A 115,343-nucleotide genomic window follows, 5' to 3' on the forward strand; every position below is an offset into this window, starting at 1 on the left:
TGCCAATCGCTATATAGCTAGAACACTGGGACAGAAGTGTTGCCTATCTTTAACAAGTGACTTCAGAAATTTGTCTGGTTAATTGAGATGGTAGGTAGATTGACGCTGTGCTCTACTAGTATCGGTTTTTAATGGCTAGCTTTTTAATAAAAGGAACAAACTATGGCTCATCAAGAACTTATTTCAAATAATCTAGTAAATGAATTTAAAACTTGTACTCAGTTGCAATACAATGGCAAATTAAATATTAAGAGTTCAAAGGGCAGCCAATGGACTTTTTACTATCGACTGGGACGGATAGTTTGGGCAACAGGAGGAACTCATCCCTTCCGACGTTGGCGTAGACATATAGCCCAGAATTGTCCCCAGATTGATGTTGATAAGTTGCAGTTACGTGGGCAAGACCTATCAATTGATTACTGGGACTATAAACTGATAGAAGTATTTTATAAAAAACAGAAAATTCAGAGAGAACAGATTCAATCTATTGCGGAAAATACGATAGCAGAACTATTATTTGATCTAGCTTTGCAAGGAAACTTTGCTTCTCTAAGTTGCAATCGCAACCAAGAAGTTATCTTAGAAACCCCAATGAGCTTCACGAGTGCAGAAATGTCTGTAAAGCACATGCAAGACTCATGGAAAATTTGGTCAGAAGCAGGTTTAGCAAATTTTTCTCCTGACTTAGCACCAATTCTACGGCGACCAGAACAACTTGAGCAGATGGTTAGTCCATCTGTCTACAAAAACTTTGTAAATTTAATCAATGGTAAATTTACTCTGCGAGATTTAGCCATGAAAATGAAGCAGAGTGTACTACCACTTACCCGTTCCTTGCTTCCTTATATCCTTAAAGGAATCATTGAATTGGTAGAAGTACCTGACTTGCCTTTAGGAATTACTGAAGTCAACAATAACTCTACCACCACACAAGCCAAGAAGCGGATTGCTCCACTAGTGGCTTGCGTCGATGATAGCCCTCAAGTATGTAAAATGGTAGAGGATATTGTCACTTCCAATGGATTGAGGTTTGTCAAAATTCAAGATGCTGTACAAGCTCTACCAACTCTGATTCAGGATAAACCAGACCTGATTTTTTTGGATTTGATTATGCCAGTTGCTAGTGGTTACGAAATTTGTACTCAGTTACGAAGAATATCTACATTTTCCAACACACCAATAATTATATTAACAGGCAGTGATGGTCTTTTAGATCGAGTTCGTGCCAAAGTAGTTGGTTCTACAGATTTTCTCACTAAACCTGTAGTGGCTGATAAGGTAATGAGTATAATACGTAAATATTTACCTACACAAAGCGTATCCAGTGAAAAGAGTAAATCTAATTTAGAGGTTTGTAATTAGGGAAAGTTAGAGGCAATTTTTGGTTCTGAATTATTCCTCAAAACTTATAAACTTTTCCACCTCAGTAAAAATTAAATTATTGAGGTTAAACAATTTTACATTAAGTCTCTTCTTCAAATCATTTATTTACGATTTTAGATATGTTATTACCTTGAAATTATTTTGCTGCCAGTCATTTTTACATCTTGAATCTTCAATCCAAAATATAGAATCTACAATTAGGTTATCAAACTATTTTATATTCAAAAATCTTATATTAAGTTATGTTTATTACGTACTTTTTCTGAGGTTGATAAATAAAGATTGAATCAAAATTAGACAAATACAAATTTTTGTATTTATAGCAGTCCTATTTGATTTGTGAATATTGTTTAGGGCAAAGGGGTTAGGGCTAGTCTCTAGTCCCTTCCATTTCTTTTTGAGGAATCATTTAGGATTTGTCTATTTTGTTTACATTTTGAGAAAAAGTTAACGATTAATTGCCATGAATACTGTTTTAGTTGTTGAAGATGGCTTAACAGATATGGAAATAATCAGCCGTTACTTGCAACAGGCAGGTTATTCTGTGATTAGCGCCACTAGTAGTGAAGAGGCTCAAGACAAAATAGATCAAAATAAACCAGACTTAATATTTCTCGATGTAATTTTACCGGGTAAAAGTGGCTTTGAAATTTGCCGAGAACTGAAAAATAATCCTGACACTAGCAATATACCTGTGGTTTTTTGCTCTACAAAAAATAGTGATGTAGATAAAATTTGGGGTAATATGTTAGGCGCTGATGGTTATCTATCAAAACCGATTGATCGCGAGGAACTAGTAGTAATTTTAAAGCGATTACTCAATTAGTGAAAATATCATAAATCAAAAAATCCTAGAAGTCACTATTTTTTAGATGAATCTCTCCAAGAATAAACAATAACTGTAAATAGTGGCTCAAGATAAATAATCAAGGACAAAGGATCGATAGCTTTGGAAACCCAGGAAAAGTTTTTAAGTTTTAATTTGGGAGTAACTGATACAGCTGTAATTTCTTTACAACACATCGCAGAAGTTTTGCAAGTATCATTACCAGAAATATGTGGCGTTCCTCAGATGCCAAGTAGTGTCTTTGGTATTTATAATTGGCGGGGTGAGATGCTTTGGTTAGTCGATTTAGAGGCAATGTTAGGTTATCCTCCAATTTCACAAGAGTCAAATTTAGTTTCAAAAATGATGGCAATTGTTCTAGAAAATAAAGGTAAGTATTTGGGACTATTGGTGCGACAACTTATAGATATTGAATGGCTGGATACTAAAGAAATGAAACCCGCAAGTGCTGAATTATTTTATCCGAAAATATCACCTTTTTTACAGGGATACTTTATTAATGATTCGGAGGAGATAATTTTTAATTTGGATGCTACAACTATTATTCAATCTCCAGGATGGGGGATTCATAATTGAATACTTAGTAAGGTGTGATTAGGTATATTGTTTTGAAAACTCCTAATCATTAATGAGTAAATACCAGATAAATATCGCTTGCCACATATCCAGTTATTACCAATCACAATTTTGAGGTTAATCAAATGACATTTTTGTATAACAATAGCCATGAGAACGAGCATCTAATCTCGGAATTAGAAAATCAGAATGGTAACGCTCATATAGCAAATATTGCTAGTAGTGAAATATCTTTATTAAATGCGATCGCTCTAGAATTTAAAACTTGGCGGCGACAGTTGAAAGACATCGCAACTTACATGCGCCAAGCCCCAGACCTTGATACATTACTGAAAATTACTGTAGCACAAATTAGAGAAAAGATTGGCTGCGATCGCGCCTTAATTTATCAGTTTACTTCGCGAGAATCAGGTAATGTTTTAGCCGAATCGAGAACACTAGGTTGGACACCAACTTTAGGTGAAAATATTCCTGGAATTATTTTTGGTCTATATACCAATCAAGACTATATAGAAGCTGTAGTTATTGACGATATCAATCAAATTCAACTTACCCCTTATCAAAAGCAACTGTTAGATAAATTTCAAATTAAAGCTAGTTTGAGTTTACCGATTGTAGTAGAAGGTAAAGTGTGGGGTTTACTAGTAGTTAATAATTGCTACTCAACGCGGCAGTGGCAAGAAGTAGAAATTAGCCTACTATCTCAACTGACAACAGAACTAATTTACAAATTACAGAGCTTTGAATTCCAAAAAGAACAGCAACAGCGGCTACTAGCAAAAAAATCGGTAGCTAAAGTCATCGACAAAATTTTGCGGATATCAAATGTCGATAAGCTTTTTCAAACAACCACTCAAGAAGTACGTCAATTACTAAAATGCGATCGCGTCGGTGTCTATCGCTTCAAATCTGACTGGAGTGGTGAGTTTGTCGCTGAGTCTGTGGGTAATGGTTGGGTAAAAATGGTAGGCCCTGATTTTTACATGGTCTGGGAAGATACCCACTTACAAGACACTCAAGGAGGACGTTATGCCAAGGGTGAAAGCTTTGTAGTCAATGACATTTATCAAATGGGCCATTCTCAATGTCACATTGACATTTTAGAACAGTATGAAATGAAGGCTTACATCATTGCGCCCATATTTGCTGGAGAGAAATTATGGGGTTTGTTGGCAGCTTATCAAAATTCTGGGCCTCGTGATTGGCAACCTTGGGAAGAAAGCTTTGTAACTCAAATTGGGCTGCAATTTGGTGTAGCTATCTCGCAAGGGGAATATCTTGAGCAAGTGCAGACAAAATCTGAGCAACTAGCTCAAATAGTTGAACAAGAGAAAGTTTTCACTAAGATAGTCAACCGCATCAGACAATCTTCAGATGTAGAAAGCGTCTTCAAAACAACCACTCAAGAAGTGCGTCAATCACTACAATGCGATCGCGTCGCTGTCTATCGTTTTAACCCTGACTGGGGTGGTGAATTTGTAGCTGAGTCTGTGAGTAGTGGTTGGACAAAACTGGTAGGCCCTGATATTAAAACCGTTTTGGATGATACCTACTTGCAAGAAACTAAGGGAGGTCGGTATGTCAGAGGTGAAAACTTTATCGTTAATAATATCTATGAAGTAGGTTTAGCTCCCTGTCATATTGAGATTTTAGAGCAGTTTGAAGCTAAAGCTTACATGATTGTTCCGATATTCTTCGGGGATAAATTGTGGGGATTGCTAGCAGCTTATCAAAACTCTAGCTCCCGTGAATGGCAAAGCTGGGAAGTGAATTTTTTAGTTCAAACTAGCTTGCAATTTAGCCTAGCTAAATCACAGATAGATTATTTGGAATTAGTGCGAGTCAAATCTGAAAAACTAGCTCAAATAGCAGAACAAGAGAAAGCTGTCACCAAGATAAGTAACCGCATCCGCCAATCTTTAGATGTAGAAGAAATCTTCAAAACAACGACTCAAGAAGTCAGGCAATTATTGCGATGCGATCGCGTTGCTGTGTATCGCTTCAATCCTAACTGGAGTGGGGAATTTGTTGCAGAGTCAGCAGGTCATCTTTGGGTAAAACTTGTAGGCCCCGATATCAAAACCGTCTGGGAAGATACCCACTTACAAGAAACTCAAGGAGGTCGATATGCCCAAGGAGAAAACTTTGTTGTAAATGATATCTATCAGGTAGGTCATTCTCCTTGTCACATTGAAGTTTTAGAGCAATTTGAAGCCAAAGCTTATGTAATTGTGCCTGTATTTGCTGGAGAACAATTGTGGGGATTGCTGGCAGCTTATCAGAATTCGGGAACTCGTGATTGGGAAGAATTAGAAGTTACTTTGTTAGCACGTATTGGCAGCCAATTAGGATTGGCATTACAACATACCGAATATTTGCAACAAGTACAAGCGCAGTCAGCAAAATTAGCAGAAGCCGCAACACGGGAAAAGGCAGCTAAGGAGTTACTACAACAACGATCCATTCAACTCTTAAAAGCCCTTAGACCCGCCCTTAACGGCGACTTAACAGTACGCGCACCGATTACAGAAGACGAGCTAGGCACGATCGCAGATGCTTACAATAATACTCTGCAAGCACTGCGGCAAATTGTTGTTCAAGTACAAGGGGCTGCTCAACAAGTTGCACAAACTTCCAGCAATAGCGAAGCTTCATTAACGGGATTGACTAATCTGGCACAACAACAATCTGAGGAGATTACCGCAGCTTTAGATGACATTCAACAGATGGTGGACTCTACTCAAGCTGTAGTAGCGAATGCTGAGTTAGTACAACTAGCAGTGCAAAAAGCCAATCAAACTGTAGAGTCTGGCGATACTGCCATGAACCTGACTGTAAAAGCAATCCAAGGAATTCGCGAAACCGTTGCTCAAACCAGCAAAAAGATTAAACGCCTCAGCGAATCCTCGCAAAAAATCTCCAAAGTGGTGAATTTGATTGGAAATTTTGCCACACAGACAAACGTACTCGCTTTGAATGCAGCCATTGAAGCTACTCGTGCCGGTGAATATGGCAAAGGCTTTGCAGTTGTAGCTGATGAAGTCCGTTCTTTATCTCGCCAATCAGCAGCAGCAACCATCGAAATTGAAAAATTAGTTCAGGAAATTCAAGCAGAAACTGGGGAAGTTGCAGTAGCAATGGAAACTGGTATTCAGCAGGTAGTAGAAGGTACAAATCTTGTTAGCGACACTCGCCAAAACTTAAATGCGATCGTTTCTGCGACTGCCGAAATTAGTCAGCTAATCGAGCGAATTACCGCAGCGACTCAAAAACAAATGGCGCAATCTGTAACAGTCACTAAATCAATGCAAGATGTTGCAGAAATTGCTGATAAAACTTTTGCTGAATCTCAAGAAATTGCAACTGTGTTCCAAGATTTATCAGGAATGGCGCAAGAGTTATTAACAACTGCTAGTAAGTTTAAAGTGAAATGAAAAATGGTTAGGAGTTAGGAGATAAGAGCTATTAGGTCAAAGCATTAATTATATAAAGCACTATTTTATTGGCAAATGTAAAATGCTTTGACCTTAATTACTTATAACTTTTTAGTTAAGAAAAGGAGATGTCTAATTGGCAGAGAGTGTTATTCAACAGAAGAGTTTCAAATTTACTTTAGAAATTATTCACCTATATATTAAACTGCAAAATCAACGTGAATATGTGCTTTCTAAGCAATTACTACGAAGTGGGACAAGTATTGGCGCAAATGTTGAAGAGGCTAGCGGTGGTCAGAGTAGAAAAGATTTCTTGGCAAAAATGTATATTGCATACAAAGAAGCTAGGGAAACCAAATACTGGCTACGTCTACTACAACAGTCCAAACTAGTAAATATTGATTTAACTAATGAACTCATCTATGCAGACGAAATCATTCGGATTTTGAGTTCAATAGTCAAGACAACTGAAAAATCAATTGGTCGCTCAACTCTTAACTCCTAACTCCCAACTCCTAACTCCTAACTCCCAACCCCAACTCCCCACTCCCCACTCCCCACTCCCTAATTATGATCACAGATAACGAAATCCGCGAACAAGGGTACATCTATTTTCTGGCTGAAGCCCCAGAATTAGTCCAAATTATTGAACAAGAACTATTTAGCTTATCGGCAGATTATAGCATTACTAAAATTCACAATTTAATGCGGGCTACTCATACACTTAAAGGTGGTGCAGCTAACGTTGGACTAGAATTAATTAAGACGATCGCCCATTTTTTAGAAGATGTATTTAAGGCTTTATACAATCCAAAAGTAATCGTGGATGCAGAATTACAAACACTTTTATTACAAGCTTATGAGTGTTTGAGTATAGCATTAAATACTGAGCTAATAGGCAGTACTGTTAATGACGAAGAACTGCTTCAGCGAGCAACTTCAGTGTTTGCACAGTTGCAAGAAAATCTGGGTGATGCGTTTGGTGCTGAATCTCATATTCCCACTTCTGAAGAATTGGGATTTGATATTGTACAATCTGTTTTTGAAGTAGGAGTAGAACAACGTCTAAACAGTCTTGCTGAAGTTATTAACAATCCACCAAATAATGAAGAATTTATCGAGTTTTTACACTCTCAAGCTGAAGTATTTCTTGGCTTGGCAGAATCTCTAAATTTACCTGGATTGGGAGAAATTTCCGAAACAATTCTCTCCGCATTGCAAGCAAATCCCAACCAGGTACAGCAAATTGCAGAAATTGCCCTTGCAGATTTACAACAAGCAAAAAAATTAGTATTAGCAGGCGATCGCATATCTGGTGGAGAAACGTCTTTAGGTTTACAAAAACTCACAATAGTGGCAAACAATGAGTTATCTGAAGAATTACCAAATAATTCATTTTCTGACACATTTATCATCAATGTAGAACAATTTTATCAATTTCTCACTACATCTGATAACAATAAAAATGAATCGGTAAAGCCAACAACTGCCAAATTCTATTTAAAAGTAATTCGCTACATTTTTGGCTGGTTTAATCACCAGATGCAAATACCAGAGACGGAACTAAATTTAAATTTACTAGTTCCCAGATTAGAAAGAATAAGTCTGCTGAACTATATCGAAAACTGGCTGAAAGACTTTCTTGATTTTGTTCAAGATGAAGAAGATAGTCAAAGTCTTTGTATTTATCGACATGGGATTATCTTAATCATTTTATTTGCAGTTGCAAAATTTCAATATTCTCTGAAAACATCTGATAGCTACCTTTCAGGAATTAAAATATTACAAAACCAAATTCATAAATTAGCAAAAGAATATAAAAGTTATCCTCCTGTTACTAGTGAAGAGAAAAATTGGCTTGATAGTCCCAAGTTACAAAAATTGTTAGTTATTAAAGAGATTGTATCTTCTCAATCACCTGATAACTTACTAGAAGCAATATGGGGAGAAGAAGCTAGGCAGAACCTTGCTGTTGAAGTGGTGACAACCCAGGCTGATAATTCTTCAGAAAAGCTTGATTCATTAACTGTCAACGAGCAGGTAGTTATAGACGTTCCGAAAACAGCTATTGAAGTCATCCCTGATATAGCTACACAAATCAACAAAGAAATAGACGATAAATCAGAGTATGTTCAAACTAAAAACTTTCGTCAACCTTCATTTATTCGGGTAGATACAGAGAGATTGCAACACCTCAATTATTTAGCAGGAGAATTGCTGATTTACCAAAAACGGGGTAGTTTACAAGATGAACAGGTCAAAGAAATAATTGAGCAACTAGAACAGCAACTCACTAGACATCAAACAACTTTAAATAATTTACGCGATCTACCTTTACAAATACAAAATATTACCTCACAACAAACGCAAAGTTTTGCAGTAGATTTTGACTCTCTAGAAATGGATGTATATACAGAATTTCACATGACATTGCATGAAGCAATAGAAGAAACACTGCAACTACAAGAAACCACAGAATCTCTCGATTTGCTTCTGACACAAGCTACTCAAATTAGCGATCAAAAAGAGAATTTAACTCTTAATATTATAGATAGCTTAGTCGAAGCACGAATGGCACCTTTGGGCAATATTCTGAATCGTTTCCCTCACATGGTAAATAAATTGGGGAATGTTCATGCCAAACTTGTAGAATTGAAACTTACTGGTAGTGAAGTCCTAGTAGATAAAGCGATCGCAGAAAAACTCTACGATCCCTTGTTACACTTAGTGCGTAATGCTTTTGACCACGGTATTGAAGCTCCGCAAGTTCGCCGAGAGCTTGGTAAACCAGAAGAAGGTTTAATCGAAATCTGCGCTTATCATCAGGGTAGCCAAACTGTTATCGAAGTTCGTGATGATGGTCAAGGATTGAATTTAGACAGAATTCGCAGAAAAGCTGCTGAACTTTATCCCATACAAACTGAAGAAAAAACTAGAAAATATGCTTCTAGTCTGGCTGAACCTGAACTTTTAGATTTGATATTTTCGCCTGGATTTACTACTGCAAATAAAGTAAGTGAAATTTCTGGGCGCGGTATGGGTTTAGATATTGTGCGTACTCAGATGCACGCACTCAACGGCTCGATTTCAGTTCAATCCTTACCCAACCAAGGAACAATATTCATCCTCAAAATTCCTTTTTCTATGACTACAGAAAAGTTAATGCTTGTTCAAGCCAAAGGTGTTGTTTATGGTCTGATATTGGACAGTATCGAAAAAATATTAATTCCCTCTGAACAACAGATTAAAGAAATTGAAGGAAAAAAAGTCTTATATTGGAATATAGACAATGATGAGACTATGGTTAGCCTTCGTCAACTTTCAAAGTTGATTAATTATAATGGTTCATTCATTAATAATGAGACTCAATACGACACTTCAAATACTCACGACCCAAGTGTAGCGAAAAATCCGGTGCTTTTGCTACAGCGAAATCAGGGAAAGGTTGCTTTAGAAGTTGACCAAATAATCGGCGAACAAGAACTGGTAATCAGACCTTTAGGAAATGCGATCGCACCGCCAAAATACATTTATGGTTGTAGTAGTTTAGCCAATGGTAATCTCATCTTAGTAATTGATGCTTTGTTACTGGTAAAATCTAGCGAAATCCAACAAACAACACTTGATATCAGGGCACTACCAGTTGCTTCTTCGTCAAATAAAAAAGCCTTGTCGATATCAGGGCATACTTTTTCATCTACACCATTACTTGCGGCATCGACTTCCACAACAACCATAGAAACCCAATCCAGTTATTCTCAAGAGCCAGATTATAAGTCACCAAAAGTTGTTTTAATAGTAGATGATGCAATTAGTCTCCGGCAAACTCTCTCTCTGACTCTCCAAAAATCTGGCTATCAAGTAATACAAGCCCAAAATGGTGTAGAAGCTCTAGAAAAATTGCAGTTACATCCTGAAATTAAAGTTGTCGTCTCCGATTTAGAGATGCCACGAATGAATGGTTTTGAGTTGTTGAGCAATTTCCGCCAATACACCAATTTAGCAAAAATACCCGTAGTAATTCTCACTTCTCGCAGCGCTGAAAAACATCGCCAGCTTGCCCAAGAATTGGGTGCAAAAGCTTACTTAACCAAACCTTTTTTAGAGCATGAGTTTATCTCTAAAATTAAGGAGTTAATAAACAATAATACAGATAATTTAGATCATTTACTCATAGTGAAAAATAATTTATAATTTATAATTTGTAATTACGAATTACGAATTATCAGGTAGATTATTTGGATCTACACCTAGAGAACGTAAATACTCAGCTAATTGTTCAGCCCTTTGCCGTTCTTGTTGTGCCTGTTCTGCATCTGTAAAATAGCGGTTTCCTTGCTCGTCATACCAACATAAAAACTCCTGTTGTATCCCGCCAATTACAGCTTGGTGTCGTCCTATACCTAAACCCACCTCTGGCATTAAATAAGGTTCACCTATTTGTAGTTGGTAGTTTCCATTGAGCAACTTATACACTTCAAAGGGTTGATGTTGGTCGCGTCGCCAAAACTCAGGGTTATAAATTACGTAGTATAATACACCGAGTTTTCTATATATATCTAGCTTTTCGTCGTATTCACCTCCTGGAGTATGGGATACCATTTCTAATGTGAATATTGGAACTATCCCATTTTCTTCCCAAACCGCGTAACTTTTGCGTGATTTACCACCCTTTTTCCGTTCTACTCCCAGACTTAAAAAAGCATCTGGGACTACGGGTACTCTGGGATTTACTCCTGTAGTGTGATACACTCCCATATCTACTCCGAAGTACCAATCCATGCGATTTGCCCAAATGGAGTTAAGTAAGAAAAGTAGAATGTTGGGCAAAAAGTTTTGATCTTCGTTATCCACTGGGGTATCGTCTGAACAGGGAAGTTCGTCGGTAGTTGGTAACGCATTTTTGAGATCGGGTGAGAGCATAACCGTTGTCTCGCTGGCGTTTGATGCCTTTATTATAAGTGAGTGGCAAAAGTTTAGCGTTTGGGTGCAGCTTCCCCAAACTTAATTAAAAGTGCGATCGCAATACTAACAAACAAAATTAACGTCATACTCAAGGCTGAACCGAATCCCCAATTTTGGGTTGCTCCAAGAAACTGGTTATAAACTAACCGCGCCGCCGTCATACTAGAAGCACCACCGAGTAATTCTGGATCGACAAAATCCCCCAAGCCTGTGATGAATACAAGCATGGAAGCAGCCGCAATTCCCGAAAAAATTTGCGGTACAGTTACTTGGAAAAAAGTTTCCACCGGATTTGCACCTAAATCAGCCGCAGCTTCTAGCAAGCGCTTATCTAGCTTTTCGAGAGAAGCATATAAAATCAAAACCATATAGGGTAATAAACTGTAACTCATGCCAATTAATACAGCTTGACTATTGTTGAGTAATTCCCAAGTAGGCAAGCCTAAATTGCTGAATAAAGTGTTCAATAAACCAGTGGGACGAAGAATTGTAATCCAAGCATAAGAACGGAGTAAGGAAGAAGTCCACAAAGGTAAGACAAAGCCTAATAGCAATAAATTTCGCCAACGCTGCGGCGCTATCTGAGCAATCCAATAGGCGACGGGGAAGCCCAAAATTAAACAAATTACCGTAGTACCAAAGGCAAAAAATAGCGATCGCCCAATTACTTGCAGATAAAGTGAGTCAAATATTCTGGTGTAGTTTTTGAATCCGTTAGGATTGACCAAATCTCCTGGTCGGATGTCTGCAACTAAACTTAACTCGAAAATTATTAAAGATGGCAGCACCAACAAAAGTAATAACCAAATTCCAGAGGGTGCAAGCAATACCAAGGGTTGCAGCCAATTTCTGACGGGGTGCTGCAATTCTTCTATTTTAGAAATCTCATTTTTTTCCAAATTAATCACTCCTAACTCCTAACTCCTAACTCAATTAACTGCTAGTTAATTGAGTCCAATAACGATCGTAAACCTCTTCAAATTCTCCTACAGGTGTAACACGTTCACAATTTTTTAGCAGAGACTCTGGGGGAAACAAATTAGTGTTGTTTTGGATTGTTTTTGGCAATTGCTCAAATCCGGCGCTATTCGGCGTAGAAATATTTAGGCGTTGAGTGATTTGGGCTGCGATTTCTGGTTGCAAAATCATGTTAATCCAAGCGTAAGCTCCAGCTTGGTTGGGGGCTGTTTTGGGAATTACAATAGTGTCTGTCCATAATGAAGAACCACTACGAGGAATCACATATTTGAGTTTAGGATTTTCTTGAGAGATTTTCACTGCATCTGCTGAATAACACATTGCCAGTAGTAAATCTCCGGCTAGAATTTGATTTTGCCAAGCGTCAGTGTCAAAACGGGCGATCGCAGGTTTTAGCTGCTTCAATTTTTCATAAGCTTGTTTAATTTCTTGTTCATTTTTTGAGTTATAAGAATAACCGAGCATTCGTAAGGTTGCACCCATCACTTCTCGAACATCATTGAGCAAGGTCATCCGCTGATTCAGTTGCTCTTGATTTTGCCAAAGATAATCCCAGTCTTGTGGTGCATCTTTAATTTTTTCAGAATTGTAAAGTAAACCTGTTGTCCCCCAGTTAAAAGGGATACTGTAGCGGTTATTGGGGTCATAACTAGGATTTTGAAAACGGGGAAATAAATTCTCTAGACCGATTAAGCGATCGTGATTTATTTCTGTTAACAAGCCTTTGTCTACCATCTTCTGCACCATATAATCAGATGGGTTGATGATGCTGTAAGTGCCACCGCCTCCAGCTTGCAATTTAGCCAGCATGACATCATTGGAATCATACACATCTGCTAGGACTTTTATGCCAGTCTGGCTGCTAAAAGTTTTCAGTAATTGATTGTCAGTATATTGTGTCCAGGTAAAGATATAAAGTTGGTCACGCTGACTACTGGTATTAGAATTAGCACGTACTTCAGCCAGCCTCCAGCCACAACCACCTAAAGATAAGCTAGAAAGTGCTGCCACCCCTTTTAAAAATTGGCGTCTGTTAGTCATTAAGTTAATAGTTAATCATCTTTTGTATTGTTACCGATTGGTTCTAAATATGCCTTTAATTGGAGTGCCCATAGGTAGTTTAAAGATTAACTTAAGTGTATCTATCTGTGCAACTGTTAATAAGTTACTGCTGTCAGCTAGTGTTAGGCATGGTTTTTAATCAAGCTTGAGTTATAAAAATTAACAAAGCGAGGGATCGTCTAGGACTAGCAATCAGTCTGCAAATCGTTGAAGAAACCCACGGCGGAAAATTGAGTTTTAACTCGGTTTTCAGTGAGGGTACGGAATTTATTATTGAAATTTCGGTGTAATTGTGGCTATTTTTGGTAAATAATTTTAGACATCTGGGAATACTAAATCTGGAAGTTTTAAAGATTTAGCAGTATGGTTAGCACTCTTGTCAATATTCCCGGATACAAGGTTAGCGAAGAACTCTACAATGGTTCTAGAACCATTGTGTATCGAGGGTATCGAGAGACTGACTCATTACCCGTAGTGATTAAGTTGCTGAAAAATCCTTATCCGAGTTTCAGCGAACTTTTGTCGTTTCGGAATCAATACACCATAGCTAAAAATCTCAACTCACCGCTAATAGTCCAAACTTATAGCCTAGAACCCTATCAAAATGCCTATGCGCTGGTGATGGAAGACTTTGGGGGGATTTCTCTCAAAAATTATTTTACCTCTGTAGAAACGCAATATATCTCGTCTTTAAAAGAGTTTTTAGAAATTGCGATCGCACTCTGCAATACCTTAGATATACTCTACCACGAACGGATTATTCACAAAGACATTAAACCTAGCAATATTCTCATTAATCCCGAAACCAAACAAGTTAAATTAATCGACTTTAGTATCGCATCCTTACTCCCACGAGAAACACAAACTTTGATAAATTCCAATGGATTAGAAGGGACACTCGCTTATATTTCCCCGGAACAAACAGGAAGAATGAATCGGGGAATTGACTACCGCACTGATTTTTATTCTTTGGGTGTGACATTCTACGAATTACTTACTGGAGTTTTGCCATTTCAATCAAACGATCCAATGGAGTTGGTGCATTGTCATATTGCAAAACAACCTCCTTCAGTTATTAGAGAAGAGATACCGCAGGTGATTTCAGATATCGTCATGAAATTGATGGCGAAGAATGCCGAAGAGAGATATCAGAGTGCATTAGGACTAAAATTGGATTTAGAAAAATGTTTAGATCAGCTACAAGTTTCTGGTGAAATTCAAAGTTTTAAAATTGCACAACGGGATGTATGCGATCGCTTCATCATCCCCGACAAACTCTACGGACGAGAAACCGAAGCAGAAACTTTACTGCAAGCATTTGAGCGAGTCAGTCTTGGTGCAACAGAAATGATGCTGGTAGCAGGTTTTTCGGGTATTGGGAAAACCGCCGTTGTCAACGAAGTTCATAAACCAATTGTTCGGCAACGCGGTTATTTTATCAAAGGGAAATATGACCAATTTCAACGCAATATTCCTTTCTCTGCTTTTGTACAAGCATTTCGGGATTTAATGGGGCAATTGTTAACCGAAAGTGATGTCCAACTAGAGCAATGGAAAAATCAAATATTAGAAACTGTTGGAGAGAACGGTCAGGTAATTATTGAAGTCATTCCCGAATTAGAAAAAATCATTGGTGAACAACCACCAGCAGTAGAATTATCAGGAACGGCAGCCCAAAATCGCTTTAATTTATTGTTTCAAAAATTCACCCAAGTCTTTACTAGCGCCGAACATCCATTAGTGATGTTTTTAGATGATTTACAATGGGCTGATTCAGCATCATTAAAGTTGATGCAGCTATTAATGGCTGATACAGGTCATCTTTTGATCATTGGTGCTTATCGTGATAACGAAGTCAATCCAGCCCATCCATTAATGTTGACTTTGAGCGAAATCCAAAAAAACCAAGCAACTATTAATACTATTACTTTAACACCCCTGAGTCAATCCCAAATCAATCAATTAGTCGCTGATACCCTAAAAAGTACAGAAAATTTGGCATTACCACTTTCACAATTAGTCTATCAAAAAACTAAAGGCAACCCATTTTTTGCCACCCAATTTCTCAAAGCCCTACACGAAGAAAATTTCATTCAGTTTAACTTGGAGTTAGGCTGTTGGCAATGCGATCTGTCCAAAATTAATCAACAAGCCTTGACCGATGATGTCGTAGAATTTATGGCGTTGCAGTTAGAGAAGTTACCGTTAGCAACCCAGAATATTCTGAAGTTAGCCGCTTGTATTGGCAATCAGTTCGAGCTAGCAACATTAGCAATTGTTTCAGAACACTCAGAGGTAGAAACCGCAGCCAATTTATGGAAAGCATTGCAAGAAGGTTTGATTTTACCGATTGGTGATGTTTATAAATTTTATGTAGGGGCAGAAAGTCAAGCCATTACGCCAGAAAAGTCTCAAAATGTTACCTACAAATTTTTACACGATCGCGTTCAACAAGCAGCCTATTCCCTAATTCCCGATGACCAAAAACAAACGACTCATTACCAAATCGGACAACTGCTTCTACAACAGATTTCCACACAAGCTAGAGTTGACCGGATTTTTGAAATCGTCAATCAATTAAATCACGGAACTGTTTTAATTACCCAACCAACTCAACGAGAAGAATTAGCTGGCCTCAATTTAATTGCCTGTCGCAAAGCTAAAACTTCAACCGCCTATCAAGCAGCGCGTGAATATGCGACAGTAGGATTGTCTTTGTTATCAGAAAATACTTGGCAGCAGCAGTATGAAATGACCCTCGCCTTATATGAATTAGCTGCGGAAGTAGCAATGCTAAACGGTAATTTTGAGGCGATGGAACAGCTTATTGATATTGTCATTCAACAGGCACGCTCCTTACCTGAAAAAGTCAATGTTTACTGCATTAGAATTCAATCTCATATTTCCCAAAGTAAACTGACATTAGCGATCGCGATCGCCCAACCAATCTTACAACAGCTTGGCATAACCTTTCCTGAAACACCGACACCATCAGATATTCAACAGGAAATCCAACAGATTAAGGAACTCATTGGAGATAGGGAAATCGCTGATTTGGTTCACTTGCCTGAAATGACCGATGCAGAAAAACTTGGTACTCTTAAAATTGTCAATATCATCAGCCCAGCAGCTTACCTCACTGGCTCTGCGCTGTATCCATTGCTGAATACTTTGTCCGTTAAACTATCAATTCAGTACGGTAACACATCGACTTCTGCTTTCGGCTATGTGAACTATGGCAATATTCTCTGCAATTTCTTCCAAGTCGTGGATACAGGAACACAGTTTGCTTCCCTGGCACTCCAGATTATTTCAAAACTCGATGCCAAAGCAAGTAAAACAGATGTTTTGATGATCTTGGGGTTATTTGTTGTACACCGCAAATCTCACATTAAAGAAACACTACCCCTGTTGCAAGAGGGTTACACCAGTGCCATAGAATTTGGGAACTTGGTACTTACTGGGTACAATGGCCACAGTTTTTGTCTCAATTCTTTTTGGAGCAGTCAACCCCTGGCTACCTTAGAGCAGGATATTTGCGCTTACTGCCATAGTTTGACCCAATTAAATCAATTAACAACTGCAAACTATTGCCGGATTTATTGGCAACCTGTTTTAAATCTGCTGGGTTTTGCAGAACACACCACTTTTTTGTCTGGGAAAGCCCTTGAAGAAACAGAATTTCGACCGCAGCTAGAGTTTGCCAAAGATGGATATGGATTGTATATTTTCCATTTGTATAAACTAATGCTTTGTTTCTTGTTTGGAGAAATTGAGCCAGCGAAAAATCATGCTATTGAAGTCAGGCGCTATTTTATGGCTGGTGCGGGATTAGTCACCGAACCAGTATTTTATCTTTATGATTCTCTGCTGACTCTGGCACAATTAAATCCACAGTTAGATGAAACATCAGAAGCATTGCAGGGTGTCATAGAAAATCAAACCAAGTTACAGCAATGGGCGTATCATGCACCCATGAATTATCAACATAAGGTTGATTTGGTAGAGGCGGAAAAATGTCGAGTGTTAGGACAAAAAGCCGAAGCAATTGAGTTTTACGACAAAGCGATAACTCTAGCCAAAGCTAACGAATATACGCAAGAAGAAGCACTTGCTAACGAACTAGCAGCAAAATTCTACCTAGATTGGGGCAGACAGCGCATTGCTGGGGACTACATGATTGAAGCCTACTATGCTTATGCTCGTTGGGGTGCAAAAGCCAAAGTCGCTGACCTAGAAGCTCGCTATCCACAACTACTTAGACCTATATTAGAGCAAACCCGTTCTCCTCTCTCCACTCACGAAACTTTGTTCACATTGGGTAGTGTCACTTCCACCAGTTCGGCCATATCCAGTAGTAATGTTTCTGTGGCTTTAGATTTAGCTACTATTCTCAAAGCTTCTCATACTATTTCCGGTGAAATCGAACTGGAAAATCTACTTTCATCGTTGCTGACCATTGTCATCGAAAATGCGGGGGCTGATAAATGCGTGTTCATGCTCTTGCGAGACTCGCGCCTGTTAATCAAAGGGTCAATTACCACAGGTTCAAAGCCAGTTGTCTTGCAGCGTATTCCCATTGAAGATAGCCAGGACATTCCCCACAGACTGATTTACAAAGTCTTGCATGACAAGCAAACTGCTGTGCTGGTGAATGCAAGTGCCGATCGCACCTTAGCTAATGACCCCTATATCATCCGTCAGCAGCCCAAAAGTATCTTGTGTAGCCCGATTTTGCATCAAGGGAAGTTGCTGGGCATTTTATATCTAGAAAATAATCTAGCAACGGGGGCGTTCACAAAAGATCGCGTCGAACTTCTCAACTTACTCTGCGCCCAAGCCGCAATTTCTTTGGAAAATGCCCGACTTTATGAGCGATCGCTAGAGTATTCCCAACAGCTAGAGCGATCGCTTGAGGAGTTAAGCACCGCACAGTGTGTGTTGCAATCATCCCAGCAACGACTCCACCTATTGGTTCAGCAAACTCCACTAGCAGTCATCGAATGGGATACTAATTTCCAGGTTACTGACTGGAACCCAGCCGCAGAAAGAATCTTTGGCTACAGCAAACAAGAGGCTTTGGGTTGTGGATTCAAATTCATCATTCCTGAAATAATTCAAGCAGAAATTGAGCGAGTCAGCGTCGAAATTATATCGCAGGAGGGCGGTAATTACAGTATCAATGAAAATGTGACAAAGGATGGTCAAATTATCATTTGTGCTTGGTATAACAATCCACTTGTAAATGCAGATGGCGAGTTAATCGGAGTTGCTTCCCTAGCAGATGATATTACAGAACAGCAAGCTGTGCTACGCGAACGCAAAGTTGCCGAAATCCAACTTCAACAAAAAGCACAAGAGCTAGAAACTGCTTTACAAAACCTGCAACAAGCACAATTACAAATGGTGCAAACTGAGAAAATGTCTGCACTAGGCAACTTAGTTGCTGGTGTAGCTCACGAAATGAATAATCCCCTTGGTTTTATTGCTGCTAGTCTCAAACAAGCGAAACCTACTATCGCTGATATTGTTGAACATCTCAGACTATATCAAGAAAGTTTCCCCAATAAAAGCGATGAAATCGAAGACCACGCCGAAGAAATCGACTTGGATTATAGCTTAGAAGACTTACCAAAGATGATTGATTCTATGTCTATGGCGTGTGACAGGCTAAAGAACATCAGCACCAGTTTGAGAACTTTCTCTCGTGCCGATCAAGACTACAAAGTACCTTTCAATATCCACCAAGGCATTGATAGTACTATTCTCATTCTCAAACATCGTCTCAAGGCCAATGAACAACGTCCGGCGATTCAAGTTGTTGCCAACTACGGTAATTTACCTCAAGTAGAATGTTTCCCCGGTCAATTAAATCAGGTATTTATGAATATTTTCGCTAATGCTATTGATGCATTAGATGAATCTAACTATGGACTCAGCTTTGAAGAAATTAAAGACAATCCTAACTGTATTACAATTACAACCTCAGTCGAAAATAATCTCGTTAAAGTTTCCATTACTGATAATGCCAAGGGGATGAGCGAAGAAGTTAAACAAAAAATATTTGACCATTTATTTACTACGAAAGCTGTGGGTAAAGGTACAGGATTAGGGTTAGCGATCGCTCGGCAAATCGTTGAAGAAACCCACGGTGGAAAATTAAGTTTTAACTCGGTTCTGAATCAGGGTACAGAATTTACGATTGAAATTCCGGTATGAATCTCGGATACTCCTTGTTCGCGCCGCGTCTCGTAGAGAAGGAATGGGATTAGCGCCGATTTTCTTTGACTCTAAATCCTGAAAATTTCAAGTCGTGGAGCGACGGGTTCGCTTTATATCTGGGAACACTATATCTGGAGTCTTAAAGATTTAGCAGTATGGTTAGTACGAGAGTCAATATTCCCGGATATAAGGTTAGCGAAGAACTCTACAATGGTTCTAGAACCATCGTTTATCGAGGTTATCGAGAGACTGACTCATTACCCGTAGTGATTAAGTTGCTGAAAAATCCTTATCCGAGTTTCAGCGAACTTTTGTCGTTTCGTAATCAGTACACCATAGCGAAAAATCTCAACTCACCTCTGATCGTCCAAACCTATAACCTAGAACCGTATCAAAATACTTATGCCTTGGTAATGGAAGATTTTGGGGGGATTTCTCTCAAGGATTGGGGATTAAGGAGTGGGCTTGCCGTGAGCGTAGCCGAATGGGAGTGGAAAATTGGGCGAAACCTAGAATCTTTGATGGAGTTTTTAGAAATAGCGATCGCACTGTGCAACACCTTAGATATATTGTATCGCGATCGGATTATTCATAAAGATATCAAACCCGCCAATATTTTAATTAATCCAGAAACCAAACAAGTTAAATTAATTGACTTTAGTATTGCATCCCTACTACCACGGGAAACTCAAACACTGATGAATCCCAATGTTTTGGAAGGGACACTTGGTTATATTTCTCCCGAACAAACAGGAAGAATGAATCGGGGGATTGACTACCGGACTGATTTCTATTCTTTAGGTGTCACTTTTTATGAACTACTTACGGGTGAGTTACCCTTCCATTCAAACGACCCAATGGAGTTGGTACATTGTCATCTAGCAAAACTTCCACCAATTTTAGGCGATAGAAAAGAGATTCCCCAAGTTCTCTGTGACATCGTAATAAAATTGATGGCAAAAAATGCTGAAGACCGCTATCAAAGTGCATTGGGACTGAAATTTGATTTAGAAGCTTGTTTATCTCAACTCCTAGAAACTGGTGAAATTAAGCATTTCCCAATTGCTCAACGGGATCTGTGCGATCGCTTTATTATCCCTGATAAACTTTATGGACGAGAAACAGAAGTAGAAACTCTCCTGCAAGCATTTGAGCGCGTTAGTACAGGTGCGACAGAAATGATGCTGGTGGCTGGTTTTTCGGGTATTGGTAAAACCGTTGTAGTTAACGAAGTTCATAAACCAATCGTCAAAAAGCGCGGTTATTTTATCAAAGGGAAATATGACCAATTTCAACGAAATATTCCCTTTAGTGCTTTTGTACAAGCCTTCCGCGATTTAATGGGGCAATTATTAACCGAAAGCGATGCTCAAATCCAGCAATTTAAAACCAATATTTTAGCGGCTGTAGGTGATAATGGACAGGTAATTATTGATGTCATTCCCGAATTAGAAAGAATTATTGGTCAACAACCACCTGCTAGAGAATTATCGGGAACTGCCGCTCAAAATCGGTTTAAGTTATTATTTCAGAAATTTACCCAAGTCTTTACCAGTGAGAAACATCCATTAGTGATGTTTTTAGATGATTTGCAATGGGCAGATTCAGCATCTTTGATGTTAATACAGTTATTAATGGCTGATACGAAACATCTTTTTTTAATCGGTGCTTATCGTGATAACGAAGTCAATTCAGCACATCCATTAATGTTGACTTTGAATGATATCCAACAAACAGCAGCCACAATTAATACGATTACTTTAGCGTCTTTGAGTCAATCGCAAGTGAATCAGTTAGTTGCTGATACACTTAAATGTACAAAAGATTCGGCATTACCTGTTTCTCAATTGGTATTTCAGAAAACTCAAGGTAATCCGTTTTTTGGCATCCAGTTTCTCAAAGCATTACACCAAGATGGATTAATTGAATTTAACTTTGAATTAGGGTATTGGCAATGTGATATCACCAAAATAAATCAGCAAGCGGTGACAGATGATGTTGTTAAATTCATGGTATTTCAATTACAGAAACTATCTCCATCAACTCAAAATGTATTGCAGTTAGCCGCTTGCATTGGCAATCAATTTGATTTAGCAACCTTGGCGATTGTTTGGGAGTCATCAGAAATTGAAACAGCTGCGAGTTTATGGAAAGCTTTACAAGAAGGGTTGATTTTACCAATTAGTGATGTTTATAAATTTTATCAGGGAGAAAATCACGATCGATTGGCGCTGTCAACAGGAAATACCAATAAACAATTAGCCAAATATAGATTTTTACATGACAGAGTACAACAAGCGGCCTATTCTCTAATTCCTGATAACCAGAAACAAGCAACTCATCTCAAAATTGGTCAATTACTTCTAGAAAATTCCTCTCAAATAGAACAAGAAGAAAAACTGTTTGATATTGTTGGGCATTTGAATTTAGGGCAAGAGTTGATCGCCCAACCGCACCAGCGAGAAGCCTTAGCTCGACTTAACTTAGCAGCAGCAGGTAAAGCTAAAAATTCTACTGCTTATGCTGCTGCCAGAGCCTATTTACAAACTGGGATTGAGTTGCTCACAGTGAATTGCTGGCAAGATCAATATGAATTGACTTTGAGTCTCTATGTTGCCGCCGCCGAAGCCGCCTACTTAAATGCTGACTTTGATGGCATGGAACAAACAGCAGTACAGGTGTTGCAATCAGCCCAGACGATTTTAGACAAAGTTAAAATTTACGAAATTCAAATTGCTGCCCAGACAGCCCAGAGCAGACTATTAGAAGCGATCGCAGTTGGCAGAGATGCTTTAAAGCAATTGGGAGTTGAGCTACCCATCGAGCCAAACAATGCTGAGATTGGTAAAGCTTTACAAGTCCTTGCTAGTCAACTTGCAGGCAAACGAATTGAGGAACTAGCTGACTTACCAGTGATGACCGATCCTCAAGCACAGGCAGCCATGCAACTGTTAGGAATGTTGTTTGCACCCGTTTTTCAGGGAATGCCGGGTTTATTGCCTCTAATTAGCTCCACAATGGTGACTCTATCGCTTCAGTTTGGGAATACGCCCGCCTCAACTGTGGGGTATGGGCTGCACGGAATGGTGCTGTGTGCCTTTTTGGGAGAGGTTGAAGGGGGCTACGGTTTTGGGCAATTGGCATTGAATTTGCTAGATCGGTTTAATGTGCGGGAATTCAAATCCACGATTTCCATGTTGTTTGGTGGCTTTATTCAGCATCACCAAGAAACTCTCTCAGCAACGATACCGTTGTTGAAAGCTGGTTTTACCTCTGGTATGGAAACTGGCGATTTTTTACACGCTGGCTATAACGTATGTTGTTACAGCTATGCGGTCTTTTGGAGTGGCTCTGAACTTAGCAATTTGGAATTAGATATCGCAAGTTACAACGCCGCCTTAACTCAGGCGAAGCAACATTCTGCCCAGACTTATGTAAGTATTATGCGGCAGGCGGCAGAAAACTTTAGGGAAACCCAAATTCAGCCCGATTGTTTGAGCGGCAGTATCTACGATGAAACGGTGATGATTCCTAAACATCATCAGGCTAATGAACTCACGGTGATGGCTGAGTTGTATATCTACAAACTGTTGCTTGCCTATTCTTTTGGTGATTACAAAGCTGCGATCGCTTACATTGAGGAAGGGAAAAAGTATTTACTTGCCGTATCAGGATTGATTTTTGTTCCGATTTCCCATTTTTATGCAGCCCTGACGCACCTAGCTCTATTTTCCACCCATCCAGAAATTGAACTTTCCCTAATTCTCGCCCAGGTAGAAATCCATCAAACCACTCTCCACCATTGTGCGCAAAATGCTCCCACAAATCATCTGCATAAATGGCATTTAGTTGAGGCTGAGAAACAACGAGTGTTGGGCAATAAAGTAGAAGCACTGGAAAATTACGATCGCGCCATAACTCTAGCTAAAGCCAACGGCTACATCCAAGAAGAAGCACTTAGCAATGAATTAGTAGCCAAATTTTATTTCGATTGGGGTAAAGAAAGAGTTGCCCAAGAATATATGCAAGAAGCATACTACTGTTACGCTCGTTGGGGCGCAAAAGCCAAAATAGAAGACTTAGAAAAACGCTATCCCCAACTACTGCAATCCATTCTGCAACAGCAACGAATCAACTTCAATACCCTAGAAACTATTAGCTTTCGTAGCACTTCCTCATCTACTTGCACTTCTACCACTGGCAGCACTAGTATTTCCCAGACATTAGATTTTACCTCTGTCCTCAAAGCTGCTCAAACTATCTCCAGTTCTCTGGAATTAGATCAACTCATTGCCAGCTTGACCCACATTATCCTAGAAAACTCTGGCGCCAAGAAAGCTGTACTCATTCTTCCCCAAGATGATACTTGGCAAGTTAGGGCAATTACCTCGATCAATCATGACCAAATACAAACCATTCTTGAACCACAATCACTAAATACTTGTCAAGAGATTCCTGCAAAAATTATCAATTACGTCAAAAATACTCAACAAACAGTTGTTATAGACAATTGCAAAACAGATACCATTGGGTTGATTGGGGAATATATGCACCGAATACAACCCCAGAGTGTATTATGTACCCCGATTCTTAATCAAGGGCGTTTAGTAGGGATTCTTTACCTAGAAAATCAACTGACTCAAGGGGTATTTACTAGCGATCGCCTTTCTCTTGTAAATTTCCTCTGCACTCAAGCCGCAATTTCTTTAGAAAATGCCCAGTTATATAATCATCTCCAGGAGCGAGAAAAGTTCCTCAATAGTATTTACGAAGGTGTTGGCTGTCTGATATTTGTGACTGATATCCGTGATGATGGTAGGTTTGAGTACACAGGATGGAGTAAATCTTGCGAATTAGCGGTTGGTATACCTGCTTCTCAAGTGCTGGGTAAAACTCCGCAAGAAGTAATGGCTGCTGACGAAGGTGCAGCAGTCGAGCAAAAATATTTGCATTGTTTTCAGACCGGAATACCCATCACCTATGAAGAATGTCTAACATTTAATGACCAGAAAACTTGGTGGTTAACCACACTCAGTCCATTAAAAGATGAGACAGGCAAAGTTTATCGCATAGTTGGAACAACTATTAATATTAGCGATCGCAAACAAGCTGAATCAGCAGTTACAGAAAAATCTCAAGCACTCGGAACAGCCTTAGAAGATTTACAGCAAGCCCAATTACAAATTGTTCAAAGTGAGAAAATGTCTGCACTGGGTAATTTAGTTGCTGGCGTAGCCCATGAAATGAATAATCCTTTGGGATTTATTTCTGCAAGTCTCAAACAAACTAAACCCACTATCGCTGAGCTTGTGCAACACTTGAAACTTTATCAAGAAAGTTTCCCTAATCCGGGTACTGAAATTATTGATCATGCAGAAGAAATTGACTTAGATTATAGCTTAGAAGATTTACCCAAGGCAATTGATTCAATGGTGATGGCGTGCGATCGCCTGAAAAATATCAGCACTAGTTTAAGAACTTTCTCCCGCGCTGATAAAGATTACAAAGTGCCATTTAAAATTCATGAAGGGATTGAAAGTACAATTTTAATTCTCAAACATCGCCTCAAAGCCAATGAACAACGTCCAGCAATTGAAGTAATAACCGATTATGGCAATTTGCCTGAAGTTGAATGTTTTCCTGGACAACTAAACCAGGTGTTTATGAATATCCTAGCTAATGCCATTGATGCCTTAGATGAGTCGAATACTGGGCGGAATTTTGCAGAGATCCAAGAAAATCCTAACAAGATTACAATTCAAACCTCATTGAAAGATAATCAAGTGAAAATAACGATTGCTGATAATGCTAATGGCATGAATGAAGCAGTCAAACACAAGATATTTGACCATTTGTTTACGACGAAATCTGTGGGAAAAGGAACGGGTTTAGGATTAGCGATCGCCCGACAAATCGTCGAATCAACCCACGGCGGCAAATTGAGTTGCAATTCTGTTATCGGTGAAGGTACAGAATTTATCATTGAAATTGCAATGTAAATCTTTGGTGTTGTTTATCAACCACTTAATATATCTGGGAACACTATATCTATAAATCGTCACTCCTTGAGCAGTTATGGTCAGCACTTTTGTTAGAATTCCTGGATATCGGATAACTGAAGAACTCTACAATGGTTCTAGAACCTTAGTTTATCGAGGGTATCGAGAGACTGATTCCTTAGCAGTAGTCATTAAACTGCTGAAAAATCCCTATCCGAATTTCAGCGAACTCTTGTCGTTTCGCAATCAGTACACCATTGCCAAAAATCTGAATTCACCTCTGATAGTTCAAACTTATAGCCTAGAACCTTACCAAAATGGCTATGCATTGGTGATGGAAGACTTTGGGGGAGTTTCTCTCAAGGAATGGAAATTCAGGGGGAATCTACAATCTCTACAGGAGTTTCTAGAAATAGCGATCGCTCTGTGCGACACCTTAAATTTACTTTATAAAGAGCGCATTATACATAAAGATATTAAACCCAGCAATATCTTAATTAATCCCCAAACCAAACAAGTTAAATTAATTGATTTTAGTATTGCATCACTTTTACCAAGGGAAACTCAAACACTAGTAAATCCCAATGTATTAGAAGGGACAATCGCTTATATTTCCCCAGAACAAACTGGCAGAATGAATCGGGGGATTGACTATCGCACAGATTTTTATTCACTCGGCGTAACTTTCTACGAATTACTAACAGGAGAATTACCTTTTGCCTCCAACGAGCCAATGGAGTTGGTACATTCTCATCTTGCCAAAATCGCACCATTAGTACACGAAATTAATTCTGAAATTTCATCTGTACTATCAAAAATTGTCAGTAAATTGATGGCGAAGAATGCCGAAGATAGATATCAGAATGCCTTGGGACTAAAATTTGATTTAGAAAATTGTCTGCATCAGTTACGAATTTCAGGTAAGATTGAAAGTTTTGAAATAGTGAGTCGGGATGTGTGCGATCGCTTCATCATCCCCGACAAACTCTATGGTCGAGAAACCGAGGTTCAAGCATTACTTAAAGCCTTCGATCGCGTTTCCCAAGGCAGTTCAGAACTCATGCTAGTGGCAGGATTCTCTGGGATTGGTAAAACCGCCGTAGTCAATGAAGTCCACAAACCCATTACCCAGCAAAAAGGCTACTTCATCAAAGGCAAATTCGACCAATTCAGCCGCAACATTCCCCTGTTAGCCTTTGTTCAAGCACTGCGCGACTTGATGAATCAACTACTCTCAGAATCCGATCGGCAGTTACAAACCTGGAAAGAAAAGCTGCTCAAAGCACTAGGAGATAGCGGTCAAGTCCTCATCGATTTAATTCCTGAACTCGAACGGATTATTGGGTCGCAACCTCCCACTCCAGAACTCTCCGGTGAGGCAGCCCAAAATCGCTTTAACCGTCTGTTCCAAAACTTTATTCAGGTTTTTGCGAAGGTAGAACATCCCCTAGTCATCTTTATCGATGACCTGCAATGGGCTGACTCCGCCTCCTTGGGCCTCATGCAAAGTTTGTTGACGGAAGCTCAATCTCACTCTCAATGTCTCTTAGTCTTAGGAGCCTATCGAGATAATGAAGTGTTTCCCGGTCATCCCTTTTTGATGACAGTTAAGACCCTAGAAAATGCCGATGTTACCCTTGAAACTCTTACCCTCAGTCCCTTGAGTACTGATAGCCTCAATCACCTAATTGCTGATGCTTTTCAAGCCTCACAAAGCGCCGTGCAGCCCTTAACCAACCTGGTCATGCAAAAGACGCAGGGCAATCCGTTTTTTGCGACCCAATTTCTCAAGGCATTACATCAAGATAGTCTGATTACTTTTGACCGGGAGGTTTGTCACTGGCAATGCGACCTAGTGCAGGTACAGGATGCAGCTTTAACCGATGATGTGGTGGAATTCATGGCTTTGCAGTTACGAAAACTGCCCGTTACCACCCAAGAACAGCTTAAATTTGCCGCTTGTATTGGGGCAAAATTTGACCTCAAGACTTTGACGATTGTTTCAGAACAAGACGAAATTCAAGTAGCCTTGACTTTGTGGTCTGCGCTCCAAGAGGGGCTGATTGTGCCAGAGGGTAAAATCTATAAGTTTTATTTGGATGATAACCAACCCCAGGAGCATCGCTCCCTGAGTGAAGAGATTTCTGAGCAAATTCACTATCGCTTTTTCCACGATCGCGTGCAACAGGCCGCCTACTCACTAATTCCTGAAGACCAAAAACAGGCCACTCACCTGAAAATGGGTCAGTTACTCCAAACTCGTTTGTCAGCAGCAGAGCGAGAGGAGAAGTTATTTGATATTGTCAGTCATCTAAATCTAAGTCGTGGGTTGCTAAGTCATCAAGCCGAACGTGAGTCTTTGATTCGACTAAATCTAGCTGCGATCGAAAAAGCGAAAAAGGCAACCGCTTATGGCGTGGCGAGAGACTTGGTGACGGTGGGACTGGAATTACTTTCGGAAGATAGTTGGCAAAGTCAGTATGAGTTGAGCTTAAAACTCCATGAGATCGCCGCAGATGTCGACTGTTTAAAGGCTGATTTTGAGGAAGCAATTACCCAAGTTCAAGAGGTTTTGGATAAGGCTCAGACGGTCTTGGATAAAGTGCCTGTTTACATGGTGCAAATCAGGGTGTTGACGGCTCAGAATCAATTGGCGGATGCGATCGCCATTGCTGCCTACGCCATCACTCAATTGGGGATAGAATTTCCCTCAGACATCACACCGAGCCTCAGCGAACAAACCTTTCAAAATGTGGAAGTCGCGCTAGAGAGGAAAGTCATTGAGGATTTGGTCAACTTGCCTGTAATGACTGACCCGACCATGATGGCTGTCATGGAAATGCTGGGAATAATCATGCCAATGGTATTTATAGCTCAACCCGCATTTCTGCCCTTTGTTTGTGCGAACATTGTGAGCTTGTCGCTCCAGTTTGGCAATGCTCCTGTTTCGAGTGTTGGCTATGCTGTCTATGGCTTGCTCTTAGCAACGGGCTTGGGTCAACTCGATCGGGGCTATCGCTTGGGAAAAATGGCTTTAGCTTTAATCGATCGGCTCAATACAAAAGCGTATAAGTGTCTGACAATCCTTTTTTTCGCTGCCTGTGTCCAGCATCAAAAAGAATCTATGATTTCTATGGCTGCTTTGCTCAAGCAGGGGTATTTAGCTGGAATAGAAGTCGGTGACTTTTTGTATTTAGGCTATTGTCTAAGCCACTATTTTTACGCTTATTTCTATGCCGGCAAAGAATTATCTGCCCTTCAATCAGAAGTCGCTCAGTTTTGTTCTGCCATTGCTCCACTAAAGCAGGATAATGCCCTCGCCTACTTAACAATGAACCAAGCATTCTTTGGGCGCTTGCTTGAAAAAAACCATCAACCAACTCTCTTGATTGGAGATGCTTATGACGAGACGAAAATATTCCCACAGTACCTTCAAAATAAGCAACTAACAGGCTTTGGCATTGCTTACATCTACAAGTTAATCTTGGCTTATTTGTATGGTGATTATAACCGCGCCCTTGAATATCTCAATGAAGCTAACCAATATTTAGGTGGTATTGCTGGAATGCTGCATATTCCCGCCTTGCATTTCTATGGGGGGTTAACCTATTTAGCGGTGGTAGCAGGTAAGTCTGAGGATGAGCAGTTACAATTACTTGCTTTAGCGGAACAGCATCACGCTAACCTATCGACCTGGGCAGAGAATGCCCCTATGAATCACCAGCACAAGGTGCCTCTCTTGGCAGCAGAAAGATGTCGAGTTTTGGGCAATATCTCGGAGGCAATTGATGGCTATGAGCGGGCCATTGCGGGCGCTAAAGCCAACGGTTTCATTCAAGAAGAAGCCTTAGCAAATGAACTTGCAGCAAAGTTTTACCTGGAGTGGGGCAAACAACGCATCGCTAGGGAATACCTGACTGAAGCTTACTATGGCTATGCCCGTTGGGGTGCAAAAGCCAAAGTTGCTGATTTAGAAAACCGCTATCCGCAATTACTTGCCCCCATATTACAGCAAAGCCGTTCTCCCTTATCCACCTACGAAACCGTCTTCGCCCTGGGGAGTGTCACCTCCACCAGTTCTTCGAGTTCCAGCAGTAGCATCTCAGACAGCCTGGATTTAAAGTCCATTCTCAAAGCTTCCCAGACTCTTTCCGGCGAAATCGAACTGGAGAAACTGCTTGCATCGTTGCTTGAGATTGTCATTGAAAATGCCGGAGCTGATAAGTGTGTGTTCATGTTGATGCGAGATTCGCGCCTGCTGATTAAAGGCTTAATGACCACAGGTTCCAAGCCAGTTTTGTTGCAGGAAATTCCTGTCGAGAACAGTCAGGATATTCCCCACAAGCTGATTTACAAAGTCTTCCACAACAAACAGACTGTTGTGCTGCTGGATGCAACCGCAGATCCCGCCTTGTCTAGCGACCCGTATATCATGCGTCAGCAGCCCAAGAGTATTTTGTGCAGCCCGATTTTGCATCAAGGCAAGTTGCTGGGTATTTTGTACCTAGAAAATAATTTAGCAACGGGGGCATTTAGTGGCGATCGCATCGAACTTCTCAACTTACTCTGCGCTCAAGCGGCAATTTCTTTGGAAAATGCCCGACTGTATGAGCGATCGCTAGAGTATTCCCAACAGCTAGAAATTGCTTTACATAACCTCCAACAAGCACAATTACAAATGATCCAAAGTGAGAAAATGTCTGCGTTGGGTAACTTAGTTGCTGGTGTTGCCCACGAAATGAATAATCCTTTAGGTTTTATTGCTGCCAGTCTAAAACAAGCTAAACCAACGTTTACTGATATTGTTGACCACTTAAAACTCTATCAAGAAACTTTACCCGATAAGAGTGAAGAAATCGAAGACCATGAATCAGAAATTGACTTGGAATATAGCCTGGAAGACTTGCCCAAAATGCTTGATTCCATGACGATGGCGTGCGACAGACTGAAAAATATTAGCACCAGTCTCCGCACTTTCTCTCGTGCCGATCGCGATTACAAAGTGCCGTTTAATATCCACGAAGGTATTGATAGCACTATTCTCATTCTCAAACATCGTCTCAAGGCAAATGAACAACGTCCTGCAATCGAAGTTGTCACCAACTACGGCAATCTCCCTCAAATTGAATGTTTTCCCGGTCAATTAAATCAGGTATTTATGAATATTTTAGCCAATGCTATTGATGCATTAGATGAATCGAATATCGGGCGTCATCTTCAGGACATCAAAGCCAATCCCAACCGAATTACAGTTACCACTTCTATTGAAAATAACTATGTAAAAATTGCCATTGCTGATAATGGCAAAGGGATGAGTGAAGCAGTCAAACAAAAGATATTCGACCATTTATTTACTACGAAATCTGTGGGAAAAGGAACGGGTTTAGGATTAGCGATCGCCCGTCAAATTGTGGAATCAACCCACGGCGGCAAATTGAGTTGTAACTTTGTTGTTGGTCAGGGTAGTGAATTTATCATCGAAATTAAGGTGTAAATATTTACTTTTATATAAATCACTTGATATATCTGGGAACACTATATCTGTAAATCATCACTTCTTCAGCAATATGGTAGCCACTTTTGTGAGAATTCCCGGATATAACATTACCGAAGAAATCTACAACGGTTCGAGAACCGTGGTTTATCTAGCAGTTCGAGAAACTGACTCCTTAAGAGTAGCAATCAAACTGCTGAAAAATCCTTATCCCAATTTCAGCGAACTCTTGTCGTTTCGCAATCAGTATGTCATTGCGAAAAATCTCAACTCACCTCTAATTGTCCAAACTTATAGCCTAGAACCTTACCAAAATGGCTATGCTTTGGTCATGGAAGATTTTGGCGGAATTTCTCTCAGTGAGTGGAAAATAAGAGGAAATCTCCAATCTCTACAAGAATTTTTAGCGATCGCGATCACTCTGTGCGACACCTTAGATTTGCTTTACCAAGAGCGCATTATCCATAAAGATATCAAACCTAGCAATATATTAATTAATCCCGAAACAAAACAAGTTAAATTAATTGACTTTAGTATTGCATCACTTTTACCAAGAGAAACCCAAACCCTCGTAAATCCTAATGTGTTAGAAGGGACACTTGCTTATGTTTCCCCTGAACAAACAGGCAGAATGAATCGGGGGATTGACTATCGCACAGACTTCTACTCACTCGGTGTAACTTTCTACGAACTACTCACGGGAGAGTTACCTTTTGCGTCCAACAATCCAATGGAGTTGGTACATTCTCATATTGCAAAAATCGCACCATTAGTACACGAAATTAATTCAGAAATTTCATCTGTACTATCAAAAATTGTCAGTAAATTGATGGCGAAGAATGCTGAAGATAGATATCAGAGTGCCTTGGGGCTGAAATTTGATTTAGAAAATTGTCTGCATCAGTTACAAGTTTCGGGTAAGATTGAAAGTTTTGAAATTGCACAGCATGATATGTGCGATCGCTTCATTATCCCCGATAAACTCTACGGACGGAAAAAAGAAGTTCGGTCTTTACTCAAAGCCTTCGAGCGGGTTGCTAGCGGCAGTTCTGAACTAATGCTGGTGGCTGGTTTCTCTGGTATTGGCAAAACTACGGTGGTGAATGAAGTCCACAAACCCATCACCCAACAGTGCGGCTATTTCATCAAAGGAAAGTACGACCAGTTCAATCGCAACATTCCGTTTTCAGCCTTTGTCCAAGCTTTTCGCAGCTTGATGGGACAAATCCTCAGCGCATCCGATACAGAATTAGCTCACTGGAAGGAGCAAATGCTTGCTGCTGTTGGTGAAAACGGACAAGTTCTGATTGAAGTCATTCCCGAACTAGAATGCATTATTGGTTCCCAACCCCCGATAATCGAGTTGGTTGGTAGTGCATCTCAGAATCGGTTTAATCTGCTCTTTGGCAAATTTATTCGGGTATTTACGAAAAAAGAACATCCCTTAGTGATTTTCCTCGATGATTTGCAGTGGGCCGATTCTGCTTCTTTGAACCTTTTGAAATTGTTGATGAGCGAGTCAGAAGCAGGCTATCTACTCGTACTCGGAGCTTATCGAGATAATGAAGTTTTTTCAGCCCACCCGCTGATGCTAACCCTGAATGAGATTAGAAAACAAGGTGTCAATCTCAATACTCTGATGTTGGCTGCTTTGAATGAATTAGATATTACCAGTTTGGTTGCCGATACATTGCAGTGTTCAAATAATATTGCAGCGCCGCTTTCGCACTTGGTCTACCAAAAAACTCAGGGAAATCCATTTTTCACCATTCAGTTTTTGTACGGACTGCACGAGGAAGAATGTATTTTTTTCAATCGTACCTCCGGCTATTGGCAGTGTAACTTAACCCAAGTGACACAGTTAGCTCTGACGGATGATGTTGTAGAATTTACGATCCGACGATTGCAGAGGCTACCAGAAGCAACACAGCAAGTATTAAAGCTAGCGGCGTGCATTGGTAATCGATTTGATTTAGAAACATTAGCAGTAGTTTGTGAAGCTACTCAAGATAGTGTAGCAGCAGATTTGTGGCGATCGCTTCAAGAGGGGTTAGTGATTCCAGAAAACTCAACCTACAAGTTTTTCCAAGGAAAGGAAGACGATGTAGAAGCGGTTGATAACGTTACTGTTAGTTATTTGTTTCTCCACGACCGAGTGCAGCAAGCCGCTTACTCTCTCATTCCTGAAACTTTGAGACAAGCAACCCATTTCCAAATTGGCAAACTTCTGCTTGCTAATGTTTCGCCAGAAGAACAAGGCAGCAAAATTTTTGCGATCGTCAATCACTTAAATGAGGGCTTTGTACTTCATCAAAGCCAGGAAGAACGTTCAGAACTTTTACAGCTAAACTCTATTGCCGGGAGAAAGGCTAAAGAGTCTACTGCCTATGGGGTTGCTGTTAACTACTTTACGGTAGCTGAGAGCTTATTACCTCCAGATAGTTGGCAGCAATGTTATGAAAAGTCTTTAGATGTTTATTTCAATCTCGCAGAAGTTAAGTATTTGTCTGGGGATTTTCAATTTTCTCTAGCCATTGTTGAAACGATTTCTAGCTTTGCAAGACAACAAATTGAAAGAGCTGAAGCCTTTAACCTAGCAATTTTGATGTTCACATTGCAAGGTCAGTACCTCCAAGCACTTCAGTATGGACAAAAGGCATTGTCTTGCTTGAATTTTGATTTATCAGAAATAGACTTACCAGAAAAACTTGAATATTACCAACGTGAGATTCAATTGAAAATAGGCGATCGCACAATAGAGCAGCTCGTTGATGAACCAGAGACCACCGATCCAGAAAAACGCCTGATTATCAAAATCTTGAATAATTTAATCGTCCCTGTTTATGTTCTCCAAAAAGGAGAGCTATACTTTGTCGTCGCGTTATCGATGGTTTCAGTATCTCTCAATTTTGGCGTAATAGCTGAATCAGGAAATGGATTTTCCGCCTATGGAATGTATCTCGGATATTATCAGAGCAACTATCAATCTGGCTATGAATTTGGAGTACTTGCAGAAAGTTTAGCCAAACGATTTAAGCAAGCAGAAAATCTATGTAAAGCTTGCTATATGCTGGGGAATAATTTGCTTTCCTGGGTGCGTCCCTTGCGTTGCTCTGGGCCGATTTTCGATCGCGGATTAGTGGCTGGGCTACAGTCTGGGGAGATGGTTTTCTCAGGTAATCTTTTGATGTACAAGCTGCTCAATCCATTTTATGCAGGAGAAAGTTTATTAGAAATTCAGCAAAATCTTCCTGAATATTTAGAATTTTGTGCCAAGAAACTTAACTATCAGCTGACTGTGGATGTACTCTCTGGATTAAACATTGCGCTTGCTGAACTTACAGCCAGTCATGCTCTTGATATCCCGACTGAACAGCAGCATCTTGAAACATGTAGGATAAACAACAGTGATTATGCAATTTGTCACTATTTGCTCCTAAAAACTAAAATTCTCTGTTTTTACGGGCGCTATGAGGAGGCATTGGAATCGGCTCAGGGGGCTGAAGACCTCGTTGGTACAATTACTGGAAAATATCAGGTTGCAGCGCTCAATTTTTATCAATCTATTGCGATCACTGAATACTGCCGGACTCATTCTCTAGGTTTAGACAATAGTTACATCCAAAAAGTTAAATCAAACCAAGCGCAACTGAGTCTATGGGCAGCTAGTTGTCCTGAAAACTTTGCTCATAAATACGATCTCGTGAATGCAGTTTTAAGCGTTTTATCAGGACAAAAAACAGAAGCAATTGAACTGTTCGATCGCGCTATTTCTGGAGCTGAAGTCAATGGCTACCTCCAAGAAAAAGCCTTAGCAAACGAACTTGCAGCCAAATTCTGCCTCGAATGGGGCAAAGAAAAATTTGCCGCAGGCTATATACAAGAAGCTTACTATTGTTACGCAAAATGGGGTGCAAAAGCCAAAATTGCCGATCTGGAAAGACACTATCTGCAACTGCTAGCCCCTATCCTCCAGCAAATCCATACTCCCTTCTCCACTAGAGACACAATGTTCTCATTGGCAAATGTTACATCCATCAGTTCCAGCATTTCCGACAGTAGTAATGCATCTGTTGCTTTAGATTTAGCTGCCATTCTCAAAGCTTCTCATACTATCTCAGGTGAAATCGAATTTGAAAAACTGCTTTCATCATTGCTTGAGATCGTCATTGAAAATGCTGGGGCTGATAAATGCGTGTTTATGCTGTTGCGAGACGATCGCCTGTTAATCAAAGGGTCGATTACCATAGGTTCAAAGCCAGTTGTCTTGCAGCGTCTTCCGATTGAAGATAGCCAGGACATTCCCCACAGACTGATTTACAAAGTCTTGCATGATAGGCAAACTGCTGTGCTGGTGAATGCAAGTGCCAATCCGGCTTTAGCCAACGATCCATATATCATGCGTCAGCAGCCGAAAAGTATCTTGTGCAGCCCGATTTTGCATCAAGGGAAGTTGATGGGCATTTTATATCTCGAAAATAATTTAGCAACGGGAGCATTTACAAGCGATCGCATCGAACTTCTCAACCTGCTTTGCGCTCAAGCTGCAATTTCCCTAGAAAATGCCCGACTGTATGAACGTTCCTTAGAATATGCCCAACAATTAGAACAGTCGTTTGCCCAATTGAGTGCGAGTAACTCTCGTTTTGAAAAACTTGTAGACAACGTGCCTGGGGTGGTTTTTCAATACCAGATGAGTGCTGATGGCATCCTCTCGCTAAACTACATCAGTGGTGACTGTTACAATTTGTACGAAATTACGCCAGAGCAAGCTGCTGCCGAACCAAAGTTTTTCGAGAAAATGGTACATCCAGATGATGTGGCTTCTTACCAGCAATCAAGGACTGACACAGTTCAAACTCAATCTCCTTGGTGCTGGGAGGGTCGAATCATTACCCCTTCAGGAATCGTTAAGTCGGTTCACGGCGAATCTAGAATTGAACGGCGCGCGGATGGCTCATTGGTTTGGGATGGGTTGTTTTTGGATATTAGCGATCGCAAGCAAGCAGAACTGGCATTGCAACAAGCGCAATTACAAATTGTTCAAAGTGAGAAAATGTCTGCTTTGGGTAACTTAGTTGCTGGTGTCGCCCATGAAATGAATAATCCTTTAGGTTTTATTGCTGCCAGTCTCGAACAAGCTAAACCAACGTTTACTGATCTTGTTGACCACTTAAAACTCTATCAAGAAACTTTACCCGATAAGAGCGAACAAATCCTCGACCATGCCGAAGAAATTGACTTGGAATATAGCTTATCAGACTTGCCCAAAATGCTTGATTCGATGACAATGGCGTGCGACAGACTCAAAAATATTAGCACTAGTCTTCGCACTTTCTCTCGTGCCGATAAAGATTATAAAGTGCAATTCAAAATTCACGAAGGTATCGATAGTACGATTTTAATTCTCAAACATCGTCTGAAAGCTAACGAACAACGTCCCGCGATTGAAGTTGTCACTAACTACGGAAATTTATCTTTGATTGAATGTTTTCCTGGGCAACTAAATCAAGTGTTTATGAATATTTTGGCAAATGCCATTGACGCCTTAGATGAATCGAATTTCGGACGAAGTTTTGAAGATATTCAAGCCAATCCTAACCGCATTCATATTACCACTTCCATAACAGATAATCTCGTAAAAATTGCCATTGCAGATAATGGCAAAGGAATGAGTGAAGCAGTCAAATCAAAGATATTTGACCATTTATTTACTACGAAATCTGTGGGTAAAGGTACAGGATTAGGGTTGGCGATCGCCCGTCAAATTGTTGTGGAAAAACACGGGGGTTCAATAGACTGCAACTCCTCCCCAGGAAAAGGTACAGAGTTTGTAATTGCAATTCCAGTGCGGCAATAAACAGTACTGAGTAGACCAACTTTAGCTAAGAAGATTCTGTCACTACACTTGCTCATGGACACGTAGCGTTCATACAGAAAAGGCATCTTGGCGGTTGGATAAATTAAGCTTTGGAGCAATGTAAGTCCTGAGTCAGGCAGGACTGGCTCAACCCTAGCTATCTGCAAACAGCACTAAGTAAAGTAAATCGGAGTTGAACATGTGTACTGAAAAAATCAATGAAGAGATATTGCTTTTACGTCAGCAAAATACCCAATTGCTACAACAGCTAGAAGCATTGCAAAACCTATATTCAACTATGCTGTTAGCCGAACAACATCAAATTTGGGAATTAGTTACTGATGAAGTCCCACAGGATTTACAACTGATAGAATTACAGTCGAAATTGGTAGATAATTCTGCCTTGGTGGAATCAACAAATAAAATTCGCGGACGGCATCATCAAGCGGCGGCAAGTGCTTTGGCTGAGAGTGAAGCTAAGTATCGCCAACTCGTGGAAAATATCAGCGACCTGATTTTCTCTATGTCAGTGGAAGGTCTTTTTACTTATGTCTCACCACAGTATAAAAATGTTTTAGGATGGGAACCTTCAGACCTACTTGGTCAACCCTTTGCCCCCCTGCTTCATCCTGATGATTTCCCTCTAGCCCAGAGAAAAATTCAAGAAATGGTGGAAACCAAAGGACAGCGAATCGCAATAGAATTTCGCCACCAAAAAAAGGATGGAAATTGGTGCTGGATGAGGTCAGTGGCTTCGCCAATTTTCGATTCAGATGGTGAAATTATTGGTCTTCATGGCGCTATTAGCGATATCAGCAGTCGCAAACAAGCTGAAGAATTAATCAAAGCCTCGCAAGCCGAATTACTCGCTTTGTTCAACGCTATGCAGGATGTGATTCTTGTCTTGGATGCCGAAGGAAGATACTTAAAAATCGCTCCTAGTGGTGCGCCCTTACTCTACCAACCTCCTGCGGAACTGCTGGGCAGAAAAATATATGAGGTTTTACCCTCTGCTTGTGCCGACTATTTTCTCAACTCTATTCAACAAGCACTCTTAACTAAAAAAACTGTGAAGGTAGAATATAGCTTGCCTATAGGTGGGCAAGAGGTTTGGTTTGAGGCGAATATTGCCAGCATGAGCGAAAACACGGTTGTTTGTGTCGCTAGGGATATCAGTGAACGCAAACAGATGGAAGACCAATTGCGACAACAAACAGAAAATTTAGCACAAACTCTTCAAGAACTCAGACAAACTCAAGCACAAATGATTCAAGCAGAAAAAATGTCTAGTCTGGGTCAACTTGTGGCTGGAGTTGCTCACGAAATCAACAACCCCGTTAATTTTATTCACGGTAATCTCACCTATATAGAGGAATATACTCAAGACCTGTTGCGAATAATTCACTATCAGCAGCAATCTGGTAATAAGTCGGAATTTCAGGCTTTGTGTGAGGAAATTGACCTAGAGTACATCCAAAAAGATGTACCAAGAATATTGAGTTCGATGAAAGTTGGTACTCAGCGCATCCGTCAGATTGTGCTGTCGTTAAGAACCTTCTCACGCATAGATGAAGCCGAGTTTAAAGCAGTAGATATTCACGAAAGTATCGACAGTACTTTAATGGTATTACAACATCGCTTGCAAGAAACAACAAAGCTTCCAGCCATTCAAGTCATCAAAGACTACGGCACATTACCTTTAGTGGAATGCTATGGTGGAGAACTCAATCAGGTGTTTATGAATATATTGGCGAATGCCATTGATGCTTTAGAAGAATGGACAATTGAGAATGCACAATTAAGAATAGACAATTTAACATCTGGGTTGTTAACTCCCACGATCGCCATTCGGACATCAGTCATAGATTCAGGTTGGGTAAAAATTGCGATCGCTGATAATGGAATAGGTATGTCAGAACAGATTCAACAACAAGTTTTTAATCCGTTTTTCACTAACAAGCCTGTAGGGAAGGGGACAGGTATGGGAATGTTTATCAGTTATCAAATCATTACAGAAACACATGGTGGCAAACTGGAATGTCATTCAACACCAGCAGCAGGAACAGAGTTTGTAATTACAATTCCAATTCAGCATTGACCAAATAATTCGTAGTTCGTAATGACGCTCCTGCGTCGCTAACGCTACGCTAACGTAATTCGTAATTACGGACAAAATTAATAATTAATTCATTCGGCTTTCAAGCCCCTTTACGAATTATTGTGACTATTGACTAATAGCTAAACAATCAGTTTCTGACCACCAAGCGTAAATAGGTGTGTCGCGGTCTGGTAAAGTGCCAAAAGTATTAGGTTGCAACACATTAATGCTAATGCCATTTGTTAATTGCATAACATAATTAACGTGTGTGCCCAAATACATAACGTTGACAAGCCGTCCTTCAAAACAGTTAACTGGCAAATTAGGTGGATACAGCGAAAGCTGTATTTTTTCTGGACGCACACTCACTACTACAGCTTGTGATAATTCAGTTGGTGTATCTTCAGCGCGGTTAATAACAATTGATAGTCCCATTTTTGTGGAAATTTTAATATTAGAGGAGTCTACCGCGACGATTTCACCACTGAATAAATTAGTATCACCAATAAAATCAGCAACAAAAGATGTACAGGGACGTTCGTAAATTTGGCTGGGAGTGCCAACTTGTTCAATTTTGCCTTGATTCATTACGGCAATGCGATCGCTCAAAGACAATGCTTCTTCTTGGTCGTGTGTCACCATCACAAAGGTTAACCCCAAGTCTTTGTGTAAATTTGATAACTCAACCTGCATTTCTTTACGTAGTTTTAAATCTAACGCCCCTAAAGGTTCATCCAGTAGTACCACGGTGGGACGGTTGACTAAAGCCCTTGCTAAAGCTACTCGCTGCTGTTGACCACCAGAAAGTTGATTGGGAAAGCGCGATCGCAAACTTTCCATTTTCACCAGTTTTAAAACTTCTTGGACTCTAGCTTCAATTTTCGATTTGGGTATTTTTTTTAACCGCAGTCCAAAAGCGATGTTATTCCAGACATTCAGGTGGTTAAATAGAGCGTAACTTTGAAATACAGTATTGACGGGTCGGCGGTAAGGGGGCACATTAGTCATGGACTGACCCTGAATAAACACCTTACCAGCGTCAGCAATTTCAAACCCAGCAATTAAGCGCAGTGTTGTTGTTTTACCACAACCGGAGGGGCCTAAAATACTAAAAAATTCTCCTTGTCTGACATCCAAATCAATTCCATTTACTGCTGCTTCTTGGTTAAAAAACTTGAAGACGTTACGCAGTTCAACATCAAGTGGCTGAAAACTTGTTATCCCCCTCTGATTTTGCATGACAATTTGAGCCATAATCCTCAGTAGAATGCCGTGATATTACGTTATTTTGTCAATTGCTCTAGTCTTTTGGGCAGACTATATTTGACACTTTGGTTTATTGTATCCGCCAAAAACAATTGTTCAAGAATATACTCGCCCGATTCTTTTATACTCAGTAAGGATAATAAGATTATGGTAGTTTTATATACTATTTTGCTGATAAATATTCTGTAATGAAGTTAACATACCTTAAAATTGCATATTAGCAATTGCTAAAAGGCTGGCCGGAATTGCGTTTATTCATTTTGAATTTTGATTAATCTTGAAATCCTCTTTGGCTTATGAGTTTATTGAATCCATCTCCACTTGGCGGACAAAAAAATACACGTACAGTTGGAAAGAGTTTCCAGCCGATATTTTTAATTATATTTACTCTACTGATGATCACTGGTATCAGTGTTCGTTTGGCATATTTGCAAATTACTGAAGGAGCAAGCCACCGAAAACGAGCCGAGTCAAATCGAATTCGGATGATCCCCAAACAACCAGAACGGGGCAATATCTTTGATCGCAATGGCAAACTTTTAGCCAGTACTCGTTATCCTCGCTCTGTATATTTGTGGCCGATGGCACATACCAAGCCAGCATGGTCAGTTGTAGGGGCACGTCTATCTCAAATTCTCGAAGTTACCCAAGAAGAGATGGAAAAGAAATTAGAAGAGGCAGGTGCTAACTCTTCTTCACTGATTCGGGTCGCTCGTGACTTGAACGAGGCGCAAATCACAGCATTGAAGGAGTATCAAGCCGAACTTCAAGACGTGGAAATCTCTACAGAGGCCGTTCGATATTATCCCCACGGCAAGGAATTAGCTCATGTATTAGGTTATACGCGAGAACTGACCGCCGAGCAGTTAAAAGAAAAGAAGCAGGAAGGTTACAGATTGGGTGATGTGATTGGTCAAATGGGAGCGGAAAAAGCTTATGAGAAAAGTCTCCGGGGTGAATGGGGTGGTCAGCAAGTAGAAGTTGATGGTGCAGGTCGCCCGCTCCGGGTTTTGGGTGAGAAACAGGCGAAAGCTGGTAACGATTTGCACTTGACCATAGATTTAGATATGCAAAAGACCGCAGAAAAAGCTTTAGGCGATCGCGACGGTGCGATCGTGGCTCTTGATCCAAAGAACGGTGCGGTTTTAGCAATGGTATCTCATCCCACCTTTGACCCAAATATTTTCTCAAAACAGAAGCTCACCCAAAAAGATTGGGAATTTGTCCAAGGTGCCGATCATCCCTTGGTAAATCGCGCCCTCAGCGCCTTTCCACCCGCTAGTACCTTCAAAATTGTTACCACCACAGCCGGTCTAGAATCAGGTAAATTTTCTCCTAGCACAGTCCTGCAAACCTACGGTTCTTTGAGTTTTGGTGGCACCCGATTTGGTGAATGGAATCACGCCGGGTTCGGGCCATTGGGTTTTGTCGGAGCATTGCAGTGGAGTAGTGATACTTTCTTCTATCAAATTGGTCGCGGAGTCGGCGGCCCAACTTTAATTGAATGGACTCGTAAGTATGGATTTGGTAAAAGAACTGGCTTTGAGTTTGGCAACGAAGAGGCAAAAGGTTTAGTGCCAGATGAGACATGGAAGCAGAAAACTTGGAAGATACCTTGGACTGTAGGCGACAGCATTAATATGTCAATTGGTCAAGGTGCTTTACAAACGACACCTTTACAAGTCGCCATCATGTTTGCTGTGCCCGCTAATGGTGGCTATCGAGTCCAGCCGCATTTGCTTAAAGACAATGAAGAAGCAAAAAGCTGGCGAGAATCTTTAAATATGAAGCCGACAACCATAAGTGTTCTCCGTCAGGGACTACGGAAAGTAGTAGCAGAAGGTACGGGTAAAGCTTTAAAGCAGCCAACAGTTCCCCCTGTGGCTGGCAAGAGTGGCACTGCTGAAGCGTGGAAGGGGCGTGTTAAGCAAAATCACGCTTGGTTTGGAGCCTATGCACCGGCTGAACAACCAGAAGTTCTGATTGTGGCATTTGCTGAACATTCCGGTGGCGGTGGTGGTAGCATTGCTGCGCCGATGATCTTAGAAATTATGGAGGAATATTTTCAGCGCAAGTATCCAGGTAAGTATCAGAAACCAGCGCCTAAGAGTCCTTAAACAATTCGCAATTACGTTTTGTGATAGCGATGATGCGATCGCTAAAGACATCGCGGGTATTGTCCAGCCCTTAAGGAAGTGGTGTTTCAGCCTCCATTAGGGGAAGCATAATTCGTAATTCGTAATTAATAATTCATTCAGGGTACAAACCTAATCAATTTATTGATAAAAAAATAAATTTGATTTTTTATTCAGACCTAGTGTATTTATAAGCCACTGCGGTCTTGGAGTTTCCCCAAGTAGAGCAAGTGGCGTGCATGGGATAATAATTACGAATTACGAATTATTTTGACTCCTGTCTTTTATGGCGATATCTGAGCGGGTTTTAAGTTTCTGGCTTTGTAGAACATTTCTAAACTATTGCGATCGCCTACAAAACGCCAGTGCCACGGCTCATAACTCACACCTTGAGCATTATCTTTGGGAAATGACATTTCAAAGCCAAAACGTGCTGCATTTGTTTGTAGCCACCGATAAGCTTTGGTATTTTCAAAGTTTGTTTGGAGATTAGTTGCTGGTACTGCTCCGTCTCCAACATCCACTGCATAACCTGTGTGATGTTCGCTATGACCAGGAGGAGCGCTGAGGGCAGCTCGTTGTGCTGGCGTTTGATTTCGCTGGGCACCGACAGCAAAAAACAACTGCTCCTGGTCTTTGACTGAGCGAAAGGCAGAAATTGGTAGTAAAATTACACCTGAACTCCGGGCTGCTGCTACCATCTCCTCAAACTTTTGGGCAGCAGGTTTTCGCATTCTAATGCCCCTATTTGCGGAGATGGTTACTAGTTCTGATTCAGGGGCTTCTGGGTATGGAAAATGCCCTAATACAGTATCGCTGGAATTATTAGATGCTGGCGGAGTTGGAGTTGTAGTAGCAGAAGTAGCTGGTAAAGGTTGAGAATCTGCGGTTTTTTTAGGTGCAGTGAGGAAAAACAAAAAACCGCTTATTAAAGCGAGCAAGACAAATCCCGCAAATCCTCCAATCAGCATAATTCGGGGTTGCAACCAAATTTTAGGTGCTGCAACAGGGGTATCGCGTACAGCCACTGGAATATCATCACCAAGGTCATTCGATGAGTTTTGCGGTTTTCCAGAAAACCCTGCCTTATTCAAAGGTAAACTCCTGTTTTTGTGGAATAGCCATAACAGATTTTGCACTGGACAAAAGTAAACGTAACAGGTAGCATTTTACATCTGTGGTTCTTGGGCGCAATCTTGACAAACCTTTTAGAACTATACGTCAAGCTGGGAGAATTAGTCCTGGTAAGTTTTATTCTGGGACGCAAACTACCTGTGACAGTTCCTACACGTTTGGGACTGTTTCTTTTTTGAGTGGGAGTACCCATAAGCATAGTATCGTTTTTGCGTCAATCTAGTTTATCAGGGCAAATTTGGATTGCACCTGCGATCGCTTGAAACTCCAAGAAAAACGCATCTTATCGTTCTAATTTAAGCACTTTTAGAACAGCCCAATATTTATGATCACCCTTATGATTTAGATTTTTAGTCCACTTTAATTCTGTCAAATCCATACATTTAATCTCTGTTGGAACAACAAACTTTATGTATCAATATCAGCGAGGGATTTTGTATAACGCCAGAATAGCTGCCACTCTGAACTTTTATGGTTTTAACATCACAAGTAGAAAAAGTGCTACTTGCTATGCTTGTAGAAATTTCCTTAAAGTCTCGTTCTGCGGGAAGCCGCTTCTCTACGTTCGCGTAGCGTGTCGCAGATAGACGCGTTCACGCAGCGTCTATGTAAAAAAATTGACTTTGACAAATAGTTTTAGCCTTAACTTAAGCGTATTGCTCTATAGGTAAGTTATTTCTGCGCGATTTCTTAGCATTATTAGAACGTGGCGAAGGAATTGACGCATATCAGTTAAAGTTCTACAGGATGTTGCCCATAATATGGCAAAGCCTCTGACCAATTAGGAAATTTGCCCTCTTGCCAATCGAGATTAGCTAGTTCCAAAATACTTGTCACCGTCGCTGCTAGCCCAGATTGAGCTTGAATCAGCTGATAATTAGTGTTCCAATTCGCTAAAGTTTTCTGCCATGCTTCTGGTGTGAATACTCTATCTGGTAAACACACTTTTAGTTTAGATATATCTGGCTCAAACTGATAAATAGCAGCAAAAATTTGACCTCGTTGTGCTGGCATTTCCACAGCAAAAGTTTTTATATTTTGACTCTTGCCTACTTCTGACCAAGCTACCGCCGCCAAAGTTGAAATCGCAAATACAGGAATATTTAACTGTTGCCCTAAAGTCCGAGCAGTAACAACACCAATTCGAGTTCCCGTAAAGCCGCCAGGGCCTTTTGCAACTGCGATAAAGGATAAATCTGCCCAAGTTTGTGGTTTAATAAATTCAATTAAATATTGATGCACTAAGCTAGATAAATCACGTCCCAAATTCCAAACTTGAGAGCGAGTCTCGCCTGCAAAATTACTAATTGCTAGTCCTAATTCAGGAGTAGTGGTGTGTAGTGCTAAAGCGTATTTATTTATTGCAAGGTCTTCTAGTTCCGTTGTCAAAGTTACTTAAAATATCTATTTTTATAGAGTTAACGTAATTTATTTAAGCATATAACATAGCGGTTCTTAATTGAAAAACTACTGAGTAATAATCAGTCAAATAGTCTTGTTACAAGGTTTGTGAGAACCAATGCTGTTAAGCGATCGCGGCTAGGATGGGGGATTTGGATTACCGCCTTGCTGTCTCAATAGATAGTCCAAAACTCGGTCAATTCGCTCTAAGGCAGCACCTGTAGTCAGTTGAAACTCCTGAAACTGAGATTTTTGTTCCTCAAAATTGCGGTCAAGCTTTAGCATGAGTGCTTCTAATCGCTCAGTTCGTGCCTTTGTTTCCTCTATTTCACTGCCTGCCTTTGTAAATAGGCGTTGCGTGTGAGTGATAAAACTATCAACCTGATCAGAAACTTGGTCAACCTTTTCCCCTATCTGGTCAACACGTGCCCCTAATTTATCGAGGTGAGATTGGGTGCGGTCTTGTTTTATGGTCAACTCATCAAGGTGAGATTGGGTGCAGTCTTGTTTTATAGTCAACTCATCAAGGTGAGATTGGGTGCGGTCTTGTTTTATAGTCAACTCATCAAGCCGTCTGTTCGCTGATTCTGCGTAGCTAGCAGTAGAAACTAGCAATCGCTTAACAGTTTCGAGTTCATCTTCAACATGGTCTAATCGCTGTGCGTTGGTCATGCTGTTTTTGCTTGGCTGGCTTCTTTATCTTCTGCGATCGCTGATGGACAAAATCTCATTACAGCAGAAATCATGTATTTTGACCATATCGGTTGTAGGGGCGCAAAGACTTGCGCCCCTACCGCGTGGTCTATTTACCTGAAAAAGCTGTAACATACACCAATCATTTTCTATCAAGTCGGCACTAATTCACCAGGACGCAATTTCGACCACTTACCTGTTTCCCGCTTAAAGCTCAGACAACCAACAACATCCCATTCCATTTCAATTACATCATCTTTAGTCCGAATGTTGACATTGATAGAAGGTTCATTGGGATCAAAATCTGGTGTTTCAGTCAAGTGAGGCTGTTGGTGCTGCCCTTCTACGGCATGATAGGTAACACAGCTGTCTACATAGTGGCAATTCACGCAAATACACATAATAGAACCAACTCCAGGGGCCTTTATTGTTAATCTAACGTAAGCCCAACTGTTATTCATGAGTTGCTGGGTTGATTTTTATTACAATGCTTGAATCAATTCCTCCTACCCTCGCTCCCGAAAATTGGCCTTTTAGTTTGGAATTCTTGCCACAACCCGCTTACATGGTAGGTGGCGCTGTCCGAGATGCGATTCTGGGCAGAACTCGCGAATATCTGGATCTAGATTTTGTTATACCATCGAAGGCGGTAAAGGTAGCGAGAGCGATCGCTCATCATTACAAAGCTGGTTTTGTGTTACTCGATGCAAAACGCCAAATTGCGCGTGTGGTTTTTCCCCACGCCACGGCTGATTTTGCCCAACAGGAAGGAGATAGTTTAGAAGTTGATTTGCACAGACGAGACTTTACAGTAAATGCGATCGCTTATAATCCCCATACGCAAGAAATTATCGATCCTCTGCAAGGTTATGTAGACTTACAACAGGGCATTTTGCGAATGGTATCACCCGCGAACTTTGAAGATGATCCTTTGCGGTTAATGCGAGGTTATCGCCAAGCCGCTCAACTAGGTTTTACTATTGAGCCAGCTACCCAAGCCGCAATTCGTTCTTTGGCATCGCATATCAGCAAAGTTGCAGCCGAAAGAGTTAGGGTAGAAGTTGGCTATCTACTGGCAAATTCTCAGGGTACTCCTTGGATTGCAAGTGCTTGGGAAGATGGTTTACTTGCCCCTTTGTTCAAGAATGCTACCCGTGAAAGCTTGCTCAAACTAGCAGCAGTTGACACAGCTGCCGCCTTACTCACAGAAAAGTGGCAACAACTAGGCGTACAACTGCAAGAATATGTCCGCGATAGTATTAAAACTACTTGGCTAGCTATTGCCAAACTTGCTTGTCTTGTCAACCCAGATCCAGTATTAGCAGAAATAGAGCTACAGGAACTAACTTATAGTCGTGCTGAAATCCGAGGTGTAACTACTGCTCTGAAACTGTTACCGCAATTTCAAGTAGTTGATATGTCATTGCGAGAACAATACTTTTTGTTTCATAACGCAGATATTGTGTTCCCCGCTACGGCAGTGCTAGCTGTAGCAATTAATAATTTGGTAGAGGCAATATCTGGTGACAAGCCACTACACACAACAGTGGAAACTAAATCTTTGAGCTACCAAGTTTTAGCACCTTTGATCGACCGCTACCTCAACCCTAACGATGCGATCGCTCATCCTACTCCATTAGTAAGCGGGAAGGAGTTGATCGTAGCATTAGATATTCCAGCTTCGCCAATTATCGGTCAACTGCTGACTGAAATTGGGGTAGCACAAGCTGAGGGTAAACTTTCAACACCACCAGAGGCGATCGCTTATGCACGTCAGTTACTTGATTGGTTAAATATACTTAATTAATTTATGGTAATGTACCAAAGGCGATGCCTACGCAATTTTGGCACTCCTGGCTAAGGCTAATAAATCTGCAACTTCAAGTACCTTAAACATCCCTTACTTACCATAAAATACCGATCTTTATAGTCAATCCTTGCAATAACATACATCAATCATGCTACTATTTGCTTGACATTAGAACTGCTTTGCTATGTTATTTCCTAAAATTTAGCGCCGATGGACAACCGAATGAATTGTACACTAACCTATTCATTTTTATGCTTTAGTTGGTTGCCTGAAGATACTCTCATACATTAAATTAAACACTTATTAGAAACAAAGACTTTCAGGTTTTTCTGATGTGTGGAGTTTTTATGAATAGGTTTTCTTGGACAGGACTAACTGCTTATGAATGCACAGCCTTTAATTTTGGTTGTTGAACAGAGTTTACATGATTTAGAGCTACTTAATTCTCATCTAGGAATATTAAATTTTTCATGTATTTGTACCAAACAAGGAGTGAGGGCTGTAGTGTTGGCACAAACTCATCAACCAGATTTAATCCTGCTAGATATGAAGCTATCTAACTTGAGTGCAAACCAAGTCATTGACGATCTCAAGCATGACTCAAAAACTGCTACCATTCCAATTATTGCAGTCACACCTCTAAGAACGGTACAAGACGATCGCTCCACGATGCTCACAGCATTTGATGATTGCATTACTAAACCCTATGATTTTAATCAATTAGAAGTGGTAATCAGTCGTCACATCATTCAGCTAAATTTCTAACATTTATCTTAGGAATCGATTCGGGATTACGAAGTTCGGGTAATTCCTTGAGAATTACAACAATCCCAGTACGACCTGTTGCTAAATTGGTGTTTGTCATCAGGTAGAGGACAGGTTGACCAATAATTTCCTCAATCAATTTTTTTAAATCTGGTTTAATTATTTTTTCTAAATATAATCGTACTTGTTCAGCTAAAGTATCATAACCACCTTTGAGTAAAGTTTGTTCAGCTTGGGTAACAGAGTTTTCTAGAGAAATTACGATTTCAGTATCAAAAAAATGACAAATGATTTGGCTAGGAGACTTACCTAGTCTATCATTATATAAACTTATAATCCGCTGTGATATTTCTGTTTCTAATTGTCCAATAGTCGGTTGTACCATTAGTACCTACTATGTAATATTTATTGCTATAAGCGAAAAATTTAAGTATCCAACATTATAGTAGATGATTATGGATTCTGATAAAATAAATCACTATTTTATATGAAGTTAGTGTACCAATGTGATGTATCTAGTATGCATTGATTTAATAATATTTCCAATTTTGACGAAGTAAAATTTGTTAACTAACGATTTATGAAGTGTTCGGCTAATAACTGGATTTGATCGTCATTTGCTCATAGGTAATTAGCTTATTTTGTGCCAAATAAGCTCCCGCGTAGCCCGCCGTGTCTAAATCTCCCAACCCAGGAATAATATAGCCATGTTCATTCAAATGGTCATCAATGGCAGATGGATAAGCTAATCAGCATTCAAGTTGCATAATCAGGGCGGGCAAGATGCCATTAGTGTCAACTTAAGGTTAAAATCCATTTGTCAACGATAGGTTTTGTTAGAAACGAAGTATAAAGGTGAACTTTTTCTGACTTCTATACACAAGCTGGGAGTGATGCTAATAAACAAAGCATTAATAGTCCCTGAAAAAGTTCGTTTTTTGTCCCTTGAAAACCGAATTTTTAAGCCTAAATACTTATTGACATAGGAAGTTTGAGCTTAACTTGACACCAATGGCAAGATGCCCACCCCACAAGATATTGAGAAAATTTTCATCTGCAAATTAGATGTGTTTTAGCTTACAGCGTTACATCATAATGTAATGTACATTACAAAACTCTCTATACCTGCCAGTACAGCGAATAAGCGGATAAACTTAGGTTCTAATAAAGAGTGTGTTAGCCACTGAGATAATTTGTGAAAAACCAATACAACATAATATCTAGTGTGGTATTAGTCGTATTGTTGAACACAATAAGTCACACAGAAATTTCATAATTAGCGATTAATGACGCCTAATTTAAAGATGACTTTAAAAATGATTTAATCGAGAAATTTTGTGAGAAAGTTAATACAAAGGTATATTCACTGATCTCAAATTCATGGATTCTTTATTTATCAATTCCTTACTTGAAGAGTTGAAAAACCCGGATGCCACAGTGCGCGACAAGGCAACCAGAAAAATCTGGCGGATCTGGTTTCAGCAAAAGGGAATCTATGGGCTGGAAATAATTGACCGCAGTCAAAAGTTACTGGATGCAGGTGAAATTGCTGAAGCTGAAACATCGCTGACCGCATTAATTAAAGACCAGCCAGATTTTGCCGAAGCTTGGAATCGTCGAGCTTTCCTCTATTACAGTATTGGTGATTATCAAAAATCTCTGGCAGATTGTCAGATGGTTATACAGATAAATCCAATACATTTTGGGGCGCTTCATGGTATGGGCTTATGTTATGCAGCACTAGGAGAGTATGGTCAAGCTATCCGGGCTTTTCAACGTGCTTTAGAAATTCAACCCTATTCTCTAGTGAATCAAAAGTTGATTCTAGAATGTACATTTAGGTTCAGCTACAACGGCAGATAGGAGAGGGCATCATACTGTTTTATGAATCCGTTATCATCCTCATCAACAACAATTCATCGCCTTAGTCGCCATCATTTTATTCAATACACTTCTATCTGAATTAATAGCAGCGTCATTGCTGCTTGTACTAACAGCAATCAACCGTCAAATAACAATTTTCGGTTGAATAAAGTTAACTTTAGTACAAACTAGATAGCACAAGCAAAATATGGTGGATTTTACTAAACGATGTCTACTAAGGGCTGCGCCTATGTTACTGGTCAAAGACTACAGTTTAAGATGTAACTATCAAAATGAGTGGTTTTTAGGCGCTCAGTGGTAGTTAATTGGTGATGGGGGTACGGTAGATTTATTTATGAGTTATGGTATGGATGCCGTAAATGCCATAGCCACAGTTACAGCAATTTTAAAGAAAGACCCCTGGTGTCTTATTGCACATCCCAACACAGCAATTCAAATTCTTACCGATCTTATCTTTTACTCTGTTAAACTAAAATTTTTTCTAACTATAGCAATCCTAAATGAGTTGTCAAAATCGAGAGACTAAGAGGATATAGGGGTTTTGTATTATGTTGTTTACAATCCCCAACGCCGGAGAAAAACACCTTTAGAAGGTTACAGCAGTTTTCTTTTGTATGAGGTACAAAGTCACTGGTTTTGAGGCAGGAGGCAGATCGCTTTTAGCGTCTCCCCTTGGGAGAAGGCAGGAGGCAGGAGGGAGAAGAATAATTTGATTTGTGAATCCTTAGTTCTGTACCTCATTTAGCTGCAAACTGCTGTATCGCTTTGTAAATGGTGAATATCTATTGCAACCCAACTATTTTAACTTTTCCCTGACATAAGTACGAAATGATTTGAGCAAAGCAATTTCACCGATACTTTTACTCTGCTCAATAAATCTGCTTATCTCACTCACTGAAACTATAGAAAAAGCAATACTAAACTTACACTCTACATATTGCCCTTCTATCAACTGATAAAACTTTAAATTTTGCCCATCATATCTCCAAAGTTCAGTTACACCCAACGCTGAATAAATCCCCAATTTGTTAACTGAACTGCTAGTAATGTCAATCTCAATTGCTAAGTCAGGCGGCGGTTCTGTTTCTAAATTTAGCGTTGCCCTACCTCTGACTTTCAATTCATTTTGTATATAATAGCAGTTATCTGGTTCTATACCTCGAAGTGCTAATCGTCGCTTCAGTGTTGTAGAACCAGCACTTTTAATTTCTACTCCCAGTTCTTCAGCTAAAGCGAATATAAATCGGTCAAACTGAATTTTAGGATTTTCGTGTTCAAAAAGTGGGGTTATAATTTCTAAAATACCGCAGTCGTAAGCAAACCGAGAACCTCTATGCTCACCTGTATCTCTCAGCAAGGCTTCAAAGGTTTCCCAGCTAACGTTGTGTAAGACTGTTCTTTGTTCCCCAAGGGTTGACTTTACAAGCATATTACAATACTTTTTCTGTCAGAATGTTAGATAAAATTCAGATAATTTTACCTATGTCATTAATATAATACTCGCCCAAATCAATTTCAATCACTTGCTCAATAAGTTTCAAAAACTTCCAGTTAGTTCCAGTGGTGATGGTTCCATAAAAATAATCATTTCTGCACGGGATTTTTCTGTATTACTTGCAAGAGCTAAAGGTGCATTTTCCCGCAATATTTATTTCTGCAAGAAATGGTGGAGAATCTACTTTATGTACAAATGCAAATATATCAGTTTTATCAGAAATGGTTAAGCTAAAGGTTTTCCTAACTCTATCTAAAGTAAAGTCACTGTATGACACTTTAGTTGATGCTGGAAATAATTGAAACAGCAAAGTTGTGCCAACTATTGTTAGTTAATAACTGGCACAATCAGCATCTAAAATATTGTCTACTTTTAACTAGAGAAGCCAGCAAAAAAATCAATAGTTTCTTTCAATGCTTTGATGAAAATATCAATTTCTTCGCGGGTGTTGTAGAAAGATAGACTTGCTCGTGCGGTTGCAGCAAGACCTAAGTAACGGTGTAATGGTTGAGTGCAGTGGTGTCCAGAACGGATTGCAACGCCTTCTTGATCTAATAATGTAGATAAGTCATTGGCGTGGACTTCTCCGGCGGTGAACGACGCAAGAGCGGCTCTCCCTTCTCCTGTCGGAGACGCTACGCGAACACCTTTTGCATTTGGTTTGGGGCCGTAAATTCTAATTTGGGGAATTTGCTCTAATTGTTGGAACAAATAAGCTGTTAATTCTGCTTCGTAGGCGTGAATTTTATCCATGCCGATACTGCTAAGATAATCTATTGCAGCACCAAGTGCGATCGCTTCTCCAATTGCAGGTGTACCAGCTTCAAATTTATGCGGTAATTCTGCGTATGTGGAATGGTCTAAATACACCTCTGCTATCATCTCACCACCACCAAAAAATGGTGGCATTGATTCTAACAATTGCAACTTGCCATACAGAAATCCTATCCCAGTAGGGGCGCACATTTTATGACCAGAAGCTACCAACCAATCACAATCTATTTTCTGTACATCAATGGGGTAGTGAGGAACACTTTGGCAAGCATCAACTAAAAATTTAGCACCATATTTGTGAGCGATCGCACCAATTTCTTCCACTGGGTTAATGCAACCCAAAGTATTAGAAATATGCACCACTGAAACTAACTTTGTTTTGTCGGAAATCAGCTTTTTATACTGTGACAAATCAAAAGTCTCTTCAGGTGTCAGTTCCACGAATTTCAGTACTGCACCCGTTTTTTGTGCTACCAATTGCCAAGGCACAATATTACTGTGGTGTTCCATCACCGACAGAATAATCTCATCTCCCGGCTGCAAATTATTCATTCCCCAGCTGTAGGCTACTAGGTTAATCGCCTCAGTTGCGTTGCGGGTGTAGACGATTTCCTGACGCGATGCAGCATTAATGAATTTGGCAACTTTATCTCTAGCGCCTTCATAAGCATCAGTAGCTTTAGCACTCAGGGAATGGGCACCTCGATGCACGTTAGCATTATAGTGTTCGTAATAATCCCGCAGGGTATTTAACACCAACAAAGGCTTTTGCGATGTCGCAGCATTATCGAGATAAACCAAGGGTTTCTCATTGACTTCCTGATGCAATATCGGGAAGTCAGCGCGAACTTTATCAGCAAGGGTTTTGGTAGAGGTAAAAGTCATTGGTAGATTAGTTATTACTCATTAGTCAGGGACTTGAGATTATTCACTGTGTTTAAAAGGATTTCTCGCAGAGAAGGAACTGGTATTTTGTTGATAACTTCAGCAGCGAAGGCGTTAATTAACAACTTCCGAGCATCGTTTTCATCAATTCCCCGACTTTGCAGATAGAATATTTCGTCATCTTCTAATTGGCTAACAGTAGCACCGTGAGCGCATTTGACATTATCCGCAGTAATTTCCAATTGGGGTTTCGTATCAACTCTGGCTTTAGACGATAGCAGCAAATTGCGATTCAACTGGGATGCATTTGTCAACTGCGCTGGTTTGGGTACAAAAACTTTACCATTGAAGACTGCATGAGCGCGATCGCCTACAATACATTTATGCAATTGGTCACTTGTACCGTGAGGATAATTGAGTGCGATCGCACTGTGAGTATCAGACAACTGCTTACCAGAAATTATCGTTAAACCATTGAGAGTAGTTTGTGTCTGCTCACCAGTTTGCAAAATTTCTAAATTGTGCCGTGACAACTTTGCACCTAAAGTTATGGCGTGACTTGTATATCGACTATCACGAGCTTGTGCGATCGCAGTTTTCCCAATATGAAAAGCCTCTGCACCTTCTTGCTCAACCCTAGTGTGACTAACTTCCGCATTGTCACCCACCCAAACTTCCGTAACCGCATTAGTAAAATATACTCCCTCTTCCTCCGCGCTCTCTGCGCCTCTGCGGTTCGTATACTCCTCAACCAACGTCAGCTGCGAACCACTTTCCGCCACCACCAAACAACGCGGCTGCGAAATCGTCGCCGTCTCACCTGAAATAAACACCAAATGAATAGGTGTTTCAACCACCACATTCTTCTTCACCCACACCACAGCCGCATCAGTTATCCCAGCCGTATTGAGAGCGGTAAAAACTTCTTGCGCTCCCTCCGCTTGGGCTAAATACTGCTGTACACCCTCATACTCAACCGCAGATAAACCAGCCAAATTACTCACCACAATTCCAGACGGCAAATCCGAAACTGCGGATAACTCCGGCGCAAAAACGCCATTCACAAAAACCAAACGACTGTTAGCCGCTTCTGGCAAAATATCAAATTGTAGAGACGCAAAATTTCGCGTCTCTACATTATTAAATTGCAGCTTTCGCAGAGACGACAAATCAGTAAATCGCCATTCTTCCTCGTGGGTGGTGGGAATAGTCGAGTGGCGTACCCAACTAGCAGCACCTTCACGTAATTCCTGTAACCATCCCTCTGTTTTGGGTGCAGTTACCTGATTTAACAATTCAGTTAGATAGGTATCTTTATCTAGCAGAGTGGATGTCAAACTGACTAAATTCGAGTTGGGAATTGGACTGGGAGATACTTGAATACTCATTAGATACTCGTAAACTGGTTTACAATGTTAAGTAGTGCTGGAATTAAAAATCCCTATCAGGGATTGAAACATTACACACCCACCTCAGCAGCAAATTCTTCCAGCACCCAGTCATAACCACGAGACTCTAATTCCAGCGCCAGTTCCTTACCACCACTGGTAATAATTCGCCCCTGTGCCATCACATGCACAAAATCAGGCACAATATAATCGAGTAATCGCTGATAGTGAGTAATCAAAATTGTCGAATTTTCTGGACTTGCCAGTTGATTCACCCCATTTGCCACAATTCTGAGCGCGTCAATATCCAAACCCGAATCAGTTTCATCCAAAATTCCTAACTTTGGTTCTAGTAGCGCCATTTGCAGAATTTCATTCCGCTTCTTCTCACCACCAGAAAACCCTTCATTCAAACTCCGACTGAGAAAACTGGCATTCATCTTCACCACATCCAGCTTTTCCTCAATCAAATCGTCAAAATCAAAAGCGTCTATTTCCTCTAAACCTTGCGCCTTGCGACGAGAATTGTATGCCACCCGCAAGAAATCCAAATTGCTCACACCCGGAATTTCTAACGGATACTGAAACGCCAAAAATACACCACTTCTAGCGCGTTCTTCCGGCTCCAACTCCAACAAATTTTGTCCCTGAAAAATTACCTCACCGCCAGTCACCTCATACGCCGGATGTCCAGCCAACACCTTAGAAAAAGTACTCTTACCAGAACCATTCGGCCCCATGATCGCATGAATTTCACCCGATCGCACATCCAGATTCACACCCTTCAGAATCGGTGTTCCATCAACATTAGCCGTCAGATTCCTAACTGACAGCACAACTTCACTATTTTCAATAATCATCTTCTCTCCCTTCTCTGCGCTCTCTGCGCCTCTGCGGTTCGTCATTCTTCCAAAAGATAAACACAGAACGCCGATGTATCTGTGTTTATCTTATTTATCCAACACTGCCTTCCAACTTCAAACTCAACAACTTATCAGCTTCCACAGCAAACTCCATCGGTAGCTGATTAAAAACATCCTTACAGAAGCCGCTAACCATCATCGAAATGGCATCTTCTGCTGAAATACCCCGTTGAGCAAAGTAGAAAAGTTGATCTTCCCCAATCTTAGAAGTAGAAGCTTCATGCTCCACCTTCCCAGTATTATTTTGCACCTGGATATAAGGGAAAGTATTAGCATGGGCATTATCCCCAATCAGCATCGAGTCGCACTGGGAATAATTTCTCGCGCCTTTAGCCGTCGGATTAACTTTCACTAAACCCCGATAGCTATTACTAGAATTACCTGCGGAGATTCCTTTAGAAATAATTGTACTGCGGGTATTTTTACCTACGTGAATCATCTTTGTACCCGTATCGGCTTGCTGCATATTATTTGTCAGCGCCACCGAGTAAAACTCACCTACAGAGTTATCACCCACCAAAACACAGCTAGGATATTTCCAAGTAATTGCCGAACCTGTTTCTACTTGAGTCCAGGAAATCTTGGAATTTACGCCCTGACACAAACCGCGCTTGGTGACAAAGTTGTAAATACCGCCTTTACCGTTAGCATCTCCCGCGTACCAGTTTTGGACGGTGGAGTATTTAATTTCGGCGTTGTCGAGGGCGACGAGTTCCACAACGGCGGCGTGCAGCTGGTTGCTGTCATACATCGGTGCGGTGCAACCTTCGAGGTAAGAAACATAACTACCTTCTTCGGCGACAATCAAAGTCCGCTCAAATTGCCCCGTATCACCAGAGTTGATGCGGAAGTAGGTAGACAGTTCCATTGGGCATTTCACGCCTTTAGGAATGTAGACAAAAGAACCATCGCTAAATACGGCGGCGTTCAAGGCGGCAAAATAATTGTCAGCGATGGGAACAACGCTACCCAAATATTTTTTGATTAATTCTGGGTGTTCTTGCAACGCTTCCGAAAACGAGCAGAAAATAACGCCATCTTCCGCTAGCTTTTCTTTAAATGTAGTGGCGACAGAAACGCTATCGAAAATTGCATCAACGGCAACATTTGCCAGTCGCTTCTGTTCAGATAGGGAAATGCCTAGTTTCTCAAAGGTTTCTAAAAGGGTTGGATCAACTTCATCCAGACTGTTGAGTTTTTCTTTCTTGCGTTTCGGCGCTGAGTAGTAAATGATATCCTGATAATTTATGGGCGGATACTTGACATTCGGCCAAGTTGGTTCCGTCATTTTTTGCCACTGGCGATAAGCTCTGAGGCGAAAGTCCAGCATGAACTGCGGCTCGTTCTTCTTAGAAGAGATCAAGCGGATAACGTCCTCGTCTAGTCCACGCGGAATAGTGTCGGCTTCAATATCTGTAATAAAGCCGTACTTGTAAGGTTGGTTGACTAAGGTTTTGACAGTGGCACTCATCAGTAATAATCTCTCGTGTTCGGAACTCTTTTAGGATGGGAGACGGGCTGCGGCTAACCGATTCCCATCTCCCGTTACGGAATGGTTACACGCCTGCTAGAATAGTGGTGGAGAGTAAAACAACAGCTATGTTGTTTAATCTATCTTAATTTTACGCTAAATTAACAACAACAATGTTGTCAAAGTCAAATTTTCAAATAAATTTTTGGGACGTTCGCTGAACGTTTCGCACCAAATGAAGATGGCGACTACCCACCAGTCCTCAACCAAGCAAGATATTCTTGAGTATCTGCACAAACACGAAAAAGCAACGGCTTTGGAGCTAGCTGAAGTTTTAGACGTTACCCCCCAAGCAATTCGTCGCCATCTTAAAGATTTGGAGACGGAAGGGCTAGTTTTGTATTCTACATCAGTGCAGGCGGCGGGGATGGGGCGGCCGCAGCACCTTTATGAATTGAGTCGTCAAGGACGCGATCGCTTGCACCGAACAATGAGCGATCGCTTTGGTGATGCAAGCGGAAATTTTGCGGTTTCGCTGCTAGACACCTTAGCCGAAACGGTAGGACACGACCAATTTAAATCGATTTTAGAGAAACAGTGGCAGCGCAAAGCTAAAGAATACCGCGATCGCGTGGGTAACGGTTCACTGCGAGAACGTGTAGCCAACTTAGTAGAGTTAAGAAAAGCGGAAGGCTTCATGGCGGAGTATCACGCTGTTGATGTGAATGACTCCTTTGAGTGCGATCGCTTTATCTTAATGGAGCATAACTGTGCAATTTCTAACGTTGCCGAATCTTTTCCGAGTATCTGTGGCCACGAACTAGAAATGTTTGCTGCTGTATTACCAGATTGTACCGTAGAACGCACCCACTGGATTATTGATGGCGAACACCGTTGTGGCTATTTAGTACAAATTCGTCAGTAAAATTATCATAGATAAACTTGGTTTACATCTAGCCCTGGTAATGGATAATAGCTGAATAGCAACTACCTATTATCAATAATCAACTAAGTTTGAGATAGCATTTATGGATGTACCACCACAGCAACCATCAGCACAATTTTTAACCCTGGAAGACTCAGCAAAAGTAGATGCAGCATTGTTATCTTCCCCAGAAAAGTTTTTAACAAGATTGACAATTTCATCACTGAAGCTTTTGAAGCATATTGCCCAAGAGTACGGTGTTGCTATTGAAGATTTGACAACACAGCAAGTAATTGCCTGGTTTGAAAAAGATGGCAAAATTAGACGCGAACAGGGAATTGAAGGTTCATATCTCAAATGGTGAACCGTGGAAGGCGGTTTTTTTAGGTCATAGCAATTATTTATAGTTAGTTGTAATTTTGTTGGTAATAATACTCTAATTTTAAATAATAAACAAAAAACACCTTGAAAAAGGTGCTTTTATTTAAAAATAAATAACATTTGATTTGTCAAACAATTATTTAAGCATTGTAATTGTTAGTCCGAGGACTACGAGCGCCAGTTACGGCTCCAATCATTGAGGCTATTAAACCCAACAAAGAACCAAACACAAACCACCACAATCCCGAACGTATATTAGCTGCCGTTTCACGAGCTTGTTGGGCACTTATATTTGCTTGTGGTACATTAACACCACCTTGCTGTTGTACTTGGTTTATAACTTCCCCTGCGTTAGAAGCAGCAACACCGAAAGCACCAGATACTCCACTTGCTAAAAGCCATGAGCTAACTGCCAAAGTCGTTGCCCAAAGAATTGCGCCGTTCAGAAGAGCTGTATTGCGGTTCATCGGCCCACAAGCACGGGCTGTAACCCAACCACCAGTAAATAGGGAAATTAGTAAAGCGATAGTTGACCAAAGCCCCGCATTACCCGCAGCGTTAGGAGCAATTGTTCTAGGTGCCCCTGAACCTGCAACTGTGCCTGCCGCAACCGCAGCAATGATAGAACTCAAAATTAATTGTGTAGCCAAAGAAACCAACAAACCAGCAATAATTGGCCCCCAGCGAACACGGTCGTGATATTCGGCTACTCGACCTGCTACCACAGTATCAGTAGATATAACGTCATTGCCTGTCCGATTTACGTATGACATCGCTTATGTTCTCCAGTGCTGTTTCAGCAAAATTCCTACTCAGGTATATTCATCTTTATGCTTCAAATTAAATAACTAAATGTTCTGTTTTAATCTCTATCGATAGAAAGATTTAATAGGTCTATCTTTAGCTAGAAAAAACAAACTTCATTTAACAACTTTTAATATAATTTAGTGTTTATTTATGTATTTTTTCTAAAATTTCCATCTAAAAACTCTTAACTTAAAATATAACTATTATCTAGCTATCAGAAACCAGCTTTAACGATGTATGCCATTAGACTTAATCTAACTAAAGCTTTGTAATGAATGTCAAAAGTAAAAATCATCAAAAACTAACGCATCCTCACAGCAGTGCCTGTGGCAGTAATCAGCAAAAGAACTCCTGACTGGTCAAGATTGATTGTGCCAGTATCAATTTCAATCCCAATTACAGCATTTGCTCCTAAACGTTGGGCGCGTTGTTCTAATTCTTCTAGTGCCTTGCGTTGACCCTGCTCAAATAGACGCTCATAGCTAGCAGTGCGTCCACCGATAATATCTCGAATCCCAGCCAAAAAATCTCGTAAGAAATTGCTGCCGTAGACTACTTCTGCTGTCACAATGCCTAAATATGACTCAATTACAGCTCCTTGAATTACATCAGTGGTAGTTATAATCATAAATTAACCTCCTATATGGGACATATCTTGATATTTATTATTAAAGTATTTGGATAAATATTTTAATAATTGTAACTATTATTACAGAATACAGCTTTGGTAAACATCATCTCACACAATTTTAGATTGCGCGTTGGGGTCTAGTGTTGTCCTAAACAGATTAATGCAACATTTGACAGGTTAAATTTATCTTATCTTTGAATGAGCAAAAAAGATGTAAATGCCTAGATGATAACTTCTTAAATGGTAGTATCAATGATTAACAATTTCAGAAAAATTGGATAGAGAATCAGCAAACTCTGAAATGAAATAAAAATAGGAATAAATGTCAAAGTCTATAAGCTTGGTGCATCAGAATCTAGGATTAAGTCAAATGCCTGTTGAGTTGTTCTGGGTAACACGTATAACTACTGATTAAAAAATGTGTCGTTTTGCTATAGTACTGATTTATATGTATCGTATCTTCACCTGCTGCTCGATCGCTGACACTTCATCTTTCAGTAAAAACTCTGTTATGTAGTACTAAATGTAAAGAAAAGAAGAATGAACTATTAACATCTTAATCAATACGAAGAAATACAGTTTTCAAAAGTCCATATTTTTGTTTTAATGTACAAGAAAAAAGTCCTCTAAAATTTCAGGAAATTTACTGTGTACAAACCAACATCATTCATGTTTAGTGTGGTGTTACTAGGATGTTTTACTTTCACCATACCTTCAGTAGCTCAAGCTCAGGTATTAGTGGCGCAGGCCAAAAACCCAGAGTTAAAGCAATTACTGGAGGAAGGACGGAGGTTAGTGAATGCCGGGGATTATGGTGGTGCGATCACTGTTTATCAGCAAGCAGCTAGTATAGATCCGAAGAATGCTAAAATCCATTCAGGTATTGGGTATTTATACGCTCAACAGGGAAATTACCAGGCAGCATTAGCAGCTTATCGTAAAGCGATCGGTATCAACCCTAACAATAGTGATTTTTACTACGCTGTGGGTTACATCAAAGCCAATTTGGGCGACACGCGTGGGGCAAAGGAAGGTTATCGTCGTGCAATACAGCTGAACCGTAACAACGTCAACGCCTATTTAGGATTGGCTGTAACCCAATCTCGTATGGGAGACTATACTGCTGCTACCTGGGCATACCAACAAGCAATCGACTTGGATAAAAACAACGCCCAGACTTATGAGTTGATGGGTTCGATGTATAAACAGCGGCGACAAGCCAAACAAGCAAACAGCTTGCTTCAGAAAGCCCGTGACTTGTACAAGCGGCGCAATGACTCAGATGGCGTAGAAAGGGTAGAAGCCATGCTGCGGCAGTTAGGAGGATGAGGTTAATCTAACTGGCGTCCCGTTAATTCCACAAAAATATCTTCCAGATTAGAGGGACGCACCATCATTCCCGTTTTATCGGGCTGTTCATTCAAGTAGATATTTGCTGCTTCCAATGATGGGAAAAACAGATATTCCCAATTACGAGCGCCATCACTTCCCACGTTAGATACACCTAATTGTTTCATCACCAAACCTTCACCGTGAGCAGAGCGCAGCTGTTGTAAAGTTCCCAAAGAAATCAGCTTACCGCTATCCATAATACCGATGCGTCCTGGCTTGGTAGAACCAAAGGCATCGCATAAAAATTCGACCTCATCCATATAATGGGTCGTCAGTAGCATCGTCATCCCTTGTTTATTTAAATCCCGAATAATTTCCCAGAGGCGTCGCCTAGTCTGGGGGTCTAGTCCTACCGTTGGTTCATCTAAAAACAAAATTTGCGGTTGATGCAATAAAGCTCTCGCAATTTGCAACCGTCGTTTCATACCCCCAGACAGGGTTTTTACTAAATCATCACGTTTTTCTGCTAGCTCAACATACTCTAGCCATTGATTAATCAATTTTTGTCGCTGCGGGTTACTAATGTGATGTAGCCTCCCGTGCAATTCCATATTTTCCCAGACGGTTAAATCGTTATCCACACTGACTTGTTGCAAAACAACGCCAATACTCTGTTTTGCCAACGTTGCTTGGCTTGTCACATCATATCCACCTACTTCTATGCGTCCTTGGGACGGTTTTGTGAGTGTAGTCAGCATCCGAATTGTGGTTGATTTACCCGCACCGTTCGGGCCAAGTAGAGCAAATATCTCCCCCGCTTCAATTTGGAATGATAAGTCATTGACTACAGGTACATTATTGTAAAACTTGTAGACATTTTCTAGAAAGACAGCAGCAGTCACGTCGCTTCGCTCCGAATTCAAAATTCAAAATTCAAAATTAACCAACTCATAAATATATTTAGTTGCTCTGTATCCTTTTCTGTTCGGTCATAGATAAATTTGCTCATAGTAGTTCTTAAATCAAGACTACCATTCTGATTACATCAAACTAAATATATTTTATTAACCCTTAGATAACTCAATCTTTACTTGTTGACATAACAAGGTGTGGTAAACACTTATCCTGTAATACTTTAGTTTAAGGTTGCTGTTATTTAGTATGGAATCTCATCACCCATTGAAGCTAAATCGGCGTCAGTTTTTGCTACATTCAGCTATCACTGCTGGTGGAATTATTTCCACAAATTTTGTCGCTAAATCACCAGTTTTTGGCGAAGCACCTGCAATTATCACCTCTGATAGAATGCGCCCTAGCATACCTTATGGTGTAGCAAGTGGAGATATATCTAACGATAGCATTGTGATTTGGAGTCGGAGCGATCGCCCCGCCAAAATGATTGTAGAATATTCTACCAGCGAATCTTTTCGCAACGTGCAGCGAGTTGTCGGGCCCAATGCTTTAAAGAATAGCGACTTCACAGCACGACTTTATCTGAAGAATCTACCATCAGACCAAAAATTATTTTATCGGGTGATTTTCCAAGATTTAGATTATCAACGCACCTACAGCGCTCCTTTTTATGGTAGTTTCCAAACTCCCCCCAAATCTGGACGAGATATATTCTTTGTTTGGGGTGGCGACACCGCCGGTCAAGGATGGGGGATTAATCCTGATTTTGGTGGAATGAAAATTTACGAAACTATGCGCCAACTTCATCCCGACTTTTTCATCCATTCTGGCGATAATATTTATGCTGATGGCCCGATTCAATCAGAAGTAACTTTAGACGACGGCACAATTTGGAAAAACATCACCACACCAGAAAAATCCAAAGTAGCAGAAACTCTCACAGAATTTCGTGGCAACTATATTTACAATTTGCTGGATGAAAACATCAAGCGTTTCAATGCCGAAGTTCCCATATTGGCGCAGTGGGACGACCACGAAACCACAAATAACTGGTATCCTGGTGAATTTCTAAGCGATGAGCGTTATACAGTTAAGGATGTTAACTTGCTAGCTCGAAGGGCAAGACAAGCCTTTTTAGAATATCTACCTATTGGATATGAAAGCAATAATCCAGAGCAAGCGAAAATTTATCGCTCCTTCAACTATGGTCCATTATTAGACATTTTTATGTTGGATGAGCGCACCTACCGGGGGCCAAATTCCCCCAATAATCAGTCAGTACCAAGTAAAGAAACAGACTTTTTGAGCAAAAAACAAGTGCAATGGTTGAAAAGGCAATTACTGTCATCAAAAGCAACATGGAAAGTGATTGCTAGTGATATGCCTTTGGGGCTGATAATTCGAGACGGTAGCACTGATTTTGAAGCTTGGGCGAATGGAGATGGCCCAGCTTTAGGAAGAGAATTAGAACTTGCCGATTTACTACGATTTATCAAAAATAAAAAGATCCAGAATGTTGTTTGGTTAACTGCTGATGTACATTATGCAGCAGCGCACTATTACGACCCCGCTAAAGCACAGTTTACCGACTTTAAGCCTTTTTGGGAGTTTGTTGCCGGGCCGCTTAACTCTGGCACATTTGGGCCTAACCAATTAGAAAATACCTTTGGGCCACAATTAGTATTTCAAAGCCTTCCTCCAGGTACGAAAGCAAATCGACCGCCAAGTGAAGGTTTGCAATTCTTTGGAGGAGTTAAAATTGATGGAAATACAAAGGTAATGACGGTAACATTGCGTAACTTGGCTGGGAAGATTGTTTACAGTGTAGATTTACCGCCAGAAAAATAAATCGCCAAAATCATAGTGAGATGTAGCCAGTTAGATAGAGTAATTACGCAATTTTTTACTTTGTCTGCTGGCTTTGCTGTTTTTTAGGTGGTATGTTGAACAATGAAAAAATTGTGCGTGCCTGCGGCGGGCTTTGCCTACGCCACTGTTAGGAGCTAAATTTAGATAGGTACTGGATTATCTAATTATTATGCTAGCAAGCTACATTGACCAAGCAATGGAACTAGCGCTTTATGAGATCATTGAAGATGATCAAACTTATTGGGGTGAAATTCCAAGCTTACAAGGAGTCTGGGCAAATCATCAAACTCTAGAAGGATGTAGGCGAGAGTTAAGAGAAGCTTTAAGTGACTGGCTGGCGCTACGGTTACATTTGGGGTTAACGATTCCTCTAATTGCTGGTATCAATCTCAATGAACTGACCAAACCTGTATAAAAATGTCTAGATTAACCCCTATTTCTTGGCGTAATTTAGTAAAACGTATGCAAGAGCTAGGTTTTGAAGGCCCGTATGCGGGAGGAAAGCACCCACAAATGCGGCGAGGTGATGTTACTGTAATTATTACCAATCCTCATGAGGGTGATATTAGTGTGGGTCTATTATCGCGGCTATTGCGACAAGCTGGAGTTTCTCGTGAAGAATGGTTGGGTGAGTGAAGTTTTAAAGGTGTATTAAACTCTGCAATTTGCACCCTAAGTTGCTATCAAAAGTATTAGGAATATAATTTTAGCATTTTTGGAGTTGGTCATGCTTAAGCAACTCATCTTAGAAAATTGGAAAAGTTTCCGTTACGCCGAGCTTCCACTTGACCCGTTGACTGTTCTTATTGGTACAAATGCAAGTGGTAAATCTAATGTGGTTGAAGCTTTAGAATTTTTACAACGAATTGCTAGAGGTGAGAATATTGAAGCAGCTTTAGCAGGAGATAAAACACTTACATCTATTAGAGGTGGCTTAGAGTGGGCTGTATTTAAACCTGAAACAAAATTTACATTAAATGCTTTAGTTCAGGGTGAAGATGAGAAAACAGACTACTTGTATGTTATACAAACACAAATCATAAGTGAAGTCAAAGTTATAGAAGAATATATTGACCGTCAAAACTTAAATGAAGATCATACTATTAAGTATGTAGAAAAGTTTACTGTAAAAAAAATAGATTTAAATACAAAAAGTGGCATGAAAGAGCCAGGAAATTATTTTGATTTTAAGGACATTGTATCTAATCATATATATTTAAGTACGGACGAAGAGGGCAGGATCATTTTAGGAAAAGAACTTCAAGAGAGATATTTTCCCTTAAAAATTAAAGCTATCAATTGTGTTGTTTCCACTCTAAAAGAAATTTTGATTCTGAATCCTATTCCCTCGAAAATGCGGGAGTATTCACGCCTATCTGACACTCTTGAAAGTGATGCCTCCAATATTGCTGGTGTATTAGCAGCATTATCTGAAGAACATAAAACTGAAGTAGAATCCACTCTATCTAGCTACATCAAAGATTTCCCGGAAGGTGATATTCAAAAACTATGGGCAGAAAAAGTTGGTAGATTTGGTACTGATGCAATGCTTTACTGTCAAGAAGAATGGAAACCTGGTCATATCACAGAGATTGATGCTAGAACTATGTCCGATGGGACTTTACGATTTATAGCAATTATTACAGCACTACTCACTAGACCAGAAGGTAGTCAACTAGTAATTGAAGAAATAGATAATGGGCTTCATCCCTCGCGTGCAGAATTACTGGTAAGAATACTGCGAGAGATTGGCAGCAAAAGAAAAATTGATATTTTAATAACTACCCATAACCCAGCTTTGCTTGATGCTTTAGGCCCGGAGATAGTTCCTTTTGTAGTTGTAGCACACCGCGATTCTAAAACTGGAGAAAGCAAACTTACACTTTTAGAAGATATTGAAAATCTTCCTCTTTTGTTAGCATCGGGTAGTTTAGGCAAACTAGCAACTAAAGGTGCAATTGAAAAGAGCCTTTCTGATAATAAATAAAGTTAAATATGAGAAAGGTTCTGATTATTGACACATCCATACTTTGCGTCTACTTAGGTGTACCTGGTAAAGAGACTTGTGGTTCTGATAACGATAAATGGGATAAAAAAAGAGTTGAAGCCCGTTTTCAGGAAGAAGAGAAACAAGGTGCAAAGTTTATACTACCAATAGCAACAATTATAGAAACAGGTAATCACATTGCCCAAGCTAACTCTAAGCGATATGAAATTGCTCAAGCTTTCGGTAATATTTTAGTGAAAGTAGCGGATGGAGTTATACCTTGGGGAGTTTTTGAAACTCAAGTAGGTGAACTTTGGAACTCAGAGCAATTGAAACAACTGGCTACTGAATGGCCTACTCTAGCATCTAGAAAAATTTCTATCGGAGATGCGACAATTAAGACTGTAGCCGAATATTACGCCAAAACCAGTAGCACATTTCAAGTAGAAATTTTTACGGGCGATGGGGGACTTAAGGCTTATGAACCAGCTATCCCAGCACCTACGCGTCGAAGTACTCGCAAAAAAGCCTAAAGCGATTAGTATTTACCCAAAATAGAGATTTTTTAACTAACTTGTCAGGAATTAAGTTCGATAGGAATTGTAATAATAAATTCAGTTCCTTCTTTTATGGTAGATATACATTGCAGTTGACCACAATGTTTTTCTACAACAATTTGATAGCTGATAGATAGCCCTAACCCAGTGCCTTTACCAACGGGTTTAGTAGTGAAGAAAGGGTCAAATAATCGCTTTTGTATATCCTTGGGAATTCCAATACCATTATCGGCAATGCGAATAACTACTTGCCGATTGTCTGTGACTTCAGTACGAATACGAATTACAGGTGATTTTAGAGTTGAATAAACTGATTCAAAACTCTCGAAGATAGCATCAATTGCATTGGATAGAATATTCATAAATACTTGATTTATTAACCCAGCATAGCATTCTACTAAAGGGAGATTTCCATATTCTTTATCAATAGTAATTATCTGACCTGTTTGCTGATTTACTAGACGACTCTGTAATATTATTAGAGTACTATCAATACCTTCATGAATATCAACTATCTTTTTATCAGATTCATCGAGGCGAGAGAAATTGCGTAATGAAAGAACTATCTCTTGGATACGTTCAGTACCAAACTTCATAGAATCAAGAAGCTTGAGGTAATCAGCAGTTAAAAACTCTAGTTCCATTTCTGCGATCGCAGCTTTAATTTCTGCCACTGGTGCAGGATAATGGTGTTGGTATAGGCTAATTAATTGTAGTAAATCTTGGGTGTAGTTAATCGCATAAACAAGGTTGCCAGCAATAAAGTTTACAGGGTTATTGATTTCGTGTGCAATACCAGCAACGAGTTGTCCCAAAGCCGCCATTTTTTCATTCTGAATTAATCGCGCATAGTTATTCTTAAGGGTACGAAACCCTACTTTAGCAATTCTAGATTGTTCTTCTACTTTCTCTAGTTGAGCTAATGTTAAAATATGAATTTGAGAGTACGCTAAAAGTAAATGATGGAAATCGAGTAGCTTATAACTACCTAACTGAGTTTCTATTAAAATCGGCTCATATACAAATTGAGGTTCTCGCTGCAATGCTATCTTATTTGCTTCTACAATGAGCGTATCCTCAGAAATTATACATACATCTGGCTGAAGAAAGTTAATCAGATTGATTGCAGGTCGTTTAGAAAATAGTGGGAAACTATAAGGACGACTCATGTGTTCAAAAAATCTTTGCCGGGAAATCATCCCCAGATAGTCATGATTTTTCACCAGGATAATTCCTGGTAGTAAAGTCTCTTGCTTAAAGAGTGTATTCAAATCATTTGCTGGACTATCTGCTTCGATGTAAACAGACCAAAGTGGTAATTCTTGCAAAGTAGATTCTAATCGTAAGTTCAGATTATTAGCATTTGTCATGCTATGCATTGCCAACATAGTTTAAATCCTTAACCTTGAGTTAACATTTCTGATAACACTGCGAATCAGCATTGCGATAATTGCAAAGTTAATCAAACTTATATTTCCCTGATTACTAGTGAAAATCACAGTTATGCTGCAAAACTGCTGATGTTAGCGCATCCGATTATTTTCTATCCTGGACAATTGATACTAATTAAAATCCTCTGTTACCTATTCGCTAACCTTGTGACGTTATATTTCTTGTTTATTTAAAATATTTAAAATTATTTTGGGATACGCTCTTACCAATGGTTAATAAAGAACTTCAACCACAGTTATAAGCAACACTCAAACTGCATCAATGGCAGTCAACGACATTGCTCTTGGAGTGAAAGAGAAAGTAATTAAAAAGGGTTTTGGAAATTTGGTTATCTCTTAGACTGCTGCTTACAGTTGCAGGCTACTGTTTAGAGAACTAAAGCATTATCTTGTATAATCAACAACTAATGACTCCCCTTGATGGGGAGTTATTTGAGATCACTTAGCTAGCTAAAATGAAATTGGTACATTTTTAAATGCGGCTGTATCTGGCACAAAAATGTCCAAATTATTGATACCATCGGGAACTCTTAGCCAGATATAAGCATCTGCGGAGGCTTGTGGACGTACCTGGAACAAAGAAACGCTTCCTGTTGAGCGGTTAAGAGCAACTCCTTTGTAGGTTACGCTAGTGTCAGGATTGCGGGCTGTTGTACTAGCAACCGAGATAATATCGCTACCAACAACTCCGTCTGTGGCAAGGCGACGAATCCGCATTTGCACATTTACCACATCACGGTTTCCGGTTTCTGGGTCTTTAATTCGTTTTGCTGAAAGTAACTCAACTTCTGCCTTTTTGCCAAAAGCAGGCTGCACAAATTGACCAGGACTAATTGCTGAAGTTGTAGCACTCGCTGGGGATGGTGATAGTGTTGCTTGTGGAGAAATTGTAGCTGTAGGACTTGGGACTTGAGTGGGAATGGTGTTACTGGCTGTACTAGTAGCATTTAGTGTCTGCCGCAACGTGAAAACTTCATAAGCTACATAGCCGCTACATCCCAAAGCCAAAGTAGAGAGTAATACAGCTACACCAGATAAAAATGTACTCACACCATTGCCTCGATTTCGTATTTCTGTATATGCAGGTTGACTTGGGTTTCTACTTTGTAGTCCCATAAATATGTTTGTGCGTAGGCGCAGCCAGCACTTCTCTACGAGACGCTGCGCTCAGTGACCATCGTAGACATCGCCTATGTATGAAACATGTGAACATCTTCCCTATACTAATTAAGTAACTTTACTGAGCCAATTCTTCTCTCTCCGGAAGGAAATTGTTTGCAAGGTAAAAATATCTGTCTTTGGGATAAGGAAAATTGGTGAGACTTAAGACTTTAAATCAACCACTGGGTGTTTTATTAATATTTTTGACTAGTCAGATAGGATTTAGTTCTAGGGTTGCGAAAGCACAAACCACAGTTGCACCAACAACTACCACAAAATCAATTTGCTCTAGCCAACTGGGAAAAGCTATAGATGCTGTAATCAATCGTCCCTTATTTAATCGGGTGCGCTGGGGAATTTTGGTACAACCTCTGTCAACGGGGCCAACTCTTTACAGTCGAGATGCTCAAAAATATTTTACTCCTGCGTCTAACGTCAAATTGCTGACAACAGCAGCTGCATTGCAGGAATTGGGTGCTAATTTTCGGATTCGTACCTCTATTTATCAGAATGGCAATGGTGTTTTACGTGTTGTCGGTAGGGGAGATCCTAGCTTCAGCGATACAGAACTGCAAAAATTGGCACAGCAGTTAAAAAAGAAAGGTATTACCCAAATTCAGCAGTTGATTGCTGATGATAGTTATATTCAAGGTGATATTGTTAACCCCACCTGGCAATGGGAAGATGTGCAGTCAGATTATGGCGCACCAGTCAGTAGCTTTATTCTGAATCAAAATATTTTTAGCTTAAAACTTGTACCGCAGGCTGTAGGTAAATCTTTACAATTAGTGTGGATTGATCCTGGTGAAGCGAAACAGTGGCGGATAATTAATCAGTCAGTAACCGTTCCCCAAAATCAACCGAACTACGTTAATGTTACCCGCGAATTGTCAGGAACAGTATTACGAATTCAAGGACAACTGGCAACGAATTCTGAACCATCTTTAATAGATTTGCCTGTAGTTGACCCTAATTATTACTTCTTACGACGCTTCCGTACTGCTTTAGCAACAGAAAAAATTAACTTGGGACAAACATTAGTAGTAAATGGTGGTGTGAATCAGCAAGAAATCGCATTTGTAGAGTCACCACCTTTAGCTGAATTATTAGCAGAAACTAATTTAAATAGTAATAATCTTTATTCTGAAGTACTGCTGAGAGCATTAGCTGTGAAAAAAATCAGACTGAAAAATCAGACTAGTGCTGATGTCGGTTTAGAAGTTGTCAAAGCAAGTTTAACTAAATTGGGGGTCGATCCAGCTAATTACATTTTAGTGGATGGTTCAGGTTTATCACGTCGTAACTTAGTAACACCAGAAGCTTTTGTACAAACTTTGCGGGCAATTGCAAGAACACCAACAGCATATATATATCGGGCATCTTTACCTGTGGCGGGTAAAAGTGGAACTCTGAAAGGCCGCTTTCAAGAAACACCTGCTGAGGGCATTGTGCAAGCAAAAACAGGTACGTTAACGGGTGTAGTTTCTCTATCTGGATATATGAATGCGCCGAAGTATGAGCCGCTAGTTTTTAGTATTATCGTGAATCAGTCGGATCAGTCTGCAACAGTAATACGGCAGGCAATTGATGAAGTTGTTGTATTGTTGACACAGTTGCAGCATTGTTAATATTATACTTTTGACTCATAACTTGTTTCATGCCATCCAAAATCTTACCACCGCCCTTAAAACCTGGAGACTTATTACGAGTAATTGCCCCTAGTGGTGCTTTGCGAGAATTTGAGGAATTTAAACAGAGTCTAGAAATTTGGCGATCGCGTGGCTACAAACTAGAAATCAGTTCCCAGATAGATGACAAATGGGGTTATCTAGCAGGGACAGATGAAACCCGTCGTCAACAGCTAGCAGCAGCATGGCAAGATCCTGATTGTCGTGGTATTCTCTGTGCCAGAGGTGGTTTTGGCAGCACCCGCATCTTAGAAGATTGGAATTGGTCAAACTCAGGGACTCCCAAGTGGCTTATAGGCTTTTCTGATATCACAGCTTTATTATGGAGTCTTTATACAGCAGGAATTTCCGGCGTTCACGGCCCTGTAATGACAACTTTGGCAGATGAGTCAGATTGGTCTATTAAACGATTATTTGATTGGGTAGAAGGTAGTTCTTTCACACCTCTTAAAGGTTGCGGTTGGGGTGGTGGTGTGGTTACTGGCGCTTTGTTACCAGGTAATCTGACAGTGGCTACTCACCTTTTGGGTACACCAATCTTGCCACATCTGGATGGTGTAATTCTGGCCTTCGAGGATGTTACCGAAGCACCTTATCGAATTGACAGGATGCTGACGCAGTGGCGTTTGAGTGGTGCTTTGTCTCAAGTCTGCGGTATTGCTTTAGGCGGTTTTACTCGTTGTGAAGCGCCACCAACGATATCTAGTTTTAGTGTAGAAGAAGTATTGCGCGATCGCTTGGGTGATTTGGGGATTCCCATTGTCTCCGATTTACCTTTTGGCCATGATAGTCCCAATGCAGCCTTACCAGTGGGTGTAGAGGTAACTTTAGATGGGGATGCAGGAATATTAGCGATCGCGCATCCCCATTAAGCTAAAATCAGATCCGCTTACGATTAAATGTTCTAAAACACTAAAGAGAATGATTGTATCAAAAGTTTCTTTTGGTAGAATTTCTATATAAAAAACTATAGATAGTGTAAAGTATTACATGTTTGAACGCTTGCGTGATTATTCAAGGAAAACGTGATTGATGGATAAAAATTTAATAATTGATGTGGGTGTTCACACAGGTGAAGATACAGAGTTTTACTTAAAAAAAGGCTTTCGCGTTATTGGTATTGAGGCTCATCCTGAGCTTTACGAAGCTACGAAAAAGCGACTAAATTTATATATAGAAAATGGTCAACTTACCCTCCTAAATATTGCTGTATCACCGAAAGATGAGCCAGTAACTTTTTACGCCAACTTAGAGAGAAGCTTTTGGGGTACAACTTCACCAGATTGGGCTATTCGGAACGCACACTCTTTTGATGCGCCTTCTATTGAGATAACTGTAGAAGGGCGCAGATTTGAAAGAATTTTGGAGGAGTTTGGCATTCCCTACTATCTCAAAGTAGATATTGAAGGTGCTGATTTATTATGCATACAAGCATTACGGCAGTTTAATACTAAACCATCATTCCTATCTATCGAATCAACCAAAACTTCTTGGAAAGAACTGCTAGAAGAATTTGCGCTATTAAAAGAACTTGGCTATCACAAATTCAAAGCTATTAGTCAGGAGCATGTACCTAACCAAGTCTGCCCTTCACCAGCACGAGAAGGTCAATATATCCCACATCAGTTTGAATATGGTGCTAGCGGACTTTTTGGAGAAGAAACCCCAGGTACTTGGCTTTCTGAGAGTGAAGCAATCAAGGTCTACAAAGGCATTTTTTGGACTTATAAAATAATTGGAGTGAATGGGATTATTTACCGATTCCCCATAGGAAAGATGCTCCTAGACAAGCTTAAAATCCAGGAACCTTGGTATGATACCCATGCTAGTCTATGAACACAGCATTTTATCCTAAACATAAAAACCACTGTGGGGCTTGAGTTTAACTCAATCCCATTTCCGGTAGCAACGAGCTGTACAGTAATAAGGGTGAAAAACTTCTAAGAAGTTGCTCTGAATCGTCCTGTAGAAAGTCTCTACTACTTGAGGATCGTCGATGTGAAAAGGGTAATCTTGATTAAAGCCTTTAAAGAAATACCAGTTCAAAATTGTTTTACCACCAGGTGTCAGCGCTTGATGAAACTTTAGTAACTGTTGGCTGGGATCTGACAAATGTTCTAAAACATCAAAAGAAATGATAGTATCAAAAGTCTCTTTTTCAGGCATTTCCAAGTAAAAACTCATTTTGTGGCTCAAACCCATCTGTTCAGCTCGATAACGCACAAAATCATAATGAATAGGATTAAGATCGCAATAGATTACTTGCTCAACCTGTGGACAAAGGGCAGCATTAAGTGCATGAGTGCCAATCCCGCCGCCAAAATCTAACACCCGACCTTGAGCATGATCTACAATCAAATGTAACGTGTTTTCAATATTTTGACTTTGTTCTAGATGCCAAGCTCCTAACTCAAATAAATAAATTTCTCCCACCTGGTCACGATAAAAGTCTGTTGCTTTTTCCCAATCAAAATCTTTATGGCCTAACTCGGCCATTTCTTCTTGTCCTGTCGCTAACTTTTTTTCTAGTGTTTCTGAATCTAAATGCAAAAATTCCTGTAAATGTTGTTTTAAGTTAAATGAATTTTGCCAATAATCGCTTAAGAAAGCTGGAGCGGGATACTTAACCATGAATTGTAACTATTATCATTAATTCAATAATCTATATCTTAAACTGAATCAATGTTTTCTACTTACTTTTTTTCAAAAAACTAAATTTTAATAATTCTGTAGACATACTCACTAATCTGAGCTATAGCCCCAAAAGTAAAAATAAGTTAAATGCCATTTTCAGGGCAACAATGTTTAAGTAGTGTTTTATCAAGTCTGTAAAATTGCCTGAGGGGATTAACCAGTCTAGTGTAAATCACGGTAAAATTTACTTACCTTTACTGTACAGCAAGTATTGCGCGATGCCTTTGGTGAGTGTAGCCATCACTTGCTTGATGCCGATTATGGCATATTGAATACCAGTGAATAAATTACAAATAGTATCATTATTTGGTTGTGATGCTATGTTGTTAGTAAGTAGGTAGACATAATTAAATATAAAATAAACTCCTAGTTTGCAGTGAGCCATTTCTCGCTCAGAGCAAGGATTATCAGGACTAAAGTCCTTACTACAAACTTTAAATTTATTTATGCCTAGATACTTATGAACAATTTTCAACTAGTTACAAATTAAACATCTAACTCTTATGAGTCCCATTGTCTTTGACTTTAGTCCCGAAATTTCAGTTATACTTTGTACCTACAACCGAGAAAAATATTTGAATATTTGCATCAATAGTGTCCTCGCTCAAACTTTTAAAGATTGGGAACTGTTGGTAGTTGATGATGGTAGTAAAGATAATACTTTTGAAATTGTCAATCCATATTTGCAAAAATTTAACAATATACGTTATTTAAAACACCAAAATAGAAAATTAGGGTACTCTAAAAATGCCGGAGTTCAAGCATCCTTTGGCAAATACATCACTTTTATTGACAGCGATGATACATATAGACCCAATCATTTAGAGTCGCGACTTAAATACATGCAGGCTAATCCAGAAATTGACTTGATTGAAGGAGGCTTTTTCTCTGAAGAAGAGATTTTTGTAGCCGATTATTTTCAACCAGGTAAAATAATTAATTTACGCGAATGTGTTTTAGGTCCGACATTTTTTGGTAGGAGGCGAGTATTTTTTGAATTGCAGGGATTTAATAATATTCCCTATGGAGAAGATACAGATTTTTGGAAACGGGCAGACAAAATTTTTAAAACTCAAAAAGTTACAGAACCACAAACCTACGTTTATACCAGAGCAGAAACAAGCATTACCAAGGATGTTTTGGAACAGCGCTCATTAACCTAAAAACTTTAATTCAGTTTATCTCGATCCACCCAGTATAACGTTACCTGCAACTATGCATATTTGTCATATAGTTTTGAATAACATTGGTGGAGCACCAAAAGTTGCTGATTCGCTAATTTCTTCTCAATCCAAAGCTGGCTACCAAGTCTCTACTGTGGTGCTTACTGTTTTAGAGCCACAATGGATAGTATCTTTTAAAGCGGCTAAAACTGTGATTGTTATGAAAGTTGCAGGTACTCTATTTATTATTGGGGGGATAATACACCAAATATGGGTAGCGATAAAATTAAGCAGGGTTATTGCTGAACAAAAACCAGATATTATTGTTTGTCATACTGCATTTATTACTAAACTCTTTTATCTATCTAAATTCATCCCTGGCAGTTTCTCTGTTCCATACATTAGCTATATTCACAGTGATTATATTTCGGAATCACGGGTTGAACTTAAAACAAACCCCATCAGCGCCTTGATTCAAAAATTATTTATAAGTTTTGCTAGCAGAATTGATATGCTTGCGCTTCAGCAAGCTAGTGGATTAATATTTGTTTGCAAGTCTCTCTATCAAAGATTCGCAAATATTGGGTTTAAGCATCATCGAATAGTGATATCCTACAATCCAGCAATAGATGATATTCGTAACCAACCTCTTCATCCTACAGCCGCATCTTGGTTTAACAATTCGCAGTTGATTACCTTTGTATGTGCTTCTAGGTTTCACCATCAAAAAGACCATAAAACCTTACTCAAAGCATTTGCTAAAGTTAGTCAAAATCACTTAAATATTCGGCTTATTTTGTTAGGAGAAGGTGATTTAGAGACAGAAATGCAAGTTCTAGCAAAGTTTTTAGCCATTGATGAAATTGTGCTGTTTGCCGGTTCTGTTCTCAATCCTAGAGCTTATTTTTCACTGTCTAGAGCAGTTATACTTGCTTCCCATTTTGAAGGCTTACCACTGGTTCTTGTAGAAGCTGTAGCTAGTGGGGTAACATTTATTTCCACTGACTGTCCAGTTGGCCCACGTGAGATTTCTGAAGTACTTAAATGTGGAACGATAATACCACCAAACGATGTAAATGCATTAGCAGAAGCCATTATTGAGCATGTAAAAACTCCTCATGAGAAGATTGAATGCTCTGAGCAAATTGCACAATTATTTAGTGAGGCTAGCTGTGCTAAAAGATTAGAAGTTTTGATAAACCAAGTTATTGCCCAATGAGTATATGCTATTTTACCTAGTACTTATATCTAAAGACTTTCTATGAATATTAGTTTTTTAGCTTTTAAAATTAGAGATTTTTGGTGTTCATTGAGAAATTTTGCTCGGCAGCTTTCTCTTTTAGGAATTACTCTGATATGTCTTATATTTTTATCTAGTTGTCAGGGGATAAGACCAAAGGAAGATGGGGTAATTCATCTGACACTATGGCAAGCTATTAATCCCCCTGCAAATCGAGATATATTTCAAAAACTAGTAGATAAATTTAATCAAACTCATCCTGATATTCAGGTAGAATCTATCTTTGAGAGTGAACCTCAATTACCAAAAATATTGACATCAGTGGTTGCCAATGTACCACCAGACCTGCTGTCATTCCATCCTGAATATACAGGTCAATTTGTGGAATTAGGGGCACTTCGACCTTTAGAAGATTGGTTGAATAAATCGCCCCTCAAGTCAGACATTAGACCTAACTTATTGCCAGAAATGCAATTAGATGGTCACATTTGGTCAGTGCCAATGCATACCAGTAATATTGGTATTTTTTACCGTCCTAAACTTTTTGAAGCTGCGGGAATTACAGAATTACCCAAGACTTGGGATGAATTGAGACAAGTTGCCAAAAAATTAACTATAGACCGCAATGGGGATGGCCGCCCCGAACAGTATGGGATGTTACTGCCTTTAGGAAAAGGAGGATGGACTGTATTTAGTTGGTTCCCGTTTTTATTTGGTGCAGAGGGAGAGGTTGTAACTAATAATCGCCCCAATTTAACGAATTCGGGTGCGATCGCGGCCTTACAATTCTGGCAAGACCTGATAAAAGATGGTTCAGTAATGCTTTCTGCCCCAGAACGAGGTTATGAAGAGGAAGCTTTTCTTACAGGTCATGTTGCCATGCAAATCACAGGCCCTTGGACATTAATCATGAAATCTGAGGTCGATCATCAGGTATTACCCATACCAGCAGGTATCAGACCTGCTACAGTCACAGGTACTGGAAATTTTTTTGTGATGAAGACCACACCAGCAAGAGAGCAAGCAGCATTCAAATTTTTAGAGTATGTTTTGAGCGAGGAATTCCAAACCGAATGGAGTATAGGGACGGGTTTTTTGCCAGTTACCCTTACATCGGCTCAAAGCAAAGCTTATCAGCAATTCATCAATGAAAAACCAGTGTTAAAAGTTTTTTTCGATCAATTACCTGTGGCACGTTCTCAACCAATTATTGCTGGATATAGTCGTCTTTCTGACAGTCTTGGTCGAGCTATAGAAGCCACAGTACTAGGAGAGTCTGCTGAAAAAGCCCTTAAGAAAGCACAAGAGCGTTTAGATTTGATTTGGGATGACAAATAAATAGAACTAGTGCTGAGTGCTGTTAACGGTAGCGGGGTGTTGAGCCAGTTCTGAGTGATAAATCTCAGTCCCTAGTCATTCTTTTATCCTTGGTTTTTGAAAGTTGTTTCATAGGGACTGCCTCCTGCCTCCAAACCTGTAGCTTTGTACTTCATAGAAAAGAAAACTATTGTAATTAACTACTAGCATTAGTAAGAATTCCTACAAGTACTCGCACTAATTCTTCCAAACCTTCGGGAACGCGATAAAGTTTGATATCTTGCATGACCCGTTTATCTTGCCGATAAAATATTCCAAATCGCCAATCTTCTCCATTTGTTACAGCACCATACAAAGTTGATGTTTGCGAATCTGTCCATTGGTCGAGTGCTATTAATTCAATTGCAAGTTGAGTAAACCCCCGGCTTAAATCGGATTGTTTGGCTTCAACTACTAACAGTGAATTGGAAGATGAAATATAGTAATCAAAACTTCCCTTGAGTTGTTCGCTAACATTAATGGGGTACTCAATGTTTAGTTGAGTTTGTGTTTGGTCGCAAATTTCCAACAAAATAGGAGCAATTAAAACTTCACGTTTTGCAGCTTCACTGATAGGATTTACGCGCATGATGTTGCGCTGTAAGTAACGCTGTAAAAATTCTAAATAGTCAATTACACCTGAATATTGTGGTAGTTGTAGCGATGCGCGTTCGTAACTACATCCCAGTTCCGCCAAGATATCTCCTGGGGTATATGGTAATTCAAAATACTTACTAAATGTATAACTTTGACCGGGTTGGAGAATGCGCGGGCGAGTCATAAATATTAAGGTTATAGAATATATCGATAAAAGTCAGGAAGAAACTCCAGTTTTGGGATGTAAATTTCTTTTCAATGTACACAAACCAATTGCTGGTATGGCTCCTAAAATCGCTGCTGTCAGTCCTTGTCCACTCCAATATAGTATGGGAGTACGGTAGGTTTCTGGAATCAAATTTTGCATAATAAAAAGCAACCAAACCAAAATAGTGATCCAGAAAAAAGAGATTGAGGGTAAAAAATTCCACCACCAAATATCTGCTGTATATCGCCTCAACACCAGCCATTGGCAAATCCCTAGCCAAATTCCAGAAATTATATATGCGATCGCAGACAAAAATCCAAAAATAAAAGTATCTTCAGAAGATGATGAGGCAATGGTTGAAATGTAGTTAATCCAGGCTGTAGAAACACCGTTGGCAATCAGCCAACCGACACTAGTAGCAAATAGCCACTGCCAACCCGGTAAATATCGGTAAAGCACAAGAGCTTGGTCAGCAGCAAAAATCACGGCAAATACAACGTTACTAAGACTTCTAACCAAAATGATCCATGTTTGTGGTTGATTAGCAACGTTAGATGAGAGACTTTGGAAAATAATTTTCTCTAAAGCGATACTGGCAACGCCACCGACAACCCATCCGATGAGGGTCATTAAGGTAAACTGAATAAAGAACCTCTGTCGCTGCGATCGCGGAATCAAATACTTTCCTAGATTAGGCTCATTATTAGCAGATGCAAGATGATCGGGACTGTTAGAGTCAGTTTGCATAGAGAATTAAGAGAGTAGATAGTGGAGACAACACAAAAGAGTGACGAAATTCTTTTATATTCCACTTTCTTTGTTAATTCTTGTTTTATCCCATTCCCGACCCGATTTCCCTTTGGTGTAAAGAGACTAGGGCTTTTGCTGACAACTTGCTAATAAAGCGTAATCTCAGAATGATAAGCTAAACAGTGGCATAAAAGTTGTGACTTAGGATGAAGTGATAAATGGGTGTTTATTCAACGACTCCTCATCTCTTACGGGCTGCTCGTGGTGAAGTAGTAGATCGTCCCCCTGTATGGATGATGCGACAAGCGGGACGATATATGAAAGCATATCGAGACTTAAGAGATAAGTATCCTTCGTTTCGCGATCGCTCCGAAATTCCAGAAGTAGCAATTGAAGTTTCTTTGCAACCCTGGAGAGCTTTCCAACCAGACGGAGTAATTTTATTTTCTGATATTGTCACCCCATTACCTGGTTTGGGGATTGACATGGATATTGCCGAAGGTAAAGGCCCAATCATTCACTCGCCCCTCCGCACTCAAGAACAAATCGATGCTCTGCATCCTTTAGAACCAGAAGCAGCTCTACCATTTATCAAAACAATTTTGCAAGCGCTGCGTTCGGAAGTAGGCGATAAGTCAACGGTGTTAGGCTTTGTGGGTGCGCCGTGGACGTTAGCAGCTTATGCAGTTGAAGGAAAAGGTTCTAAAACCTACTCCATCATCAAAAACATGGCATTTTCAGATCCAGCGATATTGCATCAACTGTTAGCTAAATTAGCAGATGCGATCGCCATCTATGCCCGCTACCAAATTGACTGTGGCGCTCAAGTTGTACAAATGTTCGATTCTTGGGCGGGTCAATTGAGTCCTCAAGATTATGACACCTTTGCTCTCCCCTATCAGCAGCGAGTTTTCCAGCAAGTCAAGCAAACGCATCCTGATACACCTTTGATTTTGCTAGTTAGCGGTAGTGCAGGTGTGTTGGAAAGAATGGGACAATCTGGAGCTGATATCGTCACTGTAGACTGGGCAGTGGATATGGCAGATGCACGAGCCAGATTGGGTAAACAAATGAAAGTTCAAGGAAATCTTGATCCTGGCGTGCTATTCGGCTCTAAACAGTTTATCCGCGATCGCATCCTCGATACGGTTCGCAAAGCCGGCAATTGGGGTCACATTCTCAATCTCGGTCACGGTGTCTTACCAGAAACTCCCGAAGAAAATGTCGCTTTCTTCTTTGAAACCGCAAAGGAATTGAATCTTGCAGGAGTTAAGGGTTAGGAGTTATGAGTTATGAGTTATGAGTTAGGAGTTAGGAGTTATGAGTTATGAGCTATTAAGTTATCAGTCGCGAGGTGCAGAGTTCTTTTTTATTCTTAACTCCTCACTCCTCACTCCTAACTTGATTCTTAACTCCTAACTTTATAAATAACTCCTGATTCGGAACTTTTAACTTAATTCTTAACTCTTAACTCCTAACTCCTAACTTATTAAAATCTTAGTATGAGCCAGAAACGGATTTTAGTGACTGGTGCAAGTGGTTGTGTCGGTCATTATTTAACAGAAGCCTTAATTAAAGAAACAAATCACGAACTGTATCTATTAGTTAGGAACCCAAGCAAACTGCAAGTTGATACTAAGGCACGTTCAGGCATCAACGTTTTGCAAGGTAATATGCAAAATATTCGCCAGTTTGCCGATTTGCTATCCACAATTGATACAGCGGTACTCACAGCCACAGCTTGGGGTGGTGATGAGACATTTGATATTAATGTCGTCAAGACAATCGAGTTACTCGAACTGCTAGATCCAGAACGTTGCCAACAGGTGATTTATTTTTCGACAGCTAGCGTTTTGGATCGCTACAATCAACCATTAAAAGAAGCCGGGGAAATTGGGACAGATTACATCCGTTCTAAATATGAGTGCTTAGAGAAAAAAGAAAAATTAGCGATCGCACCCAAAATTACCACAGTTTTTCCAACTGTAGTATTGGGCGGTGATGCGAATAAACCCGATTCTGCTGTCTCATCTGGTATTACAGAAGTTACCAAATATATTAATTTAATTCGTTTTTTAAAAGCAGATGGTAGTTTTCACTTTATCCACGGACGAGATATTGCCACTGTCGTACGATATTTAATTGATCATCCTGCTAAAGATAATCAGCCACTTCGGCTTGTTTTAGGTCAAGCACCGTTAACTGCTAATCAAGCAGTCAAACAAGTTTGTGCTTATCTGGGCAAAAAGATTTACTTTCGCATTCCCATATCCATAGCATTGGCTAATTTAATTATTGTCCTTTTCCGCATTCGCATGGCCGCTTGGGATCGGTTTTGCATGAACTATCGGCATTTTACTTATGAAAAATTCATCAATCCCGATAGTTTCGGCTTGCCAAATTATTGTGCAACCATGAGTGATGTTTTGAAAATTAGCGGTGTTGAAAAGGCTAAAAATTGATTATAATCTGTGGCTTTTGACAACGTTTGGAAAATATTAGCAGAAAATTATCCTCATCTCCCAATACTACTCGGTTAAGCATTTTGAACTCAGAATTTGGTTTGGGGAAAAGGTTAAAGGGGAAGGGTTAAAGGTTTTTTCTTTCCCTTTTCTCCTTCCCCTTTTCCCCAAAACCCGACAAGTATTGCCTCATCTCGTAGAGAGCAATGGCGTCATTGAGTATGGGTGAAGAATGGAAAATTACCTCTTTCCTCTCTGCTCTCCAGTCCCTTGATTTGAGTTAAAAATATCAATGGTAAAATAAAACAACTTTAATAAAAAGTCAATAACTCTTTATTTTCGTTAGAGTGGGATAACAATCAAAGTGTGAGGATTGATACTACATGCGAATCTTGTTAGTGTATCCAATATTTCCCAAAACCTTCTGGTCTTATGAAAAAATCCTAGAGTTAGTCGATCGCAAGGTTTTATTACCACCTCTGGGTTTAGTAACAGTAGCCGCGATTTTGCCCCAAGAATGGGAATTCAAGCTGGTAGATCGTAACATCCGCCAAGCAACAGAAGCAGAATGGGCATGGGCAGATATAGTAATTCTCTCTGCGATGATTGTCCAGAAACAAGATTTACTTGAGCAAATTCAAGAAGCAAAAAAACGTGGCAAGTTAGTCGCAGTTGGCGGCCCCTACCCTACCTCTGTACCTCATGAAGTTGAAAATGTTGGCGCAGATTTTCTCATTCTGGATGAAGGGGAAATCACGCTGCCCATGTTTATTGAGGCAATCAAAAGGGGTGAGACTTCTGGCACTTTCCGCGCCACAGAAAAACCTGATGTCACCAGCACACCAATACCCCGCTTTGATTTATTAGAACTGAACGCTTATGACATGATGTCGGTGCAGTTTTCCCGCGGGTGTCCCTTCCAGTGCGAATTTTGCGACATTATTGTTCTCTACGGGCGCAAACCACGCACCAAAACCCCAGCGCAATTGTTAGCAGAGTTAGATTACCTCTATGAATTGGGTTGGCGGCGGGGTGTGTTCATGGTGGATGACAACTTTATTGGCAACAAGCGCAATGTCAAATTGTTGCTGAAAGAGTTAAAAGTCTGGATGGCAGAACATAAGTATCCCTTCCGATTTGACACTGAAGCTTCAATTGACTTAGCACAAGACCAAGAAATGTTGGAGTTGATGGTTGAGTGTGGTTTCTCGGCGGTGTTTTTGGGAATTGAAACGCCGGATGAGGATAGTTTGCAAATGACCAAGAAGTTTCAAAATACTCGCAGTTCTCTAACTGAGGCAGTGCAAACCATCACCAAAGCCGGATTGCGCCCAATGGCTGGGTTTATTATCGGGTTTGATGGCGAAAAAGCCGGTGCAGGCGATCGCATCGTCCGCTTTGCTGAACAAGCAGCAATTCCCTCAACTACCTTTGCCATGTTACAAGCGTTACCTAACACTGCGCTTTGGCATCGCCTGAAAAAGGAAGGAAGATTACGGGAAAATCAAGACGGAAACATCAACCAAACAACATTGATGAACTTCCTACCCACCCGTCCTTTAGAAGAACTTGCACGAGAATATATTGAAGCATTCTGTAGTTTATACGACCCAATACAGTACTTAGATCGCACTTATCGCTGTTTCTTGATGATGGGTTTGCCAAGTTGGAAAGCACCAGCCAAAATGCCAGAGTGGGTAGTTATAAAAGCGTTGCTAATTGTGATTTGGCGACAAGGAATCAAACGGGAAACCCGCTGGAAATTCTGGCATCATTTGTTCAGCATTCTCAAGCGTAACCCTGGAGTTATCGAGCATTACATCGCTGCTTGCGCCCACAACGAGCATTTTCTAGAGTATCGCCAAATTGTCCGCGATCAAATTGAAAGTCAGCTAGCTGAATATTTAGCACAAGGTGCAGAAACGCCTTATGTTCTAGTTAAGGAAAAAGTAGAGGAAAAAGCTGAAGCGGTAGTCAGTTAAGTGTGGTAACGGTTAATAGGTAAGAGTTAAAAAATTACTTATTACCCGTTACTAAAACTAGTATGCTATTCAAAGTATGATAGTCCTAACTCGACACTCACTGAATGGCAAAAACACCAATTGCTCTCTATCGGCAAGGTAATGCTAATTCTCCTAGAATGGAGAATGTTAGACCTGACAAGGATATTGCCAGCTATAATAAAAATATTGAATAACCGTGTGCGGTGAACAATCGCAAGCACGGTTTCGGAAGAGAGGGGTGGAATGGCAACATTTCCCTCGACTCTACCTCTCAGCGGCTACTTATTTAAAGATTATCATCAGGTTGCCAAGCTTTTCGCCAACGTTGATCAATTTTATAATCTACTCTTTGGTAACGTATGTCAGTCGATAGGCGAATGCGTTTTTGTAAATCTTGATTTGTTGAAGAAGCATGAATAATATATGGACTATGAACAACAACATCTCCTGCTTTATACTCTGCTACTAACCATCTACTATTTAGTAAATCAGATAAAGCAGCTAAGTCTTTAGTAATCCAGCCTCTTCGCCCCATACCTTGACTACGAATAGCATGAGCTTCTTGGCAAGATAAATTACTGATATCGGAATCAAATTTCTGTTCTATTTGTTGCCCCAACTTCCAAGAATTTTCTAAATATATTAAACCACCCATTTCTACTGGAATATCTCCCAGAGGTATCCAGCAAGTGTACACATCATTAGTACCACATCTTAGGTAAGTCAAATCATAATGAGATCCAGTATCACTACTATAGTCACCGGGTATTTTACACCGAATAATTTTGCGTTCCAGTGAGCAGACAGATCCGTTCAAGAAAAATTGAAAAAAGTTCAAAATTTCCTTTGAATTAAATAAAAATTCATATTCTTTAGAAGTAATCATTTCGCATCTAATCTTATTCATTATTCCTGGTTTTATTTTTCGTACACAAAAAATCCCATCTTCAGTTAATGAACCTTCTTTTAAGAGTCCAAGTCTCTTGCATTTTGTTAAAAATAGATAGCGAAATTCCATGACTTTTTTGGTATCAAGTAACCCTTTGAGCCATAAATATCCTTGTTCCTGATACTGTTGTTTGAGGGTAGCAATAGAAGAAGTTATATCGCTAGAATTAAGCCAGCCGAGACGATTGGTGTCCATTGAAAGTGGGAAACCATTGCTCATTAAGGTGATACTAATATTTTTCTCCATGATTTATCGAATCCAGTTCCTATTTTCAGTGAATGTAAAAACCACGATTAAGTAGGTAGGTGGGAAAATTTATAACTATGTCATTGCGAACATAGCAAAGCAAAGTGAAGCTATCACAAGGATTTCGACTCTTTTACATTTTGTTACATAGTTAGGTTTATTTGAGCCAACCTACTTAGCTAATGTTTGAACTATTAACTAGGATATGGGTTTAAATTTTAGAAATTTAATTTTGTAGGAATGTTTTTATTTACAGAAAAAACCTCTGTAACCCTTTTAAAGGTTGTACATATCTCGGAATAAGTAGAGCCGCGTGAATAATTCAAGGTTTGTAGTGTTCGCGCAGCGTCTCGTAGAGAGGACTTTAGTCCTCTTATGAGGGCTGAAACCCTCACTAAGAACTGATATCAATATTTTTTACATTACTTAATCTAGTTTGATTTATTCTCACCGACTTACTTATCATTACTATTAAGCCTCTTGACTTTTGAATTGAACTTAGTTCTTGTGTACTACTTTGTCAGCTTTTTGTTGATGTGTGACAGTTAGGGTGCGGAAAGTGGGTTAAAATAATACTCTCCTATCCCAGAGATTTGAAAAATTAACTCTGCCGCTTTACTCATTAACGAAGTGTTAATCTCAAGTTGATAATTCCCCTGTTTTAAAATCTCTATTACAACTTGACTGAAATCTGCATTACCTTTCCTCGCACCCAAACCATTAATTGCACATTCAATTTGCCTCACGCCACAACTTAAAGCAATGAGTGAATTATCTACCGCCATACCCAAATCATCATGACAGTGTACTGAAACTACAACTTCGTTAATATTGGGTACTCGATTAAAAATCATTTGCAGAAGTTGCAAAAACTCTTCTGGCGATGCCAAACCTAAGCTATCAGGAATACTAACAGTAGTAGCACCACTCTTAATTGCAGTTTCAATAGATTTACACAAAAAATCTGGCTCACTTCTAGGAGCATCAAAAGCGCTCCATTCTACATCATCACAGTAATTGCGTGCTAGAGAAACACTCTCTTTGATTGTTGCTAATACTTCTTCTTGGCTTAATTTAGACTGATTTTTAAGATTTACCGGAGTATAAGTGTGAATTTTACCTCTGATTGCTGGTTTAATTGCTTCAGCAAGAGTGATTATTTCATTTGAATTGGAACTAGCTAGCCCACAAATAATAGAATTTTTAATTATTTTAGAAATATTAAAGACTTCATCAAAATCTTTTTGAGAACTTGCTGGATAACCAACTTCAATAATATCTACTCCCATTTCTTCGAGCAACAGGGAGATAGCGATTTTTTGTTGCAAATTCATATTTACACCAGGCGTCAATTCTCCATCACGCATGGTGGTATCAAAAATAATTACTTTGTGATTATTTTCTGACATATTGGCTAGAGATAGCGATCGCTTACATCAAATGCAATATTAAGGAATATCCTCACTTAAGAAAACTGTCTCTAAATCTCGATAACTACTAACAATACGTACAACTTCCACACCGCCATCAATGGGACGATAAAATATTAAATAATCTTCTACTGGAAAACTCCGTAACCCGCGGGCAAAATTATCTAAACTATTATTACCTCATTCCATTTACTCTATATAGTAACCGAAAGTAATTGGAGCAAGGCTAAAATAATTCGTAATTGATAATACTAGGCGATTATTACTAATGACAAATGACAAATGACAAATTAGTTAATTCGCCGCTGTCTGGGCTTCTTGATAAATTATTTCTTGGAACTGAATCATATCTTTTTGTGGATCGGCGTGGCTAACTTTCACCGCTATCTGTTCGCCCAAGTTCACAGAACGTTTGAAAGCCATTGGCAACTGCAAGCCCAAATCTTCTAACAAAATTAGGGCTAAGTTGCTGTCTTCTCGCAACCACATCAACACTGTTACATCCCAAATTTCCTCTGGATGACGGCGTAAATACTCTAGAGCATAATATCTATTAGTTTGTCGTTCCACCATCGTCACCTCTTGGGTGATGCTGGTGACAGTCATCATTACTTCTTTAAGTTGATCTGCGGAAAATGGCAGAACTTCACCCCGCAAATGAGCTTTAATTTGAAAGTGGGTGAGTAAGTCACTGTAGCGGCGGATGGGAGAGGTTGCTTGAGTGTAAGTATCCAAGCCCAAACCAGCATGACGCAAAGGCGTAATGCTCATTTCACTCTTGGGCATACAACGACGCATAGCGCAAGCGCGAACGAATCCGGCTGGAAGTAGAAGCAATTCCTCATCTGGAGGTAATTCTGGTTGCGGTTGACCGCGAAAAGGCAAAGGGATGTTATGAGTTTTACCATAACGAGCCGCAACTTCACCGGCAACAATCATCATTTCTGCTACCAGTTGCCGCGATGGGGAATCGTCCAAAATATCAATGTGGATCTCCTCACCTTTGACTTTGATTGTTGCTTCGGGCATGGTGATGCTAATTGCCCCTTGGGCGTAACGCCAAGCTCTGCGCCGCTGTGCCCAAATAGCGATCGCAGCAATTTCTGGTTCTGCCTGTACCCGTAATTGCAGCATTTCATCTACATCTTCGTAGGTGAGGCGATAAGTCGGCTTAATAAAGCTGGTATGAATGCTGTAATCTTCTACTCCCCCAGTTGTACCTAAAATAATCCCGAAACTGAGGGCGCAACAAACCTTTCCCTGGATCAGACTCATTGGCCCAGTTGCCAACACTTCTGGAAACATGGGAATCATTCCCGTCGGTAAATAGACTGTACTACCGCGCTTTCTGGCTTCCAAATCTAATTCATCTTCCGGTACTAACCATCTAGTGGGATCGGCGATATGCACCCACAGGCGCTCCCGTCCATCAGGCAGTACTTCCCAACTTAGACCATCGTCGATCTCTGTGGTAGTTTCATCATCAATGGTGTAAACCTTCAGTTGAGTCAGATCAAGGCGGTTTGCATCTGAGTCAATCGGCGGGAAATCCAAACGCTGTTGCGCCACTTCTAATACCTTATGAGGAAATTGAATCGGAATTGAAGAACGCCGCAGGAACAAGTTTTCATTAGGACTCCAGCAACCCAAATCTACTAATAGTTGAAAAGCCCCTTGGGGTGTTGTGGGGCGTCCCAGCATGGTCATAGTTTCTAGTACTGGAGCGCTGGGTGGATAAGCGCGAGCCAAGGAGTCATAATTAACCCCCGTCCGCACCGTGTCAGCTATTAGCGCTGCATATTTTTCTAGTCCTTCTAAGCGCTGGCGATCGTGGCGCTGCCACTCTACTGCTTCACCTTTGAGCGCTTGCTCTACGCGAGTTAAAAATTCCTGCTGTCCTTTAGCTTTTAGGGCCTCTACTTCCAGTTGGTGCTTGCGTTCTGCTACTTGAGCAGCAGTTCTCGGCTCGTAAGCGTCTCCTTTTTGCTTGAAATAAAGTTTGTCGTCTGATAACAAGCAATAGGCGGCGTAACAAGGAGGCGCGGCTGATTCTGAAAATAGCAGATTCGCCATTTGGTTTGGGGTAACTGTTTCCCCATCTTCAACCAGTAATTCCCAAGCCACTTCTAAACTAGATGGGTCTAAATAAGGCTTGATCTGCTCCAAAAAGCTGGCAATTTCAGAAGCCTTGTAAGTCTGTCCGGTAACTGTATAGGTTATTTGTCTAGGCGCGAGGCTGTGGGATTGACCACGTTCGTCTACCACAAACCAGCGGGTTTTACCGTCTGGACGTTCTACGATGCCCAGACGGCGATCGCCTTGAACCCTAAATTCAACTAGCGTCCCCTTCTCCACAACTCTCGCACTCTAATTTGGTGAACAGTTTAAATAGTTTTAAGTTAGGAGTTAGGAGTTAGAAGTTTTGATTCTTAACTCATCACTCATCACTCATAACTCATCACTCTTTTTAGCCTTCCGCATTGATAAATGGCAACAGAGCCACAATCCGCGAACGTTTAATTGCTAATGTCAACTCTCGCTGTTGTTGAGACGTAAGCCCGGTAATCCGACGTGGCAGTATCTTTCCCCGCTCGGTGACAAACTTACGCAATAAATCAACATCCTTATAATCGATTGGTTCTCCTGGCTTGATCGGAGAAAGACGACGACGGAAATAACTCATCTCTACTTAATTTCCTTGTGAACGGTATGTTTGTTGCAGTGGGTGCAGAACTTTTTCAGTTCTAGCCTGTTGGTGGTGTTGCGGCGATTCTTAGTACTGGTATAACGGTTAACACCAGCAGAACGCTTATCTGAATTTGTCCGGCACTCAGTACACTCTAGTGTGATAATAATGCGGGCACCTTTACTCTTAGCCATAATCTTACAAACAGTGAAGCCTGAAGAGAATTAACACAAATGACTATCTTCTCACATTCCGCCGCATATTTTCAACTAATCTTTTAATCTTTATATCGAGCGAGTAGCCACGACGCGACGAAACGATAAAAGTTCCACAATAGCGATCGTGTAAAGCCTGCCGCATCTGGGTATCAGAGAAGGCAGTCCCACAATCAATAGCTAGGGGAATTACTAGCAGTATAGCAGTGGGATTGGCTCTAATATTGCTCAGGGCAATTGACACTAATAAAGCACCCAAGCCGATAATCGCCTCTCGCTTCACTAGTGAGAGCAAATCGGGAATTCTGCCCACTACTTCCCCATCTTCAACTTCCAAAACCTTTAAATCGAACGCCCAACGCCCTAAACTTTGCCCTTGATTGTTGTATGGCACTAGTACCCGCAAAATCAGCCAAAATATGACAAAAACTAGGATTTGCACAAATTGAATCCCGATATCGCCGCCTCCCAGTAGGGAACTGACTAGCCAGACACCAAGGAAATCAAGTCCCAATGCCATACCTCGGCGTCCAATCTCAGCCTTGGGATAGTGTTTTTGGGGAAGTCGTTCGATAGTCATACAAAATAAGTATTTTTATTTAGGGGTTGGAGAATAATAATTGCTCCTGTTTTTTATATTAAGATGATGACTTGGGTTTGGCGTTTAAGCTGTTATACATCAAAGTTCCATAATTCGGGCGCTTATCTTGTCTACGCCACAAGAGTCTGTTTTTAGGAAATATTTTTTTGTTGTAAAAACTTAATGTTATAAGTTTGGAAGTTGTATCATGATACATCTGTTTGCTAAAACAGCTATTAGTGTGGTGACGACTACTGCTTTAGGGTTAGCGATCGCCATAAACACGAATAACCTAGCTCATGCTGCCGAGTTCAACTTTAACTGGAAAGGAAACACTGGTTATTCAGCGAAAGGTTCATTTAACTACGATACAACAACTGCTCCCAGCGTCATTTCGGAAACAGGCTTGGGAGTTACGAAGAACTTACAATCTCTCTCAATTTCCTTCTTTGATCCCTTGAGTAATCTGATAAATAGTTTCACTCCAGTGCTTAGTGGGATCTCTAACTACGGCTTTTTGAGATTCAACTTTGATAGCACTACTGAGCAAATCTTTGGCCCCTTTGATGTTGGCAAGGATGATGCGCTTCCTGGGGACACATGGCTTAATAATAATCTCGCACTCATAGATGAAGGTTTTAGTGATGAGGTTCTAGCGAAAGAATTTGGTTTTAACAATAGAGATGCAACAGGTACAAAGCAAATACTAGATTTAAGTAACAATTCAGTTCAGGTATCCAAAGTCCCCGAAGGAAGCATAATTATCGGTTTACTCGCAGTATGTAGCTTGGGATTTACGGCTTATAGAAATCTAGACAAAGCTACCCAAGAATAAAAGAAAATTCGGAGGCGATCGCTATGTTATCAGTCAGCGATGCACAAGCAATTATTTTAAATTTGGTGCAGCCGTTGGATCGTCAACGGGATACAGAAGTTGTAGATTTATTGACAGCCGATAGTAGGATTTTGGCAACACCTGTCACCAGTCTGCTAGATTTTCCCCATTGGGATAATTCGGCAATGGATGGCTACGCAGTTCGCTACGAAGATGTACAGCACTCTAGCACTGAACAACCAGCCATTTTAGAAATTGTTGAAGAGATTCCGGCTGGGTATCAGCCCAAGTCTACGATTCAACCAGGGCAAGCCGCACGGATTTTCACTGGTGCGGTAATCCCAGCAGGTGCGGATACTGTAGTCATGCAAGAAAAGACACGCCGCGAGGAAAACCGCGTGTTTATACTGGATGCGCCAAAACCGCAAGAATTTGTCAGACACAAAGCATCTTTTTATCAAGCTGGAACACAACTACTACCAGCAGGAATTAAGTTAAATGCCTCAGAAATTGCCGTATTGGCAGCAGCACAGTGTCCGCAATTAAGTGTTTACCGCCGTCCACGTGTGGCAATTTTTTCCACTGGTGATGAGTTGGTGACAGTCGATCGACCGTTGCAACCAGGGCAAATTGTGGATTCTAATCAGTATGCGCTGGCAGCATTGGTGAGACAAAGTGGTGCAGAACCGTTAATTTTAGGCATTGTGAAAGACGATCCAGTTGCTTTGAAGAAAGTCATTGCTCACGCTATTGCGATCGCTGATATAGTTCTTTCTTCTGGTGGCGTCTCAGTGGGAGATTATGACTATGTTGACAAAATTCTAGAGTCACTAAAAGCAAAAATCTACATTCGGGCTGTACAGATAAGTCCAGGAAAACCCCTGACTGTCGCCACTTTCCCAACTCAAAATTCAGCACTATACTTTGGTTTACCAGGAAATCCTGCTGCTGTGTTGGTGACATTTTGGCGATTTGTGCTACCAGCAATCAAGAAACTTTCGGGAATTACTGAAGGTTGGGAACCAGTCTTTTTGAAAGTGCGATCGCATGAGGAATTGCGATCAAACGGCAAACGTGAAACTTACCTTTGGGGTAAATTGCATTTAATTGATGGTGTTTACGAATTTCACAAAGCTGGTGGTAGTCACAGTTCTGGCAATTTAATTAATTTAGCTCAAACCAATGCCTTAGCTGTTCTACCTGTGGGGAAAACATTAATTTCTCCACAAGAAGAGGTACAAGTTTTGCAGCTTTGTAATTCGTAATTTGTAATTAAAAACAGTTGCATAAAGGGATTTAGACACTATGTGAAAGAAAACCATGTATAGATTCGTAGGTTGGGTTGAACGGAGTGAAACCCAACAAAGCCCTGAAAATGTTGGGTTTCGTTCCTCAACCCAACCTACCCGGAGTGCTTTTTTAGGCTTAACCGAGCAGTATTGGGGAGCCGAAATATTACGAATTACGAATTAATTAACGTAAGTTCGATGCACAGGATTTTGACCTCACCCCCAGCCCCTCTCCTAACAGGAGAGGGGAGCAAAAAGCCTAATTTTTCGTTGCTCCTCCCTCTCCTCTCTTCGAGACGCTTCGCGAACGCAGGAGAGGGAGGCTGGGTGGGTGAAGTCTGTCGAATTCACGTTAATTAAAATGTCTGTTCAAAAGCCTCAATTAGGCTGTTAACTTCCTCAAGGGTGTTGTAATGCACCATACTCACCCGGACTATTCCACCTTGGGACGCTAACCCCAGGTATTCAATGAGCCGTTTAGCATAAAAGTCCCCATAGCGAATCCCAATATAATGTTGGTCAATTTTTGCGGGAATGGTTGAGCTATTTATTCCATCAACGACAAAAGATATAGTTGGTACACGGGTTTGACGGTCAGCCTTTGATTGACCAATCACTCGCACATTAGGCTTAGTGTTGAGGTAATTTAAGAGGCGATCGCTAATATGTTCTTCATGTATGCTAATTAAATCAAATGCTTGCACCATTTGATTTCTCAAATCAGATGCAGTTTCATTTCCGTAGTGCAATTGTGCTAATTCACTCAAGTAATCACATAAACCTAACATTCCATAACTTAATTCAAAATTGACATTCCCTAATTGAAATTTATAAGGTATGTCTGTCTGGTCAATAAAATAATGGTTAAGACCAGGCAATCTTAATAAATGTTCTTCTTTGCCATAAAGTAAGGCATGATGCGGCCCATAGACTTTGTAACAACTCAAAGTATAAAAATCAACATCTAAATCTTGGACATCAACTAATCTGTGGGGTGCATAAGCTACACCATCTACACAAATCATAGCGTTGCGATCGTGTACAAATGCAGCAATTTCTTTGATTGGATTGATGGTTCCCAAAACATTAGAAGCATGAGTCAATGCTACCAGTTTGGTGCTATGACTCATCAATGGTTCTAAATCTGCTAAATGAAGTTCTAAAGTATCTGGGCGAACTTTCCACACTTTAACCTTCATTCCTTGTTTTTCAAGAGCTACCCAAGCACCAATATTAGCCTCATGGTCACAATTAGTAACAATAACCTCATCACCAGGTGTAAAGGTTTGGCCCAGACACATTGAGAGAACTTTCAACATCATTGTAGTAGATGGGCCCATAACCACTTCTTTATAAGAATTGGCATTAATGAAAGTAGCCATTCCCCTAGTTGCTAAAGCCAATCGTTCTCCAGCAAGTTGAGAGATGCCATAAGAAGCTCCTAACTGGACATCTGAACTGAGGAGAAATTCGCTAATTCTATCTACTACTTTTTTCAAGGTTTGTGACCCACCGGCATTATCAAAAAAAGTCCACTCACCAGCTAGAGCCGGAAAATATTGACGAACTTTATCAAGATTCAGGAGCATAATATAAGTTTTCTAGAGAATGTTATTTACCCTAGCCTATCTTCTGACAAGTCGCCTAGAGAACATCTATATTCTCTTTTGATGTTTGTAGCTTGTTGTGCCAACCTTATTGCTCTAGACATCTGGTGAAAAAGAATGTAGAAAGATGTAGCTATGCTATGTCTCTACAAGGGTTCTAGATCATGCATATTATTTAATTTCTGGATATATCTTCTACAAGAACCTATCTAAAGAGGGTATACTTAAATCCATAAAGAGTATTTTACTATTTGTAACTATACAAGTTACACCTGCGCACCCCACTTGCTTTCATAGCAGAAAGTCTAAGAGCGAACAAGTCAGTCGGGCTGACCAACGTAGTGGCAACACTTACAAAAGGAAAAGTGGTCGGGTATTTCTGTATCTGATGTTGGTGTAGCCTCTGTCTCCGACACGCTGTTCGCGTTCGTAGAGAAGTTGAAATCTCCTGTATTTAACTTCCAGCAACTATTAATGTCTTGATTCTTCACAATTCTCGCCAATTTTATTTGATAAGTTTAAGGGAGAGTCAAAGCAACTATTGTTTTGAGTCTTAATTCCTTGATTGAAAAGAAAGGAACGACTTATGAATACTACGGTTAAATATGACATCAAGGTTATCAAGGAAGAAGCACTTCAACTTGTTAAAAAGAGACTTGTTAACCGTCAGCAGCCAATTTATACTCTCTGTAAATATATTCCTCTTCGTGACTGGGTTAATTTTGAACTTGAGTTAGAAAAAAATGAATTTCTACTCAGAGATAGAATTATCGATTTACTGAATCATGAATATTGGGAAGATGATTGAGGCTGTATAAAGCTAAACCACTATTAGCTGCATCCCAATAAAATCAAAATTACAAATTCATTTTTCAACCTTAAAAACTCTCGAATTAATCGGGGGCTATAAGCAAAAGATTATTAAAGTAAGCAATAAATCTTGATGGATGGCTGAGATGCTTGAAAAGATAAGAGAAGTATCGCTAGCGTAGCAACAATTCTCTGTTAAGCAAGTTGGCACAATAAAAACAAGCTGTGTAAAGAAAAGTAAACAAGGCTCAAGCCCTTTTTCTCCCTTCTTTATTCCAATGATAATTATTGACACCGAGCTACGGTGTACATACAAGTTTTTTAGAGTTGCCCTACAAACTTACCATTGTCCTCTGGTTCCCCTACTCTGTATGGAAATGGTTAATTAGAGGTTGCTACCTCAAGTCAGATATAGCCTAACCTCAGAAGCAACCTCACCTGTTTGGCTGTGGGTTTGAGAAAGTTTTCTGTCTTCTTTTCCTAGCTGTATCAGTTAATACCTGATATTTTGGCTAAAGTCTCACATTCTTGAGCAATTGATTACTGAAATAAAGAAAAATCATTATACTAAATGATTTCAGGAAATTGGATTACGTAGATAACTCTTCTAGCCCAATCCATTCGGTAATCGATTGCCATTGGCTTGCGTAAACAATAGTACTTCTACGTTTTTCTTGTTGAGGCTTTCTAGGTAGTTTACCCATGACAACATCAGCGAATGAACTGGATTCGTTCCAATCATAAATAGGCATTTCCTGCCAGCAGTGGCGACAAAACCAGTAAGTCTCTGCACCGCGTATATGTTCTAAAAGTAGGCTTGAGCAGCAAGGGCAGTAATTCATATTTTTCTCAAATCCTGTTCATAAAAGTGTTGTTGCAAATCAGGGCAGCTACTTGAGAAGCCCGTAAATATTTAAAACAAACTGTCTATATTTTGACTATAGTCTTTAAATATAAGGAACTTGTGAGGATAGTTGAAATACTTAATAAATTAGCAAAACTTATACATATTTCTTAAGTAATACTTTCAGGCTGATTTAGCGGTTTTTTCGCAAAATCCTCAAATTATATTCAGATAAATTACAGGAAGATCACTATAATTGACAAATTAACCATAAGATTCAACGAGCAACTGCTTAAATTAGCTAGCTTAAATCATGTTATTAATTATTCTCTATGATCGATTAGCCCTGATAGTTTTTTAGTCGATATTGTCTTGAACAGTCAGAAAATATTCAGCCAATTGAGATAGAGTAAGTCCGCAGCCAAAGTCAAAATAATTTAAAATCATGGGTTGAGGCACAATCGGCTCAAATGATGCAAGTTAATCAGGAACTTCAACAAGCCCTCGAAGAACTCCGGGTTGTGAAAGAAAAACTGCACCAAGCTTACGAGGAGTTAGAACAACGAGTGACGGAACGGACAGCAGAACTTGTGATGTCTAACGTCCTGTTGCAACAAGAAATTATTGAACGCGAAAGGGCAGAAGCGGCGTTACGGCAGAGCGAAAACCTCTATCGCCAACTTGTGGAAAGCCAAACTGATTTAATTATTCGCATTGATTTGCAGGGGCAAATTACCTTTGGCAATGTGGCAGCTTGTCAAACCTTCGGCTGGAAACAAGATGAGTTTCGTGGTCAGTCATATTTCCAGTTTCTTCATCCAGATGACTTGCCTCACGTGATGGAAAGTATCACAGCTTTAGGATCTTCATCCCATTCCTTGACTAATTATGAGCGATGTGCATTGACAGTCAACGGTATTCGCTGGTTTCAATGGAATGCGATCGCAATTCATAATGACAAAGGAGAGGTTGTTGAAATACAACTGGTAGGCAGAGATATTACCGAACAGCAAGCTGCGTTACACGACCGCCAACTTGCCGAAGCAGCACTACACCAAAGTGAGGAGAAATTTCGCACTTTTTCCGAAAATACCCACGCAGTGATCTGGATTGGTAGCGCAGATTCATTCTACCCTTTGTACATTAGTCCTGCTTATGAGAAGATTTGGGGTCGATCTTCCCAAGGTTTATTTGAGCAGCCAATATCTTGGGTAGACACAGTTCATCCAGACGATCGCGATCGCGCTACCCAATCAATTAAGCAACTACTTAGTGGCAGTCAATCCATTTCAGCAGAATATCGGATTTTGCGACCTGACGGATCGATCCGCTGGATTTGGAATCGGGGCTTTGCTGTCTATGACGACCAAGGGAAAGTTAACTACTATGGTGGCATTGCTGAAGATATCACCGAGCGCAAGCTGGCTGAAGAGTCACTGCGGGAAAGTGAAGCGCGATTGAGTTTAGCGACTGAAGCTGTCCAAATAGGCATATGGGATCGGAACCTGATCACCAATACTTGTGTTTGGTCTGCCAATATGGGGCTACTTTATGGTCTGCCGAGCAATACCTTGTGTCCAACCGTTGAAGACTATTTCAATTTAATCCATCCAGCAGATCGCGAATCTGTAGCTGCGACTATAGCTCGCATGATTGAGGAAGGAAAGGGATCTATAGAGTATCGAATTATCTGGCCCGACGGCAGCCTACACTGGTTAAACTGCAAAGGTCAGGTCTACTATAACGAAATCGGTGAGCCGATCCGGATCATCGGTACAAATAGGGATATCACCGAGCGGAAGCTGGCGGAACAAAAAATCTCCGAACAAGCCGCTCTACTTGATATCGCTACCGATGCCATATTAGTTCGAGATTTCCAGTCTCAAATCTTATTCTGGAATAAAGGTGCAGAGCGGATGTATGGTTGGCTTTCTACAGAGGTTATTGGCAAAGACCTCTACGAGATTTTATACCCAGTTGGAATTCACCAGCAATTGCAAGAACCACTAAAAAGCGTAATTGAGAGTGGCTCGTGGCAAGGTGAGTTACATAAAGTTACAAAATCCGGTCAGAAAATTATTGTGGAAAGCCGTTGGACATTGATGCGCGATTCTGCCGGAGATCCCAAATCCATCCTGACTGTTGACACTGACATCACCCAAAAGAAACAACTCGAAGAGCAGTTTTTTCGCACCCAGCGATTGGAAAGCCTTGGTACCCTTGCAGGTGGTATTGCCCACGACTTGAACAATATATTGACGCCTATTTTGGCAGCTGCTCAATTATTACAGGGAAAATTTTTCCAAGACGAGGAGCGTTCTGGGCAATTGCTGAGACTGATAGAAAGCAACGCCAAACGCGGAGCAGCTTTAGTGAAGCAAGTCTTATCCTTTGCACGGGGATATAAAGGAGAGCCGACAATTATTCAAGTCCAGTATCTAATTTCAGAAATTATCCAAATTGCTAAACAGACATTTCCCAAATCTATTGAATTTTCCACCATTATCCCAGAAGATATTTGCGCGATCGCTGGGGATACTACACAACTACATCAAGTGTTAATGAATCTGTTAGTAAACGCCCGCGATGCTTTACCAGATGGTGGCAATATCAATATTTCTGTGGAAAATAAGTTTATTGATGAAGCTTATACCAGAATGAATCTTGATGCCAAGGTTGGGCATTATATTGTGATTACCGTTACCGATAACGGAATTGGGATACCGCCAAAAATATTAGATAGAATTTTTGAGCCATTTTTCACCACAAAAGAGGTCAACAAAGGTACGGGACTTGGACTTTCAACAGCGTTGGGCATCATTAGAAGCCATGACGGTTTTATTAAAGTGTCTAGCAATGTCGGTAGAGGCAGCAAGTTTGACCTGTTTTTACCAGCTGTAGAAGCAACCCACTCATTTAAGATAGAAGACCTGGATTTGCTCCCAGGAGAGGGAGAATTGATTTTAGTTGTAGATGATGAAGCTCAAATTCGGGAAATTACCACAATCATTCTAGAAAATCATAACTATAAGATACTCACTGCTAGTAATGGCATTGAGGCGATCGCACTTTATGCCCAACACAAGCATCAAATCAATGCTGTGTTGATGGATCTAATGATGCCAGAAATGGATGGAATCACCGCTATTCGCACCTTGCGAAAAATGAACAACCAGCTTCAAATTATTGCCTGTAGCGGGCTGAACTCAATGGAAGTGTTTGCTCAAGCTGCTGATGTTAATGTGCAAGTAGTTTTATCTAAACCCTATACGGCCAGAGAATTATTGAACAGTTTACACCACCTATTTAGAGGGTAGTAAAGAGAAGGGGAGCATACTTCTCTACGAGAGGCTGCACTTCTCTACGAGACGCTCCGCGAACGACTACGCTCTGTTACCACGCCAACGGCTACGCTCAGTAACCAGGGGAGCAGGGGAGTAAGTTTTTTGCTCTGCCTCTTGTGCCCAATTCCTCACAAGATCTTCAAATTGTTTTCTTAAATTCAGAGTGTGGATAATATTGGCAAAATGGGGTTAATCTGGCTGATGAATATTGTTAGGAAGATTAATGATAACTTAGCGATCGCTGGGCAAATTACACTAGATCAACTGGGACAAATAGCTGATGAGGGTTATAAGTCTGTACTGAACCTACGTTTACCCGACGAAATAGACTTGCTGGCTAATGAGCAGGAGAAGACTGAGCTTTTGGGATTGTATTACGTTAATATCCCAACTAAACCTGAAGACATTAATCATCAAGGTATGCTCCAGATATATCAGATTATCACTGAACTACCCAAACCGATTCTGATACATTGTGATAATTCAATTCGTTCAGCTGCAATAGTATTGTTGTATATCGCCCTCAAACAAGGCATAGCATTTGAAAAAGCACTGCAAAAAGTTATTAATTTAGGCTTGATATAAGACTAGTACCGCAAGGCGGAAGTCAAAAGTTAAAAGTCAAAAGAATTATATTCCAAGCTGACTTGCGATCGCTCCAATTTTGCTTTAGTACTTAATTGAATAAAATAGTGTTTTATACCTGATTAAGAAAGAAACTCGTTCAATAATTTTCCCTTGTCTGCCTTCCCACTTTCTCATCCCACAGATTTGCAGTTCTCACAGCCTTTCATCCCAGAGCTAGACGCGAAAATTTTTATAGTAATTTACGATCATTTGGGGAATATACCTCAGCAAACCGAAAACTGGAAAGAAAAATGAGGTAGTTACCTAGCTAAATTTCTGGAATTCGTCATCATGTATGAACTAGTTCAAGCTCTCTCCAACGGTGATGAAAAAACTGCTCTACATCAGTTGATTTATGCGTTGAGTATTTCAGGTAAGCATTACTTCCTAAGAAACGAGATTTTGCAAGCTTTTGCTGATTACTGTCATCAATCCCAAAAGCCAGCTTATTTTTACTACTCTTCTTCTGTTGGCAAACTAATACAATATACCCACGAAATAATTCTCGAAGAGGAAAGTACTTGGTTCGTGATTCGACCGAGGATTGCTAATCAAGAAGTTTGGCAACTGACAGCCGATTTTAGCAGGTTCGAGCAGATGACGCCTCAAGCCCTGTTAGATGTGAGAGATCGTCTAGTCAACCGCTACCAACCCCATATTCTGGAAATCGACCTCCACCCCTTCTATGAGAGTTCTCCAAGAATTGACGACGCGAGAAATATTGGTCAAGGTTTAGCCTTTCTCAATCGTTACCTGTGCAATCAATTGTTGACTGACTCTGAATATTGGGTAGAAATGTTATTTAAAGCATTACATAGGCTGCAATGCAATGGTATTCGCCTATTGTTGAGCGATCGCATTTCTTCCGGTATCGAGTTAGCCAAACAAATTAAGCTAGCGCTCAAATTCCTGAGTGAGCGATCGCCTGATGAACCTTATGAAAAATTCCGCTTTGACCTCCAAGAACTCGGCTTTGAGCCGGGTTGGGGTAACACTGCGGCGCGAGTCTCCGAAACTTTAGAACTTCTCGATCGACTTATTTACTCCCCAGAACCCGGCATTTTAGAAACATTTGTAGCCCGCGTCCCCGCCGTCTTTCGCGTCGTCCTTGTTTCCGTCCACGGCTGGGTGGGACAGGAAGATGTTTTGGGAAGAGATGAAACACTCGGTCAAGTTATCTACGTCCTCGAACAAGCTCGCAGTCTAGAAAACGAACTACGCGAACAAATCAAACTCGCTGGACTCGACCAACTAGGCATTAAACCCCATGTAATTATTCTGACTCGATTAATTCCTAACTGTGAAGGCACATTTTGTAACCTGCCCTTAGAAAAAGTCCAAGATACCGAAAATGCTTGGATATTGCGCGTTCCTTTTGGTGAATTCAATCCAGAAATTACGAATAATTGGATTTCTAAATTTGATATTTGGCCCTATTTAGAGCAATTTGCTGTAGATGCAGAAAGAGAATTACTAGCTCATTTCCAAGGCAAGCCTAATTTAGTTGTTGGCAATTACAGCGACGGTAACTTAGTGGCCTTTCTGCTATCTCGCCGCATGAAAGTCACCCAGTGTAACATTGCCCATTCTTTGGAAAAGCCTAAATATCTATTTAGCAATTTATATTGGCAAGATTTAGAAGATAAATATCATTTCTCGGCACAATTCACCGCAGATTTGATTAGCATGAATGCAGCTGACTTTATCATCACATCGTCCTATCAAGAAATTGTTGGCACGCCCGACACTATAGGTCAATATGAGTCATATAAGTGGTTTACGATGCCACAGTTGTATCATGTAGTTGATGGCATTGATTTGTTTAGTCCTAAATTTAACTTAGTGCCGCCGGGAGTAAATGAAAATATTTTCTTTCCCTACAGCCAAAAAGAAAACCGAGATTCTAAACTTTGTACAGAAGTCCACGACTTACTTTTTACCCGCGAAGATCCACAAATTCTTGGTCATTTAGAATGCCCCAATAATCGACCAATCTTTGCTCTTGATACTATCAATTCAATCAAAAACTTCACTGGTCTAGCTGAATGTTTTGGTAAAAGTCAGGCATTGCAAGAGCGTTGTAACCTGATTCTCTTAACTACTAAACTGCATTTACACGAAGCTAGCAACCCAGAAGAAGCAGAAGAAATTCAAAAACTCCACGACATTATCGATCAATATAATCTCGATGGCAAGATTCGCTGGGTGGGAATGCGTGTCCCTAGCAAGGAGATCGGCGAAGCCTACCGAGTAGTTGCCGATTCTCAGGGAATTTATGTCCATTTTGCCCTTTTTGAATCCTTTGGTCGGAGTATTTTGGAAGCGATGATTTCTGGCTTGCCAACTTTTGCTACTCAATTTGGCGGTTCTTTAGAAATTATCGAGAACAAAGAAAACCAATTTAATGTTAATCCTACAGATTTAGAAGGAACAGCAACGAAAATTTTAGACTTCCTTGAACAATGCGATTCTCATGCTGAATACTGGTACGAAGTTTCCGAATGGATGAGTCAACGAATTCATCACAAATACAATTGGCATTTACATAGCAATCAATTACTACTGCTTGCGAAAATGTTTAGTTTTTGGAACTTTGTTGCTCCCGAAAATAACGAAGCTAGAGATCGCTACATGGAAACCTTATTTCATCTCATTTATAAACCCAGAGTCGAAAAGATTTTGGAAAAGCATCAGGGAATGGGGAGTGGAAGAGCAGATGAGTAATGAGTAATGAGTAATGAGTAATGAGTTGGAGCAGGGAAGCAGGGGAGCAGGGGGAGAATAACTCCTAACTCCTAACTCATTACTCCTAACTCATTACTCAGCACTCCTAACGCCCAATGCCCCATTCCCAATGCCCAATGCCCAATTCCCCAATCTCCAATTTATGCAAACAAAAGGTCGTTCTCGCCATTTTATCTACACAGACTGGATATTAATCGAAACCCAGTTTGACTCTGAGCAATTGCACTCCAAAGAAACCGTCTTTACAATCGGCAACGGATACCTAGGAACAAGAGGCAGTTTTGAGGAAGGTTATCCTCATGCATTGCCAGCTACTTTTATCCACGGTGTCTATGATGATGTGCCTGTGGTATACACTGAACTAGTAAATTGCCCTGACTGGCTACCCTTGATAGTGATTGTAAATGGCGATCGCTTCCGTCTCGATCAAGGTGAGATATTGAGCTACGATCGCCAGCTTGATTTACGCCAAGGACTACTGATTCGGGCCGTGCGTTGGCGCTCTCCCAATGGAAACACCATAGATATCAGCTTTGAACGCTTTGCTAGTCTTGCAGATCCGCACGTGTTGGCGCTACGCTGCCATTTAACACCAATAGATTTTGAGGGGTTAATCGAAGTTCAAGCTAGCATCAATGGCTATCCCGAAAATCAGGGTTTCAATCACTGGGAAGAATTAGATCAGGGCAAGACTAACCAAGGAATCTGGTTGCAACGCCGCACGCGCAACTCTCGAATTGAACTCGGTATGGCAGCTAAGGTGACAATATTAGGCACTGAAGCATCTTTGCAAGTTAATACCGCACCTGGTTATCCTACCTTGAGTACGACCTTCTTGGCTAAAGCACAGCAGACTGTGACGGTGGAAAAACTTGTGACAGTTTTTACCTCACGGGAGATTGAAGCACCAGTTCCAGCAGCTCAAGAAAAACTCGCACAACTGCCAGATTATGCAACATTACTAAAAGCCAATGAGCAAGCATGGGATGAGGTTTGGCAGCAAAGTGACATCCTGATTGAGGGGGATAGCATAGCTACTTTTGCTGTTCGCTACAATCTGTTTCAACTGCTGATTGCTGCCCCACGGGATGATGATAGGGTGAGCATTCCTGCTAAAACCCTTTCGGGGTTTGGCTATCGCGGTCATATTTTTTGGGATACAGAAATTTTTATGCAACCCCTATTTCTGTTTACTCAACCAGCGATCGCTCGCAATTTACTCAGTTACCGTTGGCACACCTTACCAGGAGCTAGACGTAAGGCAGTCCATTACGGCTATAGAGGGGCTATGTTTGCCTGGGAAAGTGCTGATACCGGAGATGAAGTAACACCGCGTTGGGCTATTGGTAGTGATTTTTATGGTGAAGACGTGCGGATTTGGTGCCGCGATCGCGAAATTCATATCAATGCAGATATCCCCTATGCAATTTGGAATTACTGGCAAGCCACTGGTGATGATGACTGGATGCAAAAGTGCGGTGCAGAGGTGATTTTGGATGCCGCCATTTTTTGGAGTAGCCGAGTCGAATTCAATTCTGAGCGCGAACAGTATGAAATTCGAGGAGTAATCGGAGCGGATGAATACCATGAATTAGTCCACAACAACGCCTTTACAAACCGGATGGCGCAATGGCATTTAGAAAAAGCGATCGCCGTCTATGATTGGTTGGCTGACAAATTCCCCGAACGAGCCATCGAACTAGAACAGAAACTAAAGCTGACCCCAGAGGAGCGAACGCACTGGCAAGATATCATCGCCAAAATATTGTTTTTCTATGACCCATCAACAGGACTAATCGAGCAGTGCGAGGGATTTTTCCAATTGGAAGATATCAACTTAGCAGATTATGAACCACGCGATCGCTCCATGCAACCGATCTTGGGTATTGATAAAACCAACAAATCTCAAGTACTCAAACAGCCAGACGTATTAATGCTCCTATATTTAATGCGGGAATCAGCAGATTTTCCCTACAACGAAAAAGCATTGCAGACAAACTGGGACTACTACGCACCCCGCACTGATATTACTTATGGTTCGTCCCTTGGGCCAGCAGTTCAAGCCATTTTAGCTTCCGATTTGGGCAAATCAACTGAAGCTTACGAACAATTTATGCGGGCGTTAATGGTGGATCTTGAAGATAACCGAGGTAATACCAACGATGGAATTCACGGCGCTAGTGCTGGTGGGATTTGGCAAGCTGTAGTTTTTGGATTCGGCGGCATCCAATTAAATGAAAATGGCCCTGTAGCCAACCCCCACCTACCCCCTGGCTGGACGCGCCTAAAGTTTAAACTGCACTGGCGTGGGAAATGGCATGACTTCGATTTGCATGAGGAACTGGGGACAAATGAGCCGGGGAGCAGGGGAGTAGGGGAGCAGGGGAGCGGGGGAGAAGTTGGAGTAAGTTTTTCCCCTCTGCCCCTCTGCTCCTCTGCACCTCTGCCTCTTGTGCCCGATGCCCCATCTCCCATGCCCAACATCCAAGGATTCATCTTCGATTTAGATGGTGTGCTAACAGATACAGCAGAACTTCACTATCTAGCTTGGCAGAAGCTAGCTGATGAAGAGGGTATACCATTTAATCGGGAAGCTAATGAAGCCTTGCGGGGTGTATCCCGTCGTGCTTCCCTGATGCTGATTGTTGGGGATAGACCGTATTCGGAAGCACAAATCGAGGAGATGATGGAGCGTAAGAATCGCTACTATGTCGAATTGATCCAAAACATGACACCCCAGGATTTGTTGCCAGGTGCGATCGCTCTATTGGATGAATTGCGGCAAGCTGATATTAAGATCGGTATTGGTTCAGCGAGTAAAAATGCCCGCCCAGTGTTAGAGCGATTGGGCATTGTGGACAAAGTAGATGCGATCGCTGATGGTTACAGCGTACAAGAACCCAAGCCAGCACCCGATTTATTTCTGTACGCAGCCAAGCAGCTAGGAATCGAACCAGCGCAATCTGTGGTTGTAGAAGATGCCGCAGCCGGTGTCGAAGCTGCTCTAGCTGCTGGGATGTGGGCAGTAGGACTCGGCCCTGTTGAGCGAGTTGGAGCCGCTCATATTGTTTTACCCAGCCTAGAAGATATTAAATGGGCTGACCTTAGAGAGCAATTGAATAACATTTCCAAACGAAAACATTAGACTTCTTGCAGAAGTTGGGTAAAGGGTAAGGGGAAAAGGGGAAAGGGATAGAATTAACATTACCCTTTAACCTTTCCCCCTTTCCCCAAAACCCGACAAGTATTGTATTAAGTCCTAATCACCCCAAAAAACTAAAACTACCTAAAACTACACTGAAATTGCTGATAACTGCTAAACTCCAAAAGCTAAGATCGTCTAAGTAGGGAATCTAAAACAAAACCCCACTTTAGAAATTAGGAGCAAGAGCGTGAATTTGGACGATTTAGCTTTGCAGATAGAGAACATGCGTAAGCGCGTCGCCCTCTTGCAACGCCAAAGTGAACAGCAAGAAGCACAAGCAGATATTCAACTCGTTACCCCAGTATTCCAAGAAGTTTACCTAGCTTTGGAAGAACTCCAACTAGTGAATGAAGATTTAAAGCAGCAGAATGAAGAATTATCCAAAACTCAACAGGCTTTGGTAGCAGAAGGTCAACGCTACCAAGAATTATTTGAGGAAGTACCAGACGCTTATTTTGTGACTGATACAAAAGGGATAATTCAGGAAGCTAACTCAGCCGCCACCACTCTGCTTAACATTTCCAAAAGTTTGTTGTTGGGTAAATCCATAGGGATTTTTGTGCTTGAGAAAGAAGTAATTGCTTTTCATTTGAAACTAACTCATCTGCGCGATCGCACCCAATTCCCAGACTGGAAAATGCAAGAGTGGGAAGTAACCCTGCGGCCGCATGACAAAACACCTATTATGGCTGCGGTTAAGGTTGCTGCTGTCCGTAATCAATCTAGTGAGTTAGTTAGTCTGCACTGGCTATTGCGGGATATTAGCGAAAGCAAGCGAACCCAAGCCAAGCTGCAATGGGCAGAAGAGGCGATGCGACAAGCACTTGCCAAAGAAAGGGAGTTTAGCGAACTTAAATCCCGCTTGCTCACCATCACTTCCCATGAGTTTCGCACCCCTTTGGCTACCATCCACTCTTCTGCGGAACTACTAGAACATTATCGCCACCTCTGGAGCGAGGAGCGACAACAGATCCACCTGCGTCGTATTCAAGCATCCGTGATGCATATAACCCAGTTGTTGAATGATTTATTAGTACTGAGTCAGGATGAAACAGGCAAGTTAGACTTTAATCCAACACCCATAAATTTAGTGGAATTTTGCCGCGATTTATTAGAAGAATTACAACAGAGCGATCGCTCACAACATGCGATCGTTTTTAGTAGTGAGTGCCCATGTACATCAGCTAATTTAGACGCCAAACTACTGCGCCAAATCTTAAGTAATTTATTCTCAAATTGTCTAAAATACTCTCCCATTGGCAGTACAGTTAGGTTTTCTGTAACCACTGCCAACGAGCAAGCTATATTCCAGACTCAAGACTCTGGTATTGGCATTCCCGCTGCTGACATTGAACACATCTTTGAACCCTTCCATCGCGCCAGTAATACAGCCAATATCCCAGGAATGGGATTGGGGATGTCCATCGTCAAGCAGGCTGTAGATTTACATGGCGGCGAGATGACAGTTGAAAGTGCGATCGGTACGGGAACTACCTTTACAGTCATTCTGCCATTTTCAATAAATTTCCATGTATAGCTAATCAATCACTTTTATTTATTGAATTTAGAAAAAAAAGTAATTGCTTGTATGCTGGAAGGTCTTTAAAGTAGAGTTAGCCGGTCAACAATGAGTTGATTGTAAAGTTTTTCTTTGCAGTAGCTTAGGGAAACGAATTCAAAGACTTTGTATCTTTAAATATGAGCTTAAAATATTACGCCTGTGGTAATCTCTAACAAATCAGAATACGCACTTCTAGCCCTGTTAGAGTTAGCAACCTGCTACCCTAACGGTGAAGCCCTACAAATTCGAGAAATAGCGGCCTTGCAAGATATCCCAAACCGCTATTTAGAACAACTCCTAGCGACATTAAGACGTGGAGGTTTAATTAAGAGTATACGCGGAGCCAAAGGTGGCTATGTTCTGGCACGAGATCCTGGAAAGATTACAGTGTTGGATGCTTTTAGCTGCATGGAAGGATCAGATATTGTTGTCTCTCCTTCTGAGCCGACTCCCAACACGGTAGAAGGTGAGCTAATTCAGGAAGTTTGGCAAGAAGCACGTCAAGCTGCTAACTCCGTTTTGGAAAAATATACACTCCAAGACCTTTGTGAAAGAAGATCGATCCGAGAACAGAAGGAGCTAATGTATTACATTTAACAAGGATGGCCAAATAATTACTAATTTGTAATTCGTAATTAAAAAGGGAAGATGAAAGTAATAACGAGCAATCTGTGACGCTGTTATATGCCTGAAGTCAATTTTCAACAGCCTATAAATAGTGCCGCTACTCTCGTGGAGAGTTATGCAGCAGGAAAACGGAACTTTAGTAAAGCAGAACTGGGTAATGCTGATTTGCAAGGTATTAACTTGAAAGGATCTGACCTGAGTTATGCTGACCTGAGTGAAGCTAACCTGAGTAGCGCTAATTTGAGGGGAACTGATTTGAGCTTTGCCGATCTTAGTCAAGCTAATCTGAAGGATGCCGATCTTAGGGGAGCATTATTGATGTCAGCGAATCTCCGCCAAGCCGCTCTCAAAGGAGCAAACCTGGAAAAAGCAGACTGCGATCGCAACACCCATTTTCCCCAAGATTTCGACCCGGTGAAAGCGGGTGTGCAGATTAAGTTTGAAGATTGATTAATTTAAGTTGAGCGATCGCACTGGCCTCAAGATAGAAGATATTTCTCTCAAAAGAGTTGTATTTTGGTAAAAAAGCCTATCTATGAGGTTGACAATGGAGGCGAAAAGTGAAAACCTCAACCGACGCGCACCACTAATTACTGCTGGAATTTTTCTTGGTGTGGGTCTTGGAGGGTTTATTGATGGAATTTTGCTGCATCAAATCCTCCAGTGGCATCACATGCTCAGTAACATTAGACCTCTGACAAACAGGGCGAATATAGATTTGAACATGGTATGGGATGGGTTCTTTCATACCTTGGATTGGGTATTCACCGCAACTGGACTTGTGTTACTATGGCGTGCTGGAAGACGTGATGATGTTCCTTGGTCATCACAGACCTTTATTGGATCGATACTGATTGGTGGTGGATTGTTCGACTTGGTTGAAGGTTTAATTGACCACCAAATTCTCGGTGTCCATCATGTTAAACCAGGCCCAAATGAGTTAGCTTGGGACTTAGGATTTCTGGCATTCGGTGCGCTACTTGTTCTCATCGGCTGGCTAATGATAAAAAAAGAGTCAAGAGTCATTAGTCATTAGTCATTGGTCATTGGGCATTGGGCATTGGGTATGCAGAAGAGACAAAGGTAGACAAGGAAGAGGGGGAAGACTTGGGAGAGACTTGTTCAATAATTCCTCCTTGTCCCCCTGCTCCAACTCATTACTCATTACTCATTACTCATTACTCATTACTCATTACTCATCCGCTCCCCACTCTCCTCTATGACAGATACTTTTGAAAAAACTAGCTGGAGTTGGCAGTTGTCTCAATTCCAACAACAAGCAGGTGAATGGTGGGAATACCAGTTTTACCGCTTTGAACGGGCTTTACCAGAATTGCCTACTGGATGGTCAATTAGTCCAAGGCTTAGTGAATTGCTGAAATTCCTGTTTTGGCTGGTACTGGGATTATTTATAGCGTGGGTGGGTTGGCGATTATGGCGAGAATTCAGTCCCTACATATATTCTTGGCTAAATAGAAGTAGCAATTTCACTGATTTTCGCGTCAAAAATCGCTCTAATGAGTCATCTATTGCCCTTTTATTGGAGCGATCGCAAGAATTTTATCGTCAAGGTAATTACCGTGAGGCTTGCCGTTGTGTTTATTTAGCGATGTTGCAGCAGTTGGATAAAAATGCGATCGCACCCCACAAACTTAGCCGTACCGATGGAGAATATCTGCAATTGCTGCGATCGTCTGTGACTCCCATACAGCCCTATGAAACTTTAATTACCACTCACGAGCAATTATGTTTTGGTAATGCCGAGATTTTACCAGACAATTATGAGCAGTGTCGGCAAGCTTATCGAGAAATTTCCCCGGAATGAAAAAGAGACGTTGCAATGCAACGTCTCTACATAAAAAACAATATTCTATTTGGTGAGAATTGCGATCGCCTTGTCCACAGCTTGCAAGGCGGTGTTGACTTCCGCCTCTGTAACAATTAACGGTGGCACAAACCGGATTACTTTTGGCCCGGCTGGTACTAGCAATACACCTTCCTTGATGGCAGCATTGACGACATCGGCTGCGGTTATCTCGATGTCGGCTCGTAACTCCAAACCGTTGATTAAACCCCAACCCCGAACTTCGCTAATGTGCTGAGGATATTTTGCCGCGATCGCCTTCAATCCAGATCGCAACTGTTCACCCCTATCTTGCACATTCTGCAAAATATTTTCTCGTTCCAATGTCTGACAAACACTGAGTGCTACACCACACACAAAAGGATTACCGCCAAAGGTGCTAGCGTGTTCTCCTGGTTGAAAAACATCGCAGAATTTTTTGCTCATCATTGCACCGATGGGGATACCGCCACCCAAGCCTTTAGCACTGGTGAAAATATCCGGTTCAACGCCAAGATGTTCGTAAGCCCATAATTTGCCGCTACGCCCCATACCAACTTGCACTTCGTCGAAAATCAACAAAATGCCAGTTTCATCACAAATCTGTCGGAGCTTTTTGAAATAGGCAACATCTCCTGGACGTACACCGCCTTCTCCCTGCAATGGCTCAATCAGAATCGCCGCTACCCGATAATCGCCTTCATCCAACTCGCTAATCGCCACTTCCACAGCGTTAATATCGTTGTAATTTACGTAGTGGAACCCAGGAACCAAAGGATCAAAATATTTTTGATACTTCGGTTGTGCAGTGGCGGTAATCGTTGCCAAAGTCCGTCCGTGGAAACTGGCATTGGCGGTTAAAATAATCGGTTTTTCAATGTCTAATACTGTGTGGGCATATTTCCGCGCCAGTTTAATTGCGGCTTCGTTAGCTTCAGCACCAGAGTTGCAGAAAAATACGCGATCGGCACAGGAACGATCGACAAGCCATTTTGCCAATTCACCTTGCTCAGGAATGTAATACAAATTAGAGACATGGTGCAGCTTTTGGATTTGGCGTGTTACCGCCTCTACCATCGCTGGGTGGGCATGTCCTAAAGTACAAGTAGCAATTCCCGCTACAAAGTCCAGATATTCCCGCCCCTGTGTATCCCAAACCCGACATCCAGCACCCCGTTCTAGGGCTAAGGGAAACCGAGCGTAGGTAGACATCACAGCTTCATTAAAGCTATCTGTATCAAAGGGACTAGATGCTGACCCTGAATCTGGGGGGATGGTGGCTTGGTCAACGAGAGTTTGTAGGCTCACTACCGCTCCTCCTGAAAGTTTTTCATTATATAGTTATTTACTAGTTTCCTAGAAATCCCTAAAAAATACTTTTTATTTAGCACAACTCGTACTTCTTCTTAGGCTAACGCTTATATAACCTCGAACGCACGGCGGTGGTGAAAAAAAACTTTTTACTCAACGCTTGAGCAAGAGTATGAGCGACAGGCAATTTGCATAGGCGCAGCCCAACTTAGGCACCGCAAGTCTTGCATAGAGTCCAGGGTTTTCTTACGGATGTACATACTTCACTCGTCAACTGCTGTTGAACCTGGGGTTTTAACGGTGCTAGGGTACATGAAGAAATTACCCTTGCTGTGTGTCGGAAAGCTGTAGCATCGCTCAAGTGAAATCACTCCATCATAGTTAATACCCTCTAGGAAAGCTCCCAAAAGGTATTAGTTTTTAAACTATTATTTTCAAAACTATTAATTACTTTTATGAAAGAAGTTGTGTACTATTGTGTACTATTTGGATCTGCTGCGTTATCAGAATTCTGGTTAAACAACTTCACTCTGCTCCCACCGCTCACGATAAGGTTGCCTACACTGAACATAAACCCCGTCCCCGCAAAATCGTTCTGTATTCCATCTCCTGCTCCTCCCATCACTGCCCTCATTACCTCCTCGGACAGTTCTTCCATCAGTGGGGCTTTTGCATCAATTTTGTGTAAATCAGCGATTTTGATATCAGCCATGAGTTTCTCTAAAAATATATAATTCTGTGTTCAGTACATCAGATTACTGCATATCAACAAGCTAGTAAAGTATTTATACAAAACTACGTGCTTTTCCTACTTAACCCACTTTTCTTAGCTTTCCTGCTTTGGAAGCGCTCTCATAGCTTTAAAGTCTCACATTTGAAACCCCTTTACATCAAGAAGGGTTCTGTTTAGTTTTTGGACTATTACTTGAACAACTTCAGACGTATAAGAGATAAGTACAAAAAACTCCCCTCTGCGATGAAGGGAGTTTAGCGATAAATTGAAAATGTTACTGGCTCAGTAGCCCAACAAACATTTCAAAGTGCATCTTAGCTTTGTACAAATTCAGCAGGTTCTCTTGGTCAAACCGATCAGAGTAAGCCATTCTCCTACCTTCCAATGTTATTTTGATAAGTGCTGCTTGCTCATCTGTGGGTGAATTCATTTCATCTATCACCCCTTCAAAAAGAAGAGGCGAAAGCACAAGAAGACCCTCCAGAATTCTGTAGACGCGCTATCCAAGAAGCACTAGATAAGAAAAAAGGTAAGTAGTCCTGAGTTATTGGACTATTAGTATAGATAACTTTAAAGTTAGTAGAAAACTAGAAAAAGTAGGCTAAAAGTACTATTTTTAACTCATTCTCAACACTTGAGCAAAAATATCAACGTATCCAAAAAGAGTTGATGGCTGGGGCGATCGCTCTTGGCGGTGTTTTCTTCATTGGCACTTTGTGGTATTGGCTAGTGGAGGGCTGGTCATGGGAAGATGCAGCTTACATGACAGTCATCACTTTAGCCACTGTGGGATATGGAGAGACGCACCCACTCGGTAGCCGAGGACGATTATTTACAATTGCCCTAATTTTGTTGGGTGTAGTCAATATCGGTTACATTGTCAACAGATTTACAGAAGCGATCATTCAAGGCTACTTTCAACAAGGAATTCGGCTACAGCAACAGAGGCGGTTAATGGAATCCCTGACAGAACATTACATCATCTGTGGATTTAGTCGGACTGGTCGCCAAATTGCCAAGGAATTTCGGGCAGAAGAGGCACCTTTTGTAGTGATTGATTCGGAGATTGAATCAGTACAAAGGGCGCAGTCTGAAGGTTACACAGCCTACCAAGGTGATGCTACATTAGATGACACACTTTTGAAAGTTGGTATTGAACGGGCGGTTTGCATCGTTGCAGCCCTTCCTTCTGATGCTGAAAATTTATACATTGTATTATCAGCTAAAACACTGAATTCGGGGATTCGGGTGATCGCACGGGCAAGCACAGAAGAAGCTTTGCAGAAGTTACGACGGGGGGGTGCAGATGAAGTGATATCCCCCTATATTACTGGCGGGAAGCGCATGGCTGCTGCGGCACTCAGACCCCAGGTTTTGGACTTTGTAGATGGGATTTTGACAGGTGCAGATCGCCAGTTGTATATGGAAGAATTTTTACTCGACCCGGCTTTTTGTCCTTTTGTGGGTCAAAGTTTGCAAAAGGCGAGATTGCGATCGCAATCTGGGGCATTGGTTCTCGCAATTCGCCGTGTTGATGGGACTTTAATCGGCGGTCCCACTGGCGATACGATTTTAATGCCAGGAGACCGGCTAATTGGTATGGGTACAGCAGAGCAATTGCGTAGCCTGAATCAAATTCTCGGCCCAATGAATTCCAAGAAACTGCGACGACCGAAAAATAGTTGAGCTTATTTAATTGCTTTTTTATACTAATTATGTATTGTTATATAGTCATAATTGCGTAAACAGATTTAGACTTTCCCAAATCGCCGCTCCCGTTGTTGGTAGGCACACAAGGCGCGGTGAAATTCGGCACGGTCAAAATCGGGCCAGAGAGCATCGGTAATATAAATTTCTCCATAAGCCATTTGCCAGAGAAGAAAATTTGAGAGACGCATTTCCCCACTGGTGCGAATTAACAAATCTGGGTCAGTAATTCCGGCTGTGTACAAGTGGCTCTCAAATACCTGTTCATTAATTTCATGGGGTTGGAGCATACCTTGCTGGACTTGCTTTGCGATCGCCTGACAAGCTTGTAAAATTTCCTGCCGTCCGCCATAATTAGTTGCTACCGAAAACCGGATACCGCGATTATTCTTAGTTTCTTCCATTGAACGGGAAATTTCTTGTTGGAGCGATCGCGGCAGGTCTTGCAAATTCCCTACAAACTTAATTTGAACATTCTCTTCGACCATTTCGCGCAGTTCTTGGCGCAAAACTCTTTGAAATAGAGTCATCAAAAAATCTACTTCTTCTTGCGGTCTTTTCCAGTTCTCCGTTGAAAAAGCATAAGCTGTCAACGCCTGAATTCCCCAATCCTGACAACAGCGAAGTAAATCCTTAAGAGCATCTACTCCTCGTTTATGACCCATAATTCGGGGTAGACCCTGACGTTTAGCCCATCGACCATTACCATCCATAATTACCGCCACGTGCTGCGGCAATAGTTCTCGTTTTAAATCAGTAGGTAAATCTTGCAGTTTAGTTTGTTGTGCTGTCATTTTTTATCTCGAGAAGCGGTCGATGGTAATCTGAGTAAACGTGAAACCAGTGCTAGTGTCTTGCCACTTATCCGACGAACAAAACTCAACAGACCAGGAGCAACAGCTTCCCTATCCACGTTTGGAGACAAAAGGGCATCTAATGACTCTTTCAGTTTCCGAATCGTCAGCGGTCTATTTAGGGTTCCCCGTTCCGCTAAGGAAATAGAACCCGTTTCTTCAGAGACAACGACACAAATGCAATTTTCGACCCGCTCAGTAATTCCCATTGCCGCCCGGTGGCGTGTTCCCAACTGGCGCGAGGCTGTGCGTCCCGAAAGTGGCAAAATTATACCCGATGACACTATTCGTGATCCACGAATCAGTGTTGCCCCATCGTGTAACAAGGTTTTCGGCTGGAAAATTGTCTGGATCAGTTCTTTAGAAACTTCCGCATTTAGCTTTACTCCTGGCACAGAAAAATCTCGCTCATCAATTGGCCCTGTGGTTTCCACAATTAGTAAAGCTCCAATGCGGTTTTTTGACAATTCTTTAACAGCCTCAACAATTTCATCAATTACACTATCAGATTTAGGGATTGCCAGCCGATCGGGTTGAAATAGCTGGCGGAATTCGCCACGTCCCAATTGCTCCAAAAATCGCCGAAACTCTGACTGTAGAGCAACTGCCATCGCCACAGCACAACCAATTACCAATTTTTCTAATACAAAACTTAGCAGAGGTAGTCCTAATCTGCCACTTAGTGCCGAGGCTAGCATTAAGATAATGAATCCCCGCACCATCCATAGTGTCCGGCGCTCACTAATGATAACTAGTATCATGTAAGTCAGCGCCAGCACCAACACAATATCCAGAGTCCCAAGTAGCAAGGACTGTGACCATCCTAGGTTTGTCAGCCATTGCTTCCACCAATCTCTCATGACATCTGGATTAAACTTTTGCCTCTAATTACGATTGGGAGTTAGGAGTTAGGAGTTAGGAGTTATGAGTTATGAGTTATGAAAAAACTTAAAGTTCACAACTACTAACTCATAACTTAAAATTCACAACTCCTAACTTCTAACTATTAACTCCTAACTCTTGATTTTTCAGTCTTTCTGGTAAGCGATCTTGTCGAATTAAGTCTTGATAAGTTTCACGTTGCAAAATTAAATTTGCTTCGCCATTCGCCACAACAACAGCTGCCGATCGGGGCAAGCGATTGTAGTTAGATGCCATACTGTAATTGTACGCACCAGTTCCCATAACTACGAGAATATCCCCTGGTTCAGTCTTTGGGAGTAGAGCGTTATGAATCAGAATATCTCCTGATTCACAATGTTTACCAGCAATTGTGACTGTTTGGGTTAAAGGAGAAGACATTTTATTAGCAACGACTGCCCGATAAACTGATTGGTAAGTAATCGGGCGGGGATTATCAGACATTCCCCCATCGATCGCTACGTAGGTACGAATTTCTGGGATAACTTTGGATGAACCAATAGTATAGGCAGTGACGCAAGCTGTAGCAATTAGCGATCGCCCTGGTTCACACAATAATTTTGGCAAAGGTAAATTTTCGGCTGCACAAGCTTCTTGGATCACTTCACAAATCGGCTTCACCCACTCTTCAATGCTAGGGGGATCGTCTGATTCTATATACTTAATCCCTAAACCACCACCGACATTTAACTCTGTAAAATTTAACCCATACTTCGCCGCTTCTCGTAACCACTGCACCATCAAAGCTGCTAAATCTCGATGCGGTTGGCGCTCAAAAATTTGGGAACCAATATGAGCATGTAACCCTACGCAGTTAAGGAAAGACTGTTTGCTGACAAAAGTAAATAATTCCTCTAACTCATTTGGATCAAAGCCAAATTTACTATCTAGTTGCCCCGTGCGGATATATTCATGTGTGTGACATTCAATACCTGGGGTCAGACGCAACAGGAATCGAGGCTGTACGGAGGGGGAATTTGCCCTCTCAACAATTTCTACCAAAGTGCGTAACTCGTGCCAGTTATCCACCACAATAGTGCAACCGACTTCAGTGGCAAAAATCAGTTCTTCACGAGATTTATTGTTGTTATGAAGATAGATTTTCTCAGGATTGACACCTGCTTGCAGCGCGGTGTAAAGTTCACCGCCTGATGCAACATCAATTCCTAAACCCTCTGATGCCGCGATCGCACAAACTGCTAGACAATTCCAAGCTTTTGAGGCGTACAATACTTGAGATTCGCCCTTGTAGTATTGC

At 40.7% G+C, this 115,343-nt stretch carries 83 protein-coding genes and 2 pseudogenes (1 of these 85 cut by a window edge); 47 read left to right on the forward strand and 38 right to left on the reverse strand.

The genetic code is table 11. The annotated features are described in order from the left end of the window. Positions 1 to 162 precede the first annotated feature (162 nt). The 6 genes from RMX69_RS04135 to RMX69_RS04160 all read left to right on the forward strand — a co-directional run bounded on the left by RMX69_RS04135 (position 163) and on the right by RMX69_RS04160 (position 10,434). A complete protein-coding gene (locus tag RMX69_RS04135) occupies positions 163 to 1,362 on the forward strand; it encodes a response regulator (protein WP_289795637.1) in 1,200 nt (399 codons plus the stop codon). A gap of 484 nt (positions 1,363 to 1,846) precedes the next feature. Next, the gene (locus tag RMX69_RS04140; RefSeq protein WP_289795638.1) at positions 1,847 to 2,209 is read left to right on the forward strand and encodes a response regulator transcription factor; all 363 of its coding nucleotides are present in this window, start codon (positions 1,847 to 1,849) and stop codon (positions 2,207 to 2,209) included. A gap of 123 nt (positions 2,210 to 2,332) precedes the next feature. Continuing rightward, positions 2,333 to 2,806, forward strand: coding sequence for a chemotaxis protein CheW (locus RMX69_RS04145; protein WP_289795639.1), 474 nt, complete (start codon positions 2,333 to 2,335; stop codon positions 2,804 to 2,806). Positions 2,807 to 2,931: 125 nt separating this feature from the next. Continuing rightward, entirely contained in the window at positions 2,932 to 6,240 is a 3,309-nt protein-coding gene (locus RMX69_RS04150; RefSeq protein WP_322636602.1) for a GAF domain-containing protein, read from the forward strand. Between the two features lie 136 nt (positions 6,241 to 6,376). Further along, positions 6,377 to 6,745 carry a four helix bundle protein gene (locus tag RMX69_RS04155; RefSeq protein WP_289795640.1) on the forward strand — a complete coding sequence of 123 codons (369 nt, stop codon included), beginning with the start codon at positions 6,377 to 6,379 and terminating at the stop codon, positions 6,743 to 6,745. A 65-nt stretch (positions 6,746 to 6,810) separates the two neighbouring features. Then, on the forward strand, positions 6,811 to 10,434 hold the full coding sequence (locus RMX69_RS04160) for a hybrid sensor histidine kinase/response regulator (RefSeq protein WP_322636603.1): 3,624 nt from the start codon (positions 6,811 to 6,813) through the stop codon (positions 10,432 to 10,434). A gap of 21 nt (positions 10,435 to 10,455) precedes the next feature. On the opposite strand, the gene RMX69_RS04165 is transcribed toward RMX69_RS04160, so the two are convergent. Genes RMX69_RS04165 through RMX69_RS04175 form a run of 3 tightly spaced genes read right to left on the reverse strand, consistent with a single transcriptional unit; the run spans position 10,456 to position 13,224 of the window. Next, positions 10,456 to 11,163 carry a Uma2 family endonuclease gene (locus RMX69_RS04165; protein WP_322636604.1) on the reverse strand — a complete coding sequence of 236 codons (708 nt, stop codon included), beginning with the start codon at positions 11,161 to 11,163 and terminating at the stop codon, positions 10,456 to 10,458. Between the two features lie 53 nt (positions 11,164 to 11,216). Beyond that, the gene (locus RMX69_RS04170) at positions 11,217 to 12,110 is read right to left on the reverse strand and encodes an ABC transporter permease (RefSeq protein ID WP_289799918.1); all 894 of its coding nucleotides are present in this window, start codon (positions 12,108 to 12,110) and stop codon (positions 11,217 to 11,219) included. Between the two features lie 28 nt (positions 12,111 to 12,138). Further along, positions 12,139 to 13,224 carry an ABC transporter substrate-binding protein gene (locus RMX69_RS04175; RefSeq protein ID WP_289795643.1) on the reverse strand — a complete coding sequence of 362 codons (1,086 nt, stop codon included), beginning with the start codon at positions 13,222 to 13,224 and terminating at the stop codon, positions 12,139 to 12,141. A 384-nt stretch (positions 13,225 to 13,608) separates the two neighbouring features. On the opposite strand from RMX69_RS04175, the gene RMX69_RS04180 reads away from it, so the two are divergent. The 5 genes from RMX69_RS04180 to RMX69_RS04200 all read left to right on the forward strand — a co-directional run bounded on the left by RMX69_RS04180 (position 13,609) and on the right by RMX69_RS04200 (position 38,918). Next, complete coding sequence (locus tag RMX69_RS04180) at positions 13,609 to 19,464, forward strand: AAA family ATPase (protein WP_322636605.1); 5,856 nt, start codon at positions 13,609 to 13,611, stop codon at positions 19,462 to 19,464. A 158-nt stretch (positions 19,465 to 19,622) separates the two neighbouring features. After that, the gene (locus tag RMX69_RS04185) at positions 19,623 to 25,466 is read left to right on the forward strand and encodes an AAA family ATPase (protein WP_322636606.1); all 5,844 of its coding nucleotides are present in this window, start codon (positions 19,623 to 19,625) and stop codon (positions 25,464 to 25,466) included. 76 nt (positions 25,467 to 25,542) lie between these two features. Further along, positions 25,543 to 30,960: an ATP-binding sensor histidine kinase gene (locus RMX69_RS04190; protein ID WP_322636607.1), complete on the forward strand. Its 5,418-nt coding sequence runs from the start codon at positions 25,543 to 25,545 to the stop codon at positions 30,958 to 30,960. Between the two features lie 73 nt (positions 30,961 to 31,033). Beyond that, positions 31,034 to 36,820, forward strand: a complete 5,787-nt coding sequence (locus tag RMX69_RS04195; protein WP_322636608.1) for an AAA family ATPase — start codon at positions 31,034 to 31,036, stop codon at positions 36,818 to 36,820. A 199-nt stretch (positions 36,821 to 37,019) separates the two neighbouring features. Next, on the forward strand, positions 37,020 to 38,918 hold the full coding sequence (locus RMX69_RS04200; protein WP_322636609.1) for a PAS domain S-box protein: 1,899 nt from the start codon (positions 37,020 to 37,022) through the stop codon (positions 38,916 to 38,918). Positions 38,919 to 39,044: 126 nt separating this feature from the next. Here the strand turns inward: RMX69_RS04200 and RMX69_RS04205 are convergent, their stop codons facing one another. Then, positions 39,045 to 40,172 carry an ABC transporter ATP-binding protein gene (locus RMX69_RS04205; RefSeq protein ID WP_289795648.1) on the reverse strand — a complete coding sequence of 376 codons (1,128 nt, stop codon included), beginning with the start codon at positions 40,170 to 40,172 and terminating at the stop codon, positions 39,045 to 39,047. 308 nt (positions 40,173 to 40,480) lie between these two features. On the opposite strand from RMX69_RS04205, the gene mrdA reads away from it, so the two are divergent. After that, on the forward strand, positions 40,481 to 42,301 hold the full coding sequence (gene mrdA, locus RMX69_RS04210; RefSeq protein WP_322636610.1) for a penicillin-binding protein 2: 1,821 nt from the start codon (positions 40,481 to 40,483) through the stop codon (positions 42,299 to 42,301). A gap of 302 nt (positions 42,302 to 42,603) precedes the next feature. Here the strand turns inward: mrdA and RMX69_RS04215 are convergent, their stop codons facing one another. Continuing rightward, positions 42,604 to 43,413 (reverse strand): M15 family metallopeptidase, encoded by an 810-nt coding sequence (locus RMX69_RS04215; RefSeq protein ID WP_289795649.1) that lies wholly within the window; start codon positions 43,411 to 43,413, stop codon positions 42,604 to 42,606. A gap of 102 nt (positions 43,414 to 43,515) precedes the next feature. Between RMX69_RS04215 and RMX69_RS04220 the strand changes: the two are divergent. Next, positions 43,516 to 43,713: pseudogene (locus RMX69_RS04220) on the forward strand (AEC family transporter); the annotation flags it as partial. Positions 43,714 to 44,185: 472 nt separating this feature from the next. Here RMX69_RS04220 and tsaB read toward each other — a convergent pair. From tsaB to RMX69_RS04235, 3 genes are all read right to left on the reverse strand, one after another. After that, positions 44,186 to 44,842: a tRNA (adenosine(37)-N6)-threonylcarbamoyltransferase complex dimerization subunit type 1 TsaB gene (gene tsaB, locus RMX69_RS04225; protein WP_322636611.1), complete on the reverse strand. Its 657-nt coding sequence runs from the start codon at positions 44,840 to 44,842 to the stop codon at positions 44,186 to 44,188. 150 nt (positions 44,843 to 44,992) lie between these two features. Continuing rightward, positions 44,993 to 45,526 (reverse strand): 6-aminohexanoate hydrolase, encoded by a 534-nt coding sequence (locus RMX69_RS04230; RefSeq protein WP_322636612.1) that lies wholly within the window; start codon positions 45,524 to 45,526, stop codon positions 44,993 to 44,995. 173 nt (positions 45,527 to 45,699) lie between these two features. Further along, positions 45,700 to 45,948, reverse strand: a complete 249-nt coding sequence (locus tag RMX69_RS04235) for a Ycf34 family protein (RefSeq protein WP_251960287.1) — start codon at positions 45,946 to 45,948, stop codon at positions 45,700 to 45,702. An 86-nt stretch (positions 45,949 to 46,034) separates the two neighbouring features. On the opposite strand from RMX69_RS04235, the gene RMX69_RS04240 reads away from it, so the two are divergent. Together RMX69_RS04240 and RMX69_RS04245 are read left to right on the forward strand one after the other, a co-directional pair. After that, positions 46,035 to 47,354 (forward strand): CCA tRNA nucleotidyltransferase, encoded by a 1,320-nt coding sequence (locus RMX69_RS04240; RefSeq protein ID WP_322636613.1) that lies wholly within the window; start codon positions 46,035 to 46,037, stop codon positions 47,352 to 47,354. Positions 47,355 to 47,738: 384 nt separating this feature from the next. Next, positions 47,739 to 48,122 (forward strand): response regulator, encoded by a 384-nt coding sequence (locus RMX69_RS04245; protein WP_289795653.1) that lies wholly within the window; start codon positions 47,739 to 47,741, stop codon positions 48,120 to 48,122. On the opposite strand, the gene RMX69_RS04250 is transcribed toward RMX69_RS04245, so the two are convergent. Further along, entirely contained in the window at positions 48,103 to 48,507 is a 405-nt protein-coding gene (locus RMX69_RS04250) for a DUF2294 domain-containing protein (protein WP_322636614.1), read from the reverse strand. The genes RMX69_RS04245 and RMX69_RS04250 overlap by 20 nt on opposite strands. Before the next feature lie 995 nt (positions 48,508 to 49,502). Here RMX69_RS04250 and RMX69_RS04255 point away from each other — a divergent pair. Then, positions 49,503 to 49,985, forward strand: coding sequence for a tetratricopeptide repeat protein (locus RMX69_RS04255; RefSeq protein ID WP_292740555.1), 483 nt, complete (start codon positions 49,503 to 49,505; stop codon positions 49,983 to 49,985). 817 nt (positions 49,986 to 50,802) lie between these two features. Here RMX69_RS04255 and RMX69_RS04260 read toward each other — a convergent pair. From RMX69_RS04260 to sufB, 5 genes are all read right to left on the reverse strand, one after another. Further along, positions 50,803 to 51,435 carry a Uma2 family endonuclease gene (locus RMX69_RS04260; RefSeq protein WP_322636615.1) on the reverse strand — a complete coding sequence of 211 codons (633 nt, stop codon included), beginning with the start codon at positions 51,433 to 51,435 and terminating at the stop codon, positions 50,803 to 50,805. Between the two features lie 438 nt (positions 51,436 to 51,873). Beyond that, positions 51,874 to 53,160, reverse strand: coding sequence for a cysteine desulfurase (locus RMX69_RS04265; protein WP_322636616.1), 1,287 nt, complete (start codon positions 53,158 to 53,160; stop codon positions 51,874 to 51,876). Positions 53,161 to 53,174: 14 nt separating this feature from the next. Continuing rightward, positions 53,175 to 54,548, reverse strand: a complete 1,374-nt coding sequence (gene sufD, locus RMX69_RS04270) for a Fe-S cluster assembly protein SufD (RefSeq protein ID WP_322636617.1) — start codon at positions 54,546 to 54,548, stop codon at positions 53,175 to 53,177. Positions 54,549 to 54,619: 71 nt separating this feature from the next. After that, on the reverse strand, positions 54,620 to 55,408 hold the full coding sequence (gene sufC / locus RMX69_RS04275; protein WP_322636668.1) for a Fe-S cluster assembly ATPase SufC: 789 nt from the start codon (positions 55,406 to 55,408) through the stop codon (positions 54,620 to 54,622). Between the two features lie 94 nt (positions 55,409 to 55,502). After that, positions 55,503 to 56,942 carry a Fe-S cluster assembly protein SufB gene (gene sufB / locus RMX69_RS04280; protein WP_289795659.1) on the reverse strand — a complete coding sequence of 480 codons (1,440 nt, stop codon included), beginning with the start codon at positions 56,940 to 56,942 and terminating at the stop codon, positions 55,503 to 55,505. Between the two features lie 241 nt (positions 56,943 to 57,183). Between sufB and sufR the strand changes: the two genes are divergently transcribed. After that, complete coding sequence (gene sufR / locus RMX69_RS04285) at positions 57,184 to 57,867, forward strand: iron-sulfur cluster biosynthesis transcriptional regulator SufR (protein WP_289795660.1); 684 nt, start codon at positions 57,184 to 57,186, stop codon at positions 57,865 to 57,867. Between the two features lie 103 nt (positions 57,868 to 57,970). Continuing rightward, positions 57,971 to 58,231 carry a hypothetical protein gene (locus RMX69_RS04290; RefSeq protein WP_289795661.1) on the forward strand — a complete coding sequence of 87 codons (261 nt, stop codon included), beginning with the start codon at positions 57,971 to 57,973 and terminating at the stop codon, positions 58,229 to 58,231. A 157-nt stretch (positions 58,232 to 58,388) separates the two neighbouring features. Here the strand turns inward: RMX69_RS04290 and RMX69_RS04295 are convergent, their stop codons facing one another. Beyond that, positions 58,389 to 59,021, reverse strand: coding sequence for a hypothetical protein (locus RMX69_RS04295; protein ID WP_289795662.1), 633 nt, complete (start codon positions 59,019 to 59,021; stop codon positions 58,389 to 58,391). A gap of 335 nt (positions 59,022 to 59,356) precedes the next feature. Then, the gene (locus tag RMX69_RS04300) at positions 59,357 to 59,683 is read right to left on the reverse strand and encodes a YbjQ family protein (RefSeq protein ID WP_094327544.1); all 327 of its coding nucleotides are present in this window, start codon (positions 59,681 to 59,683) and stop codon (positions 59,357 to 59,359) included. 651 nt (positions 59,684 to 60,334) lie between these two features. Between RMX69_RS04300 and RMX69_RS04305 the strand changes: the two genes are divergently transcribed. After that, positions 60,335 to 61,015, forward strand: coding sequence for a tetratricopeptide repeat protein (locus tag RMX69_RS04305; protein WP_322636618.1), 681 nt, complete (start codon positions 60,335 to 60,337; stop codon positions 61,013 to 61,015). A 2-nt stretch (positions 61,016 to 61,017) separates the two neighbouring features. Here the strand turns inward: RMX69_RS04305 and RMX69_RS04310 are convergent, their stop codons facing one another. Continuing rightward, positions 61,018 to 61,920, reverse strand: coding sequence for an ABC transporter ATP-binding protein (locus tag RMX69_RS04310; protein ID WP_322636619.1), 903 nt, complete (start codon positions 61,918 to 61,920; stop codon positions 61,018 to 61,020). A 259-nt stretch (positions 61,921 to 62,179) separates the two neighbouring features. On the opposite strand from RMX69_RS04310, the gene RMX69_RS04315 reads away from it, so the two are divergent. The 5 genes from RMX69_RS04315 to RMX69_RS04335 all read left to right on the forward strand — a co-directional run bounded on the left by RMX69_RS04315 (position 62,180) and on the right by RMX69_RS04335 (position 66,319). Continuing rightward, positions 62,180 to 63,778: an alkaline phosphatase gene (locus RMX69_RS04315; protein WP_322636620.1), complete on the forward strand. Its 1,599-nt coding sequence runs from the start codon at positions 62,180 to 62,182 to the stop codon at positions 63,776 to 63,778. Positions 63,779 to 63,968: 190 nt separating this feature from the next. Then, positions 63,969 to 64,214 carry a type II toxin-antitoxin system HicB family antitoxin gene (locus tag RMX69_RS04320; RefSeq protein WP_289795666.1) on the forward strand — a complete coding sequence of 82 codons (246 nt, stop codon included), beginning with the start codon at positions 63,969 to 63,971 and terminating at the stop codon, positions 64,212 to 64,214. Positions 64,215 to 64,216: 2 nt separating this feature from the next. Then, complete coding sequence (locus RMX69_RS04325; RefSeq protein ID WP_099101175.1) at positions 64,217 to 64,435, forward strand: type II toxin-antitoxin system HicA family toxin; 219 nt, start codon at positions 64,217 to 64,219, stop codon at positions 64,433 to 64,435. A gap of 91 nt (positions 64,436 to 64,526) precedes the next feature. Beyond that, entirely contained in the window at positions 64,527 to 65,786 is a 1,260-nt protein-coding gene (locus RMX69_RS04330; protein WP_322636621.1) for an AAA family ATPase, read from the forward strand. Positions 65,787 to 65,794: 8 nt separating this feature from the next. Next, entirely contained in the window at positions 65,795 to 66,319 is a 525-nt protein-coding gene (locus RMX69_RS04335) for a hypothetical protein (protein WP_322636622.1), read from the forward strand. 44 nt (positions 66,320 to 66,363) lie between these two features. Here the strand turns inward: RMX69_RS04335 and RMX69_RS04340 are convergent, their stop codons facing one another. Together RMX69_RS04340 and RMX69_RS04345 are read right to left on the reverse strand one after the other, a co-directional pair. Continuing rightward, a complete protein-coding gene (locus RMX69_RS04340; protein WP_322636669.1) occupies positions 66,364 to 67,722 on the reverse strand; it encodes a sensor histidine kinase in 1,359 nt (452 codons plus the stop codon). A 522-nt stretch (positions 67,723 to 68,244) separates the two neighbouring features. Then, positions 68,245 to 68,844 carry a hypothetical protein gene (locus RMX69_RS04345; protein ID WP_289799921.1) on the reverse strand — a complete coding sequence of 200 codons (600 nt, stop codon included), beginning with the start codon at positions 68,842 to 68,844 and terminating at the stop codon, positions 68,245 to 68,247. A gap of 266 nt (positions 68,845 to 69,110) precedes the next feature. Between RMX69_RS04345 and dacB the strand changes: the two genes are divergently transcribed. The 3 genes from dacB (at position 69,111) to RMX69_RS04360 (ending at position 72,479) form a co-directional block, all read left to right on the forward strand. Beyond that, on the forward strand, positions 69,111 to 70,583 hold the full coding sequence (gene dacB / locus RMX69_RS04350; protein ID WP_289795669.1) for a D-alanyl-D-alanine carboxypeptidase/D-alanyl-D-alanine-endopeptidase: 1,473 nt from the start codon (positions 69,111 to 69,113) through the stop codon (positions 70,581 to 70,583). 29 nt (positions 70,584 to 70,612) lie between these two features. Next, positions 70,613 to 71,515: an LD-carboxypeptidase gene (locus RMX69_RS04355; protein ID WP_322636623.1), complete on the forward strand. Its 903-nt coding sequence runs from the start codon at positions 70,613 to 70,615 to the stop codon at positions 71,513 to 71,515. Positions 71,516 to 71,675: 160 nt separating this feature from the next. After that, positions 71,676 to 72,479 (forward strand): FkbM family methyltransferase, encoded by an 804-nt coding sequence (locus RMX69_RS04360; RefSeq protein WP_322636624.1) that lies wholly within the window; start codon positions 71,676 to 71,678, stop codon positions 72,477 to 72,479. Positions 72,480 to 72,530: 51 nt separating this feature from the next. Here RMX69_RS04360 and RMX69_RS04365 read toward each other — a convergent pair whose 3' ends face one another. Both RMX69_RS04365 and RMX69_RS04370 read right to left on the reverse strand, forming a co-directional pair. Next, positions 72,531 to 73,274 (reverse strand): class I SAM-dependent methyltransferase, encoded by a 744-nt coding sequence (locus tag RMX69_RS04365; RefSeq protein WP_322636625.1) that lies wholly within the window; start codon positions 73,272 to 73,274, stop codon positions 72,531 to 72,533. Positions 73,275 to 73,521: 247 nt separating this feature from the next. Further along, positions 73,522 to 73,722: a hypothetical protein gene (locus RMX69_RS04370; RefSeq protein ID WP_322636626.1), complete on the reverse strand. Its 201-nt coding sequence runs from the start codon at positions 73,720 to 73,722 to the stop codon at positions 73,522 to 73,524. Between the two features lie 118 nt (positions 73,723 to 73,840). On the opposite strand from RMX69_RS04370, the gene RMX69_RS04375 reads away from it, so the two are divergent. The 3 genes from RMX69_RS04375 to RMX69_RS04385 all read left to right on the forward strand — a co-directional run bounded on the left by RMX69_RS04375 (position 73,841) and on the right by RMX69_RS04385 (position 77,078). Then, positions 73,841 to 74,500, forward strand: coding sequence for a glycosyltransferase family 2 protein (locus tag RMX69_RS04375; protein WP_289795673.1), 660 nt, complete (start codon positions 73,841 to 73,843; stop codon positions 74,498 to 74,500). Between the two features lie 73 nt (positions 74,501 to 74,573). Further along, positions 74,574 to 75,719: a glycosyltransferase gene (locus tag RMX69_RS04380; RefSeq protein ID WP_322636627.1), complete on the forward strand. Its 1,146-nt coding sequence runs from the start codon at positions 74,574 to 74,576 to the stop codon at positions 75,717 to 75,719. Positions 75,720 to 75,761: 42 nt separating this feature from the next. Then, complete coding sequence (locus tag RMX69_RS04385) at positions 75,762 to 77,078, forward strand: ABC transporter substrate-binding protein (RefSeq protein ID WP_322636628.1); 1,317 nt, start codon at positions 75,762 to 75,764, stop codon at positions 77,076 to 77,078. Positions 77,079 to 77,253: 175 nt separating this feature from the next. Here the strand turns inward: RMX69_RS04385 and RMX69_RS04390 are convergent, their stop codons facing one another. After that, positions 77,254 to 77,877, reverse strand: a complete 624-nt coding sequence (locus RMX69_RS04390) for a hypothetical protein (protein ID WP_322636629.1) — start codon at positions 77,875 to 77,877, stop codon at positions 77,254 to 77,256. Between the two features lie 33 nt (positions 77,878 to 77,910). Continuing rightward, on the reverse strand, positions 77,911 to 78,648 hold the full coding sequence (locus RMX69_RS04395; RefSeq protein WP_322636630.1) for a hypothetical protein: 738 nt from the start codon (positions 78,646 to 78,648) through the stop codon (positions 77,911 to 77,913). A 221-nt stretch (positions 78,649 to 78,869) separates the two neighbouring features. Here RMX69_RS04395 and hemE point away from each other — a divergent pair, with 221 nt between their 5' ends. From hemE to RMX69_RS04410, 3 genes are all read left to right on the forward strand, one after another. Further along, positions 78,870 to 79,931, forward strand: a complete 1,062-nt coding sequence (gene hemE / locus RMX69_RS04400; protein ID WP_322636631.1) for a uroporphyrinogen decarboxylase — start codon at positions 78,870 to 78,872, stop codon at positions 79,929 to 79,931. Positions 79,932 to 80,153: 222 nt separating this feature from the next. After that, entirely contained in the window at positions 80,154 to 81,113 is a 960-nt protein-coding gene (locus RMX69_RS04405) for an NAD(P)-dependent oxidoreductase (protein WP_322636632.1), read from the forward strand. 383 nt (positions 81,114 to 81,496) lie between these two features. After that, positions 81,497 to 83,095, forward strand: a complete 1,599-nt coding sequence (locus RMX69_RS04410) for a B12-binding domain-containing radical SAM protein (RefSeq protein ID WP_322636633.1) — start codon at positions 81,497 to 81,499, stop codon at positions 83,093 to 83,095. Positions 83,096 to 83,402: 307 nt separating this feature from the next. Here RMX69_RS04410 and RMX69_RS04415 read toward each other — a convergent pair whose 3' ends face one another. From RMX69_RS04415 to RMX69_RS04445, 7 genes and pseudogenes are all read right to left on the reverse strand, one after another. After that, positions 83,403 to 84,311, reverse strand: coding sequence for a phytanoyl-CoA dioxygenase family protein (locus RMX69_RS04415; RefSeq protein WP_322636634.1), 909 nt, complete (start codon positions 84,309 to 84,311; stop codon positions 83,403 to 83,405). Positions 84,312 to 84,856: 545 nt separating this feature from the next. Next, positions 84,857 to 85,720 carry a 2-isopropylmalate synthase gene (locus tag RMX69_RS04420; RefSeq protein ID WP_322636635.1) on the reverse strand — a complete coding sequence of 288 codons (864 nt, stop codon included), beginning with the start codon at positions 85,718 to 85,720 and terminating at the stop codon, positions 84,857 to 84,859. A gap of 39 nt (positions 85,721 to 85,759) precedes the next feature. Beyond that, positions 85,760 to 85,885 (reverse strand): annotated as a pseudogene (locus tag RMX69_RS04425) (type II toxin-antitoxin system RelE/ParE family toxin); the annotation flags it as partial. 150 nt (positions 85,886 to 86,035) lie between these two features. After that, complete coding sequence (locus tag RMX69_RS04430; protein ID WP_322636636.1) at positions 86,036 to 88,096, reverse strand: ribonuclease R family protein; 2,061 nt, start codon at positions 88,094 to 88,096, stop codon at positions 86,036 to 86,038. A gap of 112 nt (positions 88,097 to 88,208) precedes the next feature. Further along, complete coding sequence (rpsR, locus tag RMX69_RS04435) at positions 88,209 to 88,424, reverse strand: 30S ribosomal protein S18 (RefSeq protein WP_012411240.1); 216 nt, start codon at positions 88,422 to 88,424, stop codon at positions 88,209 to 88,211. A 2-nt stretch (positions 88,425 to 88,426) separates the two neighbouring features. After that, the gene (rpmG, locus tag RMX69_RS04440; RefSeq protein ID WP_094351774.1) at positions 88,427 to 88,621 is read right to left on the reverse strand and encodes a 50S ribosomal protein L33; all 195 of its coding nucleotides are present in this window, start codon (positions 88,619 to 88,621) and stop codon (positions 88,427 to 88,429) included. Positions 88,622 to 88,664: 43 nt separating this feature from the next. Then, a complete protein-coding gene (locus RMX69_RS04445; RefSeq protein ID WP_289795684.1) occupies positions 88,665 to 89,222 on the reverse strand; it encodes an RDD family protein in 558 nt (185 codons plus the stop codon). 208 nt (positions 89,223 to 89,430) lie between these two features. Between RMX69_RS04445 and RMX69_RS04450 the strand changes: the two genes are divergently transcribed. Genes RMX69_RS04450 through RMX69_RS04460 form a run of 3 tightly spaced genes read left to right on the forward strand, consistent with a single transcriptional unit; the run spans position 89,431 to position 91,530 of the window. Beyond that, positions 89,431 to 90,057, forward strand: a complete 627-nt coding sequence (locus RMX69_RS04450) for a PEP-CTERM sorting domain-containing protein (protein WP_289795685.1) — start codon at positions 89,431 to 89,433, stop codon at positions 90,055 to 90,057. A gap of 23 nt (positions 90,058 to 90,080) precedes the next feature. Beyond that, entirely contained in the window at positions 90,081 to 91,322 is a 1,242-nt protein-coding gene (glp, locus tag RMX69_RS04455) for a gephyrin-like molybdotransferase Glp (RefSeq protein ID WP_322636637.1), read from the forward strand. A gap of 55 nt (positions 91,323 to 91,377) precedes the next feature. Beyond that, entirely contained in the window at positions 91,378 to 91,530 is a 153-nt protein-coding gene (locus RMX69_RS04460; RefSeq protein ID WP_289795687.1) for a hypothetical protein, read from the forward strand. Between the two features lie 172 nt (positions 91,531 to 91,702). Here RMX69_RS04460 and RMX69_RS04465 read toward each other — a convergent pair whose 3' ends face one another. After that, positions 91,703 to 92,935 carry a cysteine desulfurase-like protein gene (locus RMX69_RS04465; protein ID WP_322636638.1) on the reverse strand — a complete coding sequence of 411 codons (1,233 nt, stop codon included), beginning with the start codon at positions 92,933 to 92,935 and terminating at the stop codon, positions 91,703 to 91,705. 604 nt (positions 92,936 to 93,539) lie between these two features. Between RMX69_RS04465 and RMX69_RS04470 the strand changes: the two genes are divergently transcribed. Further along, complete coding sequence (locus RMX69_RS04470) at positions 93,540 to 93,761, forward strand: DUF4327 family protein (protein ID WP_289795689.1); 222 nt, start codon at positions 93,540 to 93,542, stop codon at positions 93,759 to 93,761. Between the two features lie 592 nt (positions 93,762 to 94,353). Here RMX69_RS04470 and RMX69_RS04475 read toward each other — a convergent pair. After that, positions 94,354 to 94,605, reverse strand: coding sequence for a hypothetical protein (locus tag RMX69_RS04475; protein WP_289795690.1), 252 nt, complete (start codon positions 94,603 to 94,605; stop codon positions 94,354 to 94,356). A gap of 472 nt (positions 94,606 to 95,077) precedes the next feature. Here RMX69_RS04475 and RMX69_RS04480 point away from each other — a divergent pair, with 472 nt between their 5' ends. The 9 genes from RMX69_RS04480 to RMX69_RS04520 all read left to right on the forward strand — a co-directional run bounded on the left by RMX69_RS04480 (position 95,078) and on the right by RMX69_RS04520 (position 108,541). Then, the gene (locus RMX69_RS04480; protein WP_322636639.1) at positions 95,078 to 97,924 is read left to right on the forward strand and encodes a PAS domain S-box protein; all 2,847 of its coding nucleotides are present in this window, start codon (positions 95,078 to 95,080) and stop codon (positions 97,922 to 97,924) included. Positions 97,925 to 98,152: 228 nt separating this feature from the next. After that, a complete protein-coding gene (locus RMX69_RS04485) occupies positions 98,153 to 98,536 on the forward strand; it encodes a beta-lactamase hydrolase domain-containing protein (protein WP_289799922.1) in 384 nt (127 codons plus the stop codon). 333 nt (positions 98,537 to 98,869) lie between these two features. Then, complete coding sequence (locus RMX69_RS04490) at positions 98,870 to 101,302, forward strand: sucrose synthase (RefSeq protein WP_322636640.1); 2,433 nt, start codon at positions 98,870 to 98,872, stop codon at positions 101,300 to 101,302. A 163-nt stretch (positions 101,303 to 101,465) separates the two neighbouring features. After that, positions 101,466 to 104,468, forward strand: a complete 3,003-nt coding sequence (gene pgmB / locus RMX69_RS04495) for a beta-phosphoglucomutase (RefSeq protein ID WP_322636670.1) — start codon at positions 101,466 to 101,468, stop codon at positions 104,466 to 104,468. 247 nt (positions 104,469 to 104,715) lie between these two features. Continuing rightward, the gene (locus RMX69_RS04500; protein WP_322636641.1) at positions 104,716 to 106,065 is read left to right on the forward strand and encodes an ATP-binding protein; all 1,350 of its coding nucleotides are present in this window, start codon (positions 104,716 to 104,718) and stop codon (positions 106,063 to 106,065) included. A 183-nt stretch (positions 106,066 to 106,248) separates the two neighbouring features. Continuing rightward, positions 106,249 to 106,686 (forward strand): RrF2 family transcriptional regulator, encoded by a 438-nt coding sequence (locus tag RMX69_RS04505; protein WP_289795696.1) that lies wholly within the window; start codon positions 106,249 to 106,251, stop codon positions 106,684 to 106,686. Between the two features lie 87 nt (positions 106,687 to 106,773). Beyond that, positions 106,774 to 107,166 carry a pentapeptide repeat-containing protein gene (locus RMX69_RS04510; RefSeq protein WP_322636642.1) on the forward strand — a complete coding sequence of 131 codons (393 nt, stop codon included), beginning with the start codon at positions 106,774 to 106,776 and terminating at the stop codon, positions 107,164 to 107,166. Positions 107,167 to 107,263: 97 nt separating this feature from the next. Then, positions 107,264 to 107,752, forward strand: coding sequence for a DUF2243 domain-containing protein (locus tag RMX69_RS04515; RefSeq protein WP_289799923.1), 489 nt, complete (start codon positions 107,264 to 107,266; stop codon positions 107,750 to 107,752). A gap of 183 nt (positions 107,753 to 107,935) precedes the next feature. Further along, positions 107,936 to 108,541 carry a DUF4129 domain-containing protein gene (locus tag RMX69_RS04520; RefSeq protein ID WP_289795698.1) on the forward strand — a complete coding sequence of 202 codons (606 nt, stop codon included), beginning with the start codon at positions 107,936 to 107,938 and terminating at the stop codon, positions 108,539 to 108,541. Positions 108,542 to 108,586: 45 nt separating this feature from the next. Here the strand turns inward: RMX69_RS04520 and RMX69_RS04525 are convergent, their stop codons facing one another. The 3 genes from RMX69_RS04525 to RMX69_RS04535 form a co-directional block, all read right to left on the reverse strand. Then, a complete protein-coding gene (locus tag RMX69_RS04525; RefSeq protein ID WP_322636643.1) occupies positions 108,587 to 109,867 on the reverse strand; it encodes an aspartate aminotransferase family protein in 1,281 nt (426 codons plus the stop codon). Positions 109,868 to 110,342: 475 nt separating this feature from the next. Continuing rightward, a complete protein-coding gene (locus RMX69_RS04530) occupies positions 110,343 to 110,582 on the reverse strand; it encodes a hypothetical protein (protein ID WP_322636644.1) in 240 nt (79 codons plus the stop codon). A 295-nt stretch (positions 110,583 to 110,877) separates the two neighbouring features. Further along, on the reverse strand, positions 110,878 to 111,033 hold the full coding sequence (locus tag RMX69_RS04535; RefSeq protein WP_322636645.1) for a hypothetical protein: 156 nt from the start codon (positions 111,031 to 111,033) through the stop codon (positions 110,878 to 110,880). Positions 111,034 to 111,272: 239 nt separating this feature from the next. On the opposite strand from RMX69_RS04535, the gene RMX69_RS04540 reads away from it, so the two are divergent. Beyond that, positions 111,273 to 112,289, forward strand: a complete 1,017-nt coding sequence (locus RMX69_RS04540; RefSeq protein ID WP_322636646.1) for a potassium channel family protein — start codon at positions 111,273 to 111,275, stop codon at positions 112,287 to 112,289. Positions 112,290 to 112,354: 65 nt separating this feature from the next. On the opposite strand, the gene RMX69_RS04545 is transcribed toward RMX69_RS04540, so the two are convergent. The 3 genes from RMX69_RS04545 to lysA all read right to left on the reverse strand — a co-directional run. Then, positions 112,355 to 113,104 (reverse strand): isoprenyl transferase, encoded by a 750-nt coding sequence (locus RMX69_RS04545; protein ID WP_322636647.1) that lies wholly within the window; start codon positions 113,102 to 113,104, stop codon positions 112,355 to 112,357. Continuing rightward, positions 113,101 to 114,024, reverse strand: coding sequence for a diadenylate cyclase CdaA (cdaA, locus tag RMX69_RS04550; protein WP_289795702.1), 924 nt, complete (start codon positions 114,022 to 114,024; stop codon positions 113,101 to 113,103). The genes RMX69_RS04545 and cdaA overlap by 4 nt, the downstream gene beginning before the upstream one ends. A 139-nt stretch (positions 114,025 to 114,163) precedes the next feature. After that, a protein-coding gene (gene lysA, locus RMX69_RS04555; protein ID WP_289795703.1) for a diaminopimelate decarboxylase crosses the window boundary here: on the reverse strand, positions 114,164 to 115,343 show its 3' portion. It continues 251 nt past the right edge of the window; the window shows 1,180 of its 1,431 coding nt (coding positions 252-1,431); the start codon falls outside the window, past its right edge; its stop codon occupies positions 114,164 to 114,166.

The organism is Nostoc sp. EspVER01, from assembly GCF_034530635.1.
In the GTDB taxonomy this organism is placed as follows: Bacteria; Cyanobacteriota; Cyanobacteriia; order Cyanobacteriales; family Nostocaceae; genus Nostoc.

Bases quoted from the DNA above. Each gene is read 5' to 3' on its own strand.
- RMX69_RS04135 (WP_289795637.1), top strand. From the start codon at position 163: ATGGCTCATCAAGAACTTATTTCAAATAATCTAGTAAATGAATTTAAA.
- RMX69_RS04140 (WP_289795638.1), top strand. From the start codon at position 1,847: ATGAATACTGTTTTAGTTGTTGAAGATGGCTTAACAGATATGGAAATA.
- RMX69_RS04150 (WP_322636602.1), top strand. From the start codon at position 2,932: ATGACATTTTTGTATAACAATAGCCATGAGAACGAGCATCTAATCTCG.
- RMX69_RS04160 (WP_322636603.1), top strand. From the start codon at position 6,811: ATGATCACAGATAACGAAATCCGCGAACAAGGGTACATCTATTTTCTG.
- RMX69_RS04165 (WP_322636604.1), bottom strand. From the start codon at position 11,163: ATGCTCTCACCCGATCTCAAAAATGCGTTACCAACTACCGACGAACTT.
- RMX69_RS04175 (WP_289795643.1), bottom strand. From the start codon at position 13,224: ATGACTAACAGACGCCAATTTTTAAAAGGGGTGGCAGCACTTTCTAGC.
- RMX69_RS04180 (WP_322636605.1), top strand. From the start codon at position 13,609: ATGGTTAGCACTCTTGTCAATATTCCCGGATACAAGGTTAGCGAAGAA.
- RMX69_RS04185 (WP_322636606.1), top strand. From the start codon at position 19,623: ATGGTTAGTACGAGAGTCAATATTCCCGGATATAAGGTTAGCGAAGAA.
- RMX69_RS04190 (WP_322636607.1), top strand. From the start codon at position 25,543: ATGGTCAGCACTTTTGTTAGAATTCCTGGATATCGGATAACTGAAGAA.
- RMX69_RS04195 (WP_322636608.1), top strand. From the start codon at position 31,034: ATGGTAGCCACTTTTGTGAGAATTCCCGGATATAACATTACCGAAGAA.
- RMX69_RS04200 (WP_322636609.1), top strand. From the start codon at position 37,020: ATGTGTACTGAAAAAATCAATGAAGAGATATTGCTTTTACGTCAGCAA.
- RMX69_RS04205 (WP_289795648.1), bottom strand. From the start codon at position 40,172: ATGGCTCAAATTGTCATGCAAAATCAGAGGGGGATAACAAGTTTTCAG.
- mrdA (WP_322636610.1), top strand. From the start codon at position 40,481: ATGAGTTTATTGAATCCATCTCCACTTGGCGGACAAAAAAATACACGT.
- RMX69_RS04230 (WP_322636612.1), bottom strand. From the start codon at position 45,526: ATGACCAACGCACAGCGATTAGACCATGTTGAAGATGAACTCGAAACT.
- RMX69_RS04235 (WP_251960287.1), bottom strand. From the start codon at position 45,948: ATGTGTATTTGCGTGAATTGCCACTATGTAGACAGCTGTGTTACCTAT.
- RMX69_RS04240 (WP_322636613.1), top strand. From the start codon at position 46,035: ATGCTTGAATCAATTCCTCCTACCCTCGCTCCCGAAAATTGGCCTTTT.
- RMX69_RS04245 (WP_289795653.1), top strand. From the start codon at position 47,739: ATGAATGCACAGCCTTTAATTTTGGTTGTTGAACAGAGTTTACATGAT.
- RMX69_RS04250 (WP_322636614.1), bottom strand. From the start codon at position 48,507: ATGGTACAACCGACTATTGGACAATTAGAAACAGAAATATCACAGCGG.
- RMX69_RS04255 (WP_292740555.1), top strand. From the start codon at position 49,503: ATGGATTCTTTATTTATCAATTCCTTACTTGAAGAGTTGAAAAACCCG.
- RMX69_RS04260 (WP_322636615.1), bottom strand. From the start codon at position 51,435: ATGCTTGTAAAGTCAACCCTTGGGGAACAAAGAACAGTCTTACACAAC.
- RMX69_RS04265 (WP_322636616.1), bottom strand. From the start codon at position 53,160: ATGACTTTTACCTCTACCAAAACCCTTGCTGATAAAGTTCGCGCTGAC.
- sufD (WP_322636617.1), bottom strand. From the start codon at position 54,548: ATGAGTATTCAAGTATCTCCCAGTCCAATTCCCAACTCGAATTTAGTC.
- sufC (WP_322636668.1), bottom strand. From the start codon at position 55,408: ATGATTATTGAAAATAGTGAAGTTGTGCTGTCAGTTAGGAATCTGACG.
- sufB (WP_289795659.1), bottom strand. From the start codon at position 56,942: ATGAGTGCCACTGTCAAAACCTTAGTCAACCAACCTTACAAGTACGGC.
- sufR (WP_289795660.1), top strand. From the start codon at position 57,184: ATGGCGACTACCCACCAGTCCTCAACCAAGCAAGATATTCTTGAGTAT.
- RMX69_RS04290 (WP_289795661.1), top strand. From the start codon at position 57,971: ATGGATGTACCACCACAGCAACCATCAGCACAATTTTTAACCCTGGAA.
- RMX69_RS04295 (WP_289795662.1), bottom strand. From the start codon at position 59,021: ATGTCATACGTAAATCGGACAGGCAATGACGTTATATCTACTGATACT.
- RMX69_RS04300 (WP_094327544.1), bottom strand. From the start codon at position 59,683: ATGATTATAACTACCACTGATGTAATTCAAGGAGCTGTAATTGAGTCA.
- RMX69_RS04315 (WP_322636620.1), top strand. From the start codon at position 62,180: ATGGAATCTCATCACCCATTGAAGCTAAATCGGCGTCAGTTTTTGCTA.
- RMX69_RS04320 (WP_289795666.1), top strand. From the start codon at position 63,969: ATGCTAGCAAGCTACATTGACCAAGCAATGGAACTAGCGCTTTATGAG.
- RMX69_RS04325 (WP_099101175.1), top strand. From the start codon at position 64,217: ATGTCTAGATTAACCCCTATTTCTTGGCGTAATTTAGTAAAACGTATG.
- RMX69_RS04330 (WP_322636621.1), top strand. From the start codon at position 64,527: ATGCTTAAGCAACTCATCTTAGAAAATTGGAAAAGTTTCCGTTACGCC.
- RMX69_RS04335 (WP_322636622.1), top strand. From the start codon at position 65,795: ATGAGAAAGGTTCTGATTATTGACACATCCATACTTTGCGTCTACTTA.
- RMX69_RS04340 (WP_322636669.1), bottom strand. From the start codon at position 67,722: ATGCATAGCATGACAAATGCTAATAATCTGAACTTACGATTAGAATCT.
- RMX69_RS04355 (WP_322636623.1), top strand. From the start codon at position 70,613: ATGCCATCCAAAATCTTACCACCGCCCTTAAAACCTGGAGACTTATTA.
- RMX69_RS04360 (WP_322636624.1), top strand. From the start codon at position 71,676: ATGGATAAAAATTTAATAATTGATGTGGGTGTTCACACAGGTGAAGAT.
- RMX69_RS04365 (WP_322636625.1), bottom strand. From the start codon at position 73,274: ATGGTTAAGTATCCCGCTCCAGCTTTCTTAAGCGATTATTGGCAAAAT.
- RMX69_RS04370 (WP_322636626.1), bottom strand. From the start codon at position 73,722: ATGGCTCACTGCAAACTAGGAGTTTATTTTATATTTAATTATGTCTAC.
- RMX69_RS04375 (WP_289795673.1), top strand. From the start codon at position 73,841: ATGAGTCCCATTGTCTTTGACTTTAGTCCCGAAATTTCAGTTATACTT.
- RMX69_RS04385 (WP_322636628.1), top strand. From the start codon at position 75,762: ATGAATATTAGTTTTTTAGCTTTTAAAATTAGAGATTTTTGGTGTTCA.
- RMX69_RS04390 (WP_322636629.1), bottom strand. From the start codon at position 77,877: ATGACTCGCCCGCGCATTCTCCAACCCGGTCAAAGTTATACATTTAGT.
- RMX69_RS04395 (WP_322636630.1), bottom strand. From the start codon at position 78,648: ATGCAAACTGACTCTAACAGTCCCGATCATCTTGCATCTGCTAATAAT.
- hemE (WP_322636631.1), top strand. From the start codon at position 78,870: ATGGGTGTTTATTCAACGACTCCTCATCTCTTACGGGCTGCTCGTGGT.
- RMX69_RS04405 (WP_322636632.1), top strand. From the start codon at position 80,154: ATGAGCCAGAAACGGATTTTAGTGACTGGTGCAAGTGGTTGTGTCGGT.
- RMX69_RS04410 (WP_322636633.1), top strand. From the start codon at position 81,497: ATGCGAATCTTGTTAGTGTATCCAATATTTCCCAAAACCTTCTGGTCT.
- RMX69_RS04415 (WP_322636634.1), bottom strand. From the start codon at position 84,311: ATGGAGAAAAATATTAGTATCACCTTAATGAGCAATGGTTTCCCACTT.
- RMX69_RS04420 (WP_322636635.1), bottom strand. From the start codon at position 85,720: ATGTCAGAAAATAATCACAAAGTAATTATTTTTGATACCACCATGCGT.
- rpsR (WP_012411240.1), bottom strand. From the start codon at position 88,424: ATGAGTTATTTCCGTCGTCGTCTTTCTCCGATCAAGCCAGGAGAACCA.
- rpmG (WP_094351774.1), bottom strand. From the start codon at position 88,621: ATGGCTAAGAGTAAAGGTGCCCGCATTATTATCACACTAGAGTGTACT.
- RMX69_RS04445 (WP_289795684.1), bottom strand. From the start codon at position 89,222: ATGACTATCGAACGACTTCCCCAAAAACACTATCCCAAGGCTGAGATT.
- RMX69_RS04450 (WP_289795685.1), top strand. From the start codon at position 89,431: ATGATACATCTGTTTGCTAAAACAGCTATTAGTGTGGTGACGACTACT.
- glp (WP_322636637.1), top strand. From the start codon at position 90,081: ATGTTATCAGTCAGCGATGCACAAGCAATTATTTTAAATTTGGTGCAG.
- RMX69_RS04460 (WP_289795687.1), top strand. From the start codon at position 91,378: ATGTATAGATTCGTAGGTTGGGTTGAACGGAGTGAAACCCAACAAAGC.
- RMX69_RS04465 (WP_322636638.1), bottom strand. From the start codon at position 92,935: ATGCTCCTGAATCTTGATAAAGTTCGTCAATATTTTCCGGCTCTAGCT.
- RMX69_RS04470 (WP_289795689.1), top strand. From the start codon at position 93,540: ATGAATACTACGGTTAAATATGACATCAAGGTTATCAAGGAAGAAGCA.
- RMX69_RS04475 (WP_289795690.1), bottom strand. From the start codon at position 94,605: ATGAATTACTGCCCTTGCTGCTCAAGCCTACTTTTAGAACATATACGC.
- RMX69_RS04480 (WP_322636639.1), top strand. From the start codon at position 95,078: ATGATGCAAGTTAATCAGGAACTTCAACAAGCCCTCGAAGAACTCCGG.
- RMX69_RS04485 (WP_289799922.1), top strand. From the start codon at position 98,153: ATGAATATTGTTAGGAAGATTAATGATAACTTAGCGATCGCTGGGCAA.
- RMX69_RS04490 (WP_322636640.1), top strand. From the start codon at position 98,870: ATGTATGAACTAGTTCAAGCTCTCTCCAACGGTGATGAAAAAACTGCT.
- pgmB (WP_322636670.1), top strand. From the start codon at position 101,466: ATGCAAACAAAAGGTCGTTCTCGCCATTTTATCTACACAGACTGGATA.
- RMX69_RS04510 (WP_322636642.1), top strand. From the start codon at position 106,774: ATGCCTGAAGTCAATTTTCAACAGCCTATAAATAGTGCCGCTACTCTC.
- RMX69_RS04515 (WP_289799923.1), top strand. From the start codon at position 107,264: ATGGAGGCGAAAAGTGAAAACCTCAACCGACGCGCACCACTAATTACT.
- RMX69_RS04520 (WP_289795698.1), top strand. From the start codon at position 107,936: ATGACAGATACTTTTGAAAAAACTAGCTGGAGTTGGCAGTTGTCTCAA.
- RMX69_RS04530 (WP_322636644.1), bottom strand. From the start codon at position 110,582: ATGGCTGATATCAAAATCGCTGATTTACACAAAATTGATGCAAAAGCC.
- RMX69_RS04535 (WP_322636645.1), bottom strand. From the start codon at position 111,033: ATGAATTCACCCACAGATGAGCAAGCAGCACTTATCAAAATAACATTG.
- RMX69_RS04540 (WP_322636646.1), top strand. From the start codon at position 111,273: ATGGCTGGGGCGATCGCTCTTGGCGGTGTTTTCTTCATTGGCACTTTG.
- RMX69_RS04545 (WP_322636647.1), bottom strand. From the start codon at position 113,104: ATGACAGCACAACAAACTAAACTGCAAGATTTACCTACTGATTTAAAA.
- cdaA (WP_289795702.1), bottom strand. From the start codon at position 114,024: ATGAGAGATTGGTGGAAGCAATGGCTGACAAACCTAGGATGGTCACAG.